This is a genomic window from Streptomyces sp. NPDC086519, assembly GCF_040686075.1.
GTDB lineage: Bacteria > Actinomycetota > Actinomycetes > Streptomycetales > Streptomycetaceae > Streptomyces > Streptomyces shenzhenensis.
In genome coordinates this window covers 112,350-217,241 of sequence record NZ_JBFBJL010000008.1, presented here as the reverse complement: position 1 = coordinate 217,241, position 104,892 = coordinate 112,350, and the positions used below count along the sequence as shown (strand labels likewise).

87 protein-coding genes and 4 pseudogenes (1 of these 91 cut by a window edge) are annotated in these 104,892 nt (G+C 73.5%); 53 read left to right on the top strand and 38 right to left on the bottom strand.

Annotated features, from left to right (window positions below):
- The 3 genes and pseudogenes from AB0P24_RS11085 to AB0P24_RS11075 all read right to left on the bottom strand — a co-directional run.
- Window positions 1-648 (bottom strand): annotated as a pseudogene (locus AB0P24_RS11085) (Toxic cation resistance protein); the annotation flags it as partial.
- A 257-nt stretch (window positions 649-905) separates the two neighbouring features.
- On the bottom strand, window positions 906-2,861 hold the full coding sequence (locus AB0P24_RS11080) for an FUSC family protein (RefSeq protein ID WP_365792452.1): 1,956 nt from the start codon (window positions 2,859-2,861) through the stop codon (window positions 906-908).
- A gap of 89 nt (window positions 2,862-2,950) precedes the next feature.
- Entirely contained in the window at window positions 2,951-3,751 is an 801-nt protein-coding gene (locus AB0P24_RS11075) for an alpha/beta hydrolase (RefSeq protein WP_365792450.1), read from the bottom strand.
- Window positions 3,752-3,830: 79 nt separating this feature from the next.
- Here AB0P24_RS11075 and AB0P24_RS11070 point away from each other — a divergent pair, with 79 nt between their 5' ends.
- On the top strand, window positions 3,831-5,183 hold the full coding sequence (locus tag AB0P24_RS11070) for a PLP-dependent aminotransferase family protein (protein WP_365792449.1): 1,353 nt from the start codon (window positions 3,831-3,833) through the stop codon (window positions 5,181-5,183).
- Between the two features lie 19 nt (window positions 5,184-5,202).
- Here AB0P24_RS11070 and AB0P24_RS11065 read toward each other — a convergent pair whose 3' ends face one another.
- Both AB0P24_RS11065 and AB0P24_RS11060 read right to left on the bottom strand, forming a co-directional pair.
- Window positions 5,203-6,114: a hypothetical protein gene (locus AB0P24_RS11065; protein ID WP_365792474.1), complete on the bottom strand. Its 912-nt coding sequence runs from the start codon at window positions 6,112-6,114 to the stop codon at window positions 5,203-5,205.
- A gap of 367 nt (window positions 6,115-6,481) precedes the next feature.
- Entirely contained in the window at window positions 6,482-6,922 is a 441-nt protein-coding gene (locus tag AB0P24_RS11060) for a hypothetical protein (protein ID WP_365792447.1), read from the bottom strand.
- 122 nt (window positions 6,923-7,044) lie between these two features.
- Here AB0P24_RS11060 and AB0P24_RS11055 point away from each other — a divergent pair, with 122 nt between their 5' ends.
- Both AB0P24_RS11055 and AB0P24_RS11050 read left to right on the top strand, forming a co-directional pair.
- Window positions 7,045-8,166 carry a PP2C family protein-serine/threonine phosphatase gene (locus AB0P24_RS11055; protein WP_365792445.1) on the top strand — a complete coding sequence of 374 codons (1,122 nt, stop codon included), beginning with the start codon at window positions 7,045-7,047 and terminating at the stop codon, window positions 8,164-8,166.
- A gap of 653 nt (window positions 8,167-8,819) precedes the next feature.
- Window positions 8,820-9,875, top strand: a complete 1,056-nt coding sequence (locus tag AB0P24_RS11050) for a hypothetical protein (RefSeq protein WP_365792443.1) — start codon at window positions 8,820-8,822, stop codon at window positions 9,873-9,875.
- A gap of 41 nt (window positions 9,876-9,916) precedes the next feature.
- Here the strand turns inward: AB0P24_RS11050 and AB0P24_RS11045 are convergent, their stop codons facing one another.
- Both AB0P24_RS11045 and AB0P24_RS11040 read right to left on the bottom strand, forming a co-directional pair.
- Entirely contained in the window at window positions 9,917-10,681 is a 765-nt protein-coding gene (locus tag AB0P24_RS11045; protein WP_365792441.1) for an NPP1 family protein, read from the bottom strand.
- Window positions 10,682-10,907: 226 nt separating this feature from the next.
- On the bottom strand, window positions 10,908-11,069 hold the full coding sequence (locus AB0P24_RS11040) for a hypothetical protein (RefSeq protein ID WP_365792439.1): 162 nt from the start codon (window positions 11,067-11,069) through the stop codon (window positions 10,908-10,910).
- A 160-nt stretch (window positions 11,070-11,229) separates the two neighbouring features.
- Between AB0P24_RS11040 and AB0P24_RS11035 the strand changes: the two genes are divergently transcribed.
- The gene (locus AB0P24_RS11035) at window positions 11,230-12,573 is read left to right on the top strand and encodes a helix-turn-helix transcriptional regulator (RefSeq protein WP_365792437.1); all 1,344 of its coding nucleotides are present in this window, start codon (window positions 11,230-11,232) and stop codon (window positions 12,571-12,573) included.
- 145 nt (window positions 12,574-12,718) lie between these two features.
- On the opposite strand, the gene AB0P24_RS11030 is transcribed toward AB0P24_RS11035, so the two are convergent.
- The 3 genes from AB0P24_RS11030 to AB0P24_RS11020 all read right to left on the bottom strand — a co-directional run bounded on the left by AB0P24_RS11030 (window position 12,719) and on the right by AB0P24_RS11020 (window position 16,262).
- Window positions 12,719-13,510, bottom strand: coding sequence for a hypothetical protein (locus tag AB0P24_RS11030; protein WP_365792435.1), 792 nt, complete (start codon window positions 13,508-13,510; stop codon window positions 12,719-12,721).
- Window positions 13,511-13,961: 451 nt separating this feature from the next.
- Complete coding sequence (locus AB0P24_RS11025; protein ID WP_365792433.1) at window positions 13,962-15,167, bottom strand: NAD(P)/FAD-dependent oxidoreductase; 1,206 nt, start codon at window positions 15,165-15,167, stop codon at window positions 13,962-13,964.
- A 528-nt stretch (window positions 15,168-15,695) separates the two neighbouring features.
- Window positions 15,696-16,262 carry a helix-turn-helix domain-containing protein gene (locus AB0P24_RS11020; protein ID WP_365792431.1) on the bottom strand — a complete coding sequence of 189 codons (567 nt, stop codon included), beginning with the start codon at window positions 16,260-16,262 and terminating at the stop codon, window positions 15,696-15,698.
- A 124-nt stretch (window positions 16,263-16,386) separates the two neighbouring features.
- On the opposite strand from AB0P24_RS11020, the gene AB0P24_RS11015 reads away from it, so the two are divergent.
- Entirely contained in the window at window positions 16,387-17,502 is a 1,116-nt protein-coding gene (locus AB0P24_RS11015) for a saccharopine dehydrogenase NADP-binding domain-containing protein (protein WP_365792429.1), read from the top strand.
- A 102-nt stretch (window positions 17,503-17,604) separates the two neighbouring features.
- Here AB0P24_RS11015 and AB0P24_RS11010 read toward each other — a convergent pair whose 3' ends face one another.
- Entirely contained in the window at window positions 17,605-18,177 is a 573-nt protein-coding gene (locus AB0P24_RS11010) for a TetR/AcrR family transcriptional regulator (RefSeq protein ID WP_365792427.1), read from the bottom strand.
- Window positions 18,178-18,279: 102 nt separating this feature from the next.
- Here AB0P24_RS11010 and AB0P24_RS11005 point away from each other — a divergent pair, with 102 nt between their 5' ends.
- From AB0P24_RS11005 to AB0P24_RS10995, 3 genes are all read left to right on the top strand, one after another.
- Window positions 18,280-19,170: an SDR family oxidoreductase gene (locus AB0P24_RS11005; protein WP_365792426.1), complete on the top strand. Its 891-nt coding sequence runs from the start codon at window positions 18,280-18,282 to the stop codon at window positions 19,168-19,170.
- 190 nt (window positions 19,171-19,360) lie between these two features.
- Window positions 19,361-20,344, top strand: coding sequence for a nucleoside hydrolase (locus AB0P24_RS11000; protein WP_365792424.1), 984 nt, complete (start codon window positions 19,361-19,363; stop codon window positions 20,342-20,344).
- A gap of 30 nt (window positions 20,345-20,374) precedes the next feature.
- Window positions 20,375-20,677 (top strand): hypothetical protein, encoded by a 303-nt coding sequence (locus tag AB0P24_RS10995; RefSeq protein ID WP_365792422.1) that lies wholly within the window; start codon window positions 20,375-20,377, stop codon window positions 20,675-20,677.
- Window positions 20,678-20,776: 99 nt separating this feature from the next.
- Here the strand turns inward: AB0P24_RS10995 and AB0P24_RS10990 are convergent, their stop codons facing one another.
- The gene (locus AB0P24_RS10990; RefSeq protein WP_365792420.1) at window positions 20,777-21,721 is read right to left on the bottom strand and encodes an LAETG motif-containing sortase-dependent surface protein; all 945 of its coding nucleotides are present in this window, start codon (window positions 21,719-21,721) and stop codon (window positions 20,777-20,779) included.
- Window positions 21,722-22,068: 347 nt separating this feature from the next.
- Between AB0P24_RS10990 and AB0P24_RS10985 the strand changes: the two genes are divergently transcribed.
- Window positions 22,069-23,715, top strand: coding sequence for a glycoside hydrolase family 13 protein (locus AB0P24_RS10985; protein ID WP_365792418.1), 1,647 nt, complete (start codon window positions 22,069-22,071; stop codon window positions 23,713-23,715).
- Between the two features lie 6 nt (window positions 23,716-23,721).
- Here AB0P24_RS10985 and AB0P24_RS10980 read toward each other — a convergent pair whose 3' ends face one another.
- Entirely contained in the window at window positions 23,722-24,555 is an 834-nt protein-coding gene (locus AB0P24_RS10980) for a DUF4142 domain-containing protein (RefSeq protein WP_365792416.1), read from the bottom strand.
- 249 nt (window positions 24,556-24,804) lie between these two features.
- Here AB0P24_RS10980 and AB0P24_RS10975 point away from each other — a divergent pair, with 249 nt between their 5' ends.
- From AB0P24_RS10975 to AB0P24_RS10955, 5 genes are all read left to right on the top strand, one after another.
- On the top strand, window positions 24,805-25,524 hold the full coding sequence (locus AB0P24_RS10975; protein ID WP_365792414.1) for a DUF6445 family protein: 720 nt from the start codon (window positions 24,805-24,807) through the stop codon (window positions 25,522-25,524).
- 142 nt (window positions 25,525-25,666) lie between these two features.
- Window positions 25,667-26,398 carry a DUF4232 domain-containing protein gene (locus AB0P24_RS10970; protein ID WP_365792412.1) on the top strand — a complete coding sequence of 244 codons (732 nt, stop codon included), beginning with the start codon at window positions 25,667-25,669 and terminating at the stop codon, window positions 26,396-26,398.
- 245 nt (window positions 26,399-26,643) lie between these two features.
- The gene (locus AB0P24_RS10965) at window positions 26,644-27,312 is read left to right on the top strand and encodes a hypothetical protein (protein ID WP_365792410.1); all 669 of its coding nucleotides are present in this window, start codon (window positions 26,644-26,646) and stop codon (window positions 27,310-27,312) included.
- Between the two features lie 136 nt (window positions 27,313-27,448).
- Window positions 27,449-28,114, top strand: coding sequence for an SDR family NAD(P)-dependent oxidoreductase (locus AB0P24_RS10960; protein ID WP_365792408.1), 666 nt, complete (start codon window positions 27,449-27,451; stop codon window positions 28,112-28,114).
- Window positions 28,115-28,230: 116 nt separating this feature from the next.
- Window positions 28,231-29,166, top strand: a complete 936-nt coding sequence (locus AB0P24_RS10955; RefSeq protein WP_365792407.1) for an MIP/aquaporin family protein — start codon at window positions 28,231-28,233, stop codon at window positions 29,164-29,166.
- A gap of 71 nt (window positions 29,167-29,237) precedes the next feature.
- Here the strand turns inward: AB0P24_RS10955 and AB0P24_RS10950 are convergent, their stop codons facing one another.
- Window positions 29,238-30,143: an AraC family transcriptional regulator gene (locus tag AB0P24_RS10950; protein ID WP_365792405.1), complete on the bottom strand. Its 906-nt coding sequence runs from the start codon at window positions 30,141-30,143 to the stop codon at window positions 29,238-29,240.
- Window positions 30,144-30,286: 143 nt separating this feature from the next.
- Here AB0P24_RS10950 and AB0P24_RS10945 point away from each other — a divergent pair, with 143 nt between their 5' ends.
- Genes AB0P24_RS10945 through AB0P24_RS10935 form a run of 3 tightly spaced genes read left to right on the top strand, consistent with a single transcriptional unit; the run spans window position 30,287 to window position 32,937 of the window.
- Window positions 30,287-30,604, top strand: coding sequence for an antibiotic biosynthesis monooxygenase (locus AB0P24_RS10945; protein ID WP_365792403.1), 318 nt, complete (start codon window positions 30,287-30,289; stop codon window positions 30,602-30,604).
- Between the two features lie 56 nt (window positions 30,605-30,660).
- Window positions 30,661-31,653 carry an alpha/beta hydrolase gene (locus AB0P24_RS10940; RefSeq protein WP_365792401.1) on the top strand — a complete coding sequence of 331 codons (993 nt, stop codon included), beginning with the start codon at window positions 30,661-30,663 and terminating at the stop codon, window positions 31,651-31,653.
- Window positions 31,654-31,701: 48 nt separating this feature from the next.
- Window positions 31,702-32,937, top strand: a complete 1,236-nt coding sequence (locus tag AB0P24_RS10935) for an amidohydrolase (protein ID WP_365792399.1) — start codon at window positions 31,702-31,704, stop codon at window positions 32,935-32,937.
- Window positions 32,938-33,015: 78 nt separating this feature from the next.
- Here AB0P24_RS10935 and AB0P24_RS10930 read toward each other — a convergent pair whose 3' ends face one another.
- Window positions 33,016-35,748, bottom strand: a complete 2,733-nt coding sequence (locus AB0P24_RS10930; protein ID WP_365792397.1) for an AAA family ATPase — start codon at window positions 35,746-35,748, stop codon at window positions 33,016-33,018.
- Window positions 35,749-36,220: 472 nt separating this feature from the next.
- Here AB0P24_RS10930 and AB0P24_RS10925 point away from each other — a divergent pair, with 472 nt between their 5' ends.
- The 3 genes from AB0P24_RS10925 to AB0P24_RS10915 all read left to right on the top strand — a co-directional run bounded on the left by AB0P24_RS10925 (window position 36,221) and on the right by AB0P24_RS10915 (window position 39,627).
- Entirely contained in the window at window positions 36,221-36,871 is a 651-nt protein-coding gene (locus AB0P24_RS10925; RefSeq protein ID WP_365792395.1) for a response regulator transcription factor, read from the top strand.
- 135 nt (window positions 36,872-37,006) lie between these two features.
- The gene (locus tag AB0P24_RS10920) at window positions 37,007-37,666 is read left to right on the top strand and encodes a DUF4255 domain-containing protein (RefSeq protein ID WP_365792393.1); all 660 of its coding nucleotides are present in this window, start codon (window positions 37,007-37,009) and stop codon (window positions 37,664-37,666) included.
- A complete protein-coding gene (locus AB0P24_RS10915) occupies window positions 37,663-39,627 on the top strand; it encodes an ATP-binding protein (protein WP_365792391.1) in 1,965 nt (654 codons plus the stop codon). The genes AB0P24_RS10920 and AB0P24_RS10915 overlap by 4 nt, the downstream gene beginning before the upstream one ends.
- 73 nt (window positions 39,628-39,700) lie before the next feature.
- Here AB0P24_RS10915 and AB0P24_RS10910 read toward each other — a convergent pair whose 3' ends face one another.
- The 4 genes from AB0P24_RS10910 to AB0P24_RS10895 all read right to left on the bottom strand — a co-directional run bounded on the left by AB0P24_RS10910 (window position 39,701) and on the right by AB0P24_RS10895 (window position 49,512).
- Window positions 39,701-41,140 (bottom strand): RICIN domain-containing protein, encoded by a 1,440-nt coding sequence (locus AB0P24_RS10910; RefSeq protein WP_365792389.1) that lies wholly within the window; start codon window positions 41,138-41,140, stop codon window positions 39,701-39,703.
- A gap of 4 nt (window positions 41,141-41,144) precedes the next feature.
- On the bottom strand, window positions 41,145-42,572 hold the full coding sequence (locus AB0P24_RS10905; RefSeq protein ID WP_365792387.1) for a hydrolase: 1,428 nt from the start codon (window positions 42,570-42,572) through the stop codon (window positions 41,145-41,147).
- A gap of 103 nt (window positions 42,573-42,675) precedes the next feature.
- A complete protein-coding gene (locus AB0P24_RS10900) occupies window positions 42,676-44,157 on the bottom strand; it encodes a DUF4157 domain-containing protein (protein ID WP_365792385.1) in 1,482 nt (493 codons plus the stop codon).
- Between the two features lie 93 nt (window positions 44,158-44,250).
- Window positions 44,251-49,512, bottom strand: coding sequence for a hypothetical protein (locus tag AB0P24_RS10895; protein ID WP_365792383.1), 5,262 nt, complete (start codon window positions 49,510-49,512; stop codon window positions 44,251-44,253).
- Window positions 49,513-49,875: 363 nt separating this feature from the next.
- Here AB0P24_RS10895 and AB0P24_RS10890 point away from each other — a divergent pair, with 363 nt between their 5' ends.
- From AB0P24_RS10890 to AB0P24_RS10875, 4 genes are all read left to right on the top strand, one after another.
- A complete protein-coding gene (locus AB0P24_RS10890) occupies window positions 49,876-51,459 on the top strand; it encodes a phage tail sheath subtilisin-like domain-containing protein (protein ID WP_365792381.1) in 1,584 nt (527 codons plus the stop codon).
- 62 nt (window positions 51,460-51,521) lie between these two features.
- Complete coding sequence (locus AB0P24_RS10885) at window positions 51,522-51,965, top strand: phage tail protein (RefSeq protein ID WP_365792379.1); 444 nt, start codon at window positions 51,522-51,524, stop codon at window positions 51,963-51,965.
- A complete protein-coding gene (locus AB0P24_RS10880; RefSeq protein ID WP_365792377.1) occupies window positions 51,965-52,438 on the top strand; it encodes a hypothetical protein in 474 nt (157 codons plus the stop codon). The genes AB0P24_RS10885 and AB0P24_RS10880 overlap by 1 nt, the downstream gene beginning before the upstream one ends.
- Window positions 52,435-52,605: a DUF6760 family protein gene (locus AB0P24_RS10875; protein ID WP_089100305.1), complete on the top strand. Its 171-nt coding sequence runs from the start codon at window positions 52,435-52,437 to the stop codon at window positions 52,603-52,605. The genes AB0P24_RS10880 and AB0P24_RS10875 overlap by 4 nt, the downstream gene beginning before the upstream one ends.
- Here the strand turns inward: AB0P24_RS10875 and AB0P24_RS10870 are convergent.
- The gene (locus AB0P24_RS10870) at window positions 52,542-53,573 is read right to left on the bottom strand and encodes a hypothetical protein (RefSeq protein WP_365792375.1); all 1,032 of its coding nucleotides are present in this window, start codon (window positions 53,571-53,573) and stop codon (window positions 52,542-52,544) included. The two genes, AB0P24_RS10875 and AB0P24_RS10870, sit on opposite strands and share 64 nt — an antisense overlap.
- Window positions 53,574-55,308: 1,735 nt before the next feature.
- Between AB0P24_RS10870 and AB0P24_RS10865 the strand changes: the two genes are divergently transcribed.
- The 8 genes from AB0P24_RS10865 to AB0P24_RS10830 are packed head-to-tail and all read left to right on the top strand — an operon-like array spanning window position 55,309 to window position 63,944.
- On the top strand, window positions 55,309-56,115 hold the full coding sequence (locus tag AB0P24_RS10865) for a hypothetical protein (protein ID WP_365792373.1): 807 nt from the start codon (window positions 55,309-55,311) through the stop codon (window positions 56,113-56,115).
- A 39-nt stretch (window positions 56,116-56,154) separates the two neighbouring features.
- On the top strand, window positions 56,155-56,577 hold the full coding sequence (locus AB0P24_RS10860; protein WP_365792371.1) for a phage tail protein: 423 nt from the start codon (window positions 56,155-56,157) through the stop codon (window positions 56,575-56,577).
- A 60-nt stretch (window positions 56,578-56,637) separates the two neighbouring features.
- Window positions 56,638-57,360 carry a tail protein X gene (locus tag AB0P24_RS10855; RefSeq protein WP_234543889.1) on the top strand — a complete coding sequence of 241 codons (723 nt, stop codon included), beginning with the start codon at window positions 56,638-56,640 and terminating at the stop codon, window positions 57,358-57,360.
- Window positions 57,360-59,270, top strand: coding sequence for a VgrG-related protein (locus AB0P24_RS10850; RefSeq protein ID WP_365792369.1), 1,911 nt, complete (start codon window positions 57,360-57,362; stop codon window positions 59,268-59,270). The genes AB0P24_RS10855 and AB0P24_RS10850 overlap by 1 nt, the downstream gene beginning before the upstream one ends.
- A 40-nt stretch (window positions 59,271-59,310) precedes the next feature.
- Window positions 59,311-59,754 (top strand): GPW/gp25 family protein, encoded by a 444-nt coding sequence (locus AB0P24_RS10845; protein WP_365792367.1) that lies wholly within the window; start codon window positions 59,311-59,313, stop codon window positions 59,752-59,754.
- Window positions 59,755-59,759: 5 nt separating this feature from the next.
- Complete coding sequence (locus AB0P24_RS10840; protein WP_365792365.1) at window positions 59,760-61,721, top strand: putative baseplate assembly protein; 1,962 nt, start codon at window positions 59,760-59,762, stop codon at window positions 61,719-61,721.
- A 28-nt stretch (window positions 61,722-61,749) separates the two neighbouring features.
- Window positions 61,750-62,310, top strand: a complete 561-nt coding sequence (locus tag AB0P24_RS10835) for a phage tail protein (protein WP_365792363.1) — start codon at window positions 61,750-61,752, stop codon at window positions 62,308-62,310.
- On the top strand, window positions 62,307-63,944 hold the full coding sequence (locus AB0P24_RS10830; RefSeq protein ID WP_365792361.1) for a zinc ribbon domain-containing protein: 1,638 nt from the start codon (window positions 62,307-62,309) through the stop codon (window positions 63,942-63,944). Before AB0P24_RS10835 ends, AB0P24_RS10830 begins: the two co-directional genes overlap by 4 nt.
- A gap of 354 nt (window positions 63,945-64,298) precedes the next feature.
- On the opposite strand, the pseudogene AB0P24_RS10825 reads toward AB0P24_RS10830, so the two are convergent.
- Window positions 64,299-64,667 (bottom strand): annotated as a pseudogene (locus AB0P24_RS10825) (M23 family metallopeptidase); the annotation flags it as partial.
- A 490-nt stretch (window positions 64,668-65,157) separates the two neighbouring features.
- On the opposite strand from AB0P24_RS10825, the gene gndA reads away from it, so the two are divergent.
- Complete coding sequence (gene gndA / locus AB0P24_RS10820) at window positions 65,158-66,597, top strand: NADP-dependent phosphogluconate dehydrogenase (protein WP_365792359.1); 1,440 nt, start codon at window positions 65,158-65,160, stop codon at window positions 66,595-66,597.
- Between the two features lie 299 nt (window positions 66,598-66,896).
- Here gndA and AB0P24_RS10815 read toward each other — a convergent pair whose 3' ends face one another.
- From AB0P24_RS10815 to AB0P24_RS10805, 3 genes are read right to left on the bottom strand one after another with little or no spacing between them, the layout of a single operon-like run.
- Window positions 66,897-69,455 (bottom strand): ABC transporter permease, encoded by a 2,559-nt coding sequence (locus AB0P24_RS10815; RefSeq protein WP_365792357.1) that lies wholly within the window; start codon window positions 69,453-69,455, stop codon window positions 66,897-66,899.
- Between the two features lie 2 nt (window positions 69,456-69,457).
- Window positions 69,458-70,207 (bottom strand): ABC transporter ATP-binding protein, encoded by a 750-nt coding sequence (locus AB0P24_RS10810; protein WP_365792355.1) that lies wholly within the window; start codon window positions 70,205-70,207, stop codon window positions 69,458-69,460.
- Entirely contained in the window at window positions 70,204-70,443 is a 240-nt protein-coding gene (locus tag AB0P24_RS10805; protein WP_365792353.1) for a hypothetical protein, read from the bottom strand. The genes AB0P24_RS10810 and AB0P24_RS10805 overlap by 4 nt, the downstream gene beginning before the upstream one ends.
- Before the next feature lie 183 nt (window positions 70,444-70,626).
- Between AB0P24_RS10805 and AB0P24_RS10800 the strand changes: the two genes are divergently transcribed.
- The 3 genes from AB0P24_RS10800 to AB0P24_RS10790 are packed head-to-tail and all read left to right on the top strand — an operon-like array spanning window position 70,627 to window position 72,817.
- Window positions 70,627-71,961, top strand: a complete 1,335-nt coding sequence (locus tag AB0P24_RS10800) for a sensor histidine kinase (RefSeq protein ID WP_365792351.1) — start codon at window positions 70,627-70,629, stop codon at window positions 71,959-71,961.
- Window positions 71,958-72,128: a hypothetical protein gene (locus AB0P24_RS10795; protein WP_365792349.1), complete on the top strand. Its 171-nt coding sequence runs from the start codon at window positions 71,958-71,960 to the stop codon at window positions 72,126-72,128. Before AB0P24_RS10800 ends, AB0P24_RS10795 begins: the two co-directional genes overlap by 4 nt.
- A gap of 26 nt (window positions 72,129-72,154) precedes the next feature.
- Entirely contained in the window at window positions 72,155-72,817 is a 663-nt protein-coding gene (locus AB0P24_RS10790) for a response regulator transcription factor (protein WP_365792472.1), read from the top strand.
- A gap of 16 nt (window positions 72,818-72,833) precedes the next feature.
- Here the strand turns inward: AB0P24_RS10790 and AB0P24_RS10785 are convergent, their stop codons facing one another.
- Entirely contained in the window at window positions 72,834-73,874 is a 1,041-nt protein-coding gene (locus tag AB0P24_RS10785) for an NlpC/P60 family protein (protein WP_365792347.1), read from the bottom strand.
- Between the two features lie 198 nt (window positions 73,875-74,072).
- Between AB0P24_RS10785 and AB0P24_RS10780 the strand changes: the two genes are divergently transcribed.
- The 4 genes and pseudogenes from AB0P24_RS10780 to AB0P24_RS10765 all read left to right on the top strand — a co-directional run bounded on the left by AB0P24_RS10780 (window position 74,073) and on the right by AB0P24_RS10765 (window position 77,558).
- Window positions 74,073-75,131 (top strand): chitinase, encoded by a 1,059-nt coding sequence (locus tag AB0P24_RS10780; protein WP_365792345.1) that lies wholly within the window; start codon window positions 74,073-74,075, stop codon window positions 75,129-75,131.
- A gap of 362 nt (window positions 75,132-75,493) precedes the next feature.
- Window positions 75,494-75,961 (top strand): annotated as a pseudogene (locus tag AB0P24_RS10775) (hypothetical protein); the annotation flags it as partial.
- Window positions 75,962-76,074: 113 nt separating this feature from the next.
- Window positions 76,075-76,743, top strand: a complete 669-nt coding sequence (locus AB0P24_RS10770; protein ID WP_365792343.1) for a vitamin K epoxide reductase family protein — start codon at window positions 76,075-76,077, stop codon at window positions 76,741-76,743.
- Between the two features lie 95 nt (window positions 76,744-76,838).
- On the top strand, window positions 76,839-77,558 hold the full coding sequence (locus AB0P24_RS10765) for a response regulator transcription factor (RefSeq protein WP_365792341.1): 720 nt from the start codon (window positions 76,839-76,841) through the stop codon (window positions 77,556-77,558).
- Window positions 77,559-77,766: 208 nt separating this feature from the next.
- On the opposite strand, the gene AB0P24_RS10760 is transcribed toward AB0P24_RS10765, so the two are convergent.
- A complete protein-coding gene (locus AB0P24_RS10760) occupies window positions 77,767-79,392 on the bottom strand; it encodes a GAF domain-containing sensor histidine kinase (protein WP_365792470.1) in 1,626 nt (541 codons plus the stop codon).
- 324 nt (window positions 79,393-79,716) lie between these two features.
- Here AB0P24_RS10760 and ctaD point away from each other — a divergent pair, with 324 nt between their 5' ends.
- Entirely contained in the window at window positions 79,717-81,426 is a 1,710-nt protein-coding gene (gene ctaD / locus AB0P24_RS10755; RefSeq protein ID WP_365792339.1) for a cytochrome c oxidase subunit I, read from the top strand.
- Window positions 81,427-81,429: 3 nt separating this feature from the next.
- Window positions 81,430-82,017, top strand: a complete 588-nt coding sequence (locus AB0P24_RS10750; RefSeq protein ID WP_365792337.1) for a hypothetical protein — start codon at window positions 81,430-81,432, stop codon at window positions 82,015-82,017.
- 459 nt (window positions 82,018-82,476) lie between these two features.
- Here the strand turns inward: AB0P24_RS10750 and AB0P24_RS10745 are convergent, their stop codons facing one another.
- A complete protein-coding gene (locus AB0P24_RS10745) occupies window positions 82,477-83,649 on the bottom strand; it encodes a right-handed parallel beta-helix repeat-containing protein (protein WP_365792335.1) in 1,173 nt (390 codons plus the stop codon).
- A gap of 185 nt (window positions 83,650-83,834) precedes the next feature.
- Between AB0P24_RS10745 and AB0P24_RS10740 the strand changes: the two genes are divergently transcribed.
- Window positions 83,835-84,686: an LLM class F420-dependent oxidoreductase gene (locus tag AB0P24_RS10740; protein WP_365792333.1), complete on the top strand. Its 852-nt coding sequence runs from the start codon at window positions 83,835-83,837 to the stop codon at window positions 84,684-84,686.
- Window positions 84,687-84,930: 244 nt separating this feature from the next.
- On the opposite strand, the gene AB0P24_RS10735 is transcribed toward AB0P24_RS10740, so the two are convergent.
- From AB0P24_RS10735 to AB0P24_RS10725, 3 genes are all read right to left on the bottom strand, one after another.
- Entirely contained in the window at window positions 84,931-85,539 is a 609-nt protein-coding gene (locus tag AB0P24_RS10735; RefSeq protein ID WP_365792468.1) for a TOPRIM nucleotidyl transferase/hydrolase domain-containing protein, read from the bottom strand.
- 154 nt (window positions 85,540-85,693) lie between these two features.
- Window positions 85,694-86,569 (bottom strand): PhzF family phenazine biosynthesis isomerase, encoded by an 876-nt coding sequence (locus AB0P24_RS10730; protein ID WP_365792331.1) that lies wholly within the window; start codon window positions 86,567-86,569, stop codon window positions 85,694-85,696.
- 319 nt (window positions 86,570-86,888) lie between these two features.
- On the bottom strand, window positions 86,889-87,749 hold the full coding sequence (locus AB0P24_RS10725) for a TetR family transcriptional regulator (protein WP_365792329.1): 861 nt from the start codon (window positions 87,747-87,749) through the stop codon (window positions 86,889-86,891).
- Window positions 87,750-87,862: 113 nt separating this feature from the next.
- On the opposite strand from AB0P24_RS10725, the gene AB0P24_RS10720 reads away from it, so the two are divergent.
- The gene (locus AB0P24_RS10720) at window positions 87,863-89,065 is read left to right on the top strand and encodes an NAD(P)/FAD-dependent oxidoreductase (protein WP_365792327.1); all 1,203 of its coding nucleotides are present in this window, start codon (window positions 87,863-87,865) and stop codon (window positions 89,063-89,065) included.
- A gap of 127 nt (window positions 89,066-89,192) precedes the next feature.
- On the opposite strand, the gene AB0P24_RS10715 is transcribed toward AB0P24_RS10720, so the two are convergent.
- On the bottom strand, window positions 89,193-89,771 hold the full coding sequence (locus AB0P24_RS10715; RefSeq protein ID WP_365792325.1) for a TetR/AcrR family transcriptional regulator: 579 nt from the start codon (window positions 89,769-89,771) through the stop codon (window positions 89,193-89,195).
- 141 nt (window positions 89,772-89,912) lie between these two features.
- On the opposite strand from AB0P24_RS10715, the gene AB0P24_RS10710 reads away from it, so the two are divergent.
- From AB0P24_RS10710 to AB0P24_RS10695, 4 genes are all read left to right on the top strand, one after another.
- Window positions 89,913-90,932 (top strand): aldo/keto reductase, encoded by a 1,020-nt coding sequence (locus AB0P24_RS10710; RefSeq protein ID WP_365792323.1) that lies wholly within the window; start codon window positions 89,913-89,915, stop codon window positions 90,930-90,932.
- 396 nt (window positions 90,933-91,328) lie between these two features.
- The gene (locus AB0P24_RS10705) at window positions 91,329-92,126 is read left to right on the top strand and encodes an SGNH/GDSL hydrolase family protein (protein WP_365792321.1); all 798 of its coding nucleotides are present in this window, start codon (window positions 91,329-91,331) and stop codon (window positions 92,124-92,126) included.
- A 109-nt stretch (window positions 92,127-92,235) separates the two neighbouring features.
- Window positions 92,236-93,360 carry an MFS transporter gene (locus AB0P24_RS10700; protein ID WP_365792466.1) on the top strand — a complete coding sequence of 375 codons (1,125 nt, stop codon included), beginning with the start codon at window positions 92,236-92,238 and terminating at the stop codon, window positions 93,358-93,360.
- Window positions 93,361-93,407: 47 nt separating this feature from the next.
- A complete protein-coding gene (locus tag AB0P24_RS10695) occupies window positions 93,408-93,806 on the top strand; it encodes a hypothetical protein (RefSeq protein ID WP_365792319.1) in 399 nt (132 codons plus the stop codon).
- A 1-nt stretch (window position 93,807) separates the two neighbouring features.
- Here the strand turns inward: AB0P24_RS10695 and AB0P24_RS10690 are convergent, their stop codons facing one another.
- From AB0P24_RS10690 to AB0P24_RS10675, 4 genes are all read right to left on the bottom strand, one after another.
- Complete coding sequence (locus tag AB0P24_RS10690; RefSeq protein WP_365792317.1) at window positions 93,808-96,207, bottom strand: SpoIIE family protein phosphatase; 2,400 nt, start codon at window positions 96,205-96,207, stop codon at window positions 93,808-93,810.
- A 259-nt stretch (window positions 96,208-96,466) separates the two neighbouring features.
- Window positions 96,467-97,690 (bottom strand): sugar ABC transporter permease, encoded by a 1,224-nt coding sequence (locus AB0P24_RS10685; RefSeq protein ID WP_365792315.1) that lies wholly within the window; start codon window positions 97,688-97,690, stop codon window positions 96,467-96,469.
- Window positions 97,681-98,481 (bottom strand): ATP-binding cassette domain-containing protein, encoded by an 801-nt coding sequence (locus tag AB0P24_RS10680; protein WP_365792313.1) that lies wholly within the window; start codon window positions 98,479-98,481, stop codon window positions 97,681-97,683. The genes AB0P24_RS10685 and AB0P24_RS10680 overlap by 10 nt, the downstream gene beginning before the upstream one ends.
- Window positions 98,478-99,602: a substrate-binding domain-containing protein gene (locus AB0P24_RS10675; RefSeq protein ID WP_365792311.1), complete on the bottom strand. Its 1,125-nt coding sequence runs from the start codon at window positions 99,600-99,602 to the stop codon at window positions 98,478-98,480. Before AB0P24_RS10675 ends, AB0P24_RS10680 begins: the two co-directional genes overlap by 4 nt.
- 620 nt (window positions 99,603-100,222) lie before the next feature.
- Between AB0P24_RS10675 and AB0P24_RS10670 the strand changes: the two genes are divergently transcribed.
- Both AB0P24_RS10670 and AB0P24_RS10665 read left to right on the top strand, forming a co-directional pair.
- The gene (locus tag AB0P24_RS10670; protein WP_365792309.1) at window positions 100,223-101,167 is read left to right on the top strand and encodes an RNA polymerase sigma-70 factor; all 945 of its coding nucleotides are present in this window, start codon (window positions 100,223-100,225) and stop codon (window positions 101,165-101,167) included.
- A gap of 110 nt (window positions 101,168-101,277) precedes the next feature.
- Window positions 101,278-102,567 (top strand): FAD-dependent oxidoreductase, encoded by a 1,290-nt coding sequence (locus tag AB0P24_RS10665; RefSeq protein ID WP_365792307.1) that lies wholly within the window; start codon window positions 101,278-101,280, stop codon window positions 102,565-102,567.
- A 21-nt stretch (window positions 102,568-102,588) separates the two neighbouring features.
- Here AB0P24_RS10665 and AB0P24_RS10660 read toward each other — a convergent pair whose 3' ends face one another.
- Together AB0P24_RS10660 and AB0P24_RS10655 are read right to left on the bottom strand one after the other, a co-directional pair.
- Window positions 102,589-102,786 carry a hypothetical protein gene (locus AB0P24_RS10660; RefSeq protein WP_365792305.1) on the bottom strand — a complete coding sequence of 66 codons (198 nt, stop codon included), beginning with the start codon at window positions 102,784-102,786 and terminating at the stop codon, window positions 102,589-102,591.
- Between the two features lie 42 nt (window positions 102,787-102,828).
- Window positions 102,829-103,038: pseudogene (locus AB0P24_RS10655) on the bottom strand (antibiotic biosynthesis monooxygenase family protein); the annotation flags it as partial.
- 22 nt (window positions 103,039-103,060) lie between these two features.
- Here AB0P24_RS10655 and AB0P24_RS10650 point away from each other — a divergent pair.
- The 3 genes from AB0P24_RS10650 to AB0P24_RS10640 all read left to right on the top strand — a co-directional run bounded on the left by AB0P24_RS10650 (window position 103,061) and on the right by AB0P24_RS10640 (window position 104,528).
- Window positions 103,061-103,324: a hypothetical protein gene (locus AB0P24_RS10650; RefSeq protein ID WP_365792303.1), complete on the top strand. Its 264-nt coding sequence runs from the start codon at window positions 103,061-103,063 to the stop codon at window positions 103,322-103,324.
- Window positions 103,325-103,396: 72 nt separating this feature from the next.
- A complete protein-coding gene (locus AB0P24_RS10645) occupies window positions 103,397-103,888 on the top strand; it encodes a recombinase family protein (RefSeq protein WP_365792301.1) in 492 nt (163 codons plus the stop codon).
- Window positions 103,776-104,528, top strand: coding sequence for a recombinase family protein (locus AB0P24_RS10640; RefSeq protein WP_365792464.1), 753 nt, complete (start codon window positions 103,776-103,778; stop codon window positions 104,526-104,528). The genes AB0P24_RS10645 and AB0P24_RS10640 overlap by 113 nt, the downstream gene beginning before the upstream one ends.
- Before the next feature lie 151 nt (window positions 104,529-104,679).
- Here the strand turns inward: AB0P24_RS10640 and AB0P24_RS10635 are convergent, their stop codons facing one another.
- Window positions 104,680-104,892: the final stretch of a PKD domain-containing protein gene (locus tag AB0P24_RS10635; RefSeq protein WP_365792299.1), read on the bottom strand. Its footprint extends 2,589 nt past the window's final position; 213 of the gene's 2,802 nt are visible here — the last part of the coding sequence; the start codon falls outside the window, past its right edge — the gene reads right to left on this strand; the stop codon is at window positions 104,680-104,682.

Genomic DNA, 104,892 nt, shown 5'->3' with positions numbered 1-104,892 from the left:
ATTCTCGGCCTCGGCCTTAGCGGCTGGCTCGACCTCGGTCTCCGGTTCCGGCGTCGCCTCGGCCTCGGCCTTCGCGGCGGGCTCGACCTCGGTCTCCGGTTCCGGCGTCGCCTCGGCCTCGACCTCTGCGGCGGGCTCGACCTCGGCCTCGGCCTCCGGCTCCGGGGACGCCTCCTTCGCCTCTGCCGGCAGCTCCGGCTCGGCTTCCGCCACCGGCTCCACCTCGACCTCGACCTTGATCACCGGCGCAGCCTCGGCCACCGGCTCCGCGACCTCGGCCTCGGCCTCCGCGGCGGGCTCGACCTCGGCCTCAGCCGGCACCGGCTCAGCCTCAGTCTCGGTCTCGGCCTCAGCCGGCACCGGCTCGGCCTCAGCCGACGTGTCGGGCTCCGGCTTGAGCTCGACCTCCGGTTCGATCAGGCGCGTCGCCTGCTTCGGAACCGTGACGTTGTCGAAAGCGGCGGAGACCAGATCGTGTTCGTCAGTCGTTGCCGGCCGGGGCTCCGGGACCGCCGCCGGGGCTTCCGGTTCCGGTGTCGGCGCTTCCTGCTTCGACTGCGAAGGGAGCTGGTCTGCACCCTCTGCCTCGGCGGGGCGCGGCTTTCGCGACCGGCCGAATGCGTTCCGCAGGAGAGTGAGAATGCCCATGTGCGCAACCCTTCGCGTGAGTTGATACCCGTCAACCGCTGGCCAGGACGGACACGTAAGGTTAGCGGCCCCAGGTTGCGATCTTGGGGAGGGTCGATGACTCCTGTCGGGCGCAGGACGGTCGGATCCCAGCCCGTTCTCAAGTCCCCCTCGGCTTCGGTCGGTTCTTCTTCCGTTCGTGAGGCGGCCGTTCGCGTGCGCGCCCTCGATGTCACGCTCGCGCCAATATTTCGCAACGATGGAGTAAAGGTCGGCGGTCAGTGCGGGGAGGCGATCGCCCTGGCCGCCGCCACCTCCTGGCGCAGTGGTTCCAGGACGCTGTCCGGCGGGCCGGTGAGGTCCGTGCGGACCGCGACGAGGGTCTCCGAGCGGCGGACGCCCTCCGCCAGCTCGCGCAGTTGCAGGGTCACCTGATCGACCTCGGCCCGGTCGGGGGGCGGTGCCCCGTGCCGTACCCGGACCCGGGCGGCCGTCGTCGCGTCGACGATGCGTTCCACGGCGACGACCAGGGGCCACCAGGCGGCCGCCCGGCGGCCGGTGGGCGGGGGTTCGGTCAGCGCGCGCTGGAACTCGGTGCGGATGACGGACAGGTCGCGGTAGAGGCGGCGGCGCGTCCGGGCCCGGGCGGCGGGGTCCGCGCCCGCTCTGAAGGCCAGCTCGACGTAGGCCGCGGTGTCCGCCACCGCGTCGGCCAGCCGGTCGCCGACCCGGGTGCGCCAGCTCTCCGGCCACAGCAGGTAACCGGCGATCAGCGCGATCGCGCAGCCCATCAGGGAGTCGAGGAGGCGAGGGAGGAGCAGGGCCGTGCCCTGGTGGTTCAGTACGTCGGAGAGGAGCAGGATGACCGGGGTGATCGCCGCCGTCTGGAAGCCGTAGCCCCGGGGGGTCAGGGCGGGGACCAGCGGGGCCAGGACCGCCATCACCGGCACGTCCCACCAGCCGCGGGGTACGACGGTGAGGACCGTCGCCGCCACCACCAGGCCCGCCACCGTGCCCAGCGCGCGCAGCAGGGCGCGGGAGAAGACCGAGCCGAAGTCGGGCTTGAGGACGAAGGTGATGGTGAGGGCGACCCAGTAGGAGCGCGGGACCGGGACCAGGGAGACCAGGGCCTGGGCGATGCCGATGCACAGGGCGAGACGGATGCCGTAGCGCCAGGAGTTGGCGGTCAGGATCACGTTGCGGGCGGCCCGGGCGGTGCGGATGCCGAGGGCTGCGGGGCGGCCCAGGCGGTCGTCGATGCCCCGAGGGTCGACGTCGGGGGTGGTGGCGACCTCGGCCACGTGCCGCACGGCGTGGTCGACGGCGCGGCCGGTCTCGTTGACGGGCTCGGGCAGGTGCAGCCCTATCGGGCCGGTGTAGCCGGTCTCGATGGCACCGGCGATGTGCAGCACCGCCGCCGGGACCTCCGGCGGCAGCGGCTTTCCGGCGAGGCGGGCGAGCCGGACGGCCGGGGCGGCCTCCACCACCGGGGTGATCGCGTTCAACTGGGCCAGCATGCGGGTGAGTTCGCGGCTGCGGCCGCGGTACCGGGCGCGCCGGGCCAGGATCAGGTCGTATGCCTGGTTCAGCGACTGGGTGACGGTGTGCCGGGCGCGGTCGTACGCCTCGCCGTCGTCGGAGTCGCAGACGGACAGCAGGTCGGCGACCGTGCGGTAGGCGGCGGCGACCGCCGAGCGTTCCGGTACGCCCGAGCGCAGCGGCCAGGCCAGCAGGGCGAGGAGCAGGACCAGCAGGCCGCCGCCGGTCATCAGCACCGGCGTGAGCCACCAGGCGCCGGGCAGCGGCAGGCCCGCGCCGATCACGGAGTTCAGCAGGAGCAGGAGACCGGAGACGGAGGACACCGCGCCGATCGTCGAGATCATCCCGGAGAGCAGCGCGATGCCGGTGATGACGGCGACCGTGAGCCAGCCCTGGCCGTAGACCAGGGAGCCGACGGTGACGCCGACGGCGCCGAAGAGCTGCGGGACCGCGATGTTGAGGATCCGCATCCGGTAGGCGTCGGCGGTGTCGCCGATGACCCCGGACAGGGCGCCCATCGAGGCGAGCGCCCCGTACGCGGGCTGTCCGGCCGCGAGCCCGACGGCGAGCGGGAGGCTCATGGCGACGGCGGCGCGGGCGATGGCGGCCCAGTTGAGGGGGGCGGCCTGCTGGGGCCGGAGGTTCCTTACCAGCCAGTCGGGAGGGGTGAGGCCGATGGGAAGCTCGCGGGACATGTGCCCATTATCGAGGGAGCAGGGGCGGTGCCGACGGAGGGTGGGAGCCACGAGGGGGCGCGGTGGACCGCCGCGTCACCTGCCCGGGATCAGGAGGCTTCGTCCACCCGTGCCAGGAAGTCCCCCAGCACCCGGTTGAACTCCTGCGGGCGTTCCAGGTTGGGCAGGTGGGCGGCCTTGTCGATGACGTGCAGGGTGGAGTCGGGGAGGAGGGTGTGCATCGCCTCGGCGTCGGAGACGGGGGTGTACTCGTCGGCCGCGCCGACGACGACCAGGGCGGGGACCGCGACCCCGGTCAGCAGGGGACGGTAGTCGGGGCGTTCGGCACGGCCGCGGAGGGCTGCTGCCGCGCCCTCGGGGTTCGTGGCCGTCATCATGCGGTGGACGTGGGCCTTCACGTCGGGGTGGGCGTGCGGGGCGACCATCTTCTCCAGGACCTCGTCGGCGTAGCCGCGCATGCCGTCGCGGAGGAGGCGGTCGGCCATGGCGTTCCGGGTCCGTCCGCCCTCCGGGGTCTCGGGGTCGGGGAACGTGTCCGCCAGGACCAGGCCCCGGATCCGGGCGGGGCCGAGGCGGCCGTAGCACTCCATCGCGATCTGGCCGCCCATGGAGAGGCCGGCGAGAACGCAGGTCGTCACGCCCAGTGCGTCGAGGAGTTCCTCCAGGTCCGCCGCGAAGCGGGAGAGCGGGGTGATGCCCGGGGGGCTGCCCGGGGTGAGCGGGGAGGCGCCGTAGCCGCGCAGGTCGGGGACGACGACCCGGCGGGTAGGGGCGAAGGCCGTCCGCTGGGGGTGCCACATCGTGCGGTCGAAGGGATGGCCGTGGACGAGGAGGAGAGGCGTGAGGGGAGTGCGCGGGTCGCTGTCGTCGTAGGCGAGGCAGGGGGGCATGTGATCGACCCTAGGGATCCCCAACTCCTCGGTGCAATAGAATCTTTGCCCTCGGTGCAATGAGGGCGGAGGGGGGAGCGTGGACGACTTCCGGGGGATCGCGGACAGGATCGCGCTGGACATCGCGCGGGGGCGGCTGCGGGCCGGGCAACGGCTGCCGCCGCAGCGGGCGTTCGCGCGGCGGCACGGGATCGCCGCCTCGACCGCCGGGCGGGTGTACGCCGAACTGGTGCGGCGCGGGCTGGTGGTGGGCGAGGTCGGACGGGGCACCTTCGTACGGGCCGCGCGGGCCGCGCCGCAGGGGCAGGCGTTGGTCGAGGACGGTGCCGCGCGGGTCAATCTGGAACTCAACTACCCCTCCGTACCAGGGCAGTCGGAGCTGCTGGCCCCGGCTCTCGCTCCCCTGCTGCGGCCCGACGCGCTCACCGACGCCCTGCGGCCGGCCGCCGCCGACGGCACCCCGCACGCCCGGGAGGCCGCCGCCGCCCTGCTCGCCACCGGCGGCTGGCGGCCCGACCCCGGCCGCGTCCTCTTCACCGGCAACGCCCGGCAGGCCATCGCCGCCACCCTGGGGTCCCTGGTCCGGCCGGGCGGCCGGGTCGGGGTGGAGCCGCTGACGTATCCGCTGGTCAAGGAGATCGCGGGGCGGCTCGGCGTGACGCTCGTCCCGGTGCGTGCGGACGGGGAGGGGCCGGTCGTCGAGTCCGTCCTGGCCGTACACCGGTCCGCCCCGCTCTCCGCGCTCTACCTCCAGCCGACCCTGCACAACCCGACCTCGGTGACCGTCCCGGTCGAGCGCCGGATCCAACTGGCGCGTGCGGTCAGCGACTTGGGGCTGCCGGTCGTGGAGGACCGGATCTGGTCGTTTCTGCACGACGGCCCCGAACCGCCGCTCGCCGCCCTCGCGCCCAGGCTCGTCCATCTCGTCGACGGGCTCTCCAAGCGGGTCGCGCCCGGTCTCACCGCCGGGTTCGCCGTCGTACCGGAGGACCGGGTGGGGGCGGTGGCGGCCGCCGTGCGGTCCGGGGGGTGGAGCGCGGGGGCGTTCGCGCTGGAGGCGGCCGTGCGGTGGATCGGGGACGGGACCGTGGCGCGGCTCGTGGCGGCCAAGCGGGAGCAGGCGGCGCGGCGGCAGCGGCTGGCCCGCGAGGCGCTGGCGGGGTTCGCCGTACGGGCCGATCCGTCAGGGTATTTCGCCTGGTGGGAGCTGCCCGAGCCGTGGCGGGCCGACGGTTTCACGGCGGCCGCGGCCGACCTTGGGATCGCGGTCACGCCGGGTACCGCGTTCCGCGTCGACCCGAAGCGGACGCCGGACGCGGTACGGCTCGGGCTCGCGTCGGCGACGGAGCCGGAACTGGTGGGGGCGCTGCGGACGCTGGCCGGACTCGCGGCGGGAGGCGCGGCCGCGGGGCGGCGGCGAACGACAGGGTGACTTCCGGAGGAGCAGCCGGTCACCTGACTGTCATGTTCTCATCAGGGGTCTGCGGATCCGCCCTGACCGACGCGGAATCGGCGGTGCCGGGGGCCCGCGGCCGCGCCGCCCGCCGCCTGGACGGGCGCAGCCGGCCGCTGCTCCAGGCCGCCGCGGCCACCGTCAGGCCGAGCGCCAGGAGCAGCCAGGAGACCGTGCGCAGGGTGGACGTCAGGGCGTCGTAGACGGCGGCCGCGGCCGGGTGCGAGACGTCCGGCGGCAGGTCGTCCAGGGTGAGCCGGCGGCCGATGGCCAGGGCGAGTCCGAGCAGGGCGCCGCCCAGGGCCGTGCCCAGCGCGGTCGCCGTGACGGCGCGGCGGCGGCGGACGGCGAGGGCGATGCCGCCGACCGCGAAGACGACGGCCGCGACGGGCAGCCAGAAGCCGGCGACTTCGAGCACGTGGAACCCCTTCCGGAGCCGGTCCAGTTCGGCGGCCGGGAGTACGGCCACGGCCGTGTGCTGGACCGGGATACGGGCCGCGAGCGGCACATGGTCCTGGGTGAGCTGGTCCCTGACCTGGGCGGTGACCGGAGCGAGGTCGACGGTCACGGCCTCCTCGCGCTCACTCTGGAGCGCGCTCAGCACGGCGTCATGGGTGGCCCGGTTGCCGGCGTCCCAGGCCAGCCGGAACGCCCGGGTCTGGGTGAAGGAGCGGACCGCCTCGCGCACGAAGGGCGCCACCGTGCCGCGCATCGGCCGGCCGACGTCCACCTCGCGCATGATGCCGTCGCCGACGGTGTCCGCCACGGCGTCCCGGACATCCGGGTCGTCGGCCAGCGGTGCCATCGTGCTGACGTACTGTCCGGTGTCCACCAGCCCGTACGCCGCCCAGGCCGCGAGCGCGCCGAACGGCAGCAGCAGACAGGCCAGCGCGATCAGCAGGGCCGACAGGGCGCGCCGCAGACGTGCGGGCGGCGCGGGCCAGGGGGACCCTGGAGGCCCCGGGGGCACTGAGGGTACTGAGGACACGCCTCCAGGCAAGCCCCTGAAGGCCGGTCAGGCGAGCGGGGTGACTGCATTCGGGGCATCCCGGGCCCAGAGCCGGTCCGAACGGGTGGTACGGCGGCCCCGGAGCGCTCGAACCCTTGGGGCGCCGCGCTCCGGTGGAGGGCTGACCCGAACGGGTGTTTCCTGGTGGGGGAGCGTCGTCGGGCGCCCGCAGTGGCCCCGGCGACCGGTGAGGGGAAAAGGGGAAACAGGGGAACACGTGGGCCCCGGCCGTGGGGGCCGGGGCCCACGCGCACACGGCTCGGCGCCGCTACCGCAGGCGTCGTCCGGCCGCGTCCTCGTGCGTGTAGAACCGGTAGAACATCCAGATGAACGTCACCGCCGCGACCGCGACCGACATGCCGATGGACCGGATGACCGCCTCGCCGGTCTGGCTGTACAGGAAGCCGAAGGCGATGCCCATGAACGCCGTCCACACCAGCGCGTGCAGTTCTCGCGGCAGCCGGGGGGAATAGGTCAGCACGGCGAACAGCACCACCGCGAAGACGAACGCGGTCAGCAAGCCGAACAGCAGGTTCCAGCCGGTGATGGGACCGCCGCTGCGCCGGTTGGCCGCGGCCCAGTAGCCGTAGATCAGCCCGGTCGCGATCGGCATCGCCAGCCGGGCCCTGGCGTGCGCCTGCGCGCTGAACACGTCGGGCGTACGGCCGCTGCGGGGCATCCTGCCGGACGTGGGTGCCGCTTGAGCCATGAGCGTGCTCCTCTCTCCTCGCCCCCGCCTTCCAGAGCACACCTGCGGGTACCCCCTGGCAAGTCGGTCAGCACATCCCGTACGACATGCGATGCGTCCCCGCCCGTGTTTCCCTGGCTCTCGTGAGGGACCACCAGGCGCTGCGGCGGCGGCAGGAACTGCTGCGGGCCCGGGGGCGGAGCATCGCCTGGGTGGCGCCGCTGCTGCTGCTCGCCGGGATCACGGCGGTCGACCTCAACACCACGGAGCGGTTCCGGATCATCTCCTGGATCGTCCTGGTCCCCGGTATCGCGGCGGCGCTCTGCGGGGTGTGGACGACGGCGGTCTTCGCGGTGCTGTCGATGCTCGACTACATCGCCGTGGACGACGTCTTCCCCCACGAGTACCAGGCCGAACTGCCCGACTTCGTCCTGGTCGGCTGCGCGGGGCTGCTGGCCGTCCTCGCCTGCGTGGTCCGCAGGAACGGCGAACGGCGGATGCTGCACATGCGGGACATCGCCGAGACGACCCGGCGTACCGTGCTGCGGCCGCTGCCGCCGGGGTGGGCCGGGCTGGACCACGCGGCGGCGTATCTCGCCGCCGACACCGAGGCCCGGGTGGGCGGCGACTTCTACGACATCCAGCCGGGGCCGCACGGCACGCGGGTGCTGGTCGGGGACGTCCAGGGCAAGGGGCTGGGGGCGGTGGAGACGGCGGCGGCGCTGCTGGGGACGTTCCGGGAGGCGGGCTACCACGAACGGGACCTCGCGACGGTGGCCGACCGGCTGGAGACCCGGATGGTCCGGCACCGGAACCACACGGTGGCGCTGGGCCGAGGCGACGGCGACCGCTTCGCCACGGCGGTCCTGCTGGGGTTTCCGCGGGACACCCCGCACCTCGTGGAGCTGATCAACTTCGGCCACGAGCCGCCGCTGGCGGTGGGGCCGACGGGGGTACGAGCGCTGCCATCGGGCGGCGGACTGCCCCTCGGTATGGCCGACCTGACGACGGCGACCGGGCCGCCACCGACCCTCACCGCCGCCCTCGCCCCCGACGAGACCCTCCTCATCACCACGGACGGCGTGACCGAGGCCAGGAACGCGGACGGCGCGTTCTACGCCCTGCCCGAGGCAGCCGCCCAGGCCCCCGCCGTCGACCCCGCCCACCTCGTCGCCTACATCCGCGACGGCGTACTCCGCCACAGCCGCGGCCACCTGTCCGACGACACCACGATCTTCGCGATACGCCGCACCGAGACGCCGTGAGCGACACGGGCCGTGCCCCGTCAGGGGCGCGGGGAACTGCGCGCTCAGCCACGGCGCACGTGGCACTCCGCATCCGTCCGGCGGACCAACGGCGAGTACCGGCAGTTCGGCACCGCCGAGTGCCACTGTCGTGGCTGAGCACCGTCGCGGCGGCGAACAGGGGGCGGTGAGGAGAAGAGGCGGCGGTGCGGAGGCGGGTGGGGCGCGGTGCACTGCGGGCTTAGCCATGACGCACATGCCCCGTCAGCGGCACGGGCCGTGCCCCGTCAGGGGCGCGGGGAACTGCGCGCTCAGCCACGGCGCACGTGGCACTCCGCATCCGTCCGGCGGACCAACGGCGAGTACCGGCTGTTCGGCACCGCCGAGTGCCACTGTCGTGGCTGAGCACCGTCGCGGCGGCGAACAGGGGGCGGTGAGGAGAAGAGGCGGCGGTGCGGAGGCGGGTGGGGCGCGGGGGCCGGTGTGGGTGGTGCGGGCGTGGAAGGGCGGGGTGTCAAGGGGCTTGGGGGCGGGAGGGGTGGTCCTCAGGGGCGCCGGGGGTGGTCGTACCGGTTGTTACCCGGCCCAAACCTCCCTCGTGCGCCCCGCTTTGCAAGCGCAGCGGTTACCGTGCTGGGCGTAAGCGAAACCGGGGAACAAAGGGGGAGGGCCCGATGCCCGGAACCGTGCTGCTGCTCGCGGCCTCGCCGACCGGCAAAGGGCGTCTGGTGGACGCGGCCTCCGTGCTCCCCGTGCTCGCGGCCGTGCCCCCGGCGATACTCTCCGGCACCGAGACCGCCAACGTCGTCGAACTCGCCGACCCCCTGGAGCCGCAGGCCGTGCTGACGAGGCTGCGGGCCGCCGCGGCGGCGCCCGGTCCGCTGACCGTGTTCGTCACGGGCCAGCTTCAGCTGGACCGCAAGCAGCGGCTGCCGCATCTCGCGCTGGCCCGGACCACGCCCGCCACCGTCCGCTACACCGGCCTGCCCTGGCACTGGGTCCGGGAGGAGCTGCGGTTGCGGCCGGCCGGGGCGACGACGCTGGTGCTCGATCTGCACGCGGATCCGGAGACCTGGGAGCAGTTGCACACCGTGCCGCTCGACTCCGGGCGCAACAACGCCGTGCACGGGCGGATCGCGCCGCCGCCCGCCCGGCGGGAGGTCGGCTCACCGTCGTACATGAAGGCCGTGGCGACCGTGCTGAGGAGCGGGCACCGGCCGGCGATGGCGGAGCTGCACCGGCAGGTGCTCGCGCGGCTCGGGGCGGAGGTCGCCGCCGACATGCTGCTCAGCACGCACACCCCGGACAGCGGGGATCCCCACGACGCCATCAGCGCGGCCGCGCGGGACGGGCGGTACGCCGAGGCGGACGAACTCGCCGCCCGCTGGGAGGAGGCGGCCGCACGGGCGCACGGGCCGGCCTCCGAGGACGCCCTGCACTGGTCCGAGGTGCGGGCCGACCTCGCGATGTTCGCGGGGGACGCGGCGCGCAGCTGCCGTACCTGGCTGACCGTGGCACACGCCCGGCTGGCCGCGGGGCAGCCGACCGACGCACCGGCCGTCGAGGCGGCCGCGGACCGCGCCCACCACCAGTGGAGCGCTATCAAGGACACGGCGCGGGCCCGGGAACTCGGGCCCGCGCTCGCGGAGTTGAGACTGAGGGTGCCGGGCCGCCGGGAGGGCGCCCTGGAGAACGTCCAGCAACACCTGCGGCAGCTTCAGACGAACTAGACGTTCGGCCCGAGGCCCGAGGCCCGGACCCGGTACCCGGCTCAGGCGTACGGGTCGAACGTGATTGCGCTCGGCTTGGCCTTGTTGAGGTGATCGTCGAACTTGGCGTCCTGGAGCGGGAAGTTCGCGCTGCCCCAGTCGGAGGCGTTCAGGACGTCGCGGAGGTTGGACGCCATGTTGTCCCAGGTGAGCAGGTTCTCCTGGTGCCAGGCGGCGTCGTCGTTCTCCGGCGTCTCGCCCCACTTGGCGAACCGGAAGTCGTGGGTGCTCAGGCCGTCCTTGTGGTAGACGACCTGGACGCGCTGGCCGCTCATCGGCACGTCGGCGACGGCCTCGGTCTCGAAGTTGCCGTGCTGGGAGGCGGACAGGTACGACGGGTGGTCGGCGCCCTGCTCGACCCAGACGACGATGCACTCCCAGTCGTGGCGGTGGCCGATGCCCGGGGACGCCTCGTCCTTCTCGAAGTAGCTGGCGTAGATGATCCCGCACCAGCCGTTGTTGCACTTCGCCCGCGAGTAGGTGTTGGCGTGGTCGAGATGGCCGGAGCGGCACTGGCCGGTGACCGAACCGGTCGGCTTCAGACCGCCGTTGAGGTTGCCGTCGGGGTCGATGGCGGCCGCGGGGTAGCAGCTGTCCGTGTCGTAGTCGTACAGCGGCTCGAAGAACTTCTGGAACGTGGTCGCGTTCTCCGGCAGGTTCTGCAGGACGCCCGCGGAGGCGCTGAAGGGGAGGGCGAGGGTGAGCGCGGCGGCGCTGCCCACGACGGCGGCGGCTCGGCCGAGGCGGCGGGTCCTGGTTCGGGACATCGGGGGCTCCAGTCGACGGTCCGGGGGCCGTTGGTACGGTCCTTTTGCCCCGGACATGACATCAGGGTGCTCGGTCAAGAGTGGCAAGCGGAGAGCTCGATGGAAGTGCTTTCTGTCAAACGGGGGGCGGCGTTTCGCGGAATTGACCAGTGCGCGCTCGCAGCGCGAAACCCCCGGCGGGACAGGGGGAGGGTCCCGCCGGGGGTGATCTGGGGAGGGGTAGGCGCTAGTGGCCGGTGCTGTGCCGGGCGGTCGCCGTGGCGGGCGAGCCCGGGGAACTGTCCGTCGCCCGCGCCGGGCCGGCGTTGGCGGCTGTGATGAGCGCGGCCACGGCGATCACCGCCGCGACGAGACTGCGGGCGGTGGGGGTCCCCCCGATCGAGCGCATTCGAGACCGGGCTAGTGCGGTGGGGCGTGCGGATGTGCGTCCGAGCACGGCGACCTCGCAACAACAGGGGCGGGTTAAGCACGTTTAATTCGCGGTTTAACCTAGGGGTTGTCAGAGTGCAACGGCAAGGGGTTCAGGGGGAGTTGGGGGGAATGGCAGGATGCAGGAGCGGGACGATCCGGAGACCATAGGGCGGCGGGTGCAGCAACTGCGCACCGAACGCGGGCTGACCCAGCGGCAGTTGGCCGAACCGGCCTACACGCCCGCGTACATCTCCACGCTGGAGGCCGGGCGGGTACGGGCCTCCGACGAGGCGCTGCGGCACATCGCGGGCCGGCTCGGCGTCGGCTTCGAGGAGCTGGCCAGCGGGCGACCCGCCCACCTCGCCACCGACCTGAGGCTACGGCTCACCGAGGCCCAGCGCACCCTGGCCACCGGCGAGGCCGAGGCGGCCGCCGCCCAGTACGCGGCCCTGTTCGAGGAGGCGGAGGCGCACGGGCTCGCGGTCGAGCAGGCCACCGCGCTGCTCGGGATGGGCGAATGCGCCCTGGACACCGGTGAGCTGGGACAGGCCAGGGAGTACTTCGAGCGGGCCGAGCTGTGGACGGCCGAGGAGCCGCTGCCGGTGCGGGTACCGGCGATCCGCGGCCGGGCGGTCAGCCACTACCTCGCCGGTGAACTCCGGTACGCCGTCTACCTCCTTGAGTCCACGCTCGACGAACTGAACCGCGGCGGTCTGCACGACCCCGACGCGCTGCTGCTCCTGTACGCCTCCGCCATCGGCCCGTACATGGACATGGGCGCCCACGCCCGCGCCGCCCAGGCCGCCGAACTCGCCCTCGCGCTCGCCCCGCAGGCCGGCGACCCCGCGCTGATCGCCCGGATGCACCGCTCCGTCGCCCGCACCCTGCTCGCCGAGGGCCGGGTCGCCGAGGCCGACGCCTCCCTGGCCAAGGCCGCCGAGCTGTACCGCCAGCTCCAGCTCCGTACCGAACTCGCCAACTGCCACTGGATGCGCGGCTACGTCTACGCACAGAACGGTGAACTGGAGCGGGCGGAGCGGGAGTTGCGGGAGGCCCTCGCGATGCTGTCCGAGACCCGCGCCGCCCTGTACCGCAGCCAGGCGGCGGTCGAGCTGGCCGACGTACTGCACCGCCGCGGCAAGTCCGCCGAGGCCGCCGAGCTGCTGCACGACGTCCTCGGCGACTTCTCCTCGGAGCGCGGCGCGGTCCACTCGGCCGCCGCGCACCGGTTGCTCGGCATCATCGCCGAGGACGCCCGGGACACGGAGGCGGCGGAGGAGCACTACGTCCGCGCGCTGAGCCTGCTGGAACGGGCGGGTGCGGCCGGTGACCTGGCGGACCTGTGCCGCATGCTGGGCGACCTGCTGCGCCGGACCGGCCGGGTGGAGGCGGCACTGGACGCGTACCGCACCGGCCTCGGCCACCGTACGGCCCCGGGCACCACGACCCTGGGACCGGCACCGGCCCAGCCGCCGCTGTAGCGGACGCCGCGACACCGCGGCCGCCGGTCCTGGGACGCGACGCCGGACGCGACGCCGGCGAAGACGGTGGAGCAGCCGTCGGATCCCCGTCGGATCCCCGTCGGATCCCCGTCGGATCCGTACGGGACCCCTCGGGCCCCGGCCGTCAGGCCTGCGCGCGCCCCCGCTCCCTGACCTGGGCGAGGCGTTGGACGCCGATGCCGAGGGCCTGCTCGGTGGTGGTGTCGGGGAGGGTGCCGAGGGCGCCGGCGGTGAGGACGATCGCGTCGTCGCCGACCCGGACGACGGCGACGTCGAGGGTGAGGGTGGTGGGGTCGGCGGCGGCGGAGGGCTGTGCGGTGAGGGTGACCCGCAGGCCCTGCCGGGCGTCGCCGAAGTCCCGCAGTCCGGCGTCGGCGACCTGGACGGTCTCGGTGCCGGCCGCGGTCGTCTGCGCGGTGAACTGCGCGCAGGTGCGGGGCAGGGCGCGCAGCCAGGCGAGGGTCCGGTCGATGTCGGCGGAGCGGCTCGCGTCGACCTGGTAGCGGAGCTGGGCCGCGTCGTCGCCGTCGTCGAGGGCGGTGGCGGCCCGGGGGCCGGCCGGGGCGCCGAGCAGTTCGTCGGTGTACAGGGCCTCAAGGAGACGCTGGCAGTCGGGTTCTCCGGTGGCCGCCTTGAGCAGCCCGTCGTGCCAGGTGGCGGTGCCCTCGGTCGCCGTCCACGGCACGCCCAGGTCGCTTTCGCCGATCAGCGCGGCCTGTGCCTGCGCGACGGTGAGCGCCGGGGTGCCGGGTGAGGCGCCGGGACTGGCCGGGGCGGCCCGTCCGGCGGCGGTCGCGTCGGCGCCCGGGGCGGAGGCGGAGGCGGGAGCGCCGGCCTGCGGCGGGTCGGCGGCCGTACAGGCGCTGACGGCGGCGAGGAGGCCGGCCATGACAAGGCCGGAGGCGGTGACTCTCATGACGGGGCCTTCCCGGAAACCAGGAGCAGCGGAGCGCGTGCTCCCACGCCACCACCCCTCGCCCCCGCCCACCACCGCTGCCGGTCCGTCCGGGTGAGGACCGTGTCCGGCCGGGCGCCCCGCTCCTTCCGCACGCGGCCGGCGACGCGGTGTTCGGCCTCCCGTCCCCCTGGCCGGGGCGTTCCTGCCGACCCGGCGCCTGCACGGCACGGGCCGGACAGTTCGTCAACATGCCCTCAAGACCGGGACGGCCGTCGCGCGGGTACCGGCCGGCGAAGTCCTCGTCGTATGACGGAGACGGAGCGGCAGCGCACACCCGTGACAACTGCATCGGCCCGTGGAACAACCCCGGGGAGTCAAGCTGGGGCGTGTGGTGAAAGCGGCCAGTTCAGGTGTGCGTGGGCGGTGAGCTCGGGCGGTGCTTCTCGGTACCGCCCGAGCAATGCCGTGACTATTCGGGCAGCGGCAGGTGCCCGATCACCTTTTGCCCGACGACCGCGGACATGCGCAGGGCGTGGTAGGCGTACTCGCGCATGGCCTGCTCGTATCCGGCGATGCCGTCGAGGAGCGGCTTGTCGTCGGCGGCGACGGCGAGCAGTTGAGCACCCAAGGTGTGCGCGTCGCGCAGTGCGGTGTTGGCTCCGATGCCCAGGGCGGGGCTCATGGCGTGGACCGCGTCGCCCATGACGGTGATGTTGGACGGTTCCCAGGCGTCGACGGGTACGCAGCTGCGGCACTTGAGGGCCTGCACGGTGGCGGTGTCCCACAGCCGGACGGTGTCTACCAGGGCCGGGTGCCAGCCGGCGACCCGCTGCAGGGCGTGTGCCTTGAGCTTGTCGGGGCCGGCGGTGAACAGTTCGTCGTCGGGGAGCATCCGGTCGGGCAGGGAATTGAAGATGCTCAGGGCGTAGTCGGCGGTGGCCTCGCGCCGGAAGCCGGGGTCCTGCTCGGCGATCAGCGGTGATGTGGGGTCGGTGCGCTCCAGCGGGCCGAGGGTCAGCCCGGTGAAGTCGGCGTCATAGGCCAGGGAGAAGGCGTTGAACAGCTCTGCGGGCAGCTTGGCTTTCGCCTCGTCGGTGAGGTGGATCTTCGCGGCGATGTGCCGGGAGCCGAGGTCTGCGATCCGGACCTGAGGCAGGCGCTGTGCGCGCACGGCGGAGTTGATGCCGTCCGCGGCGATGAGCACGTCGCCCTCGACCGTGGCACCGTCCTCCAACAGCACGGTGACTGACGAGTCGGGGTTGGTGCGGTAGCCGGTGACCTTGGCACCGAAGTGCACGGCCTTCTCCAGGCCGAGGTAGAGGATGCGGCGCAGAGTCGAGCGGCACACCACCAGGTGCTCGGGGATGTCGGCGGGCACGCCGGTGCCCTCGGTGGCCGACCGGTCCCGGGCGGGGCGGAGGTGGAGCTGCTCGTCGAAGAGGAGCATGTCCTCGCTCGGCATGCCGCAGGTCGCCAGGAACAGCTCCCACAGGCGCGGTTCCAGCGCCGCGTGCAGCGCGGAGGTGCCGGTGGAGTTGATGTGGATCCGGTACCCGGCCTCGCGTGCCGCGATATCGGCGTCGCGTTCGTAGACGGCCACGTCCAGGCCGTGCCGGTTCAGGTAGTGGGCCAGTGTCAGCCCGGCGAGTCCGCTGCCGGCGATGACAATTCGCATTTCGGACACAGTACTCCCAGTGCAGAGTTCTTCTCGTACTCGGAGCACACCAGGACTCCCCTGAAGGGGAGGACGTTGACGCAGAACGGGAAACCGGTGACCTGCGGTCCGGACTACCAACCGGAAAGCAATTTCGTGTGCCTCGCAAGCGTACACCGAAAGTACGCCGCCAGGGCTTATCACCCCTGCCGGGTGTGGGAGTTCACTACCTGAGCGATATGGGAGGAGGTCTTTGTCGAATTACCGCATAAGGCCTTGACGTATTGCGGGACATCTGGTCGGTCAATCATGACTTGACCAATGCGGGTAATATGTGCTCGCATTCCACTCGATCGCTTTCACGTCCTTTTTCTGCGTCGGAAGGGCTGGCTGCCGAACGTCGGCCACGGCTGGGCCAGAGGAATTCTCCGGTGCCGTCGACTCCAACCCGCAAACGTGGCGACCGCGTGGTCATGAGTGTCCCCTCGGCTTCAGGCGGCCTGCCGAGGTTGGGACCGGGCGCGACAGATGGTTGGCCGGGCGCCCCGCTCACGTCCCGGCGAGGGCGGCCCGCAGTTCGTCGGTCACCGCGTCCAGGCAGCTGCCGAAACTCGCGTCCCCCTTGGCCCCGATCCAGCGCCGGAAGGCGTTGTCGCAGGCCACCGTGGCGAGCTGGGCGACCAGTCCGGCCGTCCCCGGGTCCACCTGGCGCTGTTGCAGAGCGTCGCGGATCGCCTCGGTGATCGCGGCCGCCTTGGTCCGTTCGCGCTCCAGCAGCTCCGGGCTGGCGTCGATCACCGCCCGGCGCTCCGTCGCGCCGTCCAGGTGCTCGACGAGCTGGGCACCGACGCGCGCCAGGGCGTCGAGGACGGCGGCGAGCGGAGCCGCGTCCGGGTCTGCCTCCAGGACCGCCTTCGCGAGCGCCGGGGGCAGGCGTTCCGACCCGGCGAACAGGACCTCGCGCTTGTCCGGGAAGTAGCGGAAGTAGGAGCGCCGGGTGAGTCCGGCCCGCTCGGCGATATGGGTCACCGTCACGTTGTCGTAGCCGCGCTCCAGGTAGAGCTCCAGAGCCGCCCGCTTCAGGCGCTCCTCGGCACCCGGATCCCATCTCGCCACAGCCCGACGGTAACAGGTGATGTCCCACCGTGTCATCAGTGCTAGCCTGCGGTCACGACACACTGTGTCATCACTGGGGGCACCCGTCCCCGGTGCGGCCCGGAGCAGGCAGGGTGACGTGCGCATGACCGAGACCGGCGAGACCGGCGGGACGACAGGCGAGAGCAGGGCGAACGACGAGGTGTGGGTGGTCGGGGCGACCGGCCGGGTGGGCCGGGGCGTGACCGCGCGACTGGCCGCGCGGGGGCTGACGGTCGTGCCGGTCGGCCGCAGCCGGGAGCGGATGGTCGCCGCCGGGACCGAAGCCGGTCTGCCCGGGGACGCGAAGGTGGTCGTCGCCGACTCGGCCGAGCGGATCGCGGCCGAGATCGCCCGGGGGCGCCCGCGGGTGGTGGTGAACACGATGGGCGCCTTCGCCGACACGGCACCGGTGATCGCCCGTGCCTGCATGCCCGGCGGCCACTACGTCGACCAGGCCAACGACGTGGTCGCCGTGGACCGGCTGCTCGCCCTGCACGACGAGGCGGTGCGGGCGGGCAGCACCCTGGTCACCGGCGCCGGATTCGGTGTGCTGGCGACGGAGGCGGTGGTGGCGAAGCTGTGCGAAGGGCGTCCCGTGCCGCACCGGGTGCGGGTCGACGCCGTGAGTTCGGTGGCCGTCGAGGCGGGCGTGGTCGGTGCCGCCCTTGCGGCCAGCATCGTGGACGCGCTCACCGCCGGCGGGCGGCGGTACGAGAACGGGCGGCTGGTGACCTCGCGCCTCGGCGCGGACCCGCAGCGACTCGCCTTCCCGGACGGGGAGTCCGCGACGTCGGCGGGTGTCGCGTCCGGCGAACTCCTCGCGGCGCACGCGGTGAGCGGGGCACCGTTCGTCACCGCCGCCTCCGCTCTCGTGCCGACCGGTGCGCTGATACGTGCCCTGCTTCCGCCGCTCGGCCGCCTGCTGTCCGTTCCGGCGCTGCGACGCCTCGCCGTCGACCGGCTCGGCCGGGCCCCGGTGAAGGCCGCACCCCGTCCGCGCGAGCACTCCTGGGGGCACGCGGTCGTCGAGTGGGCGGACGGCACCCGGCGCGAGGGATGGCTCCGCGCCGGCGACGGCATGGACTTCACGGCCGACGTCACCGCCACCGTCACCGAACTGCTGGCCCGCGGCGTCGGCAGGCCCGGCGCCTGGACGCCGGCAGCCGGCCTCGGGGCCGGCCTCGCGACGACCGCGGGCGGCACCTTCGTACTGGACTGACTGGACTGACTGGACTGACTGGACGTACTGGACTGACTGGATTGGACTGACCGGATTGGACTGAACCGCGCTCGGCCAGGCCCCGACGCCGGGCGGGGCGGGTCAGGAGAGGGCGGTCGCCGCCCGGTGGAGTTCGGTGAGGCGGTGCTGGGCCAGAGCCGGCAGGGGCTGGTCGTTCGCCGGGGCGATCCACTCGGTGAAGGCCGTGTGGAACGCGCGGACGCCGAGGTCGGCGGCGAGGCACGCGATCGGGTCGGGTACCCCGCGCTGGTGGAGGGCGTCGGTCAGGGCCGCGGCGAGGGCGAGTTCCTTGAACGCGGAGCGTTCCCGCAGTTCGGCGTGGCCGGCGACGACACTCCTCAGGCGGGGGCCGAACTCTCGCTGCTCGGGGGTGAAGGAGGAGGTCAGGGCGTCCAGGCCGGCCGCGACCGCTTCGAGCGGGGTCGCGGTGGCGGGGGCGCTCGCGACGCCCGCCGTCAGGAGGCGGGCGTGCTCCTCCTGGCCCGCGAACAGCACCTCGCGCTTGTCCGGGAAGTGCCGGAAGAACGTCGTCTTGGTCAGCCCGGCCCGTTCGGCGAGCTGGCTGACGGTGGTGTTGTCGTACCCCTGCTCGCCGAACAGGTCGATCGCGGCTTGCACGAGGCGCAGTCGCGCGTTGGGTTCCCATCGAGCCATGGGGACAGCCTAAGTGATGTGACTCGGTACCGTCACGGTGTACGGTGACGTGGTGACGGTACTGAGTCACATCACTTTCTTCTTGCCCTCGGGAGGGCTGTCATGCGTGTTTTCGTCACCGGCGCCAGCGGTCATATCGCCTCCGCCGTCATTCCCGAACTGCTCGGCGCCGGACACGAGGTCGTCGGCCTCGCCCGGTCCGAGAACTCCGCGGCGGCCGTGAAGGCCCTGGGGGCCGAGGTGCGCCGCGGTGACCTGAACGACCTGGACGGCCTGCGGGCGGCCGCCGCCGATGCCGACGCCGTCGTCCATCTCGCCTTCGACCACGCGGCGATGGCCGCCGGGGACATGGCCGGGGCGGCGGCCACCGACCTCACCGTGGTGCGGGCGTTCGGCGAGGTGCTCGCGGGGACCGGCAAGGCCCTCATGGGCATCGGCATGGGGCACGGCGACGGCAACGAGCACCTCGGCGCGCAGTACGGCGCCAATCCGCGATCGGCCACGGGGCGGCTGTTCGGCGAGCTCGCCGAACAGGGGATCCGCAGCGTGCTCGTCGGGATTCCGCCGGTCGTGCACAGTACGCGGGACCGGGCCGGGTTCCTGCCGATGCTGATCGGGATCGCACGGACCACGGGGGTCTCCGGCTATGTCGGAGACGGTACGAACCGGTGGTCCGCCGTGCACACGCTGGACCTCGCGCGGCTCTACCGGCTGGCCCTGGAGAAGGCGCCGGCGGGGGCGGAACTGCACGCGGCGGCCGAGGAGGGTGTCGCGGTGCGCGAGATCGCCGAGGCCATCGGGCGGCGGCTGGGGATCCCGGTGGAGAACGTTCCGGAGGACCGGCGCGCCGAGCACTTCGGGTTCTTCGGGGCGTTCGTGTCGCTGGACGTGCCGGTGCGGAGTGAGCGGACGCGGGAGCTGCTGGGGTGGGAGCCGGTGGAGGCGGGGCTTGTCGCGGATCTTGAGGAAGGGCACTACTTCGAGGGGGAGTGAGGGAAGCGGGAGGGAGGGGGACCGCCGGGGCCGGTGCGGCGCCGGTGGGGCTGGTCGCACCCGCCCGCCGCAGCCCCGTGTCGGTGCGGTCCCGGGCCCCGGGGCGGCCGCCGTGCCGTCGGCCTGAGCGCTCCGGCCGCTGAGGAGTCACGGCCGGCGCCTAGAGTCAGGGCTGACGGAAGGAGCCCCCGTGGCCGGTCAGCCCATCCCCGTGATCATCGACTGTGACACCGGTGTCGACGACGCCCTCGCCCTGCTGTTCGCCGTCCGGCATCCGGGGCTGGAGCTGCGGGCGGTGACCTGTGTCGCCGGGAACACGGATGTGGACGGCGTGGTCCGCAACACCCTGACCGTGCTGGAGCGGGCCGGGGCCGGGGACGTACCCGTGGCCCGGGGTGCCGAGCGGCCGTTGATCGAGGCGGCGCGGTCGGCGCGGCATGTGCACGGGACGGACGGGATGGGGGATCTCGGGCTGCCCGCGCCGGCCCGGCGCCCCGCCGACGTCGACGCCGTCACCCTGCTGCGCCGGGAGATCCTCCGCTCGCCCCGCCCGGTCACCCTCGTCCCCACCGCCCCGCTCACCAACATCGCCCTGCTGCTGCGCATCCACCCGGAGGTGACCCGGAACATCGAGCGGATCGTCTTCATGGGCGGCGCGGTCGCCACCGGCAACGCCACCCCGGTCGCCGAGTTCAACGTCTGGCACGACCCCGAGGCGGCCGCCGTCCTGCTCACCGCCGGAGTGCCGATCACCATGTACGGCCTGGACGTCTTCCAGCGGGTCGTGGTGCCGGGGCGGGAGGTACGACGGCTGCGCGCGAGCGCGGAACCGGGGGCCCGGCTCGCCGGGGAGCTGCTCGCGCACCGGCCCGCCGCCCCCGGCTCCGACGGGGACGACGATGCCGCCGGCGGCCTCGGGGACGCGGGCGCGGTGTGCGCCGTGGCCGATCCGGGCGGTCTGACCACCCGGCTCCTTCCGGTCGAGGTCTCCCTCGCCCCGGGGCCGGGCCGGGGCCAGACCGTCGTCGACCGCCGCCCCCGCCCCGGCGAGGCCGAGATCCACGGCGGCGCCCGCGAACCGGCCATGGTGGACGTGGCGTTGGACGTCGACGTGGCACGGTACGTGAAGCTGTACCTGGAGACCGTCGCGGGCGGGCGGGCCCAAGCCGACTGAGAACACCCTTGTCCGCGTCCAAGGGGACGGGTGGAGACCGTCAACAGTCTCCAGGGCCTGTTCGGCGGTGGCGGCGCCCCGTCCTTCGGGCAGTGGCGGCACCTGGTGCGGCCCCGCCTCGGCGGCCCGGCGGACCGGCTGCTCGCCGGACCGCTGCCCGGGCGCGGCTGCCTGCCGGACCTCCTCACCCCCACCCCGGGCATGGACTCGCAGACCGGCGGGGTCACCTCGTACCGCTACGGTCGGAGCGGCAACGTGCTCACGCGGTTCACACCGGACGACACCGTGTACAGCTGCGACTGGACGCCGGTCTGGTCCCTCCGCAACCGCTGACCCACGGGGAACGCACGTGCGCCCCGGCCGTCCACGACGGCCGGGGCGCACGCGGGTGCCCGAAGGGACCCGAGGGGCCCCGATGGGACCCACCAGGGGTCAGGCGCGGGTCGTCCTGCGGCGCCGGGTCGCGACCACGATCGCGCCGCCACCGGCCAGCAGCAGGGCCGCGCCGCCGGCGATGTAACCGGTGCTGGAGCTGGCGCCGGTGTGCGCGAGGTCGCCGCCACCGCCGGAGTTCGTGCTGGGGGCCGACGCCGGGGAGGTCGTCGACTTGGACGGGGTGGGCGACGCGTCGGCCGTGGCGGTCACCGAGCTCTCCGAGGGCGCCGGGGTGGTGGTCTCCGCGGCCGGCGGGGTGGACGCCTCGGCCGGGGTCGACTCCGAGGCGGAGGGCGACGGGGACGGCGAGGACGACTCGGTCGTCGAGCAGTCCTTCGTACCGCCGTTCCAGGACGCGATCAGCTTGTCCTTGATGACCGGGTGGTCCGGGCCGGCCGGCAGGTCACCGTGCTCGAAGCCGTCGTGCGCGTCCTTGTTCCCGTCGAACTTCGTCGCGCCCCGGTAGAGGTCGATCTGCGCGAAGCAGCCGGCGTCCGGGACCGCGATGTCGAGGGAGTCGGTCTGGCCCTGCTTGACCGTCACCGAGTCGAAGTCGAGGAAGATCTGCAGGCCCGAGGTGGCGAAGGACGAGCCGTGGGCGAGGTAGGAGGCGAGCGACGCGGTGCAGGAGGCGGCGTCGGCGGCGGCGCGGACCTTGATGTGGACCTTGCCGTCGTCGGTGACCTTCAGGTTCTGGTCGTCGACCTTCACCGAGTCGAAGAAGTTCGAGCCGTCGATCGAGAACTGGCACTTGTCGGTGCCGGTCTCCGTCCCGGCGCCGGTGCCGGGGCTGTAGTGGCCGCCCGACTTCCAGCCGTCACCGCCGGGGGTGCCGTGCGCCCAGGCGCCGGACGCGCCGGCGACGGAGGCGGCGCACAGGGCGAACGACGCTACGCCCGTCCCCAGCAGGCGACGCGCGGTGACATGTCTGGCTATGGACATGGATATCCCATCCGTGGGGTGCTCATCTCTCGCCACCCGGCGATGCCTGTCGCGAGGAGCGGGCGGGCGGCGGGCGGGCGGCGGAAAGGCAGCGGAAAGCGAAGAAACACCGGGCCCATTGGTCACATGCGCCACAGTGTGCCGCCCATGGTGGTTGGCCTTGCCGAACCCTGTCAACCTGCCTCGGATCAGGGGCTGTTCAGGGTTCAACACAACTCCCTCACACAGGGAACGATCCGTTCCGGGCGGTGTGAAGTTTCGCTTTCTCGGCAATATGGACAGACTTCCTCTCGGTGTTTCTCCGTCCGATCGGTGGCTCTCCGTCCGAAAGTCCGAAAGGAACGCGCGTGGTCGACCTCTCCTCCAGGAACCCCGACTGGTGGCGTCAGGCCGTGATCTACCAGGTGTATCCGCGCAGCTTCGCCGACGCGGACGGCGACGGACTCGGTGACCTCAGGGGCATCACCGGGCGGCTCTCCCATCTGGTAGCGCTCGGCGTGGACGCCCTGTGGCTCAGCCCGTTCTACCCGTCGGAGCTCGCCGACGGCGGCTACGACGTCGCCGACCACCGGAACGTCGACCCGCGCCTGGGCACCCTGGACGACTTCGACGCGATGGTGGCCGAGGCGCACCGGCTGGGCCTGAAGGTGATCGTGGACATCGTCCCCAACCACACCTCGCACCTGCACCCCTGGTTCCGGGAGGCGCTGCTGTCCGGCCCCGGCTCCGCGGCCCGGGAACGCTTCGTCTTTCGGCCCGGCCGCGGTGCGCACGGCGAACTCCCGCCCTCCGACTGGCAGTCGGTGTTCGGCGGCAGCGCCTGGCGCCGGGTCCCGGACGGCGACTGGTACCTGCATCTCTTCGCCCCCGAGCAGCCCGACCTGAACTGGGAGCACGAGGAGGTCCGCGCCGACTTCCGCACCACCCTGCGCTTCTGGTCCGGCCGGGGCGTGGACGGCTTCCGCGTCGACGTGGCGCACGCCCTGATGAAGGACCTCACCGAACCGCTGCGGGACGTGGCGGAGTTCGGCCCGACCGGCGAGGAGGCGCTGGAGCGGGTCCCGCCCGGCACCCACCCCTACTGGGACCGTGACGAGGTGCACGAGATCTACCGCGACTGGCGCAAGATCTTCGACAGCTACAGCCCGCCCCGCACCGCTGTCGCCGAGGCCTGGGTACCGGACGCCCGGCGGGCCCTGTACGCCCGCCCGGACGAACTCGGCCAGGCCTTCAACTTCGAGTATCTGAAGACCCCTTGGGACGCGGAGGCGCTCCGCGAGGTCATCACGGCATCCCTCGCCACCGCCCACGCGGCCGGCGCCTCGGCCACCTGGGTGCTCTCCAACCACGACGTCGTACGGCACGCCTCCCGGCTGATGCTCCCGCCGGGCACGGACGAGAACGCCTGGCTGCTGTCCGGCGGCCGTACGCCGCCCGTCGACGACTCCTCCGGCCTCAGGCGGGCCCGCGCCGCCACCCTCCTCATGCTCGCGCTGCCCGGCTCGGCGTACGTCTACCAGGGCGAGGAACTCGGCCTGCCGGAGGCCGCCGGGCTGCCCGTCACCGTCCTCCAGGACCCGATCTGGGAACAGACCGGCCATGCCCGCAAGGGCCGCGACGGCTGCCGGGTGCCGCTGCCGTGGACGGCGGACGGTCCGTCGTACGGCTTCGGGGCCGGCGGTGCCTGGCTGCCGCAGCCGGAGTGGTTCGGGTCGTACGCCGTCGAGGTCCAGGCCGGTACGGCGGGCTCCACCCTGGAGCTCTACCGCACCGCCCTGCGGCTGCGCCGCAAGCTGGTGGAGGGCGAGACGCTGACCTGGGCCGAGGCGCCCGCGGGCGTGCTGCACTTCGCCCGGACGGAGGGCTGGCGGTGTGTCACGAACGCGTCGGACGCGCCCGTGCCGCTGCCGCCGGGCGAGGTGCTGTTGGCGAGCGTGCCGTTGCCGCACGACGGCACGCTGCCGTCCGACACCACGGTGTGGCTGGGCGCCTGACGCGACTCAGCCGGCGGCGGGGGCGGCGCCCGGGGTCACGTTCACCGCGGTGGTCTGGGTGCCGGCCCCCGTCCCGGTCCCGGTGCCTGTCCCGGTCCCGGTACCCGTTCCCGTCCCGGTGCCTGTGCCGGTTCCCGTCCCGCTGCCGTTCTCGCCCGGCAGCGCGGGCGGGCTGGTCGTGCTGTTGACCGGCGGGGTGAGGACGACCTGGGGCTGGCCCGCGGCCGGGGGCGGCGGGGTCAGGTCGGTGGCGGGCAGCTTCGGCGCGGTCGTCTCCTGGAAGAGGACCGAGGGGAAGTCGACCAGGCCGGTCTGCTCCATCACCGTGATGTGGTCGAGGACCGTGGCGTTGGCCTGGTCGGCGAGGATCCGCACCAGGGTGTTCTGGGTCGTCGAGCGGATCTTCGCGATCGTGTTGAAGATCGAACCGTGCGTCACCCGCAGGATGTTGGCGAAGTCGGTGTCGAACTTCTTGCCGCTGTCCGCTGCCAGGGTGTTGACGAACCCCTGCTGCTGCGGGGAGGCCTGGTCCGGGATGGCGATGTTGAGCATCGGCGCGATCTTGCGGCAGGTGGCGTCCAGCGCCGCGTGGCCGTCGATCAGGTGCTTGCTCGCCGTGATGACCGCCTGGGACTGGCCCTTCTTCAGACCGAGCTGGCCCACGGGGTACTCCCACAGTCCGGCCGCCCGCACCTTGACCACGAAGTCCCGGTCGCCCTCGGTCAGGGGCCCCCACTGGGTGTTGGCGATGACGCGTGTGGCCGAGCTGGAGGTGGTGCTCACGCCCAGCATGCTCGGGTAGGCGAGGGCCGCGAGGGTGAAGCTCAGAGCTCCGCCCACGAGGAGCGTTCCCGTCGCGTTCCGCGAAAAGCGCACCAATGCCTCCTGGCCGGTCGGGGGTCCCGCGAGGGCGGGGTCGGTTCGCAGGGAAGTACGTAAGGGAAGTCGCCGGAAACCTTTTGATTTGGTAAAGAACGTGTGAGGTCCGGTTCACCCCGGCGTGCCGACTTCCCATGTCTTGGCCAGGAGAGGGTGATGGTTTCCTCTGATCAGAGTGGTCATGACAAAGTCGCGGGCAGGCTTCGCCGCATGCCCCCACAGTCATCCCCCCGAGTCCCCCGGCTGCCCAACGGAGCGGCCTCGCGAGGCCCCGCCGCGCTCCCCGTCCTGCCCTACCGCAAGCCCACCAAGGGCCGCGACTACTGGGTGTTCGACGACGTCCTGCCGGACGCGGACGCCGTACGGGAGCGGTGCCTGGCCAAGGACGACTGGGTCCGGGGCTACCCGTACACCTCGGAGACCTGGCCCGGCCTGCGCACCATGCCCGGCCTGGAACCCGCCGAACTCGCCGTCGTGGAGGAGCTGGTGAGGAAGGCGACCGGGGCCGCGAGACTGTGGGTGCAGCAGGCGCCGGGCGGCGGCACGCTCAACCACAACTGCGTGCAGGTGGTCGGCGAGGGCGAGAGCGAGCCGCGGCCGCACACCGACTCGCGGGCACTGTGCCGGTACGCGGCGGTGCTCTACCTCAACCCCGGGGTGGCCAAGGACTGCGGCACCGCGTTCTACCGCCAGGCGCTGCCCGGCGGCCGGCTCGGCGGCAACATCGTGCAGGCCCCGCACAACAACCTCGTCGAGGCGCTCGGCACGCGGTTCGTCCCGGGCGACCACTTCGAGGAGGACGTCCGCGTCCCGCACAGGTACAACCGGCTGCTCCTCTACAACGCCAACCTGGTGCACAGCGCGACCGGTTACGCCGGCCGGACGCTGGAGGAGAAGCGGATGACGGCGGTGTTCTTCTGGATGGCGTGAGCGGGCACGTATGTAACGGCGCGTGTGACACGACCACGACGGGCCCGTGACGGCGATCTCCGAACTTCCCCTCCAGGGGCCGCATCGAAAGGGGTGTCCGGCAGAGAGCCGGGGAGATCGACCGCCACCGCTGGGGGACCCCATGTCGAAGCTTCGCAACCGTCGTACGAACGCCCGCAAGACCGCCCTCGCCATGACCGGCGCCGCCGCGCTGCTGGCCCTGCTGACCGCGTGCAACGGCACCGCGACCGGTTCCGTCAGCGCCGACGGCGGTACGGCGGCCCCGGCCTCCGGCGACTCCACGACGGCCGCCGGCTCGACGGGCGGCTCGGGCAGCGGCTCCTCCGGCAGCGGCTCCTCCAGCGGGGGTTCCTCCGGCACGGGCACCACCTCGGGCTCGTCCACCACCGGCGGTTCGTCGGCTTCCGGGGGCAGCTCCTCGGGCGGTTCCTCCGCCACCGGCTCGGCGCCCGCCTGCCAGGCCTCCCAGCTGGGCTACTCCTGGGCCGACCCGGGCAGCGGCACCGGCCAGCAGAAGCACGCGGTCGTGGCGTTCACCAACAAGAGCGGCCACTCCTGCACGATGTACGGCTTCCCGGGCGTCGACCTGGTCAACAGCGGTCAGCAGTGGTCGCTCCAGCGCACCAACGCCACCCCGCGGCGGGTCACCCTGGCGAGCGGCGCCGCCGCCGACTTCACGATCACCTTCCTGGTGCCGGCGCAGGGCGACTCCCCCACGTTCACCCCGACCACGGTCGTCATCACCGCGCCGAACCAGCGCACGTCGTACGACCTGCCCTGGCACGGCGGTGCCGTGGTGCTCCAGGACGGCGCCACCCACCCGGGGACGTACGTCGGCCCGGTCGGCCAGTGACCGCGGGCCCCTCGGTTCACTCCGCGGGCCCGCGGGCCGCGCAGCGGGTGGACGGCGGCCGGGTGGGCTCCCGGCGCGGAGTGTGCCGCGGCCACCTGTGACACCGGTACGGGGGCGCCCCGGGACCCGGCGCCGGAGCGGCGCCGGGAAGGCCGCGAGATCACGGCACGGATCCGCGCGCCGTGGCACCGCCCGCCCCCGGCCAGCGATAATCGCGTTATGGCACCCTCCTCGGCGGCCGCCGCGTGAACGTCACCCACCTGCACCGCCGCCTGCTGCCCGATCTGCTGTCGGTCGGGGCCGGGTACGCCCTGGCGCTGACCGGGGACTACGCGGCCCAGGCGCACGGCCTGTTCGACCGCCCCGGCCGGACCGTGGACGCGGCCACGCAGAGCCCGGAGCCCCTGCGGACGATCGCCGAGACGGTCGCGGCCGGCCTCCGGGAACGCGGCTGGCGTGTCGTCGTCCGGGAGACGGACCCCCTCTCCGCGCAGCTCGTCGTCACCGAGGCGGTCTCGGAGGAGGACGCCGAGGTCGACCTCCTCAAGGAGGCCCTCTGGCATCCGCCGGTCCGGACCGAACTCGGCCCGGTCCTCGCCCTCGACGACGTGGTCGGCATGCGGGTGTGGGCCCTGACCGACCGCGGCCTGCCCCGCGACCTCCTGATCGTGCACGCCGCCGCCGACCGCTGGACCCTCCCCGACCTCGAAGACCTCGGCCGCCGGCACGCCCGCGACACCTTCGACCTCACCGACCTGCACTCCCGCCTGACCGGCACGGACTGGATCGACGACCGGGAGTTCGCCGTCTGCGGCCTGGACGACGAGGCCATCGCCGCGCTGCGCCGGTGGGCCCAGTCCTGGGCGGACGACATCGCGGAACGCCTGATCGAGGCCCAGCCGCCGCAGGACTGACACTCGGTGTCGCGGGCATCGCGGGCGGGCCGCCGTGGTGCCGGGGCCGCGACGGCGTGGACGTGTGAAGTCGTGGGGCGCGCGGTACGGACCTAGGTGCAGGCGTGCCGTGCCGTGTCAGCCGTCGGGAGTCGTCGTGAGCAGTGTTGCCATCGTGGGGGCCGGGCCCGGGCTGGGGGCCGCCGTCGCCCGGCGGTTCGGGCGGGAGGGGTACGCGGTCGCGCTCGTGGCGCGGGACGGGGAGCGGCTCGCGGCGCTGGCCGGGGAGCTCGCCGGAGAAGGGGTGCGCGCTCATGGGTACTCCGCCGACGTCAGGGATCCGCTCGCCCTCGCGGGGGCGCTGGCGCGGGCCGCCGAGGAGCTCGGGACCGTCGAGGTCCTGCAGTACAGCCCCGTACCGCAGCGGGACTTCATGCGGCCCGTCCTCGAGACCACCCACGCGGACCTGCTCGGGCCGGTCGAGTTCTCGGTCTACGGGCCCGTCGCCGCCGTGCAGCAGGTGCTGCCGGGGATGCGGGAGCTGGGGCGGGGGACGATCCTGTTCGTCAACGGCGGAACGGCCGTCATCCCGCACCCCGACCGGGCCGGGACCTCCATCGCCTTCGCCGCCGAGAGCGCGTACGGGCATCTGCTGCACGACCGGCTCGCGGGGGAGGGGATCCATGTGGCGCAGCTGGTCATCCCGGGGGCCATCGTGGCCGGGCACCCCCGCAAGGATCCCGCCGTGCTCGCCGACAGGCTGTGGGGGATGCACCGCGACCGGCACGGGTTCCGGCACTACGCCGACGACCTGGAGAGCTGACGGCCTGCCTCGATATGCGCAAAAGGGTCGATCTGCGTGAACATCATTTGTGGGACAAAATGGTGTTCGCCTGATTGCTCCTCGCCGGGAGCCAGGGACGGCTAAGGGGGCCAGCTATGGCTGTGGAAGTATCTCCTCTCCTCAAGCCCTCCAAGCTCAGAAGTCGTGGAGGCCTGCTCGGCGAGTGCCTGGCAGAGTTCCTGGGGACGTTCGTCCTCATTTCCTTCGGGTGCGGTGTCGTGGCGATGGCCGTCGCGGCGCTGCCCGGGTCCGGGCGCGCGGAGACGCCCACGACCATCTTCCTCGCCGCCGGTGACTGGCTCCTGATCGCCTGGGGCTGGGGCCTGGCCGTGACCTTCGGCATCTACGTGGCAGGCGGCGTCAGCGGCGCCCATCTGAACCCGGCGGTGACGCTGGCGTTCGCCGCGCGCCGCAAGTTCCCCTGGGCGAAGGTGGTGCCCTACTGGGTGTCCCAGGTGGTCGGCGCGTTCGCCGGAGCCGCCCTCGTCTACCTCGTCTACCGCGACGCGATCAGCGCGTTCGACGCGGCCTCGAAGCCGCCCAAGGCCGGCGGGCACACCGAGGCCACCTTCTCGATCTTCGCCACCTTCCCGGCGCCGTACTTCCACGGCGGGACCTGGGGGCCGCTGATCGACCAGATCGTCGGTACGGCCTTCCTCGTCATGTTCGTCGTCGCGGTCATCGACCTGCGCAACACGGCCGTGGGGTCCAACCTCGGCCCGTTCGTCATCGGCCTCGCCGTCGCCGCCATCGGCATGTCCTACGGCGCGAACGCCGGCTACGCCATCAACCCCGCCCGCGACTTCGGACCGCGGCTGCTCACCTGGTTGGCCGGGTGGAAGAGCTACGCGTTCCCGGGGAACGGGGCGTGGTTCAGCGGGTACTGGTGGATCCCGATCGTCGGTCCGCTGGTCGGCGGCGTGATCGGGGTGCTGATCTACGACCTGTTCATCGGCGACATCCTGCACGCGCGGCTCAAGCTGGGCGAGTTGCCGGAACCGGGCCGCACCCGCCCGACCGCCGACGACTGACGGTCACGGCTCCCGCGGCGGCTCCGCCCGGGCGGAGCCCGACCGCGCCGGGGCCGGCTCCCGGGCGGGATTCAGGCCAGGGCGCCCGCCGGTGCGGGTGCGGCGGCGCGCAGGTGGGCCGCGTCCCGGCTCGGGGGTACGCCGAACTGGCGGCGGTACTCCCGGCTGAACTGCGACGGGTTGTCGTAGCCGACCCGCTGGCCGACCCCCGTGACGTCGCCGGGGTGGGTGGCGAGCAGCAGCCGGGCCTCCTGGAGCCGGATCTGCTTCTGGAACTGGATGGGGCTCATCGCCGTGACCGCCTGGAAGTTGCGGTAGAACGCCGAGACGCTCATGCCGGCCAGGCGTGCCACGTCCTCCACCCGGAACGGCTGCGCGTAGTGCTCGCGGATCCAGCGCACGGCTCGTGAGACATGGCTCAGCCCGCTGTCGGCCAGGCCGAGCTGGCGCACCGTCGCCCCCTGTTCGCCGGTGATCAGGCGCCACAGGATCTCGCGCTTGTACAGGGGCGCCAGCACGGCCAGGTCGCGGGGTTCGTCGAGCAGCCGCAGCAGCCGGACCACCGCGTCGAGGAGCGCGGCCGGGGCGTCGCTGACGGCGATGCCCGGCGGGGTGCCGGCGGGGGCGCGGGGGATGTCGCCGGGACCGGCCTGCAGCAGCAGTTCGGCGACGGCGGAGGGGGCCAGGGTGAGGCCGAAGCCCAGGGCCGGCCGCTCGGGTTCGGCTTGGAGGAACTGCCCGGTGACGGGCAGGTCGACGGATGCGACCAGGTACTGCCCGGGGCCGTACTCGTAGACGCGGTCGCCGAGGGCGAGGCGTTTGGCGCCCTGGGCGATCACGGCGAGCACCGTGCCGGACATGGCGGCCGCCGGTGGGCCGGCCCGGTCGACCTTCGAGATCAGGACGCCGTCGACGGCGGTGGCCGAGTCGGGGCGGGCGTGCCGGTCCAGCAGGGTGCGGAGCTCATCGAGAGGCATGCCTCCATTGCAGCATCCTCTCGGGCGTTGCTCCCGGAGCCGCGAGGATCGTGCAAGTACGAGGCACTATCGTTCTAACGTTTCCGCAGGTCAGGGCGGTTGAATGGAATCACTCCACTCCACCACCCGGAAGGAAGAAAGTCGTGATCGCGACCTATGGCTTCAACGCCGTCCTGACCGCCGCGCCCGGAAAGGCCGACGAGCTCGTCGACCTGCTGCTCACCGGCCTGGACGAGGGCAGTCCCGGTGCGAGCGAGCACTGCGTCGTCTACCTCGTCTCCCGTTCCGCCTCCGACCCCGACGTCGTGCACGTCACCGAGGGCTGGACCAGCGAGGAGGACCACCACCGGGTCTTCGCCGGGGACGCGGCCCAGGCCATCGTGGCGCGGATCCCCCCGCTGCTGGCCAAGGAGCCCGAGTACACCGACTACGTCCCGGTCCGCGGCAAGGCCGCCTTCTGACCTCCCCCACCGAGACACCCCGGAAAGCCCCCGAGACCCCCCGAAAGGCGACGACCATGACCACCGCCCGACCCGAACTGGACTCCGAGCTGCGTGAGCTGCTGGCCGGCATACCCCTCATGTCCGAGCTCACCGAGGACCTCCTCAAGGAGGTGCGTCCGTACTCCTCCACCCCCGTGGAGCCCCTGCTGGTCCACCGGAACGTCGACCGGCGCGAGACCACGGTGCCCGCCGAGGACGGTACCCCGATCCCGCTGACGATCCTCAGCCCCGTACGACCTGAGAACTCCCAGTACGACGGGCCCACCGCCGCACCGTGCGTCTACTGGGTGCACGGCGGCGGGATGGTCATGGGCGACCGCTTCTCACAGCTCGACATCCCGCTGGAGTGGCTGGACGAGTTCGGCGCCGTGGTGGTCTCCGTGGACTACCGGCTGGCACCCGAGGCCACCGGCACCACCCTGGTGGACGACTGCTACCAGGGCCTGCTCTGGGTCGCCGAACACGCCGCCGAACTGGGCGTCGACCCCGCCCGGATCGTGGTCGCGGGCGCCAGCGCGGGCGGTGGACTCGCGGCCGGCGTCACCCTGCTGGCCCGTGACCTCGGCACCCCCGCCCTCGCCGGGCAGGTGCTGATCGGCCCCATGCTCGACCACCGCAACCGCACCACGTCCAGCCACCAGTACACCGGGGTGCCCGGCGTCTGGACCGGCGAGATGAACGCGTTCGGGTGGCGTTGCGTCCTCGCCGGCCTCCCCGACGGCGAGGTGCCCGCGTACGTCTCACCCGCGCTGGCCGACGACCTCTCGGGCCTGCCGGCCACCTATGTCGACACCGGCTCCGCCGAGGTCTTCCGCGACGAGGACACCGACTACGCCGCCCGCATCTGGGCGGCCGGCGGCCAGGCCGAACTCCATGTCTGGGCGGGCGGGTTCCACGGGTTCGACGCCCTGTGTCCGCAGGCGGAGATCTCCGCCACGGCCCGCCGGACCCGCACCGAATGGCTGGCCAGGCTGCTGCGGACTCGACGGTCACCGCTCTCCTCGTGATCCTGGACTCGACGGGTCGACACCCCATCCACTCCTGGAGACGACGCCATGAACACCAGCCCCCTCCTGACCGGCCTGAGCGAGCGGCTGCCCGCGCTGCGGGCGCTGTACGAGGACCTGCACGCGCATCCGGAGCTGTCCTTCCAGGAGGAGCGGACCGCGTCCGTGGCCGCGGGGCGGCTGCGGGAGCAGGGCTGGGAGGTCACCGAGGGGGTGGGCGGCACCGGGGTGGTCGGGGTGCTGGCCAACGGGGAGGGGCCCGTCGTCCTGCTGCGGGCCGACATGGACGCGCTGCCGGTGCGGGAGGAGACCGGGCTGCCGTACGCCTCGACGAACGACGGGGTGATGCACGCCTGCGGGCACGACATGCACGTCACCTGGCTGCTGGGGGCGACCGGGCAGCTGGCGGCCCGGCGGGAGGGGTGGCGTGGCACGGTCGTCGCCGTGTTCCAGCCGGCCGAGGAGGTCGGCGGGGCGCCGAGGATGCTCGCGGACCGGTTCGCGGAGCGGTTCCCGCGGCCCCAGGTGTGCCTGGCGCAGCATGTGGCGGCGGCGCCCGCCGGGCTGGTCGGGACCCGGGCGGGGGCGCTGATGGCGGGCGCGGACAGTCTGCGGGTCACCTTGTTCGGCCGGGGTGGCCACGGGTCCACGCCGGAGGCGACCGTCGACCCGGTGGTGCTGGCCGCGGCCGTGGTGATGCGGCTTCAGACGGTCGTCTCCCGGGAGGTGGCCGCCGGCCAGCAGGCCGTCGTCACGGTCGGTTCGATCCACGGCGGGACCAAGGACAACATCATCCCGGACACCGTCGAGCTGGAACTCAACGTCCGGTCCACCACGCCGGCCGTACGGGAGCGGGTGCTGACGGCGATCGAGCGGATCATACGGGCCGAGGCGGCCGCCTCCGGCGCTCCCAAGGAGCCGGAGATCGTCCCCGTCGACTCCTTCCCGGTCACCCACAACGACCCCGCCGCGACCGAGGCGGTACAGACCGCGCAGGCCGCCGAATTCCCCGGCCTCACCTTCGAGTTGACCTCACCCGTCCCCAACAGCGAGGACTTCGGCGCCTTCGGCACGGCCCTGGACGCGCCCTCGGTCTTCTGGTTCGTCGGCGGCGCCGACCACACGCTCTACGAGGGCGTCGACCCGGAGGCCCTGATCCGCGACGGCATCCCCCCGCAGATCCCCTCCAACCACTCCCCGCGCTTCGCCCCCGTCCCCGACCCGACCATCGAGACGGGCGTACGGGCCCTGCTCGCGGCGGCGGCCCACTGGCTCGCCCCCTGACCCGCCCGGCTCGGCGCGGCGCGCCCGCCCGCCGGTGAGCGGGAGACGACCGCACCGGGTGCCGGCCGGCCTCGTCCGCTACGGGCGGGAGGCGGGCTGCTCCAGGGCCGGGCGCAGGTCCGTGCGGCGGCGGATCCCGAGCTTGCGGTAGGCGTGCGTGAGGTGGGTCTCCACCGTGCGGCGGGCCAGATGGAGCAGGGCCGCGATCTCCACGTTCGTGCGGCCCTCGGCGGCGAGTTCGGCGATCCGCCGCTCGCTGCCGGTGAGGGAGGCGGCGCCCGTACGCCGTCTGGGGGAGCGGGCGCCGCCCTTCCGCAGGATCTGCTCGGTCAGCTCCAGGAGCCGTGCGGCGCCCAGTCGTTCGGCGTGCTCGGCGGCCTCCCGCAGGCAGTCGCGGGCGCGGGCCGCCTCACCGGCGGCGGTCAGCCGGCGGCCCAGCGCGATCAGGGCCAGCGCCGGCTCGGTACCGGCCGGGCCGCCGTCCCGCAGCAGCCCGACAGCCTCCTCGGTGAGCTCCAGGCCGCGGCGGCCGCCGGTCGCCGTGCCGAGGACGCGCAGCGCCCGGCCGACCGTGCGCGGGGTGCCCCAGACCCGGGCCAGCCGCAGCTCCTCCTCGGCCAGGGCGATGGCCTCCAGCGGACGGTCCAGGGCCAGCCGGCACTCGGCGGCGGCCGTCCGCCAGGGGGTGACCACCGGGCTGATCACCTCACGGGCCGTCTGGCGGCGGCCGCACTCCAGGAAGTCGTGCAGCGCGGCGGCCGGGTCACCGGTGGCGGCCCGCACCACGCCCCGCGCGTACAGGAACCGGTTCAGCTCCCAGGAGTCCGGTGCCTCCCGCAGGTCGATCCCGGCGACCAGCTCCGCGGCCTGTGCGCCGCGGCCGGTCTCCACGAGCGCGATCAGCGCGTGCGCGTGGGCGTTGGTGGGGGTGACCGGGCCGGGGACGGCGGCCAGGCGGGCGTAGTCGGCGCGGGCCGCCGCGATGTCCGTACGGCTGTTGAGCAGCGCCTGGTGCATGGGGTGCAGCAGGTCGGGGCGCTGCCCGGCCAGGCCCCGGTCCACCAGCCGGTCGGCCTCGTCGAGTTCGTCGGCCCACTGGGCGACCGTGGCCGCCGTGCCGACGAGGAACGGCTCGGTGAGCGGGTCGGCGGGCTCGGCGAGCAGGGTGCGCAGCCGCCGCATGGCGTCCCGGGCCGAGGTGAGGCCCGCGGAGGCCGCGTGCCGCACCAGCAGGGCCTGGCCGGCCGTGCCGACCAGCTCCGGGGAGCGTTCGGCGGTCTCGGACAGCCGCCGGTAGACCTCCTGGCGTACCTCCTGGTCCTGGTCGGACAGGAGCACCGAGGCGGTGTGCAGGGTGCGGACCAGGTCGGGGTGGCCGTCCAGTTCGCCGTCCACGGAGCGCAGCAGCTCGACGGCCTTGCGGGTGCGGCCCCGGCCGGTCAGCGCGGTGCCCAGGGCGACGGCGGCGCGCACCCGGTCCTGCGGGGCGGCCGGCATCCGGACCGCCTCGGCGAGCCGCGGGATGGCGGCGGTGGAGCGGGGCGCCGCGTACTCCAGGGAGCCCAGCTCGGTCAGCAGCCGCTGCCGGTGGTCGTCGGGGAGGGGCTCCTCCAGGGCGCGGCGCAGATAGGCGACGGCGTCCTCCGGGCGGTCCTCGTAGAGGGCGACGGCGGCCGCGTCCTGGAGCAGGGGCAGCGCCCAGGGGGCGTCCACCGGACCGGTCGCGAGCAGGTGGCCGGCCACGGCCTCGGCGGGGGCGTCCTGGCGCAGCATCGCCTCGGCGATCGCCCGGTGCGCGGTGCGGCGGCGGGCGGCGGGGACGCCGGTGAGGATGGCGTCGCGCAGCAGGGGATGCGGGAAGTGCGGGCGGCCGTCGGCACCGAGGGTGAGCATGCCGAGGCTGGTCATGGCGGTGAGCCAGCCGGCCACCCGGATGGGGTCGGCGTCGGCGAGTTCGGCGAGGAGCGGGGTGATCTCGTTCTCCGGCAGGCCGGTGCCGGGGGCTTCCTCCAGGACGGCGAGGGCACGGGCCACCTCGGTGGTGGCCGGTCCCGCACTGTCCAGCCACCACTGGACGGCGGCCGGGTACGCGCCCGGATAGAGGGCGGCGGTCGTCTCGGGCACGTCGGGGTGACGGCTCTCGCCGAGGTCGTCGAGGAGGGCCTCCAGCAGCAGGGGGCTGCCGGCGGCGGCCTGGACACAGGCGTCGGTCCACAACGGGGACGCGGCGGGGAACCTGGCGCGCACGCGGGCGGCGGCGGCCGCGGGGGCGAGGGGGGCGAAAGTGTGGGTGCGCACCAGTGCCGGCGGGAGGGTGTGGGCGAAGCCGGGGGCTGGCGGATCGAGGTCGTACTGGCTGCGTTCGCTGACGACGAGGAGGATCGGTAAGCGGTCGATGTGCCGGGCGGACTCCACGAGCCAGCGGTGCGAGGGGGCGTCGGCGAGGTGGACGTCGTCCACGACGACGAGCAGGGGCGAGTCCTCGGCGTAGCCGCGCAGCACCCGCCAGAGCGCGGCGGCGGTGGCCCGCTCGTCCCCGTCCACCGCGAGGTCGGCGAACTCCGGCACCGGGCCGAGGAGTTGCAGGACCGTCGCGAAGGAGATGGCGCTGTCGCCGGGCGAGCAACGAGCGCGCAGGACCTTCAGCCCGAGCGCGGCCGCCTGCTCGGCGGCGGCCTCCAGGACGGTGGTGCGTCCGGTCCCGGTGGCACCCCGCAGCAGCACGAGCCGACCGCCACCGGTTCGCGTGCGCTCGGCTTCCTCGGCCAACAGGCCGATGGCGGCGGCGAGTTCAGGGGACGGACGGGTCATGCCTGGCTCCTCGCGGTGTGCTGGTGGGTCTGAGGGGTTAGAGCGGGTGGGGATGGGAGAGGTTGTGAGGCGGCGGGGGCGGACGGTGGGTTTGTTGCCGGGGCGGCACATTTGATACGGGGCTGTGGAGGTGGGGCGGGGGGTGCCTGGGGGCGTGGGTGCCCCGCGGGCCGGCGGGGGTTGCTCGCGCCCACGCGGCGGTAGCCGCATATGCGATGCAGCCCCGCGCCCCTTTTCGGGTGGGACCGGTGGACCCACCTTCTTGGGGGCGCGGGGAACTGCGCGACCAGCCACCACGCACTCGCGGGGCACCCACGACCCCAGGCACCCCCGACCCGGCCCCCGAACATCTCGTGGTCCTTGTCGTGGTGGTCCACGATTGTCCTTGCCCCTTCGGCCACAGCAGGCTGGTCACTCACGTCCGTCACTGTTTCCCTCAGGGGTGACGGGCACGTGGACATAGGGGAAGCGGTTGGTCAGCAACAGCCCATTCGCAGCCGTCGGCCGTACGCCCGTGGCGGTGTACGCACCCGACCCGATCTCCCGGGAGGGCGCGCTCAGCCAGTTGCGGCGCCACCCGGAGGTCGAGGTGCGGGACGAGTCCGAGACCGGGCCCGGCACGGTGGCGCTGCTCATCTGTGACAGCCTCGACGAACCGGAACTGACCCGGCTGCGCCGGGTGGTGCGCAGCGAGGGGGCGCGGGCCGTACTCGTGGTCGGGGCGCTGCGCGAGGCCGAGTTGCTCGATGTGATCGAGTGCGGGGTCGGGGCCATCGTATGGCGCCACGAGGCCACCGAACTCCGGCTTGTGCAGGCCGTCCTCGCGGCCGCCCGGGGCGACGGGGACCTGCCGGCCGACCTGCTCGGCCGGCTCATCAACCAGGTCGGCACCCTGCACCGCAGCGCCGCCGGCCGTCCGGGCGCCCCGGCCGCCGGGCTGTCCGCCCGTGAGGTGGACGTGCTGCGGCTGGTCGCCGAGGGGCTCGACACCGGTGAGATCGCCAGCAAGCTGTCCTACTCCGAACGCACCGTCAAGAACGTCATGCACGGGCTGACCACCCGACTGCATCTGCGCAACCGGGCCCACGCCGTCGCCCATGCCCTCCGGGAAGGCTACATCTGACCGATCGGGCAGCGGACACCGGTTCCGGGGCAGGCCGGTCTGCCCGGCCGTGCCTGCGGGGGCGGCGGGGGCGAAGGGCAGGATGGACGTGAGTGACGAGGGGTCCGCGCGGGGCCATGGGGTGGTGAGTACGGCGTGATCCACGAGGTGGACCAGGTGCTGCGGAACCTGCTGACCGGTGGTGCGCTGGAGGGCTCCGGCATCGAGGTCTCCTTCGACGCCCCGACCCGCGACTGGTCGGCCCGCCGCAACGGACCGGTGATCAACAGTTATCTGTACGACATCCGGGAGGACGTCAACCGGCGCCAGCGCGGGCACATCGACGTCCGGGACGAGCGGGACGTCGTGGTCAAGCGCCGCCAGCCGCCCCGGTGGTTCCGGCTGTCGTACCTGGTGACGGCGTGGACCAAGCGGCCCGAGGACGAGCACCGGCTGATCAGCGCCGTGCTCGCGACGCTGATCCCCCGCGAGCTGATCCATCCGGCCGAACTGCCCGGCTCCCTGGGCCGCCTGGGGCTGACGATCCCCCTCTCGTGCGCCGGCATCCAGTCCGAGGCCCGCTCCCTCGCCGAGATCTGGTCGGCGCTCGGCGGTGAGCTCAAGCCGTCCCTGGACGTCGTGATCACGGCGCCGTTCCCGGCCTACCCCGAGTACGACGCCGGTCCGCCGGTCACCGAGGGCGCCGCCGTGCGCGTACGCGGCGGGCTGGACGACACCGCGCCGGTGCTGGAGGAGCGGGCCCACCGGCCCGGCCAGGTCGCCGAGGCCGCGGCCGCCCGGAGGGACCGGGCGTGACCCTGGACGTCTCCCTGGAGCCGGCCGCCGCGCTCCTCGTCCGGCTGTCCGCGCTGCGCGACCGGGCCGCCGCCCTCGTCGCCCACCGCTCGGCCGACGACCCGACGGCCACCGACCCGCTGCGCGGCCTCTACCTCTCCGAGGAAGCGGTGCTGCACCTGCTGCACCCGCCCTCCGAACCATCCGAACTCCCATCTCTGGCAGGGGACTTCACCGACCCTCTCGCCGACCTCGCGACCCGGCTGCGCCTCACCCGCCTCGACACCGCCCTCCTGCTCATCGCCCTCGCCCCCGACCTCGACCGCACCTTCGAGCCGCTGTACGGCTACCTCAACGACGACGTCGGCCGCCGCCGCGCCACCGTCGGCCTCGCCCTCGACCTGTACGGCGCCCCCGCGCACCTCGCGGCGGCCCGCGCCCGCTTCCATCCCACCGCCCCGCTCACCGCGCTCGGCCTGCTCACCGTCGAGGAGCCCGAACGCCCCTTCCTCAGCCGCTCGTTGCGCGTCCCCGACCGGGTCCTGGCGCACCTGCTCGGCGACGACACCCCGGACCCGGCGCTGACCGGATGCCTGCGGGAGCCGTCGTACGACAGCGAACCCGCCGACGCGGAGTTCGTACGCCGGCTGGCCGCGCGGATCGCCGCCGGGCCGCTCTTCGCCTTCCTGCGGGAACGGCGGGAGGGCGAGGGCCGCGGCTGTGCCACGGCCGCGCTGGGGCTCGCGGGGCAGGAGGCGCTGCACTACACCGGGCCCGAGGAGCGGATCCCCGAGCTGCTGCGGGAGGCCCGGCTGAGCGGCCGCGCGGTACTCGTCGACAGTGCGCAGCCGGGACCGTTCCTGCGGGCGTTGGGAACCGCCGTCCGGGACGTCACCGTGCTGGTCACGACCGACCGCCCCTACGACCCCCAGTGGTGCGACCACCGCGACCCGCTGGTCCTGGAGGTGCCCTCCCGGCGGGCCACCGCCCTGGACGCCTGGGCGGCCGTGCTGCCCGGCGACCCCGGCTTCGACCTCGCGGCCACCGTCGCCCCGTACCATCTCGGCGGCGAGCGCCTCACCCGGGCGGCCCGCGCCGCGCAGGCCCTCGCCGCCTTCGACGGCACCCCGCTCACCGCCGCCCACCTGCGGCTCGGCGCCCGCCAGCAGTCCGCCTCGGGCCTGGAACAGCACGCCCGCCGGATCCGGCCCGCCGTCGACTGGCGGGACCTGGTGCTGCCCGAACGGCCGCTCACCGAGCTGCGCGAACTCGCGCTGCGCGCCCGGCACCGCGACCGGGTGCTCGGCGACTGGCGGCTGAGCGCGGGCGGCGGACGGGGACGGGGAGTGCTCGGCCTGTTCGCCGGTGAGTCGGGCACGGGCAAGACCCTGTCCGCGGAGGTGGTGGCCGCCGAACTGGGCCTGGACCTCTACGTCGTGCAGCTCTCCTCCGTCGTCGACAAGTACGTCGGCGAGACCGAGAAGAACCTCGAACGCATCTTCACCGAGGCCGACCGCACCGACGCCGTGCTGCTCTTCGACGAGGCCGACGCCGTCTTCGGCCGACGCTCCGAGGTCAAGGACGCCCACGACCGGTACGCCAACCTGGAGTCGGCCTACCTCCTCCAGCGCCTGGAGGCCTTCGACGGCATCGCGCTGCTCACCACCAACCTGCGCGCCAACATCGACGAGGCCTTCACCCGCCGCCTCGACCTGGTGATCGACTTCCCGTTCCCGGACGAGGAACAGCGGCTGGCCCTGTGGCGGCACGGCCTGGTGCACGTGCCGAGCGAAGAGGGCATCGAACTGCGCCCGCTGGCCTCGGAGTTCGAGCTCGCCGGCGGTTCCATCCGGAGCGCGGTGGTGACCGCGGCGTACCTCGCGGCAGACCGGGACGAACCCGTCGGCGCGGCGGACCTGCTCGAAGGGGCACGGCGCGAGTACCGCAAGGCGGGGCGCCTGGTGCCGGGGACCTGGGCGTGAGCGTCGTGCGGGAGCGCCGGAAGGGGGTGGGGCGGCAGCCGCACATCGATACAGCCCCGCGCCCCTGGCGGGGTCAGTCCCCCGACGGGTGCACGATCCGCCACTCCTGGTCGTCCGTGTTCGAGCAGTGGTACAGGGTCAGGTTCGTGTCGTTGCCGCCGGTGCTGTAGCCCGCGACGTCCAGGCAGAGGTTGTCGCTGGCGAAGTTGCGGATCCAGTAGGCGCCGCTGGGCTGCTTGTCGATCCACCACAGCTGGTTGTCGGCCTTCGTGCCGTCGCACTTGTACTCGGTGATCGGCGAGGACAGCTTGGCCGAACCGTAGTCGGGCAGGTCCATGCAGAGCTGGTCCTTGGCGTTGCGGATCTGGAAGAGCGCGGCCGAGCCGGGGCCGCCCTTCGGGTACCGCACCTCCAGGTTCCACAGCTGGTTGTCGTTGGTCGTCTCGTCGCAGGTGTACTCCCGCACCGGCCCGTTGCTGGTGCCGTTGCCGTAGCCCGGGACGTCCGCGCACTTCTTGGTGGTGGTGTTGCGCAGCAGGATGTTCGTCGCGGGGACCACCGGCTTCGCGGCCTTCTTCTTCGTCGCCCGAGGGGCCGGCTGGGACTGGCCGCCGCCCCCCTGGGCGCCGGACGAGCCGTTGCCGTCGTTCGCCGGCTGCTGCGCCACGGGGGTCGGCGAGGGCGCCGGTGCCGCGGCCAGGGGCGGGCTCGCCGTGGGGCTGGGCGCGATGCTGCTCACCCCGGCCTCCTGGACCTGTTCCTGGGCGAGACTTCCGACGCGGGGTTTGTAGTTGAACCAGATCAGGGCGAAGGTGACGGCGAGGGCCAGCAGGGTGCCGAAGAGGGTGGCCAGCCAGCGGGGCAGGAAGCCGCGCTGGATGTAGGTGCCGTCCACAGGCTGGGGAAGGACGCCCGACCGCTGGACGGTGAGGGCGTACGGCCGCTGCTCCTTGGGCCCGAACCAGATGATCTTCCGGGGTTTGAGGGTGGCCTTGACGAAGGCGGCGCGGCCCGGCTCGATCTGGACGTTGCTGGGGCGGAGGTCGTAGGCGAGCTGGTCGCCGTTGTCGCTGCCGCCGACGGACGCGGTGAGCCTGGTGTTGCCGAGGTTGTCGATGGCCAGCTGCGGGCGCCCCCGGAAGCGGCCCTTGACGGTGGGCGGGACCAGCTCGGCACGGATCTCGGTGAAGGGCGTGATGGTGAGGTTGCCCTCGGGGACGGTGACGGCCTCGGGGTGCTCGGTGGGGGTGATGCGGATGGCGTACGGGTTGGGGCCGGCCGTCGCGTCGGGGGTGCGGGGCGGGGCGAAGGTGAGCTCGACGGTGCCCGTGGTGCCCGGATAGAGGCGGAGCGTCTGCGGCTCCACGGTCGTCCAGGGGGCGATGGGGCCCACCGGTTCGAAGCGGTACTCGTCGACGACGTCGCCGGTGTTGCGCAGCCGCAGGCGCACCCGGGTCGAGGCGCCCGGGTCCACGGTCGCGGAGGCGGGTTCGAGGGAGGTCCACAGAGTCATCGGTTCACACCGTCAGCTTGAAGGCTTCGAGCCAGAGCGTGTTGTCCCAGGTGCCCAGGGTGAGCAGGGCCGGGCGGGCGTCGCTGCACGCCTGGTTGCCCCAGCCCACGTTGTGGACCTGGGCGTATCCGCAGACCTGGCCGTTGCCGATGTTGAGGGTGAAGGTCTCCAAGTACGGGTCGGCCGCCTTCGTGCTGCCGATGTAGTTGTCCTTGCCGTCGGCGACGACCTTGGTCCAGGTCTGCCACTTGCCCTGCCCGTTGGTGGACTGGGAGTCGTAGACGAAGGAGTTGCCGGCGGAGCCGTCCACCCCGTACACCGCGACGTTGATGTCCTTGATCGGGGTGTTCTTGCCGACCGTGCCGGAGATCGTGCCGTCGCAGACGGGCTTCTGCCAGCCGGTGCCCTGGACGTAGGAGCGGTAGCAGATGTGGCGTCCGCCCGGGTCGGCCGCGGCGAGCCGGTTCACGGCGGTCGCGGCCGTGTCCTGCTTGGGCTTGGCGGTGACGGTGGCCGTCGCGCCGCCGCCTCCTCCGCCACCGCCGTTGTTGTTCGCGGCTTCGGTGGACGGGGCCGCGGGGGGCGCGGCGGCCGCCGTCTCGCTGGGCGCCGGGGGCGGGGTGGGGGTCGTCGAGGGGCTGGGGGCGATGCTGCTCACCCCGGCCACCTGGGGCTGTTCCTGGGCGAGGCTCTGGACGTGGGGTTTGTAGGTGAACCAGATCAGGGCGAAGGTGATGGCGAGGGCCAGCAGGGTGCCGAAGAAGGTCGCGAGCCAGCGGGGCAGGAAGCCGCGCTGGATGTACGTCCCGTCGACCGGCTCCGGCTTCAGCCCCGACCGCTGCACGCTGAGCCGGTACGGCCGCTGCTCCTTGGGCCCGAACCAGATGATCTTCCGCGGCTTCAGCGTGGCGTTCACGAAGGCGGCGCGGCCCGGTTCGATCTGGACGTTGCTGGGGCGGAGGTCGTAGGCGAGCTGGTCGCCGTTGTCGCTGCCGCTGACGGAGGCGGTGAGCTTGGTGTTGCCGAGGTTGTCGATCGCGAGCTTGGGGCGGCCCCGGAAACGGCCCTTGACCGTCGGCGGGACCAGCTCCGCGCGCAGCTCGGTGAAGGGCGTGATGGTGAGGTTGCCCTCGGGGACCGTGACGGCCTCGGGGTGCTCGGTGGGCGTGATGCGGACCGCGTAGGGGTTCGGGCCGGCCGTCGCGTCCGGGGTGCGGGGCGGGGCGAACGTCAGCTCCACCGTGCCCGTCGTCCCTGGGTAGAGGCGGAGCGTCTGCGGCTCCACGGTCGTCCAGGGGGCGACGGGGCCCACCGGTTCGAAGCGGTACTCGTCGACGACGTCGCCGGTGTTGCGCAGCCGCAGGCGCACACGGGTGGAGGCGCCCGGGTCGACGGTCGCGGACGAGGGTTCCAGGGAAGTCCACAGGCTCACCGTCCGGAGGCTAGCGCCGCGGCCGGGGCGGCACAGGAGGCGTCGGGGCAGCTCCGGTGCCCCAAGAGGCATGGCCCCGACGCCTTCCGGCCTCCCTCACGACCTACCCCGCGGGGAACATGTGGTTCCAGTACATGATCCCGATCCGTCGCTGCAGCTTCGCGCGCAGGGTCGGGGCGAACCGGCCCTTGCCGGCCTTCTCGTCGTACTTCGGGTCCTTCAGCTCGGCCTCGATCGCATGCAACAGGTCCTGCTGGGACGCGCCACCGTGCGCCGCGACGTAACCGGCCATCGACCGCCACGGGTCGCTCAGCGGCGCGAAGGGCTTCGTCTCCTCGTTGGCCTCGGCCTGCGCCCTGGCCGAGCTCGACAGGGTGTTGTCGGCGTCCGTGTACTCAAGGCGCATCTCGTCCGCGAACAGGTTCTCGTTCACCAGGATGTTGTGGTACTCCACCAGGGCTCGTTTGGCCCCGGCCATGTCGATGTCGAACCCGGCCTGGACCTGCTTGAGATGGCCCATCTCGTGCTGGACGACCTGGTCGAAGGTGAACTTGGCGGGCGGGTCGGCGTTGACCAGGATGATGCCGGACTCCCGCAGGTAGCCGCCCCCGCCGGCCTGGTCGACCACCACACTGGCCGGGGTGTTCCCGTCCGGGTACTTGTTGAGCGACTGCACGCTCTCGTCCAGCTCGGCGCCGGCCAGGCCGATGACGTACCCCTCCTCGTAGTCCCGGAACTTCCGGTCGGCGGGTACGCCCTTCGGTACCTTGACGAGCTTGACGGTGCCCTTCTCGACGCCCAGTTTCTCGGACACGCCCTCGACGAACCCGGGAGTCAGCACGCGCTGCACCGCCACCGGGCCCGCGCCTGCCGGCACCGGGGCCGGGGCGGCGCCCGACCCGGTGTCCGCCGGCTTCCGCTGCACCTGGGGCACCGGCCCGCTCATCACGCGCCGCGCCTTGCTCACCGCGTGCCGTTCGCCGGAGTCGTTCACGTCGGACACGCTGACCCCGGCACCGGTGTCCGTGCCGGGCACAGGGCCCTTCAACTGATCCTCGTAGTGGGTCAGTTCGTGGGCCCAGTCCTCCTTCGTCATGGTGTCGCCGACCACGATGTTGGGGCCGGTGGTGTACGCCTTGGCACCGAGTTCCCGCGCCGACTCCCGGGCCAGGGACCCCGTGTGCACCCGTACACCGCTGAAGTCCGCGCCGTCGAAACGTGTCTCCATCTCCGACTGAAGCGCCTGGTCCATGCTCTGGCCGCTGGACTGGACCACCCGGTGGACCAGGGCCTGGCGCTGCACCGCCGGCACGTGGCCGCAGGCCGGGTCGTGCTCGTGGAGTTCCTCGCCGGCCGCCTGCCGCTGCACCGCCGGCAGATGGCCGCAGGCAGCGTCGTGCCGGTGGCGCGACGCCTCGACGGTGCGGGCCACCGCCGCGTTGCCCGCCGTCCGCTGGAGAGCAAGCAGCCCGGCCGCGGTCCCGGTCACGGCCGTACGGTCCGTGCCGGCGGACGCCGTAGGTGCCGCCGGGCGGCGGGCCGCCTGCGGATGGCCGGCCTGGCGGTGTTCCTCCTGTGCGTGCATGAACTACCTTTCGGCGATGGACCCTCGACCACAACTACGAGTGCCCGGGCCGATCGGGCAAGGGGTGTTCGGGCAGTCTCGGGGGCAGCGTTCTCAGGACTCCCCGTCCGCGGCGGTCAGCACGTGGTGCGGGTCGGCCGGCGCGTGGCCGCCCTGCGTGGCGGCCGCCATGCGCCGTACCGCCGGTTCGGGCATCCGGATCACCACGGGGTACGTGAGGGTGTAGTCCTGCACGCCGACCGCCCGGGCCGGATCGCGCAGCGCCCCGGTGTGCCGGTGCCGCACCCGGGCCACGGCCCTGACGTGCAGGGTGAACTGCACCAGCACCGACGCGGCCTTGGGCTTCTGCAGCGGCACCGTGCCGGAGGCGTTGCCCGCGGCGTCGGTCGGACCGCCGTCGCGGCCGTAGGTGACGGGGACGTTGTTCATGCCCGAGTAGTCGGCGCGGACCGGTCCTTCGCCGCCCATGAACCGCGCGGAACGGCCGTGGTGGGAGGCGTGCTGTGCGTCGCCGGCCGCCGGGCGGCCCTCGGGGCCGCTCTGCGCGACCGTCTCGAACGTCATCTTGTCGCCCCTGCCAAGGATCTCGCCGTCGCGCAGCCGCGCGTGCAGGGAGCAGGCGATGTCCTGACCCTCGACGCCGGACACGTGCACCGGCGGCAGTTGCGCACCGGCCGACACCAGGAGCGGCAGCGCCGCCGTGAGCCATTCGGTGGACACCGCCTCCCGCTGGGCGTAGTGCGCCGCGCCACCGGTCTTCCGGAAGCCGCTGCCGGCGTGCGCCTGCGCCATGGCCCGGCCGATCAGCTCCCGTATCTGCGGTGCGCCCCGGAAGCCGTTGACCTGTGCCTCCATGGGCAGCTCGGCGCCGTCCGCACGCCACGCGGCCAGGGCGGCCGGAGCGGCCTCGCGCACCGGGGCCGTGCTGCCCCGGGCGGGTCCCGCGTTGTGCTCCGGCCGGGCGCGGGCGACAGCCTTCAGGTCGTTGTCCAGCGCGCGGTGCACGAAGGACCCGTCGAAGGTCACTGACGCCACCTGGCCATCGGCGGAGCGCAGTTCGAGTTCCGCCTGGAAGGGGACCGTCACGTTCGCCGAGTTGGCCTCGGAGTCCACGATGGTGCGCAGACCGGTCTGCGTCCGGGCGGACGAGGCCTGCCTGGTCGACGTGGTCGTCCCGATGCCGGGGCCCGCCACGGCACCCGCGCTGCCGATCACGTCGTCGTGCGGCTTGCCGGCACCGGTCAGCGCGGCGTCGACTCCGCTGGTGAGGCTCTCCTGGCTGCCGGTCGCGCGCTGTGCGTACGCGACGGTCGCGAACTCCATCTCCCGGTCGTTGCCGGACGGCCCGGCCACGGTGCCGGGCCCGGTGCGGCGGATGTGGAAGACGGCCCAGTACGACGTGGCCCGGCGGCCGGGGACGGAACTGTTCCGCAGCAGCTCGACGGGAACGCCGCCGTCCATGGCCCCGGCGAGCAGACCCACGGCCCCGTCCTGGTCCAGCACCCGCAGCAGCCGCTGCACGTTCTCGAACCGGTCGTCCAGCACCCGTGACGGCAGCAGGTCCTCCGCCAGCCCCCGGTCCCGCACCGCCGCGCGCAGCCGTCCGAGCAGCGGCACGAAGTCGGGCATGCCGTCGACCAGGCCGGCCCCCAGAGGGAGGTGCGCGGCGAGCGCCGGTACGTCGGACACGTCCCGCGGCGGGGCGGTCGAACCGGCCTGCCGCTCCGGCCCTTCGGCGTCCCGGCTGCCGGAGCCCCGCTCCCGCTGGGGGAGTTCATTCCCCGCCCGCTCCGGGAGTTCGCCCCTCGCCCGCTCCGACATCCCCTGCCCCGGTTCGGACCCCGAGGCCGGATCGGGGGTGCCCGCCGCCGGGCCGCCGGACGCCGGCCGCCACCTGGCCGCGGTCTCCGCCAGCGCCTGCTCCTGCTCGCGGGCCCGCTCCTCCGGCGTCCGCAGGCCCGCCTTCCGCAACTGCGGCTCGGTGAGCCAGAGTCCGACGGCGCCCGGCACCGTCAGCCGTTGCGACATCGCGTACGGGCCGCGGCCGTTCACCGCGACCTCGGCCACCATCCACGCGGACAGGTCGCACTGGACGAGGTAGAGCGGCCGGGAGCGCGGATGCACGGAGTTGCGCTCGATCGTGCCGCCGATCGTCGCTGTGTCGGTCGTGGTCGTCGCCTGTCCGAAGGCGGGTGACACGCTCTCGGCCAGCGTCCAGCCCGCGCCGCGCTCCGACCCGGTGCCGTTGAAGGCCACCGCCTTGCTCTTCGTCGACGCGTGCTGCCCCGATGCCTGATGGCCGCCCAGGACCATGTTCTCGACACCGGCCCCGCCCGCCCCGCTCTGCTCCGGCCTGCGATGCAGGACCCGCGGGTTGGTGAGGGCCAGCCGGGTGCCGACGGCGCCGTTCAGCGCGGCCGCACGCCGGGCGTGGCGCAGGTCGCCGACCACCCAGCCGGTGCGGGTCGCCTGTCGCAGGGCCGCGGTGATGGACTCCGGGCCGAGCCGCTCCTCCAGCGCGAGACGCGGGGCGAGGCCCTCCGCCTGGTACGCGGTGTCGCCCGGCCGGTCCCGGTCGCCCTTGCGCGCGGCCAGGGCGAGCAGCTGGAAGGCCAGTTGCCGCAGCTGCCTGCCGTCGCCGACGGTCTCCACGAAGTCCCAGTCCCGGACCTGCCGTTCGGTGTCCAGGCCGGGTGCCCGGGTGAGCATGTCGTGGATGCCGGTGGCCTGGGAGGCGAGGTGGAACCTGGCGGGCCTGGACCGCCGGGCGGCCGTCCTGCGCTGCTCGTCGGCGCCCACGGTGAGCGCGGCGGGCGTGCTCAGCTCCACGTCCTGCCCCTCCGCGCTCCCGTCGAAGTGCTGCGGTACGGCGGCGTCGAGGTCGCCCAGCGAGGCGACGGTCCGGGCCTCGGGCTGCTCGCGGCCCGGGCGGCCGGGGGTGAGGGAGCGTTTCAGGGTGCGCTCCCGGGTGGTCATGGTGACCTTGGCGTCGAGCATCAGCCGCGTACCGAACGTACTCGTCTTCACGTCGCCGCTGTTGAGCGAGTCGCCCCGGACCGCGGGGCCGCCCTGGACGCGGCGCGCGCTCTCCACCGCGGCGTTGGCGGTGACGCCGAAGGACAGCGCGCCCGGCAGCAGCGTGATGTTGGCGCTGCCCTGCGCCCCGGCCCTGCGGGCGGTGGATCTGCCGGTCTGCCCGCCGGAGGCGACGCCCGAACTGCTGCGTACCAGCCAGTTGTCGGTGTCGCCGAGGTAGGTGAGCGCGCCGACCCGTCCGCGCACCCGGATCTGCACGTCGTGGGAGTGCAGCGTGGACTTCCGGCGCAGCCGCACCGGGATGCCGGGGCCCAGGAGCTGGTTCTTCTTCGCCCGCAGGTTGGTCTCCGAGAGCACGGTGACCAGCTCGCGGTAGTTGCGCATGCGCGCCTCGGACTCGTCCCGGTCCGGGATCCGCTCCGCCGCCCGGTCACCGGTGGCGAAGTCCGGGAGGTAGCCGGCCAGTTCGGGCCGGGACGCGAACAGGCCCTCCAGCGCCTCGACGAGGGGGCGCACGTCCAGGTGGGTGAGGGAGACGCTGTTGCCGACGGCGCCGAACGGCAGGTGGCGTTCGGTCTCGCGCTCGGTGCCGTCGGGCGCCGTCGCGGTGGGCTTGCGGTGCAGGGGGTCCGCCTGGACGCCGTCCGGCAGCTCCAGCCCGATGTGCTGGGCCTCCTGGGCGTTCAGGCTGACCCAGCTGTCCAGGGTGTGCTCGGCGACGCGCGTCCCGGGGTACCGCCGCTGCGCGGGGGACGCGGGCCCCAGGCCCTGCACGGTCAGCCGGACCCGGCCGAGGTAGAGCACCTTGTCGCCGCGGATCTCGGCACCCTTCCGGGTGGCCACGGTCTGGTCGGACGACGAGAACCGGGCGCTTTTCAGAGCGACGGAGCCCATGCCCTGGAACCGGGCGACCGGTACGCCCGGTGCGCCGACGGCGACCGCGGGACCGGCCCCGGCCAGTCCGCTCGCGCCCTTCGAGGCGGTGCGGCCGGAGCCGTGCGCGCTCTGCTGATGGGTGCGCAGCTGGGTCTGTCCCGCACCCCAGCCGGGGGTCAGGGACACGATGTCGGCGCGCATCCGGTACGAACTGGCGGCGCTGCCGTCCTTGGACGGCAGGTCCTCGCCGGGCACCCAGCCCGCGAGCATGCGGGGCAGGTCGTGCAGCACGGCCGGGTGGGAGGTGGCCGCGAACAGCCGGGCCCGGCCGGGAGCGCCGGGCGCGGTCACCGAGGGCGCGAGGACGGACGCGACCGTGTCGAACAGGCCGCCTCCGCCGCCGTGCGGGCCACCGTGGTCCTCCACGGCCATCGCCGCCATGGACACGGCCTGCCGCACGGAGGTGGCCTGCTCCTCGCTCAGCTCCGGTCCGGGGACGGGCCGTACGGTGCCGTGCGGCACCAGGTGCTCGTGCGGGACGCGCATGACGAGGCTGCCGTCACCGCTCGCGACGTGCCGGCCGCGCGCGCCGTGCTGTTTGATCCGCACGACGAAGCGCACCCGGCGCCGTGCCGTGACCGTGCCGCCGCCGCTTCGGAAGGTCCGGGGCTCGGACACGGTGCGCGCGGAGTGCGTGTCCGAGGTGGAGGTCAGGGCGGCTCCGGCGGCGAGCTGCGCGCCGCCCAGGACACCGGGCGTGGGCGTCGGGGCCAGGACGGTACCGGAGGCGCTGATGCCCCACTGGCGGGCGCGGACCGTGTCGGCGGCCACCGTGCCCGCCGAGTTGTGCAGGTGGTCGACCTTGGTGTCGGCGTCCTCGCCCTGGGCGCTGTCCGCGAACGACAGCGCCGCCGCGTCCTGCTCGTCCCGCGGCACGACGCAGACGGTGACGTCGTACGACGCCCCGTTCGCCCCGCGCACGGCGAAGGCCCGCCCGCGGCCGTAGAAGGTCTCCGGCCGGCCCGCCAGCTCCTGCTGGATCTCCTCCACGTCGGCGCCGTCCTGCCCGGTGACCCGGGTCACCTCCGCGGCGACGAACGGGTGACCGGTCAGCCCGGACGCGGTGGACAGGCCCGCCGAGGTCATCGACCTCAGGTACGGGGGAAGCGTGAGCGGCCCCTGCCGCCGGGCCTCGGCGGCTGCCGGCGGCGGAGTGCGGGCCGGGGCGGGCGGTCTGCCGCCTTCGATCAGGCCGGCCACGGCGGCGTTCCCCGCCCTGCTCTGCAAATTCCGCATCTCGGCGGCGGCCGGAAGCCCGACCGGCGCGCCCGGCCTCGACGGCTGCTCGCGGGAGGGGCCGTCGTCCCTGCCCTGGCCGGGGTGCCGCACCCGGGCTCCGCCCGCGCCGCCCTCGCCCGACACCGGCTTCCGTGTCCGCCGCATCCCGCGCACTCCCGTCCCCGGCGGGACCGGAGGGCCCCGTCCTCGTCGTCCTGGGTCGAACTGGGTCGTCCTGGTGGCGCGTGCGGGCGCCCGCGGCGGGAGGCAACCCGCCTGGCCGTGCAGGGTAACGGGTGTACGGGACGGGTCCACAAGGGGACGGCCGCTGAACGAGTGGGTTAACAAACGGCGGTCGAGGCGTTCTGAACGCGGTGACCAGCGACGTACGGCGGCCGGCTGCCCCCAGGGGGTGCCCTTGGGGGCAACAGGTGTGCCCGGGCCCGGGCACCGGGGGACGTTTCGGTGGACGCGCTCGCGCGTGAGGCTGGGAAGCGTTCCTGTCTCGTACCCCGAGGAGAGCAGAGCATGCCGTCCTACCTGTCACCCGGCGTCTACGTCGAGGAGGTGGCCAGCGGCTCGCGCCCCATCGAGGGGGTGGGCACGTCGGTGGCGGCCTTCGTGGGCCTGGCCCCGACCGGTCCGCTGAACGAGCCGACCCTGGTGACCAACTGGACGCAGTACGTCGCGTCCTTCGGTGAGTTCACCGACGGGTACTACCTCGCGCACTCCGTCTACGGCTTCTTCAACAACGGCGGCACGGCGGCGTACGTCGTCCGCGTCGGCGGCTCCTTCGAAGGCGCCGAGGGTGCCGTCAACGCGCCCGCCGCGGTGCGGGGTTCGGCCGCCCCGGCCGCGCTGCCGCCCGGTGAGGCCAAGCAGATCGGCACCTTCTCCGTCAGCGCCATCGCCTCCGGCGACCTGAGCGTCGAGGTCGCCGACCCGGAGGGCGAGGGCCCCGCCGAACGCTTCAGGCTGGTCGTCAAGGACGGCGGCAAGCCCGTCGAGACCTTCGACGTGACCGCGAAGAAGGGCGGCCGCAACTACGTGGTCACCCAGGTCAAGGAGCGCTCCAGGCTCATCACCGTGACGGAGGCCGCGCCCGCCGCGCAGCTGGCCCGTCCGGACAACCAGACGGTGGCCCTCGCGGCCCCCGCCCCGGCCCCGGCGTCCGCGTCCCCCGTCGCGGACGCCGGCTCCCACCCCGGCCCCGCCGAGTACCTCGGCGACTCGGCCGACCGCACCGGCTTCGGCGGCCTGGAGGCCGTCGACGAGGTGTCCATGGTGGCCGTGCCCGACCTGATGGCCGCCTACCAGCGCGGCGCGATCGACCTGGAGCAGGTCAAGGCCGTCCAGCTCGGCCTGATCGCGCACTGCGAGCTGATGGGCGACCGGGTCGCGGTCATCGACCCGCCGCCGGGCCTCAACGCCCGTCAGATCCGGGTCTGGCGCCAGGAGACGGCCGGCTACGACTCCAAGTACGCGGCCCTCTACTACCCCTGGATCAAGACCTTCGACCCGTCCTCCGGCCAGTCCCGGCTGATCCCGCCGTCCGGCCACGTGGCCGGCGTCTGGGCCCGCAACGACGCCGAGCGCGGCGTCCACAAGGCCCCGGCCAACGAGGTGATCCGCGGCGCGGTGGACCTGGAGCTCCAGATCACCCGGGGCGAGCAGGACCTCCTGAACCCCATCGGCGTGAACTGCATCCGGGCCTTCCCGGGCCGGGGCATCCGCATCTGGGGCGCCCGCACGCTGTCCTCCGACCCGGCCTGGCGCTACCTCAACATCCGCCGGTACTTCAACTACCTGGAGGAGTCGATCCTGATCGGCACCCAGTGGGTGGTCTTCGAGCCCAACGACCACAACCTCTGGGCCCGTATCCGGCGCAACATCTCCGCGTTCCTGGTCAACGAGTGGCGCAGCGGCGCCCTGTTCGGGCAGCGGCCCGAGGAGGCGTACTACGTCAAGTGCGACGAGGAGACCAACCCGCCGGAGTCGGTCGACGTCGGCCGGGTGATCTGCGAGATCGGCATCGCCCCGGTCAAGCCCGCCGAGTTCGTGATCTTCCGGCTGGCCCAGTTCAGCAGCGGCAGCGGCGAGTTGCAGGAGTAGCAGGCCCTCGGTCCCCAACCCCCTTGATGTCACGGCACCTTGAGAAGAACGGGCAGTAACACATGAGTCTCCAGCCGGGTGACGCCCTCACATCGCACAATTTCGGCCTGCAGATCGACGGCGTGATGGTCGAGTACCTCGCCGAGGTCAGCGGCATGACGATGGAGCAGGACGTCATCACCTACCAGCAGAACACGCCGGACGGGAAGAACCACGTCCGCAACCTGCCGGGCGTGAAGAAGAACGGCACCTGCACGGTCGTCCGCGGTATGACCCAGTCCTCGTCGTTCACCCAGTGGATCAACGAGTCGATCAACGGCCAGATGACCACCGCCCGCAAGAACGCCTCCATCATCATGATGGACTTCCAGAACAACCCGGTGAAGCGCTACAACCTGCGCAACGCCTGGTGCAGCAAGATCGACACCAGCACCGTGAAGGCGGGCGAGGCGTCCGCGCTGACCGAGACGGTGACCATCACGTTCGAAGAACTGGTCATCGAGTAATGAGGCGTTCGGCCGCCAGGGCCGGGGGAGTGGGCGCGCCGCTCGCGGCAGCGGAGGCGGCGGCGCCCCCGGTCCCCCAGCAACCGGAGACACCCCGCGAGGTGCTGCGCACGGAGTTCCCGTTCCAGCTCCCGCGCGGGTACGTCGACGAGCAGGGCACCGTCCACCGCGACGGCGTGATGCGCCTGTCGACGGCGCGGGACGAGCTGATCCCGCTGCGGGACGTCCGGGTCCAGGAGAACCCCGCGTTCCTGTCGGTGGTGCTGCTGGGCCGGGTCATCACCCGCCTCGGCACGCTCCCGCTCGTGCACGACGGGATCGTGGAGAACATGTTCGCCTCCGACCTGGCGTTCCTCCAGGACTTCTACCGCCAGATCAACGCCGAGGGGCACACCCGAGCCGCGGTCAACTGCCCGCACTGCTCGGAGCCCTTCGAAGTGGAACTCGGCGGGAGCCGCCTGGGGGAATCGTGACGTACGCGACCGACCGGCTGCACGAGGAGATCGCGTACGTCGCCTACCACTTCCACTGGAACCTGGAGGACATCCTGGACCTGGAGCACGCCGACCGACGCCGCTACACGGCGGAGATCGCGTCTCTGGTGACCCGGGCCGCGGCCTCCGCAGGGGCGGAGGGCTGACGGGTGGGGCTGTGGGATCGGATGCGTGGGCGCGGACGGGGGCCGGGGGCCGACGCGTCCGGGAACGGGAACGGGAACGGGAACGGGCCTGAGGCTCCCGCGGAGGTGTCGCGGCCCGTGGTGGCGGCGGCCTGGTCCGGGCTGCCGCCGATCCAGCGTGCGCTGGGGGCGGGCGGGCCGGTCGCGGACGCCGGGTTCGGCGGCCGGTTGCCGACCTGGCAGAACCCGTCGTTCATGGGCACGCGCTCGCACGCGGTCCTGGACGGCGCGTCGAGCGCGCATCTCGCCGGTGGCGGCCTTGCTGGCGCCACGGGTGCGGGGGCCGTGTCCGGCCTGGAACGTCCGGTGCAGACACTGCCGTTGGCGGGGCCGACGGGAGCGGCGGGGCAGACGGGGCCGGCGGCCGCCCGACGCGCGTCGGTTCCGGTGGTGCCGTTGCGGGCGGTCGGGGGCGGCTCGGCGGGGTCCGCCGGGTCTGTGGAGTCCGCGAGGTCCGGTGGATCCACGCGGTCCGCCGGGGCTGTGGGCTCCGCTGGTTCGGCGGCGCCCGCGGTACAACGGGTGCCGTTGGCGGGGCGGCACGGTGGTGGTGCGGCCGCGCAGCGGCCGGGGGTGACACCAGGAGCGGTACGGAACGGGAACAGCGCGCCGAGCCCGGCGGCCCCGTCGACCGGCCGAGCCGAGGGACCGGCGCCCTCCGCGGCGAGGGCCGGGCAGCGGGCGATGCCCGATGTCCAGCGGTCGGTCACACCGACGGCCTCGGCCTCGGCTGCCGCTTCGGCGGCGGTGCCGGTGGCGTGGGCGCCACAGCCGACCCCGGTCGCTCCGGCTCCGGCCACCGGTCCGCGCGTCGCGCCGGCACCGCCCGTCCCGCCGCGCCGCAGCGCGCTGACGACGGCGCCGGCGAGCACGTCGGTGACGGCCGTGCAGCGGCGTACGCTGCCGTCGGCGCCGCGGGTGACGGCCACCGAGGGCGTGGTGCCGACGTCGGGTGAGGGTGACCGAGCCGGCGGCGAAACGACGGCGGACGGGGTCGTACAGCGGGCGGTCGAGGGCGGCGGCGGGGATCCGGTGCGGGTGAGCGGGGGCTGGTCGCGTCCGCGCGGTGACGGCCGTACCTCCTTCGAGAGCGCTCCGCGGGCTCCACGGGCCGCTGCACCGGGAGGGGCACCGTCACCCGCCGCCGTACAGCGGTCCGCGTCCGGCGCCGCACCGGCAACCGCCCGGCCGCGCCCGACGGCTCCGGGTCCGGGTCCGGCCACAGCATCCTCCGGCGGTGGCGGTGGCGCGGCCTCGGTGCCCGTGTCGCCCGAAGCCACGGCCCGTACGGCCCCCGCGTCGCCCACCTCGACCTTCCCTCCTGCCCCTGCCACGGCCCCTGCGCCACCCTCGGTGTCCGCAACGCCCGCGCCGTCCGCCGCGCTCCCTGGCAACGGCGGGCCCTCCGGCACGCCTGGCGCCGGGGCGCGGACCCCTGTGCAACGGCAGGCGGTGAGCGGAGGCCGCGCCCCGGTCTCACCGGTGGAGCCCGGCAAGCCTGTGGTGGCTCCGGAGCAGCCGTCGGGCAGCCCCGGACCCGCCCCCGTACAGCGCCGTACCGTCCAGGGGCCGTCCGCCGGGCACACACCACCGTCGGTGGAAAGGGGCCGCACGGGGGCGAGTTCGGCACCGGTACCCGGGACCGGTCCCGCGACCACCGATGCCACCGGCCCTGCGGCCACCGGCGTCACCGGCCCGGCGGCCACCGGTCCCGCAGGCGCGGCGGCCGGCGGCGTCACCGCCACGGCGGCTACCAGTACCGCAGTCACGGCGGCCACCGGCGCCGCAGGCACCGCGGCCACCGGCACCCGAGCCGTCGGCGCCGAAGCGGTCACGGACGCTCCGCCCGCCGCCGGCGCCACGCCTTCCGCCCCCCACGCCCCGGCCGTCCCGCAGAGCGCGCGAGCCTCCGGGTTCCCGGGCGCGAGCGGTGGCCGCGAGGTGTCCGTGCAGCGACGGGCGGCCGAGCGTGCGGGCGCCGCTGACGCCGTACGGGAAGCGCCCCGTCCGGCCGAGCGGGGAGCCGTACCCTCTGCCGCGCCGATGCCACCGGGCGGCCCCGGCCGCCAGGACACCGCGGCCGGCACCTCGACGGCGGCGGCAACGCCCGTACCCGCACCGGCTCATGCCCGACCCGGAGCGACGGCTCCGGGAGCCCCTCGCCCCGGCCTCGGCGCTCCGCTGTCGCGCGTGGCCGGGAGCGGTGGCCGTGAGGTGCCCGTACAGCGGCGGTCGGCGGAGGGCCCGCAGGCCCCCTCCGCTGCCGCCGTACCGGGAGCCGCCGTGCCGGATGCGCCGACACCGCCAGGCCCGCGCGGGCACGGACCCGCCCCGACGTCCCCCGGCCCGGCCACGGCGGCCGGGCCCACCCCGGTGACAGCGCTGCCCTCCGACTCCGCCTCCGCTTCCGTGCAGCGTGCCGCTGCGACCACCACCCCCGGCGCTCCCCGCCTCGGCCTCGGCGCCCCCTTGACGGGCCCGGCCGCCGCGAGGTCCGCCGGCCGTCAGACGGCGGTGCCCTCCGTGCAGCGGCAGCGAGCGGCGAGCGCCAAGTCGACTGGTTCGGCGAGCGGTACGCCGAGCGGTACGCCGAGTGGTTCTTCGGGTGACCGGTCGGCCGCCTCTTCCCGCCGGGCGCCCGAAGCGCCCCGGCCCGGACAGCGAGTGTCGGCACCGGACCTGCCGACGACCACGGCCGACCATGCCCCGTCCGCCCCGTCCGCCCCGTCCGCCCCCACTGGCCTCGCGGCGACGTCGGCGCCCTCGCTTCCCGGCCCCGTCACGACCGGCCCTTCGGCGACGGCCGCACCCTCTTCCCCGGTTCCGCCCTTCGTCCAGCGCACCGCGGCCCCCGCCGCCGCGGGCCGCCAGGCAGCCGTGCAGCGCCAGGCGCGGCCGTCGTCCCTCCCCGCGGCCGTCCCGCCTCCGGCCGGACCGACGGCACCTCTGCCCCTCTTCGTGCAGCGAGCCGCGACCGCGCCCGCAGCACCCGCCGCCCTCCCGGTCAAGCCGGCCGCCACCGCCTCCGGGCCCGCTCGCCCCGTCCCCCTGCGCCCGACCGCCCCGATCTCCGCCACCACCGCGCTCCCCGTGGCCCCCCTCGGCCGTCTCACCGTCCAGCGCGACGCTCTCACCACCGCGCTCCCCGTCGGCCACTCCGCGACCACCCTGAAAAAAGAGCCGGTCACCCACACCGCCCGCGCCGAGGCTTCCCGCACCCAGACGTCCCGGCAGCCACCGCCCCCCGACGACCCGCCGCCACCCGGGTACTCCGCGTCCGCCGCGTCCGCCGACGATCCGCCGCCCGGCTACACGGCGGTCGAGGACGGCGGTTTCGACCCCCGCGCCCTCACCGAGTTCCAGGTGGACGCCCTCGTCCACCGGATCATCGACCGGATCACCCGCCACGTCCGCACCGAACTCCGCCGCGACCGCGAACGCGTGGGAAAGCTCCGCGACTTCCGCCCCTGATCACCACGCCCGCGCACCACCGCACAGAAAGGCCTCCCGATGGATCGCCAGGACCCGGGAACCACAGTCTGGTTCAGCCTCTCCATCGACGGCGAGGACCTCGGTTACTTCAACGGGTGCGAGGGACTGTCGTCGCAGGTGGAGATCGAGCAGCGGCAGGAGGGCGGGAACAACGGGTTCGTGTGGCAGTTGCCGACCCGGGTCAGCTTCTCCCACATCCGGCTGACCCGCCCGCTCACCCCGGACACCACGAAGGTCGCGAAATGGATCTCGTCCGTGCAGACGGGGATCGAGCGGCCCACCGGGCAGATCACGGCGCTGCGCGCGGACGGCTCGGAGGTGGCCCGGTGGGGGCTGCTCGACGTACTGCCGGTGAGCTGGCAGGGACCCTCCCTGGACGCGGGCAGCCCGTCCATCGCCACGGAGGTCCTGGAGATCGCCCACCACGGCTTCACCGACTGAGCGGCCGGAGCGGACAGCGCGGCCAGAGCGAGCAGAGCGGACTGAGAGGCAGACCAGATCATGGCCAGGAGCAGCCGGGGCGCCGGCAAGAGCCTCGTACGGGCCACCCTCGCGATTCACGAACCGCCCGTGGGCACCAGCACCAGCCCGGGCGGCATCATCAAGACGTTCGGCTTCGAGTTCAACCCGGCGCAGCTGTCGATCGCCCGCCGGGCGGACTGGAAGTCGTCGGCGGCGCCGATCGAACGGGACGGCGCGCTGCCGGAGTTCCTCGGCACCCATCCGCGTGAGATGAGCGTGGAGATCTTCCTGGACAGGTCCGACGACCCGGACAGCAACGACGTGATGAAGAAGGTGGAGTCGCTGCTGGCCTGCTGCGAGGTCACCAGCAAGAGCATCGCCGCCAAGCAGCCGTCCCCGCCCTGGGTGGTCTTCCAGTGGGGGTCGTTCTCGACGGCCAACTTCACGGCGTACGTCGCCTCCGCGGACGTCTCCTACTCGCTCTTCGGGACGAGCGGGATGCCGATCCGGGCCAGCTGCCGGCTCCAGCTGCACGAGATCCCGAGCAAGACCGCGGGGCAGAACCCGACGTCCGGCGCGCTCACCGCGCAGCGCGTGCACCGGGTCGTCGCCGGGGACTCGCTGCAGTCGCTGGCCTGGCGGGAGTACGGCGACGCGGCCGCCTGGCGGGCGATCGCGGCCGCGAACGACATCGACGACCCGGGGTGGCTGCCCGCGGGGACGGAACTGGTGCTGCCGGCCGCCGAGGAGGTGCGGTCCTGATGGTGAAGCATGCTTTCTCGAACGTCATCAAGGTCGTCATCGGCGGCAAGGAGCTGACCGCCACCTCGGAGTACGGGCGGTATCTGGTCGACGCCCATGTGGACCAGGGCGTCGGGGTGCCCGCCGCCTTCCAGCTGACCTTCCGCGACCCGTCCCGCAAGCTGCTCGGCAAGCTGGGCGTCCAGTTCGGCACCCCGGTGGTGATCACGCCGGTCTCCGACGGCCAGGGCACCGGCGACCCGCTGTTCACCGGTGAGGTCACGGGGATGGAGGCCGAGTACGACGGCACCGGCAGCTACGCCGTGGTCCGGGGCTACGACTACGGGTTCCGGCTGATGCGGCAGCGCCGTGTCGTCGCGTACCGCAACCAGACCGCCTCCGACATCGCCCGCAAGCTGGCCGCGCAGGACGGTGTGCCGATCGGGCGGATCCAGGCCACCAAGACGGTCTACGAGTTCATCAGCCAGTCGAACGTCACCGACTGGGACTTCCTGTCCCGGCTCGCCGACGAGAACGAGATGGTCATGTCGGTGGACGCGGACGGCAAGTTCCAGTTCGTGAAGCCGAAGAGCGCCTCCGGGGCGCCCTCGCCGCAGACCGACGGCGACAAGAGCCCGTTCGTGCTGGAGGCCGGGCACGACATCCTGCGGCTGCGTACCGCGGTCACCGCGTCCGACCAGGTGAACAAGGTCGAGTCGCGCGGCTGGGACGTACGGACGAAGAAGACGCTCACGGCGACGGTGACCCCGGCGAGCAACACCGGCTACAGCATCGGCACCACCCCGGGCGCGGCGGCCGGCGAGTTCAAGACGTCGAAGCTGGTCGAGACGCGTACGCCGTACGACAAGCAGACCGAGGTGAAGTACGCGGCCGACGCCCTCTCCGACGACGTCACGTCGACGTTCGCCGAGGTGGAGGTGGTCGTGCGGGGCAATCCCAAGCTGCGGCCCGGGGTTCCGGTGGCCCTCGCGGACGTCGGGGACCCCTTCGAGGGGAAGTACACGGTCACCTCGGTACGGCATGTCTTCGGCGACGCCAAGCACTACGAGACCTGGGTGACCGTCAGCGGCCGTCAGTGGCGGTCGCTCTACGGCGTCGCCTCGGGCGGTGCCGGGGACGCCGGCGGCGACCGGCAGCTCAGCGTGGCGCAGGCCCTCGTCACCGACGTGCAGGACCCGCTCCAGCAGGGCAGGGTGAAGCTCAAGTTCCCGTGGCTGGACGACACCTACGTCAGCGACTGGACCCGGACCATGCAGTGGGGCGGGGTGCGCGGCGGCGGGGTCTTCCCGATGGACGTCGGGGACGAGGTGCTCGTCGCCTTCGACCGCGGCGCCCTCGACCACGCGTACGTCATCGGCGGCCTCTACAACGGCAAGGACAAGCCGACCAGGGTCAAGGACGTTCCGCTGCACGACGGCATGCGCGGCCGGGCCACCCGGCACACCGTCTCCGACCGGGTCGGCAACCGCATGGACCTGCTCGACCAGCGGGGCCGCAAACAGGGCGTCCGGCTGGCCAGCGGCGACGACAGACTGACCGTCTTCCTGGACCGGCAGAAGACCGAGATCACCGTGGACAGCAAGGGCAGCGTCTCCATCAAGGGCAGCAGGTCGGTGTCGGTCGAGGCCGGCGCCAACCTCTCGCTGAAGGCGGGGGGCGCGCTCAGCATCAGGAGCGGGGGGCCGCTGTCCCTCCAGAGCGCGGAACTCGTCGACATCAAGGCGCCCTCGGGCGCGGTCTCCGTGAACGCCGCCGCCGTGAACCTGATGGCGAACGCCGCCCTGTCGCTGCGCGGCAACGCCGCCGTCGCGATCAGCTCCCTCGCCACGGTGGGGATCCAGGCCCCCGAGGTGCCGGTCCTGGGCAACCTGATGATGGGCGGCCTGACGGTGATGGTGATCCCGGCATGAGCGGGCGCGAGGTCTTCCGGGAGAGGCGGGTGCGGGGCTGATGGCAGAGCATTTCGTCGGCTCCGGCTGGTCGTTCCCGCTGCGGATCGGCCCCACCGGCGGCATCGCCCTCGTCAGCGGCGAGAAAGAAGTGGAAGAGGCCATCCGCCTCATCCTCTCCACGGCCCCCGGGGAACGCCCGATGCGGCCGGAGTTCGGCTGCGCCATCCACGACCTCGTCTTCGCCCCCGTCAACGAGCAGACGGCCGGCCGTATCCAGCACGAGGTGCACGCCAGCCTCGACCGCTGGGAGCCCCGGATCGAGGTCGAGGACGTCGAGGTCACCACCGGCGCCGACCCGAGCGTGCTGATGATCGACGTCCGCTACTCGATCCGCGGCACCAACAACCCGCGCAGCCTGGTCTTCCCCTTCTACGTCATCCCCTCCCACGACGAGCCGGACCTGCCCCCCGCCTCCCCGGACTCCTCCGAAAGCGACCGCTGATCCCGATGGCCCTGCCCTCCCCGAACCTCGACGACCGGCGCTTCCAGCAGTTCGTCGACGACGCCAAGCGTTACATCCAGCAGCGCGCCCCGGAGTGGACCGACCACAACGTCTCCGACCCCGGCATCACGCTGGTGGAGACGGTCGCGCACATGGCCGACCAGATCGTGTACCGCCTCAACCGGGTCCCGGAGAAGAACCACCTCGCCTTCCTGGACCTGGTCGGGATCACGCTGTTCCCGCCGTCGGCGGCCCGTACGGACGTGACGTTCTGGCTGTCGGCGGCCCAGGAGGAACCGGTTCCGGTGCCGGTCGGCACCGAGGTGGCGACCCGCCGTACCGAGACACAGGAGGCGGTGGTCTTCGCGACCGAGCGCGAACTGACCATCGTGCCGAGCGAGTTGCGGCACCTGCTGCGGCAGCAGCAGGGCTCGGCCGTCGTCGACCTCACCCACGACCTCGCCGAGGGCAAGGACCTGTTGTGCTTCACCGAGTCCCCGAACCCCGGTGACTGCATGCTGCTCGGCCTCTCCGCCGCCGTCCCGCACTGCGCGGTCGCCCTGGACCTGGACAGCCGGGTCGACGGTGTCGGCGTGGACCCGCGGCAGCCCCCGCTGGTGTGGGAGGCGTGGACGGAGGACGGCTGGCGGGAGTGCGAGGTCGACCGGGACGGCACCGGCGGCCTCAACCGCCCCGGCGAGGTCGTGCTGCACGTCCCCGGCGGTCACGTGCTGTCCCGCAACGGCGGCCTGGAGGCCAGCTGGCTGCGGTGCCGGGTCACCGAACCGCACGCCGACCAGCCCTTCTACACCACCTCCCCGACGGTCCGGTTCGTCGAGGCCTGCACGGTGGGCGGCACGACCGCGGCCGTCCACGCGGAGACCGTCGAGGACGAGGCGCTCGGCGAGTCCACCGGCCTGCCCGGCCAGCGCCTGCGGCTCGCCCACGCCCCCGTCGTCGGGGACAGCCCGCCGCTCCTCCTACAGACCGCCGAGCACGACGGCGAGGGCGGCTGGGCGGACTGGCAGGTCGTCCCGCACTTCGCGGCCTCCGGACCGGACGACCGGCACATCACCCTCGACGCGACGACCGGCGAGATCGCCTTCGGCCCCGCGGTCCGCGAACCGGACGGCTCGTTGCGCCAGTACGGCACGGTGGCCCCGAAGGGCGCGGTCATCCGGGCCCGCCGCTACCGCACCGGCGGGGGCCGGGCCGGCAACGTGGCCCGGGGCGCCGTACAGATCCTGCGCTCCTCCATCCCGTACGTGGCGGAGGTCGTCAACCGGGAGGCCGCACGCGGCGGAGTGGACGGCGAGACGGTCGCCGAGGCGAAGGTGCGCGCCCCGATCACGCTGCGCGCCCAGGAGCGGGCGGTGACCCTGCGCGACTACGAGGAGCTGGCCCGCCGCGCCGCGCCCGAGACGGCCCGGATCACCTGCCTGGAGGGCGAGGAGGGCGAGCACGGGGCGTACGCGGTACGGGTGCTGGTGGTGCCGCAGGCCGTGTCCGACCCGGGCGGCCGGCTCCGTTTCGAGCAACTCGTGCCCGGCGACGCCCTGCTGGACCGCATCACCCGCTATCTGGACGAACGGCGGCTGATCGGCACCCGGCTGGCGGTCGGCCCGCCCTTCTACCAGGGCGTCACGGTCGTCGCCACCGTGCACGCCTTCCGTGGCGTGGACGTCGACCGGGTCCGCCGCCAGGCCCACGACGCCCTCTACCGCCACCTGGACCCGCTGACCGGCGGCGCGGACGGCAAGGGCTGGCCGTTCGGGCGCCCGGTGCAGGCCGGTGAGGTCTTCGCGGTGCTACAGCGTGTTCCCGGCATCGAGCTCGTCGACGAGGTGGTCCTGCACCCCGCCGACCCGCTCACCGGCAAGCGCGGCGACCCGACCGACCGTATCGACCTGGACGCCCCTTCCCTGGTCTTCTCCTACGACCACCGGGTCCGGGTGATCGGCGAATGACCGTCAACGACCCGACCGGAGGCGTCCGTTGAGAGGTTCCATCGACGGCCTCGGATCCTCCGTCCCGATCGGCCCGATGCTGCCCGCGGTCTTCGCCGACGACGACCTCGCGCTGCGCTTCGTCGCCGGACTGGACGACGTGATCGCGCCGATCCCGAACGTCCTCGACTGCCTGCCCAGCTACTTCGACCCGGCCCTGGCCCCCCTGGACTTCGCCGAGTGGCTCGGCAACTGGGTCGGCGCCGAGACCGACGGCACCGAATCGGAGCCCCTGCTACGGGCGGCCGTGGCCGCGGCCGCCTACCTGCACCGCTTCCGGGGCACCCCCTGGGGCCTGTCCGAGGCGGTCCGCCTGGCCTTCGGCGTGACACCGGAGATCACGGAGAGCGGCGGCACCGACTGGAGCGCCCGCCCGCTGGGCCCCTTCCCCGGCGAACCCCGCCCCCGCCTGCACGTCCACCTCACGCTCCCCTCCCCCACCCCGGCCGACGAGGTCCGCCTGGAACACCTCGTGGCCGCCGCCCGCCCCGCTCACATGCCCTACACGGTCCAGGTGACCGCGTCCGCCGAAAGGACCCCGCAGCGATGACGACCAACCGGAACTGCACAGAGTGCGGCACGGTCGCGGAACCGGGCCGGTCATTCTGCGACGCGTGCGGCGCGGTCCTGAGCTGGGCGGCCGACAAGGATGAGCCCCCCCAGCAGCCGCCCGCCCCCACCTCCGGTGCCGGCCCCGCCTGGGACGCCTTCACCCGCAGGGACGGCGGCACCGGCCTGCCCCCACGGGACACACGGGCCACGACAACGACAACCCCGGCCGACCCCCACGGCCCCCACCAGGAACCGGCGCCGGCAGCGCGTCTTCAGGGACGCGGGGACGTGTCGGACACGGCCACCACGGCGCCCTTTCAGGGCCACGGAGACGTGCCGGAGGCGGCGCCGGCAGCGGGTCTTCGGGGGCGCGGGGACGTGTCGGACACGGCCACGACGGCGCCTTTTCAGGGGCGCGGGGACGTGCCGGAGGCGGCGCCGGCAGCGGGTCGTCGGGGGCGCGGGGACGTGTCGGACACGGCCACGACGGCGCCTTTTCAGGGCCACGGGAACGGGTCGGATCCGGCGACGGCAGCGCCCCGTCAGGGCCACGGGAACGTGTCGGATCCGGGTACGGCAGCGCCCCGTCAGAGCCACGGGGACCTGTCAGGGGCGGCCACGGCAGCGCCCCGTCAGGGGCGCGGGGAACTGCGCGACCAGCCCTCACCCACCGCCACCTCACCCACCGCCGAAACCACCCCCATCCCCACCCCCCGCCCCCCGGCAGACGAAGACCACGACCGAGCCCGCCGCCTCCTCATCCCCGTAGGCGACCCGGAACCGGCCCCCGCACCCCCCACCGTCGCCCCCGTCCTCCCCGGCCGCCCCACCCCCCAACGCCCCGCCTCCGTCCGCGCCCCCGGCGAAGACCTCGGCGCCCACGGCGGCACCCCCTGCCCCTGGTGCGCCACCCCCAACCGCCCCGACCGCCACTTCTGCACCCGCTGCGCCATGCCCATGGCCGGCCACCCCGGCACCGCCGCCTCGGCCCACCGCCCCTGGTGGCGCCGTATCTTCGACTTCCGCAACAGAGAGACCCCCTGGGCAGGCGACCGCCCCCGCCTCCGCCGCACCTTCGACCGCGTGCTCACCTGGATCGTGGTCGCCCTCGTCCTCACCGGCGTCACGGTCCTGGCGGTCAACACGCCGAAGGCGATCAGCGCCACCCGTGACCACTTCGCCAAGCGAGCCCAGGTCTCCCCGGACAGTTACCGCGCCTCCCGCTCGTACGCGGGCCACAAGCCGGACCTGGTCTTCGACAAGCTGAACAACACGTGGTGGGGCCCGGGCGTGACCCAGGCCGGCGAGGGCGAGTGGATCGAGGCGCACTTCGACGAGCCGACCCGCCTCCTGAACGTCGTCATCACCTCCGGCGAGTCGACCCACAACGACCAGCTGAAGAAGTCGGCCCTGCCGCACCGCATGACGGCGACCATCAAGACCGCCGACGGCAAGACCGAGACCCGCGAGATCACCCTCGACCAGACGGCCGGCGGCCAGACCCGCGACTTCCGCGCGGCGGACGTCGTCTCCGTCCGCTTCACGATCGAGTCGTCGTACCAGGCGTCGGCCGACACCCAGGTGGCCATCGCCGAGATCGAGTTCTTCGGCCCGTCGAGCGCGAACTCATAGCGACGGCGGCGGCCGGCGCGGCGCCCCACAGGAACCTCAGGGCCCCGCGCGCTGCCGTCGTGATGCCGGGTGTCACCGTGTCGCCGTGTACCACAGCGTCATCGGATCCCAGAGTGTCGTCGGGTTCCACTGGTTCACCGGGGCCTCCTGGGGTGTCGGGTCCTGCTGGGGTCTCACCGGTCGGCCGGGCGACGGCGGCACACTCGTGGCCGGGGCCGGGGCCGGGGCCGGGGCGCTCGTGGCCGGGGTGGCCGGGACGCTCGGGGTCGTGGCGCTCGGGGCGGGCGGGACGCTCGGGGTCGTGGCGCTCGGCGTCGGGCGGGCGTGTTCCGGGGCCGGCTTTCCCGGTACGTCCACGCCGTGGTGCCGCAGCCACGGCAGCGGCGGCACCGCGGAACCCATGCGCGGGGTGGTGCGCACCTCGAAGTGGAGGTGGGGGCCGTCCGCGTTGCCGGTCGCGCCCGCCGTGCCGACGCGCTGGCCCGCCGAGACGCGCTGGCCGGGCCGGACGTCGATGGCGGACAGGTGGGCGTACTGGGTGTAGTAGCCGTCGGGATGGATTAACACGACCTGGTTGCCGAAGCCGTCGCCGCAGGTCGCGGTCACGACGCGGCCGGGTCCGACGGCGTACACGGGCGTGCCGGCGTCGACGGCGAAGTCCTGGCCGGTGTGCCGGTGTTTCCAGCGATGGCCCTTGGCGGCGTAACGGGCGGAGAGCCGGTAGTGGACCGTGGGCGCGGTCCATTGGTCGGTGTGGTCGGTGTGATCGGCGCGACGGCTGCCCGTGCCGCGGCCGGTGCCGTCGATGCGGTCGGTGCCGTGTCCGCGGGTGGTGGGTGGCGGGGTGCTGCGCGGGCCGAAGGCGCAATGGGCCGGGCGCTGGGCGGCCTTGGCGGGCGTGGTGAGGAACGCGCCGGTCAGGAGGAGCATCAGCGCGGCGGTGAGGAGCCGCAGATTATCCGTTCGCATCTTCGGATCCTCTGACGACCGGCTCGCCGAGAGGCGGCCCCACGCGCCCGGCCCCGCGACTTTCGCCTGTTCGGATGATCGGCATCGGCCCTGGCACCGGCGCGGCGCGGCCCGGCGCTCGGCGCGGCCGGCGAGGCCGGTTCCGCCGGACTCGTCCAGGCCGGGGTGGTCCGGAACTGAACGCCCGCCCGCCGGCCACCCGTACCTCCGGGCACAGCAGGCGTCCGCAGAACGGAGTCCCCCCGTGAACGCATCCGCAGCCATCGGCGTGACCGGCCTGGGCGTGATGGGCCGCAACCTGGCCCGGAACTTCGCCCGGCACGGCTACCCGGTCGCCGTCCACAACCGCACGCCCGCCCGCACGCGTGCGCTGATCGAGGAGTACGGCGGCGAGGGCGACTTCGTCGGCGCCGAGAGCGCGGCCGAGTTCGTGGGCGCCCTCGAACGGCCCCGCCGCATCATGATCATGGTCCAGGCGGGCGCCGCCACCGACGCCGTCATCGACGAGTTCGTGCCGCTTCTCGAACCCGGTGACATCGTCATCGACGGCGGCAACGCCCACTTCGCCGACACCCGGCGCCGCGAGGCCGCGCTGCGTGAGAAGGGCCTGCACTTCGTCGGGGTGGGCGTCTCCGGCGGCGAGGAGGGCGCGCTGCACGGGCCGTCCATCATGCCGGGCGGGTCCGCGGAGTCGTACGCGGTGCTCGGGCCGATGTTCGAGGACATCGCCGCGAAGGTGGGCGGCGAGCCGTGCGCCACGCACGTCGGCGCGGACGGCGCCGGGCACTTCGTGAAGATGGTCCACAACGGCATCGAGTACGCCGACATGCAGCTCATCGCGGAGGCCTACGACCTGCTGCGCCAGGTCGGCGGGTACGCGCCGGCCGAGATCGCCGACGTCTTCCGGGAGTGGAACGGCGGCCGTCTCGGCTCCTACCTCATCGAGATCACGGCGGAGGTCCTCTCGCACGTCGACGCCGGCACCGGCGCCCCCTTCGTCGACATCGTCACCGACGCGGCCGGCCAGAAGGGCACCGGGCGCTGGACCGTGCAGACCGCGCTGGACCTGGCCTCCCCGGTCACCGCGATCGCCCAGGCGACGTTCGCCCGCGCCGCCTCCGGCCGCCGTGAACTGCGCGCCGCCTACGCCGGGATGCCCGGCGGCACCACGCCTCCGCTCAGCGCCACCGAGGCCGACCGCTTCGCCTCCCGCGTCGAACACGCCCTGTACGCCTCGAAGGTCATCGCCTACGACCAGGGCTGGACGATGATCCAGGACGCGGCCGCCGAGTACGGTTGGAAGATCGACCTCGGCGCGGTGGCGCGGATCTGGCGGGGCGGCTGCATCATCCGCGCGTCCTTCCTGGACCGGATCCGCGCGGCCTACCGGGCCGACCCGGACCTCGTCAGCCTGCTCGCCGAGGCGGAGTTCGCGAAGGAGATCGCCGACGCGCAGGTGCCGTGGCGGGAGACGGTCGCGTCCGCGGCCCGCCGGGGCATTCCCGTCCCCGCGTTCTCGGCGGCCCTCGCCCACTACGACACGCTCCGCGCCGACCGGCTCCCCGCGGCCCTCCTCCAGGGCCAGCGCGACTACTTCGGCGCCCACACGTACGGCCGCGTCGACCGCGCGGGCGCCTTCCACACCCACTGGGCGACCGAGGGGCGACCTGAAACCGAGGGCTGAGCAGGTTTTCAGGGGCGTCCTGAAACCGAGGGCTGAGCAGGTTTTCAGGGGCGTCCTGAAACCGAGGGCTGAGCAGGTTTTTGGGGCGCCCCGTAACAGAGGGCTGAGCAGGTTTTCAGGGGCGCGGGGAACTGCGCGACCAGCCACATCGGACCCGCAGCGGGGGCGGTGGCACGACCGGGAGTGCCGCGCAACGCCGTCAGCGGTCCGACGCTTCGTCGTGGCTGGTCGCGCCCACGCGGCGGTAGCCGCAAATCAAATGCAGCCCCGCGCCCCTGACGGGGCGCAGTCAGACCTCGTCAGACACCCATCCGGACCGCCTCCGCCGGCGGCACCCGCAGCGCCCTTCGCGTCGGCAGCTCGATCGTCACGTACGCCGTGACGATCACTGTCACCGCCGCCGCCGGCAGCAGCCACACCGGCCCCGCCGGCCAGGGGCGGTCCAGGAAGCCCACGCCCAGCAGCGCCAGCGGCAGCGCGGACAGGAGCAGGCCCGAGACCAGGGCCGTCACCGCGATCACCCCGGCCTCCCGGCGCATCATCGCCAGGATCTGCCTCGGCGTCGTACCGGTCAGCCGCAGCGCGGCGATCTCCGTGCGGCGCTGGGCCGTCGCCGCGACCAGGCGGTTGGCGATGCTGAGCAGGAGATAGCCGAGCAGGACGACGACGACGGCGAGGTTCACCCACACCTCGGGCGGGGTGTCCGCGCCCGCCTGAGCGGCCGTGTCCGACAGGGCGAGGCCGGGGCGGGCGGCGGTCAGGGCCGTGAGACCGCGTTCGGCCGTGGCCGTGCCGTCGGTGCGGACGAGGACGCTCTGGTCGAGGCCGGACGTGGTGTGCCCGGCGGCCAGGTCGTGGGAGAGGACGACCGGACCGAAGCCGAGCCCGCGGTCGTAGACGGCCACCACCTTCGCCTCGACGGGTGCGCCGTCGCCGAGGAACAGCTTGATACGGGCGCCCGGCCGGGCATCGCGCGGACCCGCCACCTCGTCGCTCACGGCGACCGTGGCGCCGGTCAGTCCGGCCAGGCTGCCCTGGCTCATGCCGAGGTCGAGGACGTCCCGCGCGGCGGGGGTGAGGATCAGCGCGGCGGCGGACTCGGTCTCGGTGTCGCCGAACATGCGGTACGGCCAGACGACGGTGGTCGTGCCGACGGGGGCCGCCGCCCGTACCCCGGGCAGCCGTCGTACCGCGGGGAGGGTGTCCGCCGGAAGCCCGCCGAGGGCGGCCGCGGTCAGCCGGTACTGGCCGAGTGTCCCGGTGCGGGTGTCGTCGGTGGTCGCGGCCAGCACGGTGGTCTGCGCGAGGGTGTACGTCAGCACGAACACCACCGCCATGGCGAGCGGACTGATCACCCCGGTGACGCGCTGCGCGTACGCCCGGACGTTGGACATGGCCAGCCAGGTCGCCGCGGACACCCCGGGACGCAGCCGTCGTAGGGCCGCTTCCCCCGCCGTCCGGACCAGCGCTGGTCCGGCCAGGGCCAGGCCGATCGAGGCGAGGATGCCCGCGATGGAGGTGGCGGAGGCACCGATCGCGGTGCGCTGCAGGAGCGGGGTGCCGGACAGGACACCGGAGGCGGCCATCAGGAGCAGGCCCGCGACCGTGCGGGGGCGGGAGGGGATGCGGGGCTCGCTGCGGGACTCGGTGACCGCCTCGGTGGCCGGCATCCTCGAAGTGCGCCAGGCCGCGCAGCGGGCCGCGATCCGGACGGCCGGGATGAGGAGGAGCACGGTGGCGAGAGCAGGGAACGGGCTGAAGGTGAGGGGGAGCCGGGCGGGCAGGACGTCCCGGTGGACGAGCAGGGTGCGGAAGCGGTCGGCGAGCAGGTAGCCGAGGGCGATGCCCGGGATCAGGGCCACGGCGGCCACGGCCGTCGACTGGGCCGCCGCCAGCCGCCGGATCTGCCGTGGGGTCGCGCCGACGGCCCGCATCAGCGCCAGGTCGCGGCGCTGCCCGGCGATCGCCACCCCCAGCGCGCCGGTCGTCACGAACCCGGTGATCAGCAGGACGATTCCGGCGAGGGAGCCGGAGAGGAGGACGAGGAGGGAGCGCGCGGATCCGGCGCCGGGGGCCACCGCCGTACCCCGGCCGGCTCCGGTGAGGACCTGCAGACCGGTTCCGGCGACGGCGGCGCGCACCGCCGAGGCGACCTGGCCGGTGGCGCCGGGCCGGGTGCGGAGGCCTATGAGGTCGACGGTGCCGGCGCGGGTGGCGCCGGCCGGGGCGCCGGCCGTCTTCGTGCGGGTGCGGGCCGCCAGTTCCGCCGCCCTGACGTCCGTGAAGTAGATGCCCGCGTCCGGGGAGTGCACCAGGGCCGAGACGCGGTAGGCCGTGGCCGCGCGGCCGTTCGCGGTGACGCGCACCCGGTCGCCCACGGACAGGCCGGTCGTCGCGGCCACCGCCACCTCGGCGGGCGCGGACGGGGCCCGGCCCTCGACGCGGGCGCCGTCGGCGAGCAGCTTCGCCGAGGACCAGCCGTGCCCGGCCGCCGCCGGGTCCGCACCGGTCACCGGGGACAGGCGGCCGTGCGGGTCCGTCACGGCGGCCGGGAAGCCGACGTCGCCGACCGCGAGGGTGACACCGGGCAGCTTTGCCAGGCGGGCGGTGAGACCGGCCGGGACGACGGCGCGTTCGGGCAGCGCGATCGGCAGATCGCCTGAGACGTGGTACTCCTGGTCGGCGGCGACCACGACGTCCGCGCCGCCGAGGCGGCCCGGTGGCAGCTGGGAGCGGAGCCCGGACTCGGCCAGTACGCCGGTGGCGGTGATCAGGGCGGCGCCGCCCAGGACCGCGCAGGCCACGGCGAGCAGAGCGGCGATCCGGTGCGCGGCCATCCGCAGGGCGAGTCGGAACATGGCTAGCGGTCTCCCAACGTGGCGAGTCGGGCGGCCAGTCGGCTCGCCACCGGGTTGCGCAGGGTCTCGACGACCCGGCCGTCGGCCATCACCAGCGCGGTGTGCGCGCGGGCCGCGGCGGCCGGGTCGTGGGTGACCATCACGACCGTCTGGCCGAGGTCGTCGACGAGGGCCCGGAGCAGGTCGAGGACCTGGTGGGCGCTGCGCAGATCGAGGGCGCCGGTCGGCTCGTCGGCGAACACCACCGCCGGGTGGGCGGCCAACGCCCGTACCAGAGCGGCGCGTTGCTGCTGGCCGCCGGAGAGTTCGGCGGGGCGGTGGGGGAGGCGGTCGGAGAGACCGACCCGTTCGACCAGGGTGTGGATCCAGTCCCGGTCGGGGCGGCGGCCGGCCAGCCGCAGCGGCAGCGTGATGTTGTCCTCGACGGAGAGGGACGGGATCAGGTTGTAGGCCTGGAAGACGAACCCGACGTGCTCCCGGCGCAGTTCGGTGCGCCTGGCCTCGTTCAGGCCGGTGATCTCCCGGCCGTCGATGCGGATACTGCCCGACGTCGGCGTGTCCAGGCCCGCCGCGCAGTGCATCAGCGTGCTCTTGCCGGAGCCCGAGGGGCCCATCACGGCGAGGAAGGTGCCGTGTTCCACGGTGAGCGACACATCTTCCAGGGCCCGTACCCCGCCCGCGTACGTCTTGCCGACGCCCGCGAGCGCGATGGCCGGGGCCCGGCGGGCGGTGTCCGTCGCGGTCGCGCTCATCGGCGGCCGCGCAGCCTACGTACGACCAGGGTGCCCGCGCTGAACAGGGTCACCACCCCGCAGGCCACGTTGACCCAGGGGGCGGCACCGCCGTACGAGGTCGCCATGTTGGCGGCGGCGCTCAGAACGAGCAGGGCCCAGAGCAGGGTGCGGGTGAGGTCCACGCCGCCGGTTCCGGCGCCTCGGCTGTCGGCGGGCGGTGTGCCGGTGAGTCGGTACGGGTCGGGGTGGGCCACGGGGACCTCCTGCTTGGAGCCGACGTTCTGGGTACGGGCCCCGACGCTACGGACCGTGACGCTCCGCGGCCGATCCCGCGTACCGCCGGATCGCAGGTACAGCAGGCTGTACTTTCCGCGGCTCGGGGGTCCGGCCGACTGTCGTACGCCCTAGGGTCGTCGGTGTGGAGGGGAGGGCTGCCGATGGCTGGCACCGGCACCCGGCCGGACCGCGCGCACGAGGGCGGGAGCGACGGCGGGAGCGAGGACCGGAGCGAAGACGCGGGCGCGTTCGGGCGGGAGGGTCTGAAGACCGTCACCGGGCGGACGGTGCGGGCCGCCGGCGGGGCGGTCGCGGAGCTCGTCGGCGGACTCGGTACGGCCGCCATGGCCCTCGCCCTGCTCCTGTCGCTCGTGGCCGCCGCGGTGACCGCGCCGCTGGGCGCCGGGCTCCTCCTGGCGCCGCTGTTGCTCCGCGCGCTGCACGCCCTGGCCGGCCGGGAACGCGAACGGCTCGGCCGGCGCGGCCCCGACGTGGTCGCCCCGGATCCGGCCCCGCCGACCCGGCTGCGGCCGGCCCTCGCCGATCCCACCACCCGGCGGGAACTGGACTGGCTGGCCCGGCACGGCACCGCGGGACTGCTGTTGGGCCTGGCCGGACTCCTGCTGCCGCTGTCCGGCGTACGGGACACGGCGTTCCCGCTGTACTGGCGGTTCACGCCCGTGGACACCACCGCCACCTCCTTCGGCTACGGCATCGCGCACTCCTGGGCGGACGCCTTCGCCGTCTGCGCGTTCGGGATCGGGGCGACCGCCGTCACCCTGGGCCTGACCCCCGGCATGGCCCGGCTCCAGGCGGCTCCCGGACGGCGGCTGCTCGCCGCCGGACCCGACCAGGACCTCTCGCTGCGGGTCGCGGAACTCACCGCCACCCGGGCCGCCGCGCTCGACGCCCACGCCACCGAACTGCGGCGCATCGAGCGGGCGTTGCACGACGGTACGCAGAACCGGCTGGTGTCGGTCACCGTGCTGCTCGGCGCCGCCCGCCGCCAGGTGGCGCGCGATCCGTCCCGCGCCGACGAGATCCTGGAGCGCGCCCAGTCCGCCGCCGAGCAGGCGCTGGCCGACCTGCGCACGGTCTCGCGGAGCATCCTGCCGCCGGTCCTGGACGACCGGGGGCTCGCGGGCGCGCTGTCCGGCCTCGCCGCCGACTGCCCGGTGCCCTGCCGGATCGACGTGGACGCCCCCGAACGCTGTGCCGCCTCCGTCGAGGCGACCGCCTACTTCGTCGTCGCCGAGGCCCTGACCAACGTGGCCAAGCACAGCGGCGCCCGGACGGTCACCGTGACCGTCCGGGCCCGGGGCGGCCGGCTGCGCCTCACCGTCGCCGACGACGGCCGGGGCGGCGCCGAGGAGACCGACGGCTCCGGGCTGGGCGGCATCCGCCGCCGGCTAGCGGCCCACGACGGCACCCTCCGCCTGGCCAGCCCGCCCGGCGGCCCGACAACTCTGGAAGTGGACCTGCCCAGTGGATCGTGAAGCACCTGCCCACGGCGGAGCACCTGCGCACGGCGGAGCACCTGCGCACGGCCGAGGACCTGCGCACGGCCGAGGACCTGCACGGCCAGGCGCGGCGGCACCCGGCGCGGAAAAACCACCGCGAAACGCGGCGGCACCCGGCGACGTGCGGGCGGCAGGCGGGGTAGAGGCGCCCGACGACGACGCCCCGTCCCTGCGCATCGTGATCGCCGAGGACGACCCCCTGCTCCGTGAGGGGCTCGCCCTGTTGCTGCGGGCCGAGTCGATGGACGTGGCCGCCACCGCCGGTACCGCGGAGGAGGCGCTGGACGCCGTCGAGGCGTACGCGCCGGACGTCGCCATCCTCGACGTCCGGATGCCGCCCACCCACACCGACGAAGGCATCCGCGCGGCCGTCGAGGCCAGGCGGCGCCACCCCGGTCTCTCGGTCCTCGTCCTGTCGGCGTACGTCGAGCAGAGCTTCGCCACCCAGCTGCTCACCGGCGGGGCCGGCGGGCTCGGCTATCTGCTGAAGGAGCGGGTGGGCCGGGTCGAGGAGTTCCTGGACGCCCTGCACCGGGTGGCGCGCGGCGGCACCGCGATCGACCCCGAGGTCGTCGCCCAGCTCTTCACCCGTTCCCGCCAGGACACCCGCCTGGAACGGCTCACCCCCCGCGAGCGCGACGTGCTGGCGCTGATGGCGGAAGGCCTCGGCAACTCCGCGATCGCCGAACGGCTCGTCGTCACCGACGGCGCCGTCCACAAGCACATCCGGTCCATCTTCGCCAAGCTCGACCTGTCCCCGGCCGATCGGGTGGACCGCCGGGTGGCGGCGGTCCTGCACTACCTGGAGGACACCCGCGCGCGCACTCGCTGACCCCCGGGGGAGCGGCTCACACGCGGACGCCGAACATGAACGGGCCGCCGATGGTGCTCATCGACTCGTAGCGGACGACCGTGCCGGTGCGCGGGGCGTGCAGGATCTGGCCGTTGCCCGCGTACAGGCCCACGTGGTGCAGGTCGTTGAAGAAGAAGACCAGGTCGCCGACCTGGAGGCCCGAGGTCGAGTAGATCTTGGTGCCGATCGTCGACTGGGACTCGGAGGTACGGGGTATGGAGACGCCGGCCTGCGCGTAGGCCCAGGAGGTCAGGCCCGAGCAGTCGAAGGAGGACGGGCCGGTGGCGCCGTAGACGTACGGGGAGCCGAGCCTGGTCTTGGCGGCGGCGAAGGCGGCGGCGGCCCTGCCGGTGGCGGAGGTGTCGTTGCCGAGGTCCACCCGCGTGCTGGACGAACGGCTGGCGCGCTCCTGCTCGGCGGTCAGCGCGGCCTTCTCGGCGGCGGTGAGGCTGTTGAGCAGCTTCTGCGCCTCGGCCAGCTTGGCCTGGACTTCCTTCTTCTTCTTGCCGAGTTCGGTACGGGTGGCGGCCAGGTCCTTGAGCTTGCCGGTCGCCTCCGCCCGCTGCTGCGCGAGTTCACGCTGTTTGGCCTGGATCTTCTTCAGCGTCTCGACCTGCTGGCTGCTCAACTGGTCGAGCGTGGACGCCTTGTCCAGGTAGCTGTCCGGGTCGGAGGAGAGGAACAGTTGCAGGGAGGGGTCGAGGCCGCCGCTGCGGTATTGGGCGGTGGCCATGGAGCCGATGCCGTCCCGCAGTTCGTTCAGGTCGTCCTGCCCGCGCGCGACCGAGTCCTGAAGCGCGGATATCTGCTTCTGGAGCTTCTCCTGCTTCTCCTTGGCCCCGTTGAACTTCTCGGTGGCCTGCTCGGCCTGCTCGTAGAGCTTGTCGACCCGGGACTTGACCTCGTCCTTGCTCGGCTTCTCGGCGGGCGCGGCGTTGGCCGCCTGGGAACTGAGTGCCACGGCGGCAGCGGCGGCGGAGGTGAGCACAGTGACACGGGCACGGCCCGGCTGCTTGGCACGACGGTGGGACGCCACGGAGGCGAGCTCCTTCCGAGCAGAGGTTCGGGCAACAGACCCTAATGACTCTCTTATGGTCAGTTCAAATCTTCGCATGAAAATTCTTGGCCGGAACCGACTGTGAGGAACCGGCTTCTGACGCCTTGTCGGACGGAAGGGTCTGGTAATTGTAAAGAACCTTGACAGTCAATTGGTCTAGTCCAAATATGGGCGTCCATGAGACGCACTCGTGCTGTGCACGCCCTGCCCGCAACCGCCCTGTCCGCCGCGCTCGTTGCCCTCGGGGCAGGCGCCGCGCACGCGGCTCCGCACGCCACCGCGCACGCGGCCAAGCCCATGCCCGCCCATGTCGCGGCCCCCTACTTCGAGGCCTGGACCGGCGAGAGCCCCGCCGCCCTCGCCGCCGAGTCCGGCAACAAGTACCTCACCCTCGCCTTCCTCCAGACACCCGCCGCGGGCTCCTGCACCGCCGACTGGAACGGCGACGCCACCCAGCCCGTCGCCGCGGGCACCTTCGGCGCCGACATAGCCGCCCTCCAGGCCCGCGGCGGCAACGCCATCCCCTCCTTCGGCGGCTACAGCGCCGACACCACCGGCACCGAACTCGCCGACAGCTGCACCGACGTGGACGCCATCGCCGGGGTCTACGAGAAGCTCGTCACGACGTACGGCATCAGCCGCATCGACCTCGACGTCGAGGCGGACTCGCTCGCCGACACGGCCGGAATCGACCGCCGCAACAAGGCGATCGCCAAGGCCGAGCACTGGGCCGGACGCACCGGCCACCCGCTCCAGTTCTCCTACACCCTGCCGACGACCACCAAGGGCCTGGAGGACGACGCCCTGGCCGTCCTGGAGAACGCCGTCGCCGACCACGCGCGCGTGGACGTCGTCAACATCATGACCTTCGACTACTACGACGGCGCCGCCCACGACATGGCCACCGACACGAAGACCGCGGCCGACGGCCTGCACGCCCAGCTCCACGCGCTCTACCCGCACAAGAGCGCCAAGGACCTGTGGGGCACGATCGGCGTCACCGAGATGCCCGGCATCGACGACTACGGCCCCGCGGAGACCTTCACCACCCAGAACGCCGCCACGGTCGAGCGCTGGGCCGCCGCCCAGGGCATCGACACCCTCTCCTTCTGGGCCCTGCAGCGCGACAACGGCGACTGCGTCGGCACCGCCGGCGCCAACGCCTGCTCCGGAATCGCCCAGGACCCCTGGTACTTCAGCCACACCTTCGCCAGGTTCGGCGGCCCCCGCCGATAGGCAGCCGTCGCCACGCTCCGACGCCGTCGGCGCGCCGCCTGCGCCGGCGGCTTCCCCGCCCCAGCCCGGCCGGCGGCCGCCGCGCCGTCGTCGCCCTGTCGGTCGGCGCGCGGTACGTCTTCCGGCGGGCGCCCGACGGGTGCCGTGGAAGGCGGTCCCGAACACGGCGGGGCCAGGGCCTTTCGGCCCTTGTCGACCGTCCGACGCGGTGACTTCACTGATCCCGCGCGGTCCCGCCTGCACTGCTCTGGTCCGCCCGTGGGCTCGGCGACGCGATCCCGACCACGGGCGCGGCCCGGGCGGGTCCGCGCACCACGAGGACGGAAGGGAGAACGTCGTATGACGGGGAAGCGAGCACGGAGATGATCGCGGCCGTCGGGCACCCCGACCTGACCCCGGACACGCTCAGGCTGCTGGAGGCCGAGCTGCGGGCTGCGCTGGAGCGGTTCCCCGGGCGCGGGACGGCGCTGGTGCGGGCCGGGGCCGGTGTGCCGGTGGCGTTCGGGCGGGCGGTGCGGGCGGCGGAGCGGGAGCTGACCCTGGTGACCCCCACCCAGGGGATGGTGCCCGCGCTGCTGCCGGAGCGGGACCGGGTGGCGGTCGGCGAGCTGGCGTCCCTCGCCCGGTGGGTGCGGCTGCTGGCGTACGACCCGGCCGACAGGGACGCGTGCGTCGGCGCGGACGAGCAGATCGTCGCGGAGTGCCGACAGCTGCTGGCCGTGTGGGACGGCTCGCCGTCCAACGGCCGTGACGCCACCGCGCACCTGGTGGCGTACGCGCGCGCCCACGGTGTTCCGGTCGAGGTCGTGTGGCCGCAGGGGGCCGCCCGCGGGGCGATCCCGGGCGGACCGGCGCGGGACACCGGTCGCCGCCGCGGCAGTCGCCTCCCGACCCCCGTGGGCCCGGAGCCCCCGTTGACCACCTGTAAGGCGGAACAACCCCTATGACCAGCAGTACGACCGCCAACGTGCGCCTCCGCACCGCCAAGGACCGGGCGGCGGGACGGGAGCGGGAGATCACTTCCAAGGACGCCACCGGTGCCTCGCGCGCCTTCGCCTGGCTGCTGATCGTGTCCGGCGCGCTCGGCATCCTGGCCTCCTTCGTGATCACCATCGACAAGTTCCAGCTGCTTGCGGACCCGCACTTCAGCCCGTCGTGCAACCTCAGCCCGGTGCTGTCGTGTTCGAACGTGATGCAGAGCCATCAGGCAGGCGTGTTCGGCTTCCCCAACCCGCTGCTGGGCCTGCTCACCTACCCGGTGGTGGTCGCCGTCGGCTGCGCGCTGCTGGCCGGCGCCCGCTACCGCCGCTGGTTCTGGCTCGGTCTGCACACGGGCACGGCGCTCGGCACGGCATTCTGCATGTGGCTGATGAGCCAGGCGCTGTACGAGATCGGCGCGCTGTGCCTGTGGTGCTGCCTGGCCTGGGCGGCCACCATCGCGATGTTCTGGTACGTCACTGTGCACAACCTGCGCCACGGGATCATCCGCGCGCCCCGCGCCGTGGTGGCGGGGGCGCTGGAGTTCCACTGGGTGGTGCCGGTCACCTGGTACCTGGCCATCGTGATGCTGATCGCGACCCGGTGGTGGGACTACTGGCAGACACTGCTCTGAGCGCTCCGGCCGGCCGGTGGCACGGCGGCCGGGACCCGGGGACGTCCGACGGCTGCGACGAAGGGCGCAGGCCGTAGGCCGTAGGCTGGTCTTTCGTGGAAGCGCGTACGCACACCGGCCCTGCCCCCGCCCCGGCCGCCCCACTGCGGGTGTTCATCCTCGACGACCACGAGGTGGTACGGCGTGGGGTGCGGGACCTGCTGGAGGCCGAGCCGGACATCGTCGTGGCCGGGGAGGCGGCGACCGCGCGGGAGGCGCTGGCCCGGGTGCCCGCGGTCCGTCCGCACGTCGCGGTGCTGGACGTGCGGCTGGGCGAGGGCGGCAGCGGGGACCACGCGGGGGTCGAGGTGTGCCGGGAGCTGCGGGCCGGGATGCCGGAGCTGATCTGTCTGATGCTGACGTCGTTCGATGACGACGAGGCGCTGTTCGACGCGATCATGGCGGGGGCGGCGGGGTATGTGCTCAAGCGGATCGACGGCTCCGACCTGGTGGACGCCGTGCGCACGGTGGCGGGCGGGGCGTCCCTGCTGGATCCGCGGGCCACTGCGCGGGTGATGGCGCGGCTGCGCGCCCCCCAGCCGGAGCCCGAACCGGCCGTCTCACCCGAGCTGGAGCGGCTGTCGCCGCGCGAGCTGGAGATCCTGGAGCTGATCGGAGAGGGACTGACCAACCGGCAGATCGCCGATCGGCTGTTCCTCGCGGAGAAGACGGTCAAGAACCGGGTCTCGGCCATCCTGGCCAAGCTGGGCGTGGGCCGCCGGGTCCAGGCCGCGCTGCTCGCGGAGCGGCTGCGGGAGCAGCAGATCCACCGGTAGGCAGCGGGTCCGCCCGCAGGCAGCAGATCCACCCGCAGGCAGTGGGTCCGCCGGTGGGCAGCAGATCCGCCGGTAGGCAGTGGGTCCGCCGGTGGGCAGTGGGTCCGCCGGTGGGCAGCAGATCCACCCGCAGGCAGCAGATCCGCCCGCAGGCAGTGGGTCCGCCCGCAGGCAACGGATCCACCGGCAGGCAGCGGATCGGCGTTGTTCAGCCGGGGGGCAGGGGCACCTGCCACACGAGCCGGGTGCCGCCCGCGGCCAGGGACTCGACGGTCAGTGTCCCGCCGTACTGCTCGGCGCGGGAGCGCAGGTTGGCCAGCCCGCCGGTCGGCTCGGCAGCGCCCAGGCCCACCCCGTCGTCCTGCACCGTGAGAGTGAGGCGGTCCCCGGCCGACGGCACGGTCAGTACGACGTCCGCGTGGTGGGCCCGCGCGTGCCGGGCGACGTTGCTGAGGGCTTCGGCGGTCACGGCGAGCACGTGCTCGGCCACGTCGCCGGGGACGGTGGAGTCGACCGGCCCGTCTATCCGCAGGGACGGGCTGAAGCCCAGGGACTGGGCGGCCAGCCGGGCGGTCTCGGGCAGGCGGCGGCGCAGCCCCGGTCCGCCGCGGTCGTCGCCGGCGGAGCGCAGTTCGAAGATGGTGGAGCGGATGATCTGAACAGTGGTGTCCAGGTCCTTCACCGCGCGCGAGACACGCTCGGCGGCGTCCGGGCGGTCGATGCCGCGGGTGGCGCTGCGCAGGGTCATGCCGGTGGCGAACAGCCTTTGAATGGCCAGGTCGTGCAGGTCACGGGCGATGCGGTCGCGTTCCTGCATGACGGCCAGTTCCTCGGACTCGGCGCGGCGCCGGGCGAGTTCCCAGGCGATCGCGGCCTGGTCGGCGAAGCGCGAGACGAGGGCCACCTCGGTGTCGTCGAAGGCCGCCCGTCCGGTACGCCGGCTCAGCCGCAGCGCGCCGCACGCCGAGGAGTCCAGGGGCAGCGGCACCGCCACGGCCGGGCCGTACGCCGTCATACGGTCCCCGGCGTCGCCGAGCGCGAGGGCCCGGGAGTCGGCCGTGATGTCCGCGGTGGCCGCGGGCGCACCGGTGCGGACGGCCAGCCCCGCCAGCGAACCGCTTACCGGAAGACGCAGCCCCTGCACGTGCTCGGCGTCGGCTCCGTGCGCCACTTCCACCGTGAGCCGGCCGGCGTCGGCCCGGTCCGGGAGCAGGACGACGGTCTGGTCGGCGTCGGCCACCTCGCTCGCCCGCCTGGCGATCAGACGCAGCACCTCGCGGACCCCGGTCCCGCCGAGGAGAGCGCGGGTGATCTCGCCGAGCGCCTCCAGCCACTGCTCCCGGCGGCGGCTCTCGCGGTACGAGCGGGCGTTGTCGATGGCCACCCCGGCCGCGTTGGCCAGCGCGGACAGCACGGTCTCGTCGTCGGCGTCGAAGTCCGTGCCGCCGCGCTTCTCGGTCAGGTACAGGTTGCCGAACACCTCGTCCCGCACCCGGATGGGCACCCCGAGGAACGTCCGCATCGGCGGATGGTGCTCGGGGAAGCCGTAGCTGGCCGGGTGGTCGGCGAGGTCCGTCAGCCGGAGCGGGACGGGGTGGTGGATCAGCTCGCCGAGGATGCCGCGCCCGCACGGGGCCTGACCGATCCGGGCCACGAGGTCGTCCGCGATCCCCACCGTCAGGAACTCCGACAGCCGCTGCCCGTCGCCGATCACCCCGAGGGCTCCGTACTCGGCGTCGGTGAGGGCGACCGCCGCCTGCACGATGCTCCGCAGGACCTGGGGGAGCTCCAGGCCGCGCCCGATGTTCGTGACGGCGTCGAGGAGACCGTGCATCCGCTCCGGCACGTCGAGCCGAGGGCGTGACGGCGCCGCCGCCTGGGGTTCTGACTCGGACATTCCCGCCGTTCCTGGACCTGTCTGTGCTCAGCAGCGTAAGGCACGGCCGGTGCCGTACGGCGTGCCGGTGTGCCCGGCGACGGGAAGAGGGGCCGTTGGACCCCACCCGTGGGCCCCTGCGGGGGGCCGTTGGACCCTATCGGGACCGGGTGCCTGTCCGCCGATCATGTGGCGGCGGCCGGAAAGGGCAGATCCATGCCCCGCATCGAAGGTGCTTCCTGGCTGGTCGGTGACATGAGCACAGCGGAAGGACGTCGTCCGGTGGACGAGGCACAGATACAGCAGGTGGGGACCGCGCGGCCGAAGGCCGTGGTCCCGGCGGCCGGGGAGGCGGCCGGACGGGCGGAGCGAGCGGCGCCCAGACCGGCGTGGGCGGAGTGGCTGACGACCACGGACCACAAGAAGATCGGGACGATGTACCTGGTCACCGCGTTCGTGTTCTTCATCGTCGGCGGCGTCATGGCGCTGCTGATGCGTGCCGAGCTCGCCCGTCCCGGTCTGCAGATCATGTCGAACGAGCAGTTCAACCAGGCGTTCACGATGCACGGCTCGATCATGCTGCTGATGTTCGCGATGCCGCTGTTCACCGGCTTCGCCAACTGGATCATGCCGCTGCAGATCGGCGCCCCGGACGTGGCCTTCCCCCGGCTGAACATGCTCGCCTACTGGCTGTTCCTGTTCGGGTCCTCGATCGCCGCGTTCGGCTTCCTGACCCCGGGCGGCGCCGCCGACTTCGGGTGGTTCCTGTACGCGCCGCTGTCCGACGCGGTCCACTCGCCGGGCCTCGGTTCCGACCTGTGGATCATGGGCGTGGCCCTGTCCGGCTTCGGCTCGATCGCGGGCGCGGTCAACTTCATCACCACCATCGTCTGCATGCGCGCCCCCGGCATGACGATGTTCCGCATGCCGATCTTCACCTGGAACGTGCTGCTGACCGCGGTACTGATCCTGATCGTCTTCCCGGTCCTCGCGGCGGCCCTGTTCGCGCTGGAGTGCGACCGCAAGTTCGGCTCCCACGTCTTCGACGCGGCCAACGGCGGAGCACTGCTCTGGCAACACCTCTTCTGGTTCTTCGGACACCCGGAGGTGTACATCCTGGCGCTGCCGTTCTTCGGGATCGTCTCCGAGGTCATCCCGGTCTTCTCCCGCAAGCCGATGTTCGGCTACATGGGCCTGATCGGCGCGACCATCGCGATCGCGGGCCTGAGCGTGACCGTGTGGGCGCACCACATGTACGTCACGGGCGGGGTGCTGCTCCCCTTCTTCTCCTTCATGACGTTCCTGATCGCGGTGCCGACCGGGGTGAAGTTCTTCAACTGGATCGGCACGATGTGGAAGGGCAGCCTGTCCTTCGAGACACCGATGCTGTGGACGATCGGCTTCCTGATCACGTTCGTCTTCGGCGGCCTGACCGGTGTCATCCTGGCCTCGCCTCCGATGGACTTCCATCTCTCCGACTCGTACTTCGTCGTCGCGCACTTCCACTACACCGTCTTCGGTACGGTCGTGTACGCGATGTTCGCCGGATTCCACTTCTGGTGGCCGAAGATGACCGGCAAGATGCTCGACGAACGGCTCGGGAAGATCACCTTCTGGACGCTGACGGTCGGCTTCCACACCACCTTCCTGGTCCAGCACTGGCTGGGCGCCGAGGGCATGCCCCGCCGCTACGCCGACTACCTGGCGGCGGACGGCTTCACCGCCCTCAACACCCTCTCCACGATCGGGTCGTTCCTGCTCGGCCTGTCGATCCTGCCGTTCTTCTACAACGTCTGGAAGACCGCGAAGTACGGCAAGCCGGTGGAGACCGACGACCCGTGGGGCTACGGCCGCTCCCTGGAGTGGGCCACCTCCTGCCCGCCCCCGCGGCACAACTTCCTCTCCCTGCCCCGCGTCCGCTCCGAGTCCCCGGCGTTCGACCTGCACCACCCGGAGATCGCCGCACTCGAACTCGAAGAGGCGACGAGGTAGACCATGCCGCAAGCCGTTCTCGCCCTCGGAACCGCGGCGGTGACCGCGTCCGGCTGGGTCTGGTACGTGCCGGCTCTCGCCGACCTGCGGGCGGGAGCCGACCGGCCCCTGTCCCGCCGTGACGCGGCGGCGGCCTGCGTCAGCGGCTGGAGCACGGCCGGGATCGTCGCCGTACTGCTGCTCCTGGCCGAGGCGTGGTGGATACCGTGTGCCGCGGCCGTCGCGGGCGCACTCGTCACGGTCGGCCTGCGGATCCGCGCGGTCGTGGCGCGGCGGGGCGAGGCCCGGGAAGCCGCCCGCCAGTGGCGGGAGCTGGCCGGCTCCGGCCGGCCCCTGCCCGGCGTCGACCGGTCCCGGTACGTCGTCGCCGCCCTCGTCGGGACCGGACTGGCGGCCGCCGTCGTCACCGCGGCCGTCAGACTGGCCGCGGGGGTCGAGGACACCGCGGACCGGCTCGCGGCCGTCACCGCTCCCGCCGCCGTGCTCGGGTTGTTCCTCGCCCTTGCCGTGACGCATACGCGCATGGCCCGCCGCCGCGCCCGCACGGATCACGCGCGGCCCCCACGGCGGGGCGGCGCCGGCTCGCCGTGAGCGGACGGCGGCGGGAGCCGGGACCCGGCGCCGTCGCGGAGCCCACCGCGTGGCACCCGCGGCGACCCGGGTCCGCACGCCGACGCCTGCGGCCCCGACCCGCGGCGGGCGCATCGCACCGAGTCGGCCCGGGCCCCGGCCGTCGGGTCCCGGGCCGGTCGCGGCGGCCGCCGAGGCCGTCTCGAAGACGGTGGACGAGGTGATGTCCGGGGCCCGTTGCCTCAGCCGGGCGCCGGCGGAGACCGGCCCCCCGGGACGGCCGTCGGCACGTCCTCCTGCTTCTCCATGACCCCGGGCCGTACCGGCGTGACCCGGCAACGCGGACCCCTGGGCCGGCCGGCTGTACCCGAGGGTCCGCGACTCAGCTCCGCGCACGACCCGCACGACCCGCAGGACCCGTTCGGCCCGGGTGTCCACACCCTGTGGACACCCGGGCCGAGTCGTCTGCGAGGCAGCGGGCTAGGGGTTGACGACCTTCCCGCCGAAGGTGACGTTCAGCTTGCCCGACGAGGCGAAGGACCAGCCGAGGGCGCCCGAGTAGGAGGAGCACCGGGAGCCGTTGGTGCCCGTCCAGAACTGGTTGGAGCTGTCGGCGTCGCCGACCGTCTTGTCGTTGGAGCCGGAGACGGCGAACCGGCACGAGGTGTTGGTCCGGAACACCGAAGTGCCCGTGTCGAAGGAGAAGTTGCGCTGGGCGTTGTCAATGCCCACGTTGTTCGAGATGGTCATCGTGCCGGGGTTGCTGTTGTAGGTGAACCCGTGGTGTCCGTTGCCGTAGGCGATGTCGTGCTGGACGACGTGGTTGACGGCGATGTCGTCGCCGCCGAGCTTGTAGCCGTTGCGGTCGCCGTTGGCGTTCTGGGTGCCGTCGGTCAGGGTGCCGTTGCCGTACGAGAGCGAGTACTCGATGGTGACGGGCCCGATGGCGCCCGTGTCGGTCTTGGTGTACAGGTCCCAGCCGTCGTCGATGTTGTTGTGCGAGACGTCGTACCGGAAGACGTTGCCGGTGCCGGTGGTCAGTTTGGACGCGAAGCCGTCGGCGTTCTCGCCGCCGCTGTCCTCGTTGTCGTGCGACTCGGAGCTGACGACGAGGTTGTTCGACGGCCACTGGCTGCTGGGCGTGCTGGAGGAGATCCGGCCGAGTTGCAGCCCGGTGTCGCGGTTGTACGCGGTCACGGCACGCTCGATGACGTTGTTGCTGCCGCCGACGTAGATGCCGTTGTCGCCGGCGTGCTCGACCGTGAGGCCGTACAGATGCCAGTAGTTGGCGAAGAGCTGGATGCCCCGGTTCGACGAACTCTCGCTCTGCGCCGAGAAGTCGAGGACCGGGGTCTCGCCCGGGTAGGCGGAGAGCGTGGTGAGCGCGCCGGAGGTGCCGTTGGCGCCGGCCGGGATGGTCACGGTGGTGGAGTAGGCGTACGTCCCGCCGCGCAGGTAGATCGTGCCGCCGGCGGCGATCCGGCTGATCGCCGAGGTGAGCGTGGTCGGCGCCGACTGGGTGCCGGCCGCGCTGTCGGTGCCGCTCGGCGACACGTACAGCACGGTGGACGCTGCCTGCGCGGGGCTGCCGGACAGTGCGACGAGCGTGCCGGCGAGCAGGCCGACGGCCGCGATGACTGGTCTCACGTGCATCGTTCGTCTCCGTTCGTCTCCATGCGGGCATTGCGGAAAGCGCTTTCCCTGCGAAGCTAGGAGGGTGGCGTGGCCGCGTCAATAGTCATGTATGTAATTTAAGTTCATCAGTGTGATCGCGGAGGGGTTCGGAGTATTCCGACAGCGATTGGAATGCCGGTCGCGACCCGCCGGTTGTCCGGGTCATGGACGAGATCCCGCGCAAGATCGACCTCGGCGCCATCGGTGTGTGGCGCCACGACAGGACCGAGCCCGAACTGGCGGTGGCGCTGGAGGAACTGGGCTACGGCGCGCTCTGGCTGGGCAACGTGACCGACCCGGAGCTGGCCGAAGCCGAACGGCTGCTGGACGCCACGGACCGCCTGGTGGTGGCCACCGGCATCGTGAACATCTGGTCCAACCCGGCGGACCGGATCGCCCGCTCGTACCGGCGCGTCGCCGAACGCCACGCGGACCGCTTCCTGCTGGGTGTCGGCGCCGGCCACCCGGAGGCGACGAAGGAGTTCACGCGGCCGTACGAGGCACTCAACCGCTACCTGGACGTCCTCGACGCGGGCGGTGTCCCGGTCGCCCGCCGGGCGCTGGCGGCCCTCGGCCCCCGCGTCCTGCGCCTGGCCGGAAACCGTACGGCGGCCGCGCACCCCTACCTCGTCACCCCCGAGCACACCCGCCGGGCCCGCGACATCCTCGGCGCCGGACCGCTCCTCGCCCCCGAGCAGAAGGTGGTCCTGGAGCCGGACCCCGCCAAGGCCCGCGCGATCGGCGACGCCACGCTCGGCCGCTATCTGGGCCTGGCCAACTACGTCGGCAACCTGCGCCGCCTCGGCTTCGACGACACCGACTTCGCGGACGGCGGCAGCGACCGCCTCTTCGACGCGCTGATCGCGCACGGCGACACGGCCCGGGTGGCGGAGGGCGTCCGGGCCCATCTGGACGCGGGCGCCGACCACGTGACGTTGCAGGTGCTGCACGCCGACGGCACCGACCCGCTGCCGGTCTACCGGGTGCTGGCGGCGGAGTTGGGGCTGGGGCACTAGGGGCTGGTGCGAAGGTGCCGGCTGCCGCGCGACGCCCGGCACGCTCCCCCTGAGGGGGTACCCCCGCTCGCCGCACCGCCCGAAAGCCCGAGTACGCCCGGTACAAGGGCTTCCGGGCGGCACTCCCCCAGCCTTCGGCCGGGGGGACCCCCAGAGCACGCACCGGACGCCGCGCGGCCGCCCTCCGGGCGACGACGCCGCTTTCGCAACCGGCCCTGACGGGCCCTCGGGCCGGCCCGAGGACTCAGACGCCGGCGAGCAGGCCGTCGAGCGGGGCGGGTGCGCGGTCGGGGTCCAGGGCCTCGACCAGCACCCGGCCGTAGTGGATCTTGCGGCCGGACGTCGTGCCGAGGAAGCGGCGCAACTGCTGCTGCGCGGTGCGGCCGCGCTGGGCGGGCTGGTTCAGGAAGGTGCGCAGGGCGCGTTCGTCGCCCTCGGCGCGGGCGAGTTCGGCGACCCGGGCCGGGCCGAGGGCGCGGATCAACTCGTCCTCCAGGTCGGCGGCGCAGACGAAGACGCCGTGCTGTGCGGCGCCGGCCCGCTCCAGGCCGCGGGTGTAGTAGGGGCGTTCGCGTTCGTCGCAGAGCCCGGTCAGGCGCAGGCCGAGGCCGGGCGGTCCGAGGAGGCGGGCGAACCGGCCGACGTTCATCGCCCCGCCCATCGACAGCACGCAGACTCCTTCGGCGGCCAGGTCCCGGCCCCGCCGGGCGGCCAGCGCGTCGACGGCCGCGAGATCGCTGGGCCCTTCGAGCAGCACCGCGACACGGACGCCGAGCCGGCCGGCGAGGTCCCGCGCAGATTCCTCCGCACCGCCGCGAGCCCATGCGCCGACGGCCTCGCGGAAGGCCGCCATGTCCGGCGTGCGGGGCGTGGTCGCTGCGCCGGAGGTGTGCGCGGCGTCCGAGGTGTCCGCCGGGTCCGCCGTCTCCGTCATGGGGCGAGTCTCCGCCCGCAACCGGCTGCGGTGCCACGGAATATCCGCGGCACCCCCGCGCGCGGCGGCCGGTTCAGTCGATGCGCGCTCCGGTGCCGCCGACGTGGACGCGCGGGTCGCCCGCGCGCAGGGTCACCGTGAGTTCGCCGGGGCGGCCCAGGTCCTCGCCCTGGTGGAGGGTCAGGACGGCCTCCTCGGGGACCAGGCCGAGCTCGCGGGCGTACGCGCCGAACGCGGCGGCCGCGGCGCCGGTCGCCGGGTCTTCGACGACACCGCCGACGGGGAACGGGTCACGGACGTGGAAGACGGTGGCCGACTCCCGCCACACCAGCTGGACCGTGGTCAGGTCGAGGCGGTGCATCAGCGCTTCCAGGCGCGCGAAGTCGTACGCGAGGTCCGCGAGGCGGGCGCGGGTCGCCGCCGCGAGCACGAGATGGCGGGCGCCGGCAAACGCGACGCGGGGCGGGAAGGCCGGGTCGAGGTCGGCGGCCGGCCAGTCGAGCGCGGCGAGCGCCTCCGCGAGGTCGGCGTCGGCGATCGCCTCGGTGTGCGGCTCGACGCTGGTGAGCGTGGCCCGTACCGCCCCGCCCTCCTCGGTCACCGCCACCGGCACGGTGCCCGCACGCGTCGCGAACACCAGCTCCCCGGGGCCGGTCCGCCCGGCGAGCGCCACGGCGGTCGCGATGGTGGCGTGGCCGCAGAACGGCACCTCGGCCTTGGGACTGAAGTAACGGATGGTGTACGCCCGCCCGGGCTCACCGCCGAGGCCCGCCGGGGGTGCGGTGAGGAACGCGGATTCGGAGTAGCCGAGCTCGGCGGCGATGGCGAGCATGTCGCCGTCGTCCAGACCGGTGGCGTCCAGTACGACGCCGGCGGGGTTGCCGCCCTCGGGGGAGCTGGAGAAGGCGGTGTAGCGCAGGATCTCGGGCCGCGGCGCGTTCGTCGTCATGGTCACGGCAACGTGGGCCGGACCGGGGGCTATTCCTGGCCGCGGGCGGGGGGCGGGCGGGGTTCGGGTGAGGTCCGGTGGGGGTCGGGTGGGGGTCGGGTGAGGTCCGGTGGGGGTCGGGTGGGGGTCGGGTGAGGTCCGGTGGGGGTCGGGTGGGGGTCGGGTGAGGTCCGGCGGGGTTCGGGTGGGGTTCGGGCGAGGTCAGGGCGGGCCGGGGGCGGGCGGTCCGCTGAGGTCCGGGCCAGGTTCGGGGTGCGGTCCAGGCGGGAGTCGGGCGGTGGGGGCGGTCCGAGTGGTCCGAGTGGTCCGGGCGGGGCTGTCAGCGGTGGTGGGTGGCGGTGATGCCGGCGAGGACGAGGTCGACGCCGGCGAGGAACTGCTCTCGGTCGTCGTGCCCGCGTATCTGCTCCGCGACGGCCCGGGTGAACGGGTACTCGTCGGGGTCGAGTTCCTCCCACGCCGTCGACACGGTGTCGAGGAACTCGGCGCGGTCCACGCCGGGCGCGAGCGTGCGGGCGCTCGCGTTGTTCACGGCGTTCTGGCCTGCGGCGCCGAGGATGTAGTGCACCAGGGCGGAGGTCACCGTGAACCAGCTGCTCTCGGGTACGTCGAGGGCGCTCACCCGCCGCCCGATGCTTTCGAAGATCCGCGGTGTCACCGTCCCCCAGGGGCTGCGGGAGAGCTGCGTGGCGAGCTGTGTCGCGAGCCAGGGATGCCGCACGATCGCGTCGAACAGCCCGAGCGCGACGAGCCGGACCCCGTCCTGCGCCGAGCCCGGGGTCCCGGGCTCTTCCGGCGGCGACTGCGGGACTTCGGCGGCGGAGCCGACGGCTTGGGCCGCTCGGGCTGCTTCCGCCGCGGAGTCGGTGGTCCCGGCAGGCGGGGTGGCCGGGGTGGCCGGGGCTGTCGTGACGGTGGCCGTGGCCGTGGCGGTGGCGGCGCCGGGTCCGACGGCCACGGCGGCGGCGACGACCGCGTCCGTGGCCGCGCCGAGCAGCTCCTCCTTGTTCGCCACGTGCCAGTAGATCGCCCCGGGCCCGGTGGCGAGGCGTTCGGTCAGTGCCCGGAACGTCAGTCCGCTCTCGCCGGCCGCGTCGAGCAGCTCGACGGCGGCCTCGACGATGCGCTCGCGGGAGAGCGCCTCCGTACGCCGCTGTGACCGGCGTGTCCGCGTTGCCATGGCGCCATCTTGACATGACTGGAGCGTCGTTCCAGCATGGAACAACGTTCCAGACTGGAACGCTGTTCCAGAACCGGCCGAGAGGCCGTCCCGTCACTCCCCGAGGAGTCCCCATGCGCACACCCGTCACGATCATCGGAGCCGGACTCGGCGGCCTCACGCTCGCCCGGGTCCTGCACGTCCACGGCATCCCGGCCACCGTCTACGAGGCGGAGGCCTCCGCGACGGCACGCGCACAGGGCGGGATGCTCGACATCCACGAGCACAACGGCCAGCGGGCACTCCGGGAAGCAGGCCTGTACGAGGAGTTCCGCGCCCTCGTCCTGGAGGGGCGCGAGGCGACCCGGGCCCTCGCCGCCGACGGCACCGTGCTGTTCGAAGAGGCCGACGACGGCACGCGGGGCCGCCCCGAGGTGCTGCGCGGCGAGCTGCGCCGGATCCTGCTCGAATCGCTTCCGGCCGGCACCGTCCGGTGGGGCCACAAGGCCGGCGCCGTCCGCGCCCTCGGCGAGGGCCGCCACGAGGTGACGTTCGCCGACGGCACCGCCGTCACCACGGGCCTGCTGGTCGGCGCGGACGGCGCCTGGTCACGGGTGCGGCCGCTGCTGTCCGGCGCCGTACCCGAGTACACCGGCACCTCGTTCGTCGAGACCTATCTGTTCGACGCGGACACCCGGCACCCGGCCGCCGCGAAGGCGGTCGGCGGCGGGGCGATGTTCGCGCTCGCGCCGGGCAAGGGGATCCAGGCCCACCGGGAGACCGGCGGGACCCTCCACACCTACGTGGCGCTGCGCAGGCCGCAGGAGTGGTTCACCGACGCCGGCTTCACCGAGCCCGCCGAGCCCTTCGATCCCGCCGGGGCGGCGGCTGCCGCCGCGCGGACGGCGGCGGAGTTCGCCGGCTGGGCGCCCGAGCTCACCGCGCTGATCACCGACGCCGACACCGCGCCGGTGCTGCGCCCCCTGTACACCCTGCCCGCCGAGCACCGGTGGGAGCGGGTGCCGGGGGTGACCCTGCTCGGCGACGCGGCCCACCTCATGATCCCGAACGGCGAGGGCGCCAACCTGGCCATGTACGACGGCGCCGAACTCGGCAAGGCGCTCGCCGCCCACCCGGACGACACCGAGGCCGCGCTCACCCGGTACGAGCAGGCCATGTTCGCCCGCAGCGCCGCGGAGGCCGCCGACACCGCCGACCTCCACAACCGCATGTTCGGCGACGACTCCCCCCACGGGCTGATAGCCATGTTCACCGGAGCCGGAGCCGGTGCCCCGGCGGGTGCCGGTGCCGGTGCTGGTGCCGGTGAGACTGTGTGACCGCGTGCCCGGGAGCCGAGGTCGGCGCGCCGCGCAGGCCTTGCCAGACTGACCGCTCGCCGGTCAGACAACGGCCTTCGGGGCGACTGCGGGACGTGGCGCCCGAGGCGGTCGACGCTCCGGCGCGTCACGTCGTGCGGCGCAGCCCGGTGACGAGGAGGCCGACCAGACGGCGGGCGTCGTAGCGGGGGTCGTTCTCCGCGCCGATGCAGAGGTTGCCGACGCCGCGCATCAGCTCGTACGCCGTCAGGTGGGCGTGGATCTCGCCGGTCTCGGTCGCCGCGTCGAGGAGCTGGGTGCAGACGGGGACGAGGCGGTCCAGGAAGTAGGCGTGGAGGGAGTCGAGGCCCGACTGGTCGGAGTGCAGGGCGCCGGCGAGGCCGTGCTTGGTGGCCAGGAAGTCCACGAAGAGGTCGATCCACTCGCGCAGCGCGGCGTACGGGGTCGGAGCACTGCTCAACAGGGCCGGGCCGGCCTCGGCGCAGGCCTCCACCTGGTGCCGGTAGACGGCGATGATCAGGTCGGCGCGGGTCGGGAAGTGCCGGTAGATCGTCGCCGTGCCGACGCCCGCCCGAGCCGCGATGTCGCGCACCGGCGCCTCCACGCCGGAGGCGACGAACGCCGCCGCGGCCGCCTCCAGCAGCGTCACCTCGTTGCGCCGCGCGTCCGCCCGCCGGGGCCGGACCGCCCGCTCCTCTTCCTTCATGGTGCGTCCTTCGTCGGGTCCCTCGGCCGGTGTCTCTCGGCCGTCACTCTATCGGGGCGTTGTCAAACGGGACAGTGTTCCGTATCGTCGAAGACGTGAAGCGGGACGTCGTTCCGTTTGTGCCATGTGAGGAGATCCACCATGCAGTACCGCACCTTGGGCCGCACCGGTGTGCAGGTCAGCGCGCTCGGGCTCGGCGCGATGAACTTCGGGGCGATCGGGCGGACCACCCAGGAGGAGGCGACCGCGATCGTCGACGCCGCCCTGGACGCCGGGATCAACCTGATCGACACCGCCGACATGTACGGGCAGGGCGAGTCGGAGGAGATGGTCGGCAAGGCGATCGCCGGCCGCCGTGACGACATCGTGCTGGCCACGAAGGCCGGCATGCCGATGGGGGACGAGCGCAATCACCGGGGCGGTTCACGGCGCTGGCTGGTCGCCGAGGTGGAGAACAGCCTGCGGCGGCTCGGCGTCGACCATGTCGACCTCTATCAGATACACCGCTGGGACCCGGCCACGAGCGACGAGGAGACCCTGTCGGCACTGACCGATCTGCAACGCGCCGGAAAGATCCGCCACTTCGGCTCCTCGACCTACCCGGCGTACCGGATCGTGCAGGGCCAGTGGGCCGCCCGCGAGCACCACCTGAGCCGGTACGTCACCGAACAGCCCAGCTACTCCCTCCTCCAGCGGGGCGTCGAGGCCCATGTCCTGCCGGTGGCGCAGGAGTACGGGATGGGTGTGCTGGTGTGGAGCCCGCTGGCCTCCGGCTGGCTGTCCGGGGCCGTGCGCAGGGGCCGGTCCATCACCACCAGCCGCGCCCGGTTCCTGCCCGACCGCTTCGACCTCACCCTCCCGGCCAACCAGGCCCGCCTCGACGCGGTGGAGCGGCTGGCCGCCGTGGCCGACGGGGCCGGGCTGACCCTGATCCAGCTCGCCCTCGGCTTCGTGACCGCGCACCCCGCCGTCACCAGCGCCCTCATAGGGCCCCGCACCGTGGACCATCTGAACTCCCAGCTGGCCGCCGCCGACACCGTGCTCTCCGCCGACGTCCTGGACGCGATCGACGCGATCGTCGCCCCCGGCACCGACCTCGCCGCACACGAGAAGCACGACACCCCGCCCGCCCTGCTCGACGCGGCCCTGCGCCGCCGTTGACGCGCCCAAGGGCAGCCCGGCCCGGTCCCGCCCCCGGTCACCCGCCTTCGCCGAAGCGTGCGATCGCCGCAAGGACCGTCCGCTGCCGCGTCGGACTGCCGGTGTGGCCGGTGGACGTACCCGGCGGGGCCGCCGACCAGCATGGTGGACCGGCCCTGCCGTACCGGGTCATCGGTCGCGGTATCGGCCGCCGTGCGGTGCGCGGGGTGCGGATCGGATCGACGGTGGACTGAATTCCCGCAGAGCGCGCCGCCGCCTTTCGTCAGGCCAACTCCCGGCAACAGAAAAGCAATTGCTGTGCAACGGCGCAGGGCGGCGGATTCTCCGAGCGCCTGTACGATCCTCATCCTTCACACAGATCCGGACTTCCCGATCCAGAAGGAAATCAAGGAACTCATGCGTAAATTGACGTCGGCCGTCGCCGGCGCGCTGCTGGCCTTCGCCGGTATGGCCGGGATGATGAGCACGCCCGCCCAGGCGGCGACCGGTCAGGAGTACGTGGCTCTGGGCGACTCGTACGCCTCCGGTGTCGGCGCGGACTACTACGACAGTGCCAGCGGCGACTGCAAGCGCAGCACGCTCGACTACCCGGCGCTGTGGGCGGCCGCGCACTCCGGCTACACGCTGACGGACGTCTCGTGCAGCGGGGCGACCATCGGGGACGTGCGCGACAAGCAGCTGTCCGCGCTGAGCACCGGCACGGATCTCGTCACGCTCACCGTCGGCGGCAACGACGCCCAGTTCTCCAGCGTGGTCCAGGCCTGCCTCACCCAGAGCGACAGCTACTGCGGCACGGCGACGCTGTGGATGTCGGACTACGCCAGGAACCAGATGGTCACCGACCTGGTGGGGCTGTACAAGGACATCAAGGCCAAGGCGCCGAACGCCCGGATCATCGTCCTCGGCTATCCGCAGGCGCTGTCCCTGACCGGGACCTGCCCGGTGATCGACCTCGACACGGCCAAGCGCACCGCCATGAACGGGCTGGCCGACGCGCTCGCCGACGGCACCAAGGCCGCCGCGGCCGCGGAGTCGGTCGAGTTCATCGACATGCGCGCCACGTTCCAGGGCCACGGTGCGTGCGGCTCCGACCCGTGGATCAACAACCTGAGCGCCGGCACCGCGGTCTTCCACCCCACCCTGACGGGCTACCTGGCGGGCTACGACGCGAGGCTCAACGAGGTCACGGGCTGAGCCGCCCCACGCTGCCGGCTTCCCGGGGGCCGAAGCGCTGGTCCGCGGGAAGCCGGGTCCTGTTACCGTCACCGGCATGAGCAGGCCGGGCGGGCAGCGAAGCGGGCCGATGTGGCCGCTGTACGCGGCCGGGTTCACCACCGCCTTCGGCGCGCACGGCATCGCCGCCAACCTCGGCGGTCACAGCGCGGACGCGGTCACCTCGCTGCTGGTGCTGGGCGGCCTGCTCGCGCTGTACGACGGTGCCGAGGTGGTGCTGAAGCCGGTGTTCGGCACCCTCGCCGACCGGATCGGAGCACGTCCTGTCCTGATCGGCGGCCTGGTCGCCTTCGCCCTCGCCTCCGGGCTGTACGCCGTGGCCGACAGCCCCGGCCGGCTGTGGGCCGCCCGCCTCGGCCAGGGCGTCGCGGCCTCCGCCTTCTCCCCGGCCGCCTCCGCCCTGGTGGCCCGCCTCAACCCGGCCGCCAGGCACGGCCGTGCCTTCGGCAGTTACGGCTTCTGCAAGTCGGTCGGTTACACCTTCGGCCCGCTGCTCGGCGGGGTCCTGGTGTGGGCCGGCGGACTGCGCCTGCTGTTCACCGTACTGGCGGTGCTCGGCGCGGCGGTCGCCGTCTGGGCCGCGCTCGCCGTCCCCGCCGTACCGCCGCTGCCCAAGGCCCGGCAGACGCTCCTCGACCTCGCCCGCCGTCTCACCGACCGGGGGTTCCTCGCCCCGACCGCCGCACTGGCCGCCGCCACCGCCGCGCTGTCGGTCGGGGTGGGCTTCCTGCCCGTGTCCGGCCGCGTGGCGGGGCTGGGCACCGTCGCCACCGGCGCCGCCGTGTCGCTGCTCGCCGCGACCGCCGCGCTGGTCCAGCCGCGTGCCGGACACGCACGGGACGCCGGACGCCTGACGACACGCGCCGGCCTCACCGCCGGACTGCTGCTCACCGCCGCCGGCCTGGCCTGCGCCATGCTGCCCGGCCTGGCCGGCATCCTCACCGCCGCCGTCCTGACCGGCGCCGGCACCGGCCTGATCACCCCGCTCGGCTTCGCCGCGCTGGCCGCCGGCACCCCCGCGGAGCGCCTGGGCCAGACCATGGGCGCCGCCGAGCTCGGCCGCGAACTGGGCGACGCGGGCGGCCCGTTGCTGGTCGCCGCGGTCGCCTCCGGCACCACCCTGACCCACGGCTACGGCGCCCTCGCCGTACTCATCGCCCTCGCCGCCGCCGCGGTCGCCGCCGTGTCGGTCTGAGTATCCGTACTCTGTTCGGCGCCCGGCCCGGCCGGAACCCTGGAGGCATGAGACTTCACAGGCCCGTTCTGCGGGCGACGGTGCCGGCGCTCGTGGTGGCCGGGGTGGCGATGGCGGCCTGGGCCGCCTGGCTGGGCTGGGACCAGGGGTACGACGTGCGGGGCGACGGGGCGGTGAGCGGGCCATACCAGGTGTGGCAGGTGGCCGGGCTGGCCGGGACGCTGCTCGCGGCGGTGTGCGCGGCGGCGGCCCGGGGGCACAGCGCCGCGGCCGTGGGCGGGACGACCGTGGGGTTGACCCTCGCCGCCTACGCCGACTGGTCGGACGACGCCAGTGGGCTGTTCATCGTCGGGGTGGGGCTGGTCATGGTGGGGGGTTTCGTCGGCTCCGCCGTGGTGTCCGCCGTGATCGACACGCTGCGGCGGGAGCGGCCGCTCACCCGGTAGGTCAGGTGGGCAGGCGCTGTTCCGCCCAGATCGTCTTGCCGTTGGGGGTCTGGCGGCTGCCCCAGCGCTCCGCCATCTGGGCGACCAGCAGCAGGCCCCGGCCGCCCTCGTCGTAGACGCGGGCCCGGCGCAGGTGCGGGGCGGTGTTGCTGCCGTCGGAGACCTCGCAGATGAGGGACGCGTCGCGGATCAGGCGCAGGGCTATCGGTCCGTCGCCGTAGCGGACCGCGTTCGTGACCAGTTCGCTGACGATCAGTTCGGTGGCGAAGGCCGCTTCCGTCAGGTTCCAGGCCGCCAGCTGCTGGCAGGCCATCTTGCGGGCCCCGGCGACGGCGGACGGGTGCTGGGGGAGCTGCCAGGTGCGGACCTTCGCGGTGTCCAGGGCCGCGGTGCGGGCCAGCAGCAGGACGATGTCGTCGGCAGGGCGGTCGGTCAGGACCGTGCGCAGGACGTGGTCGCAGGTCTCCTCCAGGGGCGCGGCCGGGTCGGCCAGGGCCCGGCGGAGCAGGCCGAGGCCCACTTCGATGTCGCGGTCGGCGGTCTCCACCAGGCCGTCGGTGTAGAGGGCGAGCAGGCTGCCCTCGGCCAGTTCCACCTCGACGGACTCGAAGGGCAGGCCGCCGAGGCCGAGCGGCGGGCCGGCCGGCAGGTCGAGGAAGCGGACGTCACCGGCGGGGGTGACCAGGGCCGGCGGCGGATGGCCGGCGCGGGCCATGGTGCAGCGGCGGCTCACCGGGTCGTACACGGCGTACAGGCAGGTCGCGCCGACCTCGCCGGAGGACGCCGTCTCCGCCCGGCCGGGCACCTCCGGGCCCTCCTCGCGGTCGAGGCGGATGACCAGGTCGTCCAGTTGGGTGAGGAGTTCGTCGGGGGCGAGGTCGACGTCCGCCAGCGTCCGTACCGCGGTGCGCAGGCGGCCCATGGTGGCCGAGGCGCGGATGCCGTGGCCGACGACGTCGCCGACGACCAGGGCGACCCGGGCGCCGGAGAGCGGGATCACGTCGAACCAGTCGCCGCCGACGTCCGCGCCGGACCCGGTGGGCAGGTAGCGGTAGGCGACCTCGGTCGCCGCCAGGCAGGGCGGCCGGCCGGGCAGCAGGCTGCGCTGCAGGGCGAGGGCGGTGCGGCGCTCGCGGGTGTAGCGGCGGGCGTTGTCCACGCTCACCGCGGCCCTGGCGACGATCTCCTCCGCGAGCCGCTGGTCGTCCTCGGTGAACGACTCGGGCGTGCGGTGCCGCAGGAAGTGGACGAGGCCGAGGGTGACGCCGCGGGCCCGCAGCGGGACCAGCAGCAGCGAGTGGATCACGTGCCGGGTGACGGCTTCGGCGCGGGCCTGGCAGGTGCGGAGCCAGTCCTGCATGCCGGGGTCGCCCGGCCGGTGGCGGGTGCCGTGGCCGGCGAGCAGGGTCCGCGTCGGGGGGGTGTCCACCGGGTAGTGGAACGCGTCGCCCGGGGCGGCCACCGACTCCGGGCAGTGCGCCAGCACCGACCGCTGTGCGGTGCGGCGGACGGCGACCGGCTCGCCCGGTCGCAGCGGCTCCGGTTCGTCGCCGAGGACGACGGACTCCAGCAGGTCGACGGTGACGAAGTCCGCGAACCCGGCCACGGCCACCTCGGCGAGTTCCTCGGCGGTGAGGGTCACGTCGAGCGTGCTGCCGATGCGCATGCTGGCGTCGTTGAGGACGGCCAGGTGGCGGCGGGCCCAGTACTGCTCCGTGGTGTCGAAGACGACCGCGGACAGGCCCTGCACCGTGCCGTTCTCGTCCTTCAGCGGGCAGAAGTACATCGACCAGGCGTGATCCCGGGTCTCGCCGGGTGCCCGGGCGTGCTGTTCGTGGAAGACCGTCCGTCCGGTGCGCAGGACCTGCCGCTGGAGGCGGTCGTACTCGTCGTAGGGCGGGCTGGACTCGATCTCCCACACGGTCTTGCCGCGCATCTCCGCGACGGACAGGCCCATGATCCGGGTCATGCTCTCGTTGGCGGCGACGAACCGGGCCTGACGGTCGTAGATCGCCACCGGCATCGGCAGCTGGGCCAGCGTGAGGTCCCACAGGGTGGCGGCCCCGGGCTGGTCGCGTCCGGACAGGGGCACCCGTGCGGCACCGGTCACCAGCCACAGGGGCCGGCCGGTGCCGGCGTCCAGCGGGGTTCCCTGGAGGGACACGACGATCCGGTCGCCGTTGCGGTGCCGCAGCGCCACCTCGCTGGACCACCGCCCCCCGTCGGCGAGGTGCCGGCGCGCGGACGGGGGCAGCTCGGCGGCGAGCAGCGGCTGGACGGAACGGCCGACGACCTCGGCGGGTTCGTACCCGAGCAGCCGCCTGGCGCCCGCGCTCCACACGAGAACCGCCCCACCGGCGTCGACGACGACGGCGAGGTCCTCCGGTACGCGTCCCGTCATGGTGCCTCCGGACGTCCGGGTACCCCGGCTCGTTCTCAGGATCCCGCCCCGCCGTACTCCGCTCAACCGGCACCGAACAGCACCCCGCCGACAGTTCCCCGCGGCGTCTTGCGCGGCGTCTCCCCCGCCGCCTTGTCCGGCATCTCCCCGGGCGTCTCCCCCGGCATCCCGCTAGTTCGCGCTCGCCTCCCCGCGGCGTTTCGCCGGGCATCCCGCTAGTTCGCGCTCGCCTCCCCGCGGCGTCTCGCCCGGCATCCCGCTAGGTTCGCGCCCGCCCCGCCGCCGCTCGCCGGGCCAGGGCGTCGAAGACCACCGCGATCAGCAGCACCCCGCCGGTGATCATGAACTGGACCGCGGGCTGGACCCCCAGGAGGGCCATGCCCGAGGCGATCGACTGGATGATGAGGACGCCGAGCAGCGCCGACCAGGTCGAGCCGCGGCCGCCGAAGAGGCTGGTGCCGCCGATGACGGCGGCGGCGATGGCGTTGACCAGCAGCATGCCGGAGCCCGGCAGCGTGGTCGCCGCGGTCAGCCGGGAGGCCACGAACAGGCCGCCGACCGCGGCCAGCGCGCCCGAGACGAGGAAGACCGAGATCCGGACCCGGTCCACCGCGAGGCCCGCCCGCAGGGCCGCCTCCGCGCCGCCGCCGAGGGCGAGGACCCGCCGGCCGTAGGCCGTGCGGCGCAGCAGCAGGTCGGAGGCGACGAGGACGGCGAGGAAGATCAGGAGGGCGAGCGGCAGGCCCTCGAAGCGGTCCAGGACGTACGCGGCGGCGAAGGCGGCGGCGCCGAGCAGGGCGGTGCGGAACCAGATCTCGCCCGCCGGCCGGCTCGGCATGCCGGCGGCGGACCGGCGCGCGCGGTCGTGGAGGCGGACGGCGAGGTAGGCCGCCGTACCGAGCGCCGCCAGGCCGTAGCAGGCGAGGGCGGCCGTGACGTGGCGGCTGGTGAGCCTGGCGACCAGCCCGTTCTCGCTGAAGTCGATCGTCCCCTCCGGGCCCAGCAGGTAGAGCATCAGGCCGTCCCAGGTCAGCAGCCCCGCGAGGGTCACGACGAACGCGGGCACCCCGGTCCTGGTGAACACGAACCCGTGGAAGGCCCCCGCGCCCGCGCCCGCGGCGACCGCGACGAGCACGGCGAGCCACTCCGGCATCCCGTGGTTCACGTTCAGCGCCCCGAACAGGGCGCCCGACAGGCCGGCGAGCGAGCCCACCGACAGGTCGAGCTCGCCGATGAGCAGCACGAAGACGACACCGACGGCGACCAGCCCGGTCCCGACGATGTCCACGCTGAGCACGGACAGGTTGCGCGGCGAGAGGAAGTTCGCGTTGAGGCTCTGGAAGACCGCCCAGATCACGCCGAGGGCGAGCAGCACCGGGGCCGGGCCGGGGCCGCCCTCGGGCGGCCGGCGGCGCGCGGGGTCGGCGCGCTGCCGGAAGCGGCCTCGCCGCAGGCGGCCGGTGGCGGACCTCCTCACGACCATCTCTCCTCGGGGTCGGGGGAGGGGCGGTGCCGGCCGGAGTGGTCCGCCGCGCCCGTGACGGAGGCGATGATCCGCTCCTGGGAGGTGGTGCCCACGTCGAACAGGCCGTTGTTGCGGCCGAGGCGCAGGACGGCGACCCGGTCGGCGACGGCCTTGATGTCTCCCATGTTGTGGCTGATGAGGAGGATTCCGGTGCCCCGGTCGCGGAGCTCCTCGATGAGGTCGAGCAGCTGGTTGGTCTGCTCGATGCCCAGGGAGGCGGTGGGTTCGTCGAGGAGCAGCAGCCGGGGCGCGCCGAGGAACGACCGGGTGATCGCGACCACCTGCCGCTGGCCGCCGGAGAGGGTGGCGAGCGGCGCCCGCACGTCGGGGATGTCGATGGGCAGGGTCCGCAGCAGCTCACGGGCGCGCCGCTCCATCTCGACCTCGTCGAGGAGGCCGTACCGGTGGATCTCCCGGCCGAGGAAGAGGTTGCCGACGACGTCGAGGTTCCCGCACATCGCGAGGTCCTGGTAGACGGTGGCGATGCCGAGGGCCCGGGCGTCGTGGGGGCGTCTGATCTGCACGGGGCGGCCCTCCCAGACGATCTCGCCCCGGTCCGGGGGACCGGCCCCGGAGATCACCTTGACCAGCGTGGACTTGCCGGCCGCGTTGCCGCCGACCAGGGCGACCACCTCACCGGCCCGGATCTCCAGGTCGACGTCCACCAGCGCCTGGACGGCGGCGAAGCGCTTGGAGACACCGTGCAGCGCGAGCAGGGGCTGGACCACGGTGCTACCGCCTCCGCTCATGAGGTGAGTCCGGCCTTGGCGCAGGCGGACCGCAGCCCGGGGGTGCAAATCTGGTCGACCGTATAGATACCGTCCTTCACCACAGTGCCCTTGATCGTGCCGGCCGTCACCGACTCCGACCCCAGCAGCACCGAGGGGATGTTCCTGGTGGTGGCGCTGTCGACGGTGGTGGTGGCGACGGATCCGACCGGCTCGCGGCGCCCCAGGGCGACGGCCATCCTGACCGCCGCGTCGGCCTCGGCCCGGTAGGACTTGTAGACGGTCATGTACTGCCGGCCCGCGACGATCCGCTGCACCGCCGCGAGGTCGGCGTCCTGACCGGTCACCGGGGGCAGCGGCCGGACCGCGCCGGCGTCGAGGGCGGCGATCGCGGCACCGGCGAGGCTGTCGTTCGCGGCCAGGACGCCGGCGACGCGGTCCGCGCCCAGTGCGGAGAGGGCGCCGGACATCTCGGTGTAGGCGGCGTCCGGCCGCCAGTCGGGGGTGTCGTACGACTTGCCGATCCGCACCTTGCCCCGCAGGACCGAGAGCGCGCCCCGCTCGAACCAGCCGGAGTTGGGGTCGGCCGCGGAACCGTTCAGCATGACGATCTGGCCGCCGTGCGCCTTCGCTCCCATGCCCTTCAGCAGGGCCTCGCCCTGGAGCCTGCCGATCGCCGCGCCGTCGAAGGTGACGTAGCCGGAGACCGGGCCCAGCGCGAGCCGGTCGTAGGCGACGACCGGGATGCCGGCCCGGTGCGCGGCCTCCACCGACGAACGCAGTGACCTGGGGGCGATGGCGGAGAGGATCAGGACGTCCACACCCCGGGTGATCATGGCGTCGAGCTGCTGCTGCTGGACCGCCGGCTCGGGGGTGGCCGCGACGGCCGGCGCCGGGCAGCGCGGGCACAGCTGCTTCAGCTTCTGCTCGATGAGCGGCCGGTCGAACCGCCCGAACCGCGAGGCGCCGCCGCCCGGCAACAGCACGCCGACACTGAGCCCGGCCCCCTGCCCGCCGCCGGCCCCGCTTCCGGCGTCGCCGCAGGCTCCGGCCAGCGCGAACACCGCGCCGACGGCGACCGCGACGGTCACCCGCGCGAGGGCCCTGCGCTTCGCACCCGGAAGCCCGACGCCGACACCCATGACTGGTCCCTTGGGGTATTAGCCTTCTTTTGGATATTCATCCATATTCACCCGCTTATCGGGTGTTCGGTATCAGGCTAGTGAAGCCGCCACCCGGTGTCCTCGCGGAGCACCCGGTCGATCACGGGCGGCGCGCCGGACGGCCGGGTGGGTGGGTGCGGTCGCGGTCAGCGGCAGCCGCCGCCAGGGCGGCGCGATGGAGTCGAGGGGCAGTCCGCACGGCGCCACCAGGCGCAGCAGGCGCGGCCGGCTCCTCGACGAGATACCCGCCGCCGATACCCGCCGCCGATCGCCGCCGCGGGATTGCCGCCGCAGATCACCGCGCCCGTCCGGCGCGTCATGTCGGCCGGCGCCGCGCCCACGGCCTCGTCGGCCGAGAGGTCACCCCCTGGCCGGGCGCGGAGCCGCATGACATTCGTCCTCCGGTCGTATGCCGTGGGCGGCAGACGCCGCGCAGAGCCCTCCCGGAGCCCTCCCGGACCCCCTACCGCCCTTCACGGAAAAACGTGCATTCCTCCCTGCGGTGCGGCACCCGGACCCGGTGCGGGCGGCCACGGACCGCCGTACCCCGCCGACTTGGAGCCGGGACGGCGGGATGCGGGCGGGCTAGGATCCGGGGCATGGCCCTGACCGTGAGTGACGTGGACCGGTTCGAGGCGGCCCGGCCGCGCCTGGCGGCCATCGCCTACCGTCTCCTCGGCTCCGCGAGCGAGGCCGAGGACGCCGTGCAGGAGACGTACCTGCGCTGGCAGGCCGCCGACACCGCCCGCATCGAGGTCCCCGAGGCCTGGCTGACGAAGGCGCTCACCAACCTCTGCCTCAACCAGCTCACCTCGGCCCGCGCCCGGCGCGAGACCTACGTCGGCCAGTGGCTCCCCGAGCCGCTGCTCGCCGGCGACCCGATGCTCGGCCCCGCCGACACCGCGGAACGGCGCGAGTCGGTGTCGTACGCGGTCCTGGTCCTGCTGGAGCGCCTCACCCCGGCCGAACGCGCGGTGTACGTGCTGCGGGAGGCCTTCGACTACCCGCACCGGGAGATCGCCCGGATCCTCGACCTCACCGAGGCCGCCAGCCAGCAGATCCTGCACCGGGCCAGGAAGCACGTCGCGGACGGCCGGGCCCGCACCGAGGTCGACGAGGCCGCCGCCCGGCGGATCATCGAGGAGTTCCTCGCGGCCGCCACCAGCGGCCGGACCGAGCCGCTCGTCCGGCTGCTCACCGAGGACGCCGTCGCGGTCGGCGACGGCGGCGGGAAGGTCCCGGCCGCCGCCAGGGCGTTCGAGGGTGCCCTCGCGGTCGCGAAGTTCATGCGCGGCCTGTTCAAACAGGGCCCGGCCCAGCGCGCTCTGGCCGGCGGCTCCGTCGAGCTGTACCTCACCACCGCCAACGGCGGCCCCGCCCTGGTGGCGGTCGTCGACGGCCGGGTCTTCGGCGTGATGTGCCTGGAGATCACCGCCGACGGCATCGCCGCGTTCCGCAACCAGCTCAACCCCGACAAGCTGGAGCGCGCGACCAGGCGGTGGGCGGCGACCGGCCACGGCGACCCGCTGCTCCGCCTCTTCTGACCCCGGCCACCGCGATGTGACCCGCTTCACACCGCACTCCTGTCAGGAAACGGCGGGCCGCCCGGTTCAGGGGGCGACCCGCTGAAGAGCTGGATGACAGGAGCACGGACATGCAGCACCGCATCGTCGTCCTCGGCGCCGGATACGCCGGAGCCGTCGCCGCCGGCCGCCTCGCCCGGCGGCTGCGCCGCGAGGACGTCGCCCTCACCCTCGTCAACGCCGAGCCCGACTTCGTCGAGCGCGTCAGGATGCATCAGCTCGCGACCGGCCAGGAGCTCAGGCCCCGGCCCTTCGCCGAGATGTTCGCGGGAACCGGCGTGGAGCTGAGGCTCGCGAGGGTCACCGCCGTGGACGTCGACCGGAAGACGGTCACCACCACCGCCGTGAACGGCACCGGCGACGACGCCGTACGGGGACTGGAGGCCGTACCGGACCTGGAGGCCGTACGGGGACTGGAGGCCGTACGGGAACTGGAGGCCGTACGGGAACTGGAGTACGACACCCTCGTGTACGCCCTCGGCAGCGACTGGCACGACCAGGGCGTCCCCGGTGCCGCCGAGCACGCCGACCACATCGCGAGCCGCCCCGGAGCGCTCCGGCTGCGCGGGCGCCTCGCCTCGCTGGCGGCCGGAGCGCCCGTGGTGGTGGTCGGCGGCGGACTCACCGGTCTGGAGGCCGTGACCGAGATCGCCGAGGCCCGCCCGGACCTCGACGTCGCCCTCGCCGCCCGCGGCGCCCTCGGCGACTGGCTCTCGCCCAAGGGCCGCCGGCACCTGCGGAAGGTCCTCGACGGGCTCGGCGTCACCGTGCACGAGCACACCGCCGTCACCGCCGTGGCGCCCGGCCACGTCACCACGGCCGCGGGCGCGGCCGTCCCGGCCGCCGTCACCGTGTGGACCACCGGCTTCGCCGTCCACCCCGTCGCACGGGCCACCGCCCTGGAGGTCACCGACGCCGGCCGGATCGTCGTCGACCGGACCATGCGCTCGGTCTCGCACCCGGACGTGTACGCCATCGGCGACGCGGCCTCGGCGACCGGCGCGGGCGGCAAGCCGCTCCGGATGTCCTGCGCCTCGGGCATCCCGATGGCCTGGCAGGCCGCCGACGCCGTCGCGGCCCGCCTGACCGGCGGCAAACTCCCCAGCACCCCGCTGCGCTACGTAAACCAGTGCGTGTCGCTGGGCCGCCGGGAGGGACTGATCCAGTACGTCACGGCCGACGACCGCGCCGTCAGGGCGGCCCTGACCGGCCGGACCGCCGCCCGCTACAAGGAACTGATCTGCCAGGGCGCGGCCTGGGCCGTCGCCCACCCGATGCTCGGCCTCCCGGCCCGGCGCCGCCGCGTCGTGGCGGCACCGGCCCGTGCGGACACGCCCCTGCCGACCACGACACCGGCCTGACCGCACACGCGGGCGAGCCTGTCAGCCCCTCGGCCCCGCCGACTGCACCCCCTCGAAGGACCACAACTCGAAGGACCACAACGGCGAACCGGAAGCCGCCGGCTTCGGCCGCGCGCCCTCCGCACCCTCTGGCGCGCGGCCGCGGGCGGCCGGGTGGGGGTGCACCCGGTCCCGGGTGCAGCGCCGGTCGCCCTCCCGGGTGGCGACGAGCACGGTCACCCACTGCCCCTGACCAGGGAACACCAAGCTGCTGCCGGGGTACTACGCGTTCTTGGGTTCAGCCTGCTGGACCACCTCGAAGGACCACAGAACCGACCCCGTGGCCGCCGGCTTCGGCTTCTCGCCGCCCTCCTCACCACCGCCCTGGTGTGCCGCCTTCATGGGCCCCTCCATCCATGCCTGGAAGGACTCCTCGTCACGCCACCGCGTGTAAACGAGGTAGCTGTCAGTGCCTTCGATCGGGCACAGGATGTGCGGATGTACCTTACGAACCATGAGCGAAGATGACTTGGTCTCTCGCGCACAGTGGGGGAACTTAGAGAACCAGAACTGGGCAGTTCTGGTCCGCCTTTCCACAGACGAGGACGACGACGAGCCCGCCGGCGAACCGTCCGAGAGCGGCAGCCAACGACGCGGTCCCATGACGGGCCGCGACATCAAGAGCACCAAGGAGCAGGAGCGCGACGGCCGGGACTACATCGCCCGCCACGGCGGCACGTGCGTCCACATCTACTACGAGCCGGACACGTCGGCATGACGCAAGAAGCGCGTCCGCCTGCCGGACGGCCGAGTGGTCTACCGAGTAGTCCGCCCCGTCTTCGAAGGCGCGTTGGAAGACCTCAAGTCCGGCCGGACACCCGACGGCCAGAGCCTTGACGGCCTGATCGTCTACGACATCGACCGCCTGACACGCGACAACCGGCATCTTGAAGACGCCATCGACGTGGTGGAGCGCCACCGCCGGCCCATCATCGACATCAACGGCAGCCTTGACCTCCTCACGGAGAACGGGCGCGCCACGGCTCGTGTGGTCGTGGCGATGAGCAACAAGCAGTCCGCCGACACGGCAAGGCGCGTGCGGCGTAAGCACCGGGCGTTGGAACGCGAGGGCATCCCGACAGGGGGGAGCGCGGCCGTTCGGCTGGCTGGACGACAAGCGGACCCTGCACCCGACCGAATCGAAGCTCCTGCGGGAAGCGGCACTTGGCATCCTCGGGGGTGCTCCGGTACGTGCCTACCCAGTCCGCTGGAACGAGACCGGGGTGACGACGCCGCGCGGAAGCACGTGGAATCCCACCAAGCTCAAGATGGTGCTGCGTAATCCGCGCGTCTGCGGGATCCGATCACGCAAGGTACGCACCCTCAACCCCGACACGGGAACGGAGAACGAGCGCTGGGAGATCGTCTACGGGGACGACGGCGAACCGGTACGCGGGCAGTGGGAGAGGATCATCTCTGTCGAGCAGTGGGAAGCCCTGCTCGAAGTCATCGGCGAGAACATGCAGCCCGGCAATGGGCACAACTCCCGCAAATACCTGTTGACCGGAACTCTGCGTTGCGACAAGGACGAGTGCGGCGCTTTCCATCGGGCGATGAAGGCGCCGAAGAGCGCCAACAAGCCCGAAGGGTTCTTCTACTACATGTGCCCAGACAAGGGGCAGGGCGGTTGCGGAGGCGGTACGAGGATCCCCGGTCCTGAGACAGACAAGGCGGTTACGGAGCTTGTGATCGCCAAGTACGAGGAGGAAGCGGCAGCGCGTCAGGCCGAGGCGGCGCCGCGGGAGTGGGATGGCGAAGAGAGGCTTGCTCGTGTCCGTGAGGACATCGAGGAGGCCAAGGAAGCCCGCCAACAGCGCCTGCTCACCAAAGAGCGTTACTTCGCCAACCCGACGACATCACGCGGGCCACGGCCGTGGCCACTCGACAACTACGACGCCGAGATGCGTACATCCAACGAGTAATCCAGCACCAGGGCGACAGGCGATCCATGTCCGCGGAATGCGCGGACATGGATCGCCTTCGTCGTTTCTGCGCGGGCTCCGCCCGCACGGGGCGGGGGGGCTTCGCCCACCCACACCCCCTGGCGGAGGCGGCCTGTCGGCGGTTGCGGCATCACTGGGCCACGTACGCGCCGTACTGGTCTGCGAGGACGTTCACGGCCGCCGAGCCGCCGTTGTAGATGTCGACGTACCCGTCCGAGCCGACCTGGGGCGTGATCTCGTTCGGTGTCGTCCGCCCGGTGCCGTAGTCCAGGCTCGCCGTACCCGGCCGGGTGGTTCCGTCGGCCCAGGCGGTCAGGTAGCCGCCGGTGGCGGGGCTGACGGC

Excerpts from the sequence above, each read along its gene's own strand:
- AB0P24_RS10675 (WP_365792311.1), bottom strand. The coding sequence starts at position 99,602 with ATGGGTGTCGGCGTCGGGCTTCCGGGTGCGAAGCGCAGGGCCCTCGCG.
- AB0P24_RS10975 (WP_365792414.1), top strand. The coding sequence starts at position 24,805 with ATGCCCCCACAGTCATCCCCCCGAGTCCCCCGGCTGCCCAACGGAGCG.
- AB0P24_RS11035 (WP_365792437.1), top strand. The coding sequence starts at position 11,230 with ATGCAGGAGCGGGACGATCCGGAGACCATAGGGCGGCGGGTGCAGCAA.
- AB0P24_RS10880 (WP_365792377.1), top strand. The coding sequence starts at position 51,965 with ATGAGGCGTTCGGCCGCCAGGGCCGGGGGAGTGGGCGCGCCGCTCGCG.
- AB0P24_RS10935 (WP_365792399.1), top strand. The coding sequence starts at position 31,702 with ATGAACACCAGCCCCCTCCTGACCGGCCTGAGCGAGCGGCTGCCCGCG.
- AB0P24_RS10810 (WP_365792355.1), bottom strand. The coding sequence starts at position 70,207 with ATGAGCGCGACCGCGACGGACACCGCCCGCCGGGCCCCGGCCATCGCG.
- AB0P24_RS10670 (WP_365792309.1), top strand. The coding sequence starts at position 100,223 with ATGGCCCTGACCGTGAGTGACGTGGACCGGTTCGAGGCGGCCCGGCCG.
- AB0P24_RS10780 (WP_365792345.1), top strand. The coding sequence starts at position 74,073 with ATGAGACGCACTCGTGCTGTGCACGCCCTGCCCGCAACCGCCCTGTCC.
- AB0P24_RS11040 (WP_365792439.1), bottom strand. The coding sequence starts at position 11,069 with ATGCGCTCGATCGGGGGGACCCCCACCGCCCGCAGTCTCGTCGCGGCG.
- AB0P24_RS10970 (WP_365792412.1), top strand. The coding sequence starts at position 25,667 with ATGTCGAAGCTTCGCAACCGTCGTACGAACGCCCGCAAGACCGCCCTC.
- AB0P24_RS10890 (WP_365792381.1), top strand. The coding sequence starts at position 49,876 with ATGCCGTCCTACCTGTCACCCGGCGTCTACGTCGAGGAGGTGGCCAGC.
- AB0P24_RS10885 (WP_365792379.1), top strand. The coding sequence starts at position 51,522 with ATGAGTCTCCAGCCGGGTGACGCCCTCACATCGCACAATTTCGGCCTG.
- AB0P24_RS10745 (WP_365792335.1), bottom strand. The coding sequence starts at position 83,649 with ATGCACGTGAGACCAGTCATCGCGGCCGTCGGCCTGCTCGCCGGCACG.
- AB0P24_RS11025 (WP_365792433.1), bottom strand. The coding sequence starts at position 15,167 with ATGCGAATTGTCATCGCCGGCAGCGGACTCGCCGGGCTGACACTGGCC.
- AB0P24_RS10855 (WP_234543889.1), top strand. The coding sequence starts at position 56,638 with ATGGCCAGGAGCAGCCGGGGCGCCGGCAAGAGCCTCGTACGGGCCACC.
- AB0P24_RS10800 (WP_365792351.1), top strand. The coding sequence starts at position 70,627 with ATGGCTGGCACCGGCACCCGGCCGGACCGCGCGCACGAGGGCGGGAGC.
- AB0P24_RS10940 (WP_365792401.1), top strand. The coding sequence starts at position 30,661 with ATGACCACCGCCCGACCCGAACTGGACTCCGAGCTGCGTGAGCTGCTG.
- AB0P24_RS10830 (WP_365792361.1), top strand. The coding sequence starts at position 62,307 with ATGACGACCAACCGGAACTGCACAGAGTGCGGCACGGTCGCGGAACCG.
- AB0P24_RS10845 (WP_365792367.1), top strand. The coding sequence starts at position 59,311 with ATGGCAGAGCATTTCGTCGGCTCCGGCTGGTCGTTCCCGCTGCGGATC.
- AB0P24_RS11080 (WP_365792452.1), bottom strand. The coding sequence starts at position 2,861 with ATGTCCCGCGAGCTTCCCATCGGCCTCACCCCTCCCGACTGGCTGGTA.
- AB0P24_RS10760 (WP_365792470.1), bottom strand. The coding sequence starts at position 79,392 with ATGCACGGTCTCCTCGACGCCGTCACGAACATCGGGCGCGGCCTGGAG.
- AB0P24_RS10740 (WP_365792333.1), top strand. The coding sequence starts at position 83,835 with ATGGACGAGATCCCGCGCAAGATCGACCTCGGCGCCATCGGTGTGTGG.
- AB0P24_RS10715 (WP_365792325.1), bottom strand. The coding sequence starts at position 89,771 with ATGAAGGAAGAGGAGCGGGCGGTCCGGCCCCGGCGGGCGGACGCGCGG.
- AB0P24_RS10900 (WP_365792385.1), bottom strand. The coding sequence starts at position 44,157 with ATGCACGCACAGGAGGAACACCGCCAGGCCGGCCATCCGCAGGCGGCC.
- AB0P24_RS10680 (WP_365792313.1), bottom strand. The coding sequence starts at position 98,481 with ATGAGCGGAGGCGGTAGCACCGTGGTCCAGCCCCTGCTCGCGCTGCAC.
- AB0P24_RS10840 (WP_365792365.1), top strand. The coding sequence starts at position 59,760 with ATGGCCCTGCCCTCCCCGAACCTCGACGACCGGCGCTTCCAGCAGTTC.
- AB0P24_RS10725 (WP_365792329.1), bottom strand. The coding sequence starts at position 87,749 with ATGGCAACGCGGACACGCCGGTCACAGCGGCGTACGGAGGCGCTCTCC.
- AB0P24_RS10895 (WP_365792383.1), bottom strand. The coding sequence starts at position 49,512 with ATGCGGCGGACACGGAAGCCGGTGTCGGGCGAGGGCGGCGCGGGCGGA.
- AB0P24_RS10860 (WP_365792371.1), top strand. The coding sequence starts at position 56,155 with ATGGATCGCCAGGACCCGGGAACCACAGTCTGGTTCAGCCTCTCCATC.
- AB0P24_RS10730 (WP_365792331.1), bottom strand. The coding sequence starts at position 86,569 with ATGACGACGAACGCGCCGCGGCCCGAGATCCTGCGCTACACCGCCTTC.
- AB0P24_RS10950 (WP_365792405.1), bottom strand. The coding sequence starts at position 30,143 with ATGCCTCTCGATGAGCTCCGCACCCTGCTGGACCGGCACGCCCGCCCC.
- AB0P24_RS10685 (WP_365792315.1), bottom strand. The coding sequence starts at position 97,690 with ATGGTCGTGAGGAGGTCCGCCACCGGCCGCCTGCGGCGAGGCCGCTTC.
- AB0P24_RS11030 (WP_365792435.1), bottom strand. The coding sequence starts at position 13,510 with ATGAGAGTCACCGCCTCCGGCCTTGTCATGGCCGGCCTCCTCGCCGCC.
- AB0P24_RS10750 (WP_365792337.1), top strand. The coding sequence starts at position 81,430 with ATGCCGCAAGCCGTTCTCGCCCTCGGAACCGCGGCGGTGACCGCGTCC.
- AB0P24_RS10910 (WP_365792389.1), bottom strand. The coding sequence starts at position 41,140 with ATGACTCTGTGGACCTCCCTCGAACCCGCCTCCGCGACCGTGGACCCG.
- AB0P24_RS10850 (WP_365792369.1), top strand. The coding sequence starts at position 57,360 with ATGGTGAAGCATGCTTTCTCGAACGTCATCAAGGTCGTCATCGGCGGC.
- AB0P24_RS10710 (WP_365792323.1), top strand. The coding sequence starts at position 89,913 with ATGCAGTACCGCACCTTGGGCCGCACCGGTGTGCAGGTCAGCGCGCTC.
- AB0P24_RS10690 (WP_365792317.1), bottom strand. The coding sequence starts at position 96,207 with ATGACGGGACGCGTACCGGAGGACCTCGCCGTCGTCGTCGACGCCGGT.
- AB0P24_RS10705 (WP_365792321.1), top strand. The coding sequence starts at position 91,329 with ATGCGTAAATTGACGTCGGCCGTCGCCGGCGCGCTGCTGGCCTTCGCC.
- AB0P24_RS10815 (WP_365792357.1), bottom strand. The coding sequence starts at position 69,455 with ATGTTCCGACTCGCCCTGCGGATGGCCGCGCACCGGATCGCCGCTCTG.
- AB0P24_RS11015 (WP_365792429.1), top strand. The coding sequence starts at position 16,387 with ATGACCGAGACCGGCGAGACCGGCGGGACGACAGGCGAGAGCAGGGCG.
- AB0P24_RS11045 (WP_365792441.1), bottom strand. The coding sequence starts at position 10,681 with ATGTCCCGAACCAGGACCCGCCGCCTCGGCCGAGCCGCCGCCGTCGTG.
- AB0P24_RS11050 (WP_365792443.1), top strand. The coding sequence starts at position 8,820 with ATGCCCGGAACCGTGCTGCTGCTCGCGGCCTCGCCGACCGGCAAAGGG.
- AB0P24_RS10770 (WP_365792343.1), top strand. The coding sequence starts at position 76,075 with ATGACCAGCAGTACGACCGCCAACGTGCGCCTCCGCACCGCCAAGGAC.
- AB0P24_RS10700 (WP_365792466.1), top strand. The coding sequence starts at position 92,236 with ATGTGGCCGCTGTACGCGGCCGGGTTCACCACCGCCTTCGGCGCGCAC.
- AB0P24_RS10990 (WP_365792420.1), bottom strand. The coding sequence starts at position 21,721 with ATGTCCATAGCCAGACATGTCACCGCGCGTCGCCTGCTGGGGACGGGC.
- AB0P24_RS11005 (WP_365792426.1), top strand. The coding sequence starts at position 18,280 with ATGCGTGTTTTCGTCACCGGCGCCAGCGGTCATATCGCCTCCGCCGTC.
- AB0P24_RS10650 (WP_365792303.1), top strand. The coding sequence starts at position 103,061 with ATGAGCGAAGATGACTTGGTCTCTCGCGCACAGTGGGGGAACTTAGAG.
- AB0P24_RS10695 (WP_365792319.1), top strand. The coding sequence starts at position 93,408 with ATGAGACTTCACAGGCCCGTTCTGCGGGCGACGGTGCCGGCGCTCGTG.
- AB0P24_RS10665 (WP_365792307.1), top strand. The coding sequence starts at position 101,278 with ATGCAGCACCGCATCGTCGTCCTCGGCGCCGGATACGCCGGAGCCGTC.
- AB0P24_RS10720 (WP_365792327.1), top strand. The coding sequence starts at position 87,863 with ATGCGCACACCCGTCACGATCATCGGAGCCGGACTCGGCGGCCTCACG.
- AB0P24_RS10735 (WP_365792468.1), bottom strand. The coding sequence starts at position 85,539 with ATGGCGGCCTTCCGCGAGGCCGTCGGCGCATGGGCTCGCGGCGGTGCG.
- AB0P24_RS10955 (WP_365792407.1), top strand. The coding sequence starts at position 28,231 with ATGGCTGTGGAAGTATCTCCTCTCCTCAAGCCCTCCAAGCTCAGAAGT.
- AB0P24_RS11010 (WP_365792427.1), bottom strand. The coding sequence starts at position 18,177 with ATGGCTCGATGGGAACCCAACGCGCGACTGCGCCTCGTGCAAGCCGCG.
- AB0P24_RS11060 (WP_365792447.1), bottom strand. The coding sequence starts at position 6,922 with ATGGCTCAAGCGGCACCCACGTCCGGCAGGATGCCCCGCAGCGGCCGT.
- AB0P24_RS11075 (WP_365792450.1), bottom strand. The coding sequence starts at position 3,751 with ATGCCCCCCTGCCTCGCCTACGACGACAGCGACCCGCGCACTCCCCTC.
- AB0P24_RS10930 (WP_365792397.1), bottom strand. The coding sequence starts at position 35,748 with ATGACCCGTCCGTCCCCTGAACTCGCCGCCGCCATCGGCCTGTTGGCC.